Source organism: Paramesorhizobium deserti (assembly GCF_001558695.1).
GTDB lineage: Bacteria > Pseudomonadota > Alphaproteobacteria > Rhizobiales > Rhizobiaceae > Paramesorhizobium > Paramesorhizobium deserti.
In genome coordinates this window covers 1-114,170 of record NZ_LNTU01000041.1, presented here as the reverse complement: position 1 = coordinate 114,170, position 114,170 = coordinate 1, and the positions used below count along the sequence as shown (strand labels likewise).

General features: G+C 59.1%; 100 protein-coding genes and 17 pseudogenes (1 of these 117 running past the window's edge). 56 read left to right on the top strand and 61 right to left on the bottom strand.

Annotated elements, in window-relative coordinates; translation table 11 throughout:
* Nucleotides 1–749: the 3' portion of a sodium:solute symporter family protein gene (locus tag ATN84_RS25500; RefSeq protein ID WP_068885321.1), read on the top strand. Its footprint begins 748 nt before the window's first position; only the last 749 of its 1,497 coding nucleotides appear in the window; its start codon lies beyond the left edge, outside the window; it ends in the stop codon at nt 747–749.
* Between the two features lie 746 nt (nt 750–1,495).
* Here the strand turns inward: ATN84_RS25500 and ATN84_RS25495 are convergent.
* The 4 genes and pseudogenes from ATN84_RS25495 to ATN84_RS25480 all read right to left on the bottom strand — a co-directional run.
* Complete coding sequence (locus tag ATN84_RS25495) at nt 1,496–2,680, bottom strand: NAD(P)/FAD-dependent oxidoreductase (RefSeq protein ID WP_068885320.1); 1,185 nt, start codon at nt 2,678–2,680, stop codon at nt 1,496–1,498.
* 12 nt (nt 2,681–2,692) lie between these two features.
* Nucleotides 2,693–4,693 carry a LodA/GoxA family CTQ-dependent oxidase gene (locus tag ATN84_RS25490; protein WP_068885319.1) on the bottom strand — a complete coding sequence of 667 codons (2,001 nt, stop codon included), beginning with the start codon at nt 4,691–4,693 and terminating at the stop codon, nt 2,693–2,695.
* Nucleotides 4,694–4,823: 130 nt separating this feature from the next.
* Nucleotides 4,824–5,117 carry a twin-arginine translocation signal domain-containing protein gene (locus ATN84_RS25485; RefSeq protein ID WP_068885318.1) on the bottom strand — a complete coding sequence of 98 codons (294 nt, stop codon included), beginning with the start codon at nt 5,115–5,117 and terminating at the stop codon, nt 4,824–4,826.
* 230 nt (nt 5,118–5,347) lie between these two features.
* A pseudogene (locus ATN84_RS25480) lies at nt 5,348–5,843 on the bottom strand (IS630 family transposase); the annotation flags it as partial.
* A gap of 187 nt (nt 5,844–6,030) precedes the next feature.
* Between ATN84_RS25480 and ATN84_RS26535 the strand changes: the two are divergent.
* Nucleotides 6,031–6,968, top strand: a pseudogene (locus ATN84_RS26535) (IS630 family transposase).
* A 1,016-nt stretch (nt 6,969–7,984) separates the two neighbouring features.
* Here the strand turns inward: ATN84_RS26535 and ATN84_RS25460 are convergent.
* Nucleotides 7,985–8,953, bottom strand: a complete 969-nt coding sequence (locus ATN84_RS25460; RefSeq protein ID WP_068885369.1) for a GlxA family transcriptional regulator — start codon at nt 8,951–8,953, stop codon at nt 7,985–7,987.
* 77 nt (nt 8,954–9,030) lie between these two features.
* Here ATN84_RS25460 and ATN84_RS25455 point away from each other — a divergent pair, with 77 nt between their 5' ends.
* The 5 genes and pseudogenes from ATN84_RS25455 to ATN84_RS25430 form a co-directional block, all read left to right on the top strand.
* Complete coding sequence (locus tag ATN84_RS25455; RefSeq protein WP_068885316.1) at nt 9,031–9,705, top strand: DJ-1/PfpI family protein; 675 nt, start codon at nt 9,031–9,033, stop codon at nt 9,703–9,705.
* Nucleotides 9,706–10,452: 747 nt separating this feature from the next.
* Nucleotides 10,453–11,277, top strand: coding sequence for a manganese catalase family protein (locus ATN84_RS25450; protein ID WP_068885315.1), 825 nt, complete (start codon nt 10,453–10,455; stop codon nt 11,275–11,277).
* A gap of 11 nt (nt 11,278–11,288) precedes the next feature.
* A complete protein-coding gene (locus ATN84_RS26530; protein WP_082766508.1) occupies nt 11,289–11,726 on the top strand; it encodes an HIRAN domain-containing protein in 438 nt (145 codons plus the stop codon).
* 1,588 nt (nt 11,727–13,314) lie between these two features.
* Nucleotides 13,315–14,545: pseudogene (locus ATN84_RS25435) on the top strand (putative DNA modification/repair radical SAM protein).
* Between the two features lie 30 nt (nt 14,546–14,575).
* Nucleotides 14,576–15,172 (top strand): annotated as a pseudogene (locus tag ATN84_RS25430) (UdgX family uracil-DNA binding protein); the annotation flags it as partial.
* A 130-nt stretch (nt 15,173–15,302) separates the two neighbouring features.
* Here the strand turns inward: ATN84_RS25430 and ATN84_RS25425 are convergent.
* The 3 genes from ATN84_RS25425 to ATN84_RS25415 all read right to left on the bottom strand — a co-directional run bounded on the left by ATN84_RS25425 (nt 15,303) and on the right by ATN84_RS25415 (nt 18,124).
* Nucleotides 15,303–15,533 (bottom strand): DUF378 domain-containing protein, encoded by a 231-nt coding sequence (locus tag ATN84_RS25425; protein WP_068885368.1) that lies wholly within the window; start codon nt 15,531–15,533, stop codon nt 15,303–15,305.
* Between the two features lie 138 nt (nt 15,534–15,671).
* Nucleotides 15,672–17,303: a PAS domain-containing hybrid sensor histidine kinase/response regulator gene (locus tag ATN84_RS25420; protein ID WP_068885312.1), complete on the bottom strand. Its 1,632-nt coding sequence runs from the start codon at nt 17,301–17,303 to the stop codon at nt 15,672–15,674.
* Nucleotides 17,300–18,124, bottom strand: a complete 825-nt coding sequence (locus ATN84_RS25415; RefSeq protein WP_068885311.1) for an alpha/beta fold hydrolase — start codon at nt 18,122–18,124, stop codon at nt 17,300–17,302. The genes ATN84_RS25420 and ATN84_RS25415 overlap by 4 nt, the downstream gene beginning before the upstream one ends.
* A gap of 677 nt (nt 18,125–18,801) precedes the next feature.
* On the opposite strand from ATN84_RS25415, the gene ATN84_RS25410 reads away from it, so the two are divergent.
* From ATN84_RS25410 to ATN84_RS25400, 3 genes are all read left to right on the top strand, one after another.
* On the top strand, nt 18,802–19,965 hold the full coding sequence (locus ATN84_RS25410; RefSeq protein ID WP_082766506.1) for an AI-2E family transporter: 1,164 nt from the start codon (nt 18,802–18,804) through the stop codon (nt 19,963–19,965).
* A 75-nt stretch (nt 19,966–20,040) separates the two neighbouring features.
* Nucleotides 20,041–21,096: an endonuclease/exonuclease/phosphatase family protein gene (locus ATN84_RS25405; RefSeq protein WP_068885310.1), complete on the top strand. Its 1,056-nt coding sequence runs from the start codon at nt 20,041–20,043 to the stop codon at nt 21,094–21,096.
* Nucleotides 21,097–21,248: 152 nt separating this feature from the next.
* Nucleotides 21,249–23,021, top strand: a complete 1,773-nt coding sequence (locus ATN84_RS25400) for an alpha-amylase family glycosyl hydrolase (RefSeq protein WP_082766505.1) — start codon at nt 21,249–21,251, stop codon at nt 23,019–23,021.
* A gap of 1,111 nt (nt 23,022–24,132) precedes the next feature.
* Here ATN84_RS25400 and ATN84_RS26525 read toward each other — a convergent pair.
* A pseudogene (locus ATN84_RS26525) lies at nt 24,133–24,599 on the bottom strand (isoprenylcysteine carboxylmethyltransferase family protein).
* 261 nt (nt 24,600–24,860) lie between these two features.
* Here ATN84_RS26525 and ATN84_RS25395 point away from each other — a divergent pair.
* Nucleotides 24,861–25,095, top strand: a pseudogene (locus tag ATN84_RS25395) (phage integrase N-terminal SAM-like domain-containing protein); the annotation flags it as partial.
* A gap of 38 nt (nt 25,096–25,133) precedes the next feature.
* Here the strand turns inward: ATN84_RS25395 and katE are convergent.
* From katE to ATN84_RS25370, 5 genes and pseudogenes are all read right to left on the bottom strand, one after another.
* Nucleotides 25,134–27,258 (bottom strand): annotated as a pseudogene (gene katE / locus ATN84_RS25390) (catalase).
* 93 nt (nt 27,259–27,351) lie between these two features.
* Entirely contained in the window at nt 27,352–27,858 is a 507-nt protein-coding gene (locus tag ATN84_RS25385; protein ID WP_068885308.1) for a YciE/YciF ferroxidase family protein, read from the bottom strand.
* Nucleotides 27,859–27,952: 94 nt separating this feature from the next.
* Nucleotides 27,953–28,664: pseudogene (locus ATN84_RS28105) on the bottom strand (IS110 family transposase); the annotation flags it as partial.
* A gap of 108 nt (nt 28,665–28,772) precedes the next feature.
* Nucleotides 28,773–29,138, bottom strand: coding sequence for a response regulator (locus ATN84_RS25375; protein WP_068885366.1), 366 nt, complete (start codon nt 29,136–29,138; stop codon nt 28,773–28,775).
* A 39-nt stretch (nt 29,139–29,177) separates the two neighbouring features.
* On the bottom strand, nt 29,178–31,712 hold the full coding sequence (locus tag ATN84_RS25370; RefSeq protein WP_068885307.1) for a PAS domain-containing sensor histidine kinase: 2,535 nt from the start codon (nt 31,710–31,712) through the stop codon (nt 29,178–29,180).
* A gap of 231 nt (nt 31,713–31,943) precedes the next feature.
* On the opposite strand from ATN84_RS25370, the pseudogene ATN84_RS25365 reads away from it, so the two are divergent.
* Nucleotides 31,944–32,585 (top strand): annotated as a pseudogene (locus ATN84_RS25365) (alpha/beta fold hydrolase); the annotation flags it as partial.
* 280 nt (nt 32,586–32,865) lie between these two features.
* Here the strand turns inward: ATN84_RS25365 and ATN84_RS25360 are convergent.
* The 4 genes from ATN84_RS25360 to ATN84_RS25345 are packed head-to-tail and all read right to left on the bottom strand — an operon-like array spanning nt 32,866 to nt 35,434.
* On the bottom strand, nt 32,866–33,360 hold the full coding sequence (locus tag ATN84_RS25360) for a DoxX family protein (protein ID WP_153020391.1): 495 nt from the start codon (nt 33,358–33,360) through the stop codon (nt 32,866–32,868).
* A complete protein-coding gene (locus ATN84_RS25355) occupies nt 33,347–34,156 on the bottom strand; it encodes an HvfC/BufC N-terminal domain-containing protein (protein ID WP_068885306.1) in 810 nt (269 codons plus the stop codon). The genes ATN84_RS25360 and ATN84_RS25355 overlap by 14 nt, the downstream gene beginning before the upstream one ends.
* On the bottom strand, nt 34,143–35,069 hold the full coding sequence (gene bufB, locus ATN84_RS25350; protein WP_068885305.1) for an MNIO family bufferin maturase: 927 nt from the start codon (nt 35,067–35,069) through the stop codon (nt 34,143–34,145). Before bufB ends, ATN84_RS25355 begins: the two co-directional genes overlap by 14 nt.
* 41 nt (nt 35,070–35,110) lie before the next feature.
* Nucleotides 35,111–35,434, bottom strand: coding sequence for a BufA1 family periplasmic bufferin-type metallophore (locus ATN84_RS25345; RefSeq protein ID WP_068885304.1), 324 nt, complete (start codon nt 35,432–35,434; stop codon nt 35,111–35,113).
* A 189-nt stretch (nt 35,435–35,623) separates the two neighbouring features.
* Between ATN84_RS25345 and ATN84_RS25340 the strand changes: the two genes are divergently transcribed.
* The 3 genes from ATN84_RS25340 to ATN84_RS25330 all read left to right on the top strand — a co-directional run bounded on the left by ATN84_RS25340 (nt 35,624) and on the right by ATN84_RS25330 (nt 37,572).
* Complete coding sequence (locus ATN84_RS25340) at nt 35,624–36,160, top strand: sigma-70 family RNA polymerase sigma factor (RefSeq protein WP_068885303.1); 537 nt, start codon at nt 35,624–35,626, stop codon at nt 36,158–36,160.
* A gap of 1 nt (nt 36,161) precedes the next feature.
* The gene (locus ATN84_RS25335; protein ID WP_068885302.1) at nt 36,162–36,800 is read left to right on the top strand and encodes an NrsF family protein; all 639 of its coding nucleotides are present in this window, start codon (nt 36,162–36,164) and stop codon (nt 36,798–36,800) included.
* A 160-nt stretch (nt 36,801–36,960) separates the two neighbouring features.
* Nucleotides 36,961–37,572: a LysE family translocator gene (locus ATN84_RS25330; protein WP_068885301.1), complete on the top strand. Its 612-nt coding sequence runs from the start codon at nt 36,961–36,963 to the stop codon at nt 37,570–37,572.
* 472 nt (nt 37,573–38,044) lie between these two features.
* Here ATN84_RS25330 and ATN84_RS25325 read toward each other — a convergent pair whose 3' ends face one another.
* From ATN84_RS25325 to ATN84_RS25310, 4 genes are all read right to left on the bottom strand, one after another.
* Nucleotides 38,045–38,281 carry a hypothetical protein gene (locus ATN84_RS25325; RefSeq protein WP_244491222.1) on the bottom strand — a complete coding sequence of 79 codons (237 nt, stop codon included), beginning with the start codon at nt 38,279–38,281 and terminating at the stop codon, nt 38,045–38,047.
* Nucleotides 38,282–38,347: 66 nt separating this feature from the next.
* Nucleotides 38,348–39,223: a LysR family transcriptional regulator gene (locus ATN84_RS25320; protein WP_068885300.1), complete on the bottom strand. Its 876-nt coding sequence runs from the start codon at nt 39,221–39,223 to the stop codon at nt 38,348–38,350.
* Nucleotides 39,224–39,257: 34 nt separating this feature from the next.
* A complete protein-coding gene (locus tag ATN84_RS25315; protein ID WP_068885299.1) occupies nt 39,258–40,286 on the bottom strand; it encodes an LLM class flavin-dependent oxidoreductase in 1,029 nt (342 codons plus the stop codon).
* A gap of 177 nt (nt 40,287–40,463) precedes the next feature.
* Nucleotides 40,464–41,123, bottom strand: coding sequence for a hydrolase (locus ATN84_RS25310; RefSeq protein ID WP_046796893.1), 660 nt, complete (start codon nt 41,121–41,123; stop codon nt 40,464–40,466).
* Nucleotides 41,124–41,276: 153 nt separating this feature from the next.
* On the opposite strand from ATN84_RS25310, the pseudogene ATN84_RS27970 reads away from it, so the two are divergent.
* The 3 genes and pseudogenes from ATN84_RS27970 to ATN84_RS25300 all read left to right on the top strand — a co-directional run.
* Nucleotides 41,277–41,410 (top strand): annotated as a pseudogene (locus ATN84_RS27970) (LysR family transcriptional regulator); the annotation flags it as partial.
* A 158-nt stretch (nt 41,411–41,568) separates the two neighbouring features.
* The gene (locus ATN84_RS25305; protein ID WP_244491227.1) at nt 41,569–41,787 is read left to right on the top strand and encodes a BrnT family toxin; all 219 of its coding nucleotides are present in this window, start codon (nt 41,569–41,571) and stop codon (nt 41,785–41,787) included.
* Nucleotides 41,784–42,098: a BrnA antitoxin family protein gene (locus ATN84_RS25300; RefSeq protein ID WP_068885298.1), complete on the top strand. Its 315-nt coding sequence runs from the start codon at nt 41,784–41,786 to the stop codon at nt 42,096–42,098. The genes ATN84_RS25305 and ATN84_RS25300 overlap by 4 nt, the downstream gene beginning before the upstream one ends.
* On the opposite strand, the pseudogene ATN84_RS27965 reads toward ATN84_RS25300, so the two are convergent.
* Nucleotides 42,011–42,296, bottom strand: a pseudogene (locus ATN84_RS27965) (ATP-binding protein); the annotation flags it as partial. The gene ATN84_RS25300 and the pseudogene ATN84_RS27965 overlap by 88 nt on opposite strands.
* 386 nt (nt 42,297–42,682) lie before the next feature.
* Between ATN84_RS27965 and ATN84_RS25295 the strand changes: the two are divergent.
* From ATN84_RS25295 to ATN84_RS25275, 5 genes are all read left to right on the top strand, one after another.
* Complete coding sequence (locus ATN84_RS25295) at nt 42,683–43,441, top strand: SDR family oxidoreductase (RefSeq protein ID WP_068885297.1); 759 nt, start codon at nt 42,683–42,685, stop codon at nt 43,439–43,441.
* A gap of 210 nt (nt 43,442–43,651) precedes the next feature.
* Nucleotides 43,652–44,482 carry an alpha/beta fold hydrolase gene (locus ATN84_RS25290; RefSeq protein WP_068885296.1) on the top strand — a complete coding sequence of 277 codons (831 nt, stop codon included), beginning with the start codon at nt 43,652–43,654 and terminating at the stop codon, nt 44,480–44,482.
* A gap of 94 nt (nt 44,483–44,576) precedes the next feature.
* Nucleotides 44,577–44,990 (top strand): cupin domain-containing protein, encoded by a 414-nt coding sequence (locus ATN84_RS25285; protein ID WP_068885295.1) that lies wholly within the window; start codon nt 44,577–44,579, stop codon nt 44,988–44,990.
* Between the two features lie 74 nt (nt 44,991–45,064).
* Nucleotides 45,065–45,982 carry an MBL fold metallo-hydrolase gene (locus tag ATN84_RS25280; RefSeq protein WP_068885294.1) on the top strand — a complete coding sequence of 306 codons (918 nt, stop codon included), beginning with the start codon at nt 45,065–45,067 and terminating at the stop codon, nt 45,980–45,982.
* A gap of 183 nt (nt 45,983–46,165) precedes the next feature.
* On the top strand, nt 46,166–46,918 hold the full coding sequence (locus tag ATN84_RS25275; RefSeq protein ID WP_068885293.1) for an SDR family NAD(P)-dependent oxidoreductase: 753 nt from the start codon (nt 46,166–46,168) through the stop codon (nt 46,916–46,918).
* A gap of 128 nt (nt 46,919–47,046) precedes the next feature.
* Here the strand turns inward: ATN84_RS25275 and ATN84_RS25270 are convergent, their stop codons facing one another.
* The 5 genes from ATN84_RS25270 to ATN84_RS28100 form a co-directional block, all read right to left on the bottom strand.
* A complete protein-coding gene (locus ATN84_RS25270; RefSeq protein ID WP_068885292.1) occupies nt 47,047–47,751 on the bottom strand; it encodes a response regulator transcription factor in 705 nt (234 codons plus the stop codon).
* A 2-nt stretch (nt 47,752–47,753) separates the two neighbouring features.
* Entirely contained in the window at nt 47,754–48,131 is a 378-nt protein-coding gene (locus ATN84_RS25265; protein ID WP_068885291.1) for a response regulator transcription factor, read from the bottom strand.
* Nucleotides 48,128–48,775: a response regulator transcription factor gene (locus ATN84_RS25260; RefSeq protein ID WP_068885290.1), complete on the bottom strand. Its 648-nt coding sequence runs from the start codon at nt 48,773–48,775 to the stop codon at nt 48,128–48,130. Before ATN84_RS25260 ends, ATN84_RS25265 begins: the two co-directional genes overlap by 4 nt.
* A 241-nt stretch (nt 48,776–49,016) precedes the next feature.
* A complete protein-coding gene (locus ATN84_RS25255; protein WP_068885289.1) occupies nt 49,017–53,012 on the bottom strand; it encodes a PAS domain-containing protein in 3,996 nt (1,331 codons plus the stop codon).
* Nucleotides 53,013–53,640: 628 nt separating this feature from the next.
* A complete protein-coding gene (locus tag ATN84_RS28100) occupies nt 53,641–53,844 on the bottom strand; it encodes a hypothetical protein (RefSeq protein WP_068885287.1) in 204 nt (67 codons plus the stop codon).
* On the opposite strand from ATN84_RS28100, the gene ATN84_RS27960 reads away from it, so the two are divergent.
* Entirely contained in the window at nt 53,768–54,130 is a 363-nt protein-coding gene (locus tag ATN84_RS27960) for an SDR family NAD(P)-dependent oxidoreductase (protein WP_342027702.1), read from the top strand. The genes ATN84_RS28100 and ATN84_RS27960 overlap by 77 nt on opposite strands.
* A gap of 168 nt (nt 54,131–54,298) precedes the next feature.
* Here ATN84_RS27960 and ATN84_RS25235 read toward each other — a convergent pair whose 3' ends face one another.
* The 7 genes and pseudogenes from ATN84_RS25235 to ATN84_RS25210 all read right to left on the bottom strand — a co-directional run bounded on the left by ATN84_RS25235 (nt 54,299) and on the right by ATN84_RS25210 (nt 62,164).
* A complete protein-coding gene (locus ATN84_RS25235; protein WP_068885285.1) occupies nt 54,299–55,744 on the bottom strand; it encodes an FAD-binding oxidoreductase in 1,446 nt (481 codons plus the stop codon).
* An 18-nt stretch (nt 55,745–55,762) separates the two neighbouring features.
* A pseudogene (locus tag ATN84_RS25230) lies at nt 55,763–56,947 on the bottom strand (TRAP transporter large permease); the annotation flags it as partial.
* 231 nt (nt 56,948–57,178) lie between these two features.
* Nucleotides 57,179–58,475 (bottom strand): annotated as a pseudogene (locus tag ATN84_RS25225) (IS110 family RNA-guided transposase).
* 113 nt (nt 58,476–58,588) lie between these two features.
* The gene (locus ATN84_RS28050) at nt 58,589–58,714 is read right to left on the bottom strand and encodes a hypothetical protein (protein ID WP_280139626.1); all 126 of its coding nucleotides are present in this window, start codon (nt 58,712–58,714) and stop codon (nt 58,589–58,591) included.
* Entirely contained in the window at nt 58,714–59,229 is a 516-nt protein-coding gene (locus tag ATN84_RS25220) for a TRAP transporter small permease (protein ID WP_068885282.1), read from the bottom strand. Before ATN84_RS25220 ends, ATN84_RS28050 begins: the two co-directional genes overlap by 1 nt.
* A 60-nt stretch (nt 59,230–59,289) precedes the next feature.
* Nucleotides 59,290–60,309 (bottom strand): TRAP transporter substrate-binding protein, encoded by a 1,020-nt coding sequence (locus tag ATN84_RS25215; RefSeq protein WP_068885281.1) that lies wholly within the window; start codon nt 60,307–60,309, stop codon nt 59,290–59,292.
* A 127-nt stretch (nt 60,310–60,436) separates the two neighbouring features.
* On the bottom strand, nt 60,437–62,164 hold the full coding sequence (locus ATN84_RS25210) for a dihydroxyacetone kinase family protein (protein WP_068885280.1): 1,728 nt from the start codon (nt 62,162–62,164) through the stop codon (nt 60,437–60,439).
* Between the two features lie 268 nt (nt 62,165–62,432).
* On the opposite strand from ATN84_RS25210, the gene ATN84_RS25205 reads away from it, so the two are divergent.
* The 6 genes from ATN84_RS25205 (at nt 62,433) to ATN84_RS25180 (ending at nt 68,597) form a co-directional block, all read left to right on the top strand.
* The gene (locus ATN84_RS25205; protein WP_068885364.1) at nt 62,433–63,245 is read left to right on the top strand and encodes an IclR family transcriptional regulator; all 813 of its coding nucleotides are present in this window, start codon (nt 62,433–62,435) and stop codon (nt 63,243–63,245) included.
* A 108-nt stretch (nt 63,246–63,353) separates the two neighbouring features.
* Nucleotides 63,354–64,319, top strand: coding sequence for a tripartite tricarboxylate transporter substrate binding protein (locus ATN84_RS25200; RefSeq protein ID WP_068885279.1), 966 nt, complete (start codon nt 63,354–63,356; stop codon nt 64,317–64,319).
* Between the two features lie 61 nt (nt 64,320–64,380).
* The gene (locus ATN84_RS25195) at nt 64,381–64,866 is read left to right on the top strand and encodes a tripartite tricarboxylate transporter TctB family protein (protein WP_068885278.1); all 486 of its coding nucleotides are present in this window, start codon (nt 64,381–64,383) and stop codon (nt 64,864–64,866) included.
* The gene (locus tag ATN84_RS25190) at nt 64,860–66,365 is read left to right on the top strand and encodes a tripartite tricarboxylate transporter permease (protein WP_082766503.1); all 1,506 of its coding nucleotides are present in this window, start codon (nt 64,860–64,862) and stop codon (nt 66,363–66,365) included. Before ATN84_RS25195 ends, ATN84_RS25190 begins: the two co-directional genes overlap by 7 nt.
* 235 nt (nt 66,366–66,600) lie before the next feature.
* The gene (locus ATN84_RS25185) at nt 66,601–67,581 is read left to right on the top strand and encodes a Bug family tripartite tricarboxylate transporter substrate binding protein (RefSeq protein WP_068885276.1); all 981 of its coding nucleotides are present in this window, start codon (nt 66,601–66,603) and stop codon (nt 67,579–67,581) included.
* A 101-nt stretch (nt 67,582–67,682) separates the two neighbouring features.
* A complete protein-coding gene (locus tag ATN84_RS25180; protein ID WP_068885275.1) occupies nt 67,683–68,597 on the top strand; it encodes a dihydrodipicolinate synthase family protein in 915 nt (304 codons plus the stop codon).
* Between the two features lie 228 nt (nt 68,598–68,825).
* Here ATN84_RS25180 and ATN84_RS25175 read toward each other — a convergent pair whose 3' ends face one another.
* Nucleotides 68,826–69,887, bottom strand: a complete 1,062-nt coding sequence (locus ATN84_RS25175) for a LysR family transcriptional regulator (RefSeq protein ID WP_244491221.1) — start codon at nt 69,885–69,887, stop codon at nt 68,826–68,828.
* On the opposite strand from ATN84_RS25175, the pseudogene ATN84_RS26510 reads away from it, so the two are divergent.
* From ATN84_RS26510 to speB, 3 genes and pseudogenes are all read left to right on the top strand, one after another.
* Nucleotides 69,790–70,356, top strand: a pseudogene (locus ATN84_RS26510) (ABC transporter substrate-binding protein); the annotation flags it as partial. The gene ATN84_RS25175 and the pseudogene ATN84_RS26510 overlap by 98 nt on opposite strands.
* Nucleotides 70,352–71,023, top strand: coding sequence for a creatininase (locus ATN84_RS25170; RefSeq protein WP_082766502.1), 672 nt, complete (start codon nt 70,352–70,354; stop codon nt 71,021–71,023). The pseudogene ATN84_RS26510 and the gene ATN84_RS25170, both read left to right, overlap by 5 nt.
* Before the next feature lie 8 nt (nt 71,024–71,031).
* Complete coding sequence (gene speB / locus ATN84_RS25165) at nt 71,032–72,000, top strand: agmatinase (protein WP_068885272.1); 969 nt, start codon at nt 71,032–71,034, stop codon at nt 71,998–72,000.
* Nucleotides 72,001–72,428: 428 nt separating this feature from the next.
* Here the strand turns inward: speB and ATN84_RS25160 are convergent, their stop codons facing one another.
* Both ATN84_RS25160 and ATN84_RS25155 read right to left on the bottom strand, forming a co-directional pair.
* Nucleotides 72,429–73,016, bottom strand: coding sequence for an RES family NAD+ phosphorylase (locus tag ATN84_RS25160; RefSeq protein WP_068885271.1), 588 nt, complete (start codon nt 73,014–73,016; stop codon nt 72,429–72,431).
* Nucleotides 73,013–73,729 (bottom strand): antitoxin Xre/MbcA/ParS-like domain-containing protein, encoded by a 717-nt coding sequence (locus ATN84_RS25155; RefSeq protein ID WP_068885270.1) that lies wholly within the window; start codon nt 73,727–73,729, stop codon nt 73,013–73,015. The genes ATN84_RS25160 and ATN84_RS25155 overlap by 4 nt, the downstream gene beginning before the upstream one ends.
* Before the next feature lie 521 nt (nt 73,730–74,250).
* Between ATN84_RS25155 and ATN84_RS25150 the strand changes: the two genes are divergently transcribed.
* Genes ATN84_RS25150 through ATN84_RS25140 form a run of 3 tightly spaced genes read left to right on the top strand, consistent with a single transcriptional unit; the run spans nt 74,251 to nt 76,732 of the window.
* On the top strand, nt 74,251–75,606 hold the full coding sequence (locus tag ATN84_RS25150; RefSeq protein WP_068885269.1) for a flavin-containing monooxygenase: 1,356 nt from the start codon (nt 74,251–74,253) through the stop codon (nt 75,604–75,606).
* A 30-nt stretch (nt 75,607–75,636) separates the two neighbouring features.
* Entirely contained in the window at nt 75,637–76,053 is a 417-nt protein-coding gene (locus ATN84_RS25145; RefSeq protein WP_068885268.1) for a RidA family protein, read from the top strand.
* 4 nt (nt 76,054–76,057) lie between these two features.
* The gene (locus ATN84_RS25140) at nt 76,058–76,732 is read left to right on the top strand and encodes a DUF1028 domain-containing protein (RefSeq protein ID WP_068885267.1); all 675 of its coding nucleotides are present in this window, start codon (nt 76,058–76,060) and stop codon (nt 76,730–76,732) included.
* A 124-nt stretch (nt 76,733–76,856) separates the two neighbouring features.
* On the opposite strand, the gene ATN84_RS25135 is transcribed toward ATN84_RS25140, so the two are convergent.
* From ATN84_RS25135 to ATN84_RS25120, 4 genes are read right to left on the bottom strand one after another with little or no spacing between them, the layout of a single operon-like run.
* Nucleotides 76,857–77,558, bottom strand: a complete 702-nt coding sequence (locus ATN84_RS25135) for an ABC transporter ATP-binding protein (protein ID WP_068885266.1) — start codon at nt 77,556–77,558, stop codon at nt 76,857–76,859.
* A complete protein-coding gene (locus ATN84_RS25130; protein WP_244491219.1) occupies nt 77,551–78,336 on the bottom strand; it encodes an ABC transporter ATP-binding protein in 786 nt (261 codons plus the stop codon). Before ATN84_RS25130 ends, ATN84_RS25135 begins: the two co-directional genes overlap by 8 nt.
* A complete protein-coding gene (locus ATN84_RS25125) occupies nt 78,333–79,508 on the bottom strand; it encodes a branched-chain amino acid ABC transporter permease (protein ID WP_068885264.1) in 1,176 nt (391 codons plus the stop codon). The genes ATN84_RS25130 and ATN84_RS25125 overlap by 4 nt, the downstream gene beginning before the upstream one ends.
* A gap of 2 nt (nt 79,509–79,510) precedes the next feature.
* The gene (locus ATN84_RS25120) at nt 79,511–80,428 is read right to left on the bottom strand and encodes a branched-chain amino acid ABC transporter permease (RefSeq protein WP_068885263.1); all 918 of its coding nucleotides are present in this window, start codon (nt 80,426–80,428) and stop codon (nt 79,511–79,513) included.
* A 194-nt stretch (nt 80,429–80,622) separates the two neighbouring features.
* Here ATN84_RS25120 and ATN84_RS25115 point away from each other — a divergent pair, with 194 nt between their 5' ends.
* From ATN84_RS25115 to ATN84_RS25075, 7 genes are all read left to right on the top strand, one after another.
* Nucleotides 80,623–81,753 carry a branched-chain amino acid ABC transporter substrate-binding protein gene (locus ATN84_RS25115; protein WP_068885262.1) on the top strand — a complete coding sequence of 377 codons (1,131 nt, stop codon included), beginning with the start codon at nt 80,623–80,625 and terminating at the stop codon, nt 81,751–81,753.
* Nucleotides 81,754–82,115: 362 nt separating this feature from the next.
* Nucleotides 82,116–83,051: a LysR substrate-binding domain-containing protein gene (locus ATN84_RS25110; protein WP_068885261.1), complete on the top strand. Its 936-nt coding sequence runs from the start codon at nt 82,116–82,118 to the stop codon at nt 83,049–83,051.
* A gap of 197 nt (nt 83,052–83,248) precedes the next feature.
* Entirely contained in the window at nt 83,249–83,509 is a 261-nt protein-coding gene (locus ATN84_RS25105; RefSeq protein ID WP_068885260.1) for a beta/alpha barrel domain-containing protein, read from the top strand.
* Nucleotides 83,502–84,683, top strand: coding sequence for an acetylornithine deacetylase (gene argE, locus ATN84_RS25100; RefSeq protein WP_068885259.1), 1,182 nt, complete (start codon nt 83,502–83,504; stop codon nt 84,681–84,683). Before ATN84_RS25105 ends, argE begins: the two co-directional genes overlap by 8 nt.
* A gap of 566 nt (nt 84,684–85,249) precedes the next feature.
* On the top strand, nt 85,250–85,756 hold the full coding sequence (locus tag ATN84_RS25085; RefSeq protein WP_068885256.1) for a hypothetical protein: 507 nt from the start codon (nt 85,250–85,252) through the stop codon (nt 85,754–85,756).
* Complete coding sequence (locus tag ATN84_RS25080) at nt 85,753–86,301, top strand: hypothetical protein (RefSeq protein ID WP_068885255.1); 549 nt, start codon at nt 85,753–85,755, stop codon at nt 86,299–86,301. Before ATN84_RS25085 ends, ATN84_RS25080 begins: the two co-directional genes overlap by 4 nt.
* The gene (locus ATN84_RS25075) at nt 86,298–86,849 is read left to right on the top strand and encodes a hypothetical protein (protein ID WP_068885254.1); all 552 of its coding nucleotides are present in this window, start codon (nt 86,298–86,300) and stop codon (nt 86,847–86,849) included. The genes ATN84_RS25080 and ATN84_RS25075 overlap by 4 nt, the downstream gene beginning before the upstream one ends.
* Here the strand turns inward: ATN84_RS25075 and ATN84_RS25070 are convergent.
* Complete coding sequence (locus ATN84_RS25070; protein WP_068885253.1) at nt 86,821–88,137, bottom strand: hypothetical protein; 1,317 nt, start codon at nt 88,135–88,137, stop codon at nt 86,821–86,823. The two genes, ATN84_RS25075 and ATN84_RS25070, sit on opposite strands and share 29 nt — an antisense overlap.
* 137 nt (nt 88,138–88,274) lie before the next feature.
* Nucleotides 88,275–90,062 carry an SLC13 family permease gene (locus ATN84_RS25065; RefSeq protein WP_068885252.1) on the bottom strand — a complete coding sequence of 596 codons (1,788 nt, stop codon included), beginning with the start codon at nt 90,060–90,062 and terminating at the stop codon, nt 88,275–88,277.
* 324 nt (nt 90,063–90,386) lie between these two features.
* Between ATN84_RS25065 and ATN84_RS25060 the strand changes: the two genes are divergently transcribed.
* From ATN84_RS25060 to ATN84_RS25035, 6 genes are all read left to right on the top strand, one after another.
* Complete coding sequence (locus ATN84_RS25060) at nt 90,387–90,773, top strand: VOC family protein (RefSeq protein WP_068885251.1); 387 nt, start codon at nt 90,387–90,389, stop codon at nt 90,771–90,773.
* Nucleotides 90,774–90,969: 196 nt separating this feature from the next.
* Entirely contained in the window at nt 90,970–92,520 is a 1,551-nt protein-coding gene (locus tag ATN84_RS25055) for an FAD-dependent monooxygenase (protein ID WP_082766501.1), read from the top strand.
* A 258-nt stretch (nt 92,521–92,778) separates the two neighbouring features.
* The gene (locus tag ATN84_RS25050) at nt 92,779–93,639 is read left to right on the top strand and encodes a sigma-70 family RNA polymerase sigma factor (RefSeq protein WP_082766500.1); all 861 of its coding nucleotides are present in this window, start codon (nt 92,779–92,781) and stop codon (nt 93,637–93,639) included.
* 203 nt (nt 93,640–93,842) lie between these two features.
* A complete protein-coding gene (locus tag ATN84_RS25045) occupies nt 93,843–94,160 on the top strand; it encodes an ArsR/SmtB family transcription factor (RefSeq protein ID WP_068885248.1) in 318 nt (105 codons plus the stop codon).
* Entirely contained in the window at nt 94,157–94,645 is a 489-nt protein-coding gene (locus tag ATN84_RS25040) for an SRPBCC family protein (protein ID WP_068885247.1), read from the top strand. The genes ATN84_RS25045 and ATN84_RS25040 overlap by 4 nt, the downstream gene beginning before the upstream one ends.
* 122 nt (nt 94,646–94,767) lie before the next feature.
* Nucleotides 94,768–95,160, top strand: coding sequence for an MAPEG family protein (locus ATN84_RS25035; protein WP_068885246.1), 393 nt, complete (start codon nt 94,768–94,770; stop codon nt 95,158–95,160).
* A gap of 434 nt (nt 95,161–95,594) precedes the next feature.
* Here ATN84_RS25035 and ATN84_RS25030 read toward each other — a convergent pair whose 3' ends face one another.
* Nucleotides 95,595–96,413, bottom strand: coding sequence for an NHL repeat-containing protein (locus tag ATN84_RS25030; protein WP_068885245.1), 819 nt, complete (start codon nt 96,411–96,413; stop codon nt 95,595–95,597).
* Nucleotides 96,410–97,654 carry a carboxymuconolactone decarboxylase family protein gene (locus tag ATN84_RS25025; RefSeq protein WP_201026447.1) on the bottom strand — a complete coding sequence of 415 codons (1,245 nt, stop codon included), beginning with the start codon at nt 97,652–97,654 and terminating at the stop codon, nt 96,410–96,412. Before ATN84_RS25025 ends, ATN84_RS25030 begins: the two co-directional genes overlap by 4 nt.
* A gap of 206 nt (nt 97,655–97,860) precedes the next feature.
* Here ATN84_RS25025 and ATN84_RS25020 point away from each other — a divergent pair, with 206 nt between their 5' ends.
* Nucleotides 97,861–98,775 carry a LysR family transcriptional regulator gene (locus ATN84_RS25020; RefSeq protein ID WP_068885243.1) on the top strand — a complete coding sequence of 305 codons (915 nt, stop codon included), beginning with the start codon at nt 97,861–97,863 and terminating at the stop codon, nt 98,773–98,775.
* Between the two features lie 57 nt (nt 98,776–98,832).
* On the opposite strand, the pseudogene ATN84_RS26500 reads toward ATN84_RS25020, so the two are convergent.
* Nucleotides 98,833–99,054 (bottom strand): annotated as a pseudogene (locus tag ATN84_RS26500) (4-hydroxyphenylpyruvate dioxygenase); the annotation flags it as partial.
* 17 nt (nt 99,055–99,071) lie between these two features.
* On the opposite strand from ATN84_RS26500, the gene ATN84_RS25015 reads away from it, so the two are divergent.
* The 5 genes and pseudogenes from ATN84_RS25015 to ATN84_RS24995 all read left to right on the top strand — a co-directional run bounded on the left by ATN84_RS25015 (nt 99,072) and on the right by ATN84_RS24995 (nt 101,509).
* Nucleotides 99,072–99,392 carry an ATP-binding cassette domain-containing protein gene (locus ATN84_RS25015; protein WP_068885242.1) on the top strand — a complete coding sequence of 107 codons (321 nt, stop codon included), beginning with the start codon at nt 99,072–99,074 and terminating at the stop codon, nt 99,390–99,392.
* Nucleotides 99,385–99,669: an ABC transporter permease gene (locus ATN84_RS25010; RefSeq protein ID WP_068885241.1), complete on the top strand. Its 285-nt coding sequence runs from the start codon at nt 99,385–99,387 to the stop codon at nt 99,667–99,669. The genes ATN84_RS25015 and ATN84_RS25010 overlap by 8 nt, the downstream gene beginning before the upstream one ends.
* A gap of 70 nt (nt 99,670–99,739) precedes the next feature.
* Nucleotides 99,740–100,102, top strand: coding sequence for a transposase (locus ATN84_RS28045; protein WP_082766499.1), 363 nt, complete (start codon nt 99,740–99,742; stop codon nt 100,100–100,102).
* The gene (locus ATN84_RS28230) at nt 100,011–100,280 is read left to right on the top strand and encodes a transposase (protein ID WP_068885240.1); all 270 of its coding nucleotides are present in this window, start codon (nt 100,011–100,013) and stop codon (nt 100,278–100,280) included. Before ATN84_RS28045 ends, ATN84_RS28230 begins: the two co-directional genes overlap by 92 nt.
* Nucleotides 100,277–101,509 (top strand): annotated as a pseudogene (locus ATN84_RS24995) (DDE-type integrase/transposase/recombinase). The gene ATN84_RS28230 and the pseudogene ATN84_RS24995 overlap by 4 nt, the downstream one beginning before the upstream one ends.
* Before the next feature lie 33 nt (nt 101,510–101,542).
* Here the strand turns inward: ATN84_RS24995 and ATN84_RS24990 are convergent.
* The 12 genes and pseudogenes from ATN84_RS24990 to ATN84_RS26485 form a co-directional block, all read right to left on the bottom strand.
* Nucleotides 101,543–103,612 (bottom strand): recombinase family protein, encoded by a 2,070-nt coding sequence (locus tag ATN84_RS24990; protein WP_068885239.1) that lies wholly within the window; start codon nt 103,610–103,612, stop codon nt 101,543–101,545.
* The gene (locus ATN84_RS24985) at nt 103,602–103,799 is read right to left on the bottom strand and encodes a hypothetical protein (RefSeq protein WP_068885363.1); all 198 of its coding nucleotides are present in this window, start codon (nt 103,797–103,799) and stop codon (nt 103,602–103,604) included. The genes ATN84_RS24990 and ATN84_RS24985 overlap by 11 nt, the downstream gene beginning before the upstream one ends.
* A gap of 547 nt (nt 103,800–104,346) precedes the next feature.
* Nucleotides 104,347–104,646: pseudogene (locus tag ATN84_RS24980) on the bottom strand (recombinase family protein); the annotation flags it as partial.
* Complete coding sequence (locus tag ATN84_RS24975) at nt 104,618–105,226, bottom strand: hemagglutinin repeat-containing protein (protein WP_068885237.1); 609 nt, start codon at nt 105,224–105,226, stop codon at nt 104,618–104,620. The pseudogene ATN84_RS24980 and the gene ATN84_RS24975, both read right to left, overlap by 29 nt.
* On the bottom strand, nt 105,223–105,471 hold the full coding sequence (locus ATN84_RS28200) for a DUF7683 domain-containing protein (RefSeq protein WP_068885362.1): 249 nt from the start codon (nt 105,469–105,471) through the stop codon (nt 105,223–105,225). Before ATN84_RS28200 ends, ATN84_RS24975 begins: the two co-directional genes overlap by 4 nt.
* A gap of 67 nt (nt 105,472–105,538) precedes the next feature.
* Entirely contained in the window at nt 105,539–105,721 is a 183-nt protein-coding gene (locus ATN84_RS28195; RefSeq protein WP_425287449.1) for a DUF7683 domain-containing protein, read from the bottom strand.
* A gap of 75 nt (nt 105,722–105,796) precedes the next feature.
* On the bottom strand, nt 105,797–105,949 hold the full coding sequence (locus ATN84_RS26490; protein WP_082766496.1) for a colicin E3/pyocin S6 family cytotoxin: 153 nt from the start codon (nt 105,947–105,949) through the stop codon (nt 105,797–105,799).
* Nucleotides 105,950–106,271: 322 nt separating this feature from the next.
* Nucleotides 106,272–106,580 (bottom strand): ZPR1-type zinc finger protein, encoded by a 309-nt coding sequence (locus ATN84_RS24965; protein ID WP_068885236.1) that lies wholly within the window; start codon nt 106,578–106,580, stop codon nt 106,272–106,274.
* Nucleotides 106,577–106,798 carry a hypothetical protein gene (locus ATN84_RS24960; RefSeq protein ID WP_153020390.1) on the bottom strand — a complete coding sequence of 74 codons (222 nt, stop codon included), beginning with the start codon at nt 106,796–106,798 and terminating at the stop codon, nt 106,577–106,579. The genes ATN84_RS24965 and ATN84_RS24960 overlap by 4 nt, the downstream gene beginning before the upstream one ends.
* Nucleotides 106,799–107,101: 303 nt before the next feature.
* On the bottom strand, nt 107,102–107,410 hold the full coding sequence (locus tag ATN84_RS27160; protein ID WP_146119647.1) for a DUF6984 family protein: 309 nt from the start codon (nt 107,408–107,410) through the stop codon (nt 107,102–107,104).
* Nucleotides 107,397–109,220, bottom strand: coding sequence for a hemagglutinin repeat-containing protein (locus ATN84_RS24955; RefSeq protein WP_068885234.1), 1,824 nt, complete (start codon nt 109,218–109,220; stop codon nt 107,397–107,399). Before ATN84_RS24955 ends, ATN84_RS27160 begins: the two co-directional genes overlap by 14 nt.
* Before the next feature lie 296 nt (nt 109,221–109,516).
* A complete protein-coding gene (locus ATN84_RS26485) occupies nt 109,517–110,260 on the bottom strand; it encodes a carbonic anhydrase (protein WP_082766513.1) in 744 nt (247 codons plus the stop codon).
* Nucleotides 110,261–110,598: 338 nt separating this feature from the next.
* Here ATN84_RS26485 and ATN84_RS24945 point away from each other — a divergent pair, with 338 nt between their 5' ends.
* The gene (locus ATN84_RS24945) at nt 110,599–112,212 is read left to right on the top strand and encodes an FG-GAP repeat domain-containing protein (protein ID WP_068885232.1); all 1,614 of its coding nucleotides are present in this window, start codon (nt 110,599–110,601) and stop codon (nt 112,210–112,212) included.
* 191 nt (nt 112,213–112,403) lie between these two features.
* Here ATN84_RS24945 and ATN84_RS24940 read toward each other — a convergent pair whose 3' ends face one another.
* A complete protein-coding gene (locus tag ATN84_RS24940) occupies nt 112,404–113,330 on the bottom strand; it encodes an alpha/beta fold hydrolase (protein WP_082766494.1) in 927 nt (308 codons plus the stop codon).
* 13 nt (nt 113,331–113,343) lie between these two features.
* On the bottom strand, nt 113,344–114,170 hold an 827-nt coding region (locus ATN84_RS24935), incomplete at its 5' end, for a hemagglutinin repeat-containing protein (protein ID WP_201026446.1).

Genomic DNA, 114,170 nt, shown 5'->3' with positions numbered 1-114,170 from the left:
TTTCCAACCCGCAGGTCAGCCAGCGGCTCTACATGCCCGCGTCGCTCAAGGCCCTGAAGCGCATGCTGATCATCTTCCTGTGCTTTGGCTTCGTCTACACTATTGTGTCGGTGCTATGGGGTTTCTCGGCATTCGTTGCCTTCCCTGAACTGGAAAAGGGAGATCTGGCGACGTCGACGCTGCTCGCGTCGGATTTTGTACCGCCGGTCTTGGGTGTCATGGTGATGGTCGGCATCCTTGCCGCAGCCGTATCCACCATTGACTCCATCCTCCTGACGCTGTCATCCGTCTTCTCCCGTGACGTTTGGGGGAACATCACCGGCGACAGAAACGACAGCCGCCAGCTCTTTGTCGGAAAGTTGATCATACCGATGATCTCCATCGTCTCGCTGGTCTTCGCGGCGATGGAGTTCTCGATGATCGCCATCCTGTCGGTGGCGGCTTCGGTGGGGCTGCTGGTCACTGTCCCGGCGATCGTGGGCGCCTTCTTCTGGCGGCGCGGTACGGCGGCAGCAGCGCTTGCTTCGATCCTCGGCGGCGTTGCTTTCGTCATCTGGATGTATCTGACGGGCAATAAGCTCTTCGGTCTCAATGCGGGCGTGCTGGCGCTGCCGGTCTCGACACTGATCTTCGTCGGCGTGAGCCTGTTGACCAGGATCGACGCCAAGCTGGCCGATGAATTCCATGCCGCGTCGATTTCCTACAAGTCCTCCAGGACCATGAACAGCATGCCCGTTCCCGCGGAATGAGGCAGCGATTTACAATCTGCCAAGATGGCGATCGGCGTCCTGATATCATGACTTGGGGCGCCGATCACCGTTTCCCCTATTACAGTGCATTTCACCGTGAGAGTATCGATCCCACCAATGCGGATGATGTCATTCAGCACCGAACGAAGCTGCGGCCAAGGGGACTCGAAACGGCCGTCGCATCATTCTGGCTAGATACCGTAATGGGCCGGGGTCAGGCGAATGGCGGTCAATTCGCTGGAATATCAATCATCGCGCTGGCCGAGCGCGCGATCTGCGAGTTGCCTGTCAGCCATTCGCGTATCGCGGTAACATGACCGCGTTCCAGCAAAAGCAGAAGATTGAGATTTTCAGCGCCGAATATAGCCTTCGCCTTGGAGGCACATCTATCTTGCGCGGCATTATGTTGTGCCCAGCGCCTTCATTCTCGATGCAAGCGTCGTCGGCTTCATACGGAGCAATTCGGCGGCCTAAGCTTCTCAGACTGAAATTGTTCCTTCGAACCCGAGCGTGACGAGTGGCGGGTGTAAGATGGGCCGTCAGCAGAGAGAGGGACCACGGCGCCGTCAGGCGGCGTGTCCGCTTCCGGCGACCAGCCGGCCTGTCGTCGCTGGTCCCCACCCGATAAACTGACCACGATTGACGACAGCCGGTGAATGGCTGTCGCTTTGACGGCAGCGTCGGCCGCTGATCATGCCGCATGAGGCAAACGAAAATCGGCCACACGTTGCTGCCCCGGAATTAATCTAATTCGCCAACTGCCGCCGGCGTTGCCAGAACGGTTGATCAGACCAGCGGGGCTGGATGCCATAGTAAAAATCTCGTCGCGACAAATATGTTTGCCAGAGTTGGCGCTGTTGCTCGACGTATTGGTGGATGTAGATATTGCCCATGCCCAATCCCGCGGCGCTCTGCGGGCGATCTGTCAACGCATAATGGATCATGTGTCCGGCATGGCTGGCCGTCCTGAGCGCTTTGTCGATGCCTTGCGATGATAGTGGATCATAGGCTTGTGCCGCGTCGCCCACCGCGATCCAGGCGTCACCGCCGAAGTCTCGCAGTCGCTGGCTGTTCGCCGGCGCGCCCCGGATGGTCCGGCAGGGATGATAGCCGCCGGCTTTGAGCAATGGTGCGATATGTGTCGAGCCATTCAGCAGTTGATCGAAGCCTTGCCGTGACGCAGCCAGTCTCGCTGTCGGCAAATCTCTGTCGGAATGAAAGACCACCAACCGCCCTGTTTCGCCACCATCAGCGCCTGGCAAGCGGTTGCTATACCACCAGCCGGCTGGCGCGGCCTCGATCCTTGTATAGCGGTCATCATCGTCGCCGGTGCAGGAAAACCACTGCGCATAGGCGAACAACTGATCGTCATCAGGGGTGATCGGGACACCGAGCATCCGGGCTACAACCGCCTGCCGACCGGAACAATCGACGAGATAACGGGCGCGATCCTGCCGGATACCTGCATCCGAGATGAATGTGAACTGCCAATTGTAGGAGCCATCAGCGATACGCGCGCAAGAGCGCAAACCGATACCCTTGAGCAAGGTTGCGCCGGCGCGAACCGCATTCGCGCGCAGGGCTTCATCGAAAGCCAATCGATCGATGCACAGGCCGTGGCCGGACGGCGTAAAGAAAAAGTCGGCGATATCGGCCTGCTCGCTCGCCCATAGCGAGACGTTGCCGGCCGTGCTGAACAGGCCGGGAAGTTGCTGTTCCGGACCTTCAGGGTCGCCCAGGAAGTGTTTGATCAGACCGATCGATGCCGGCGGCAAGGACTCGCCGAGCTTGAAGCTGGAGGATTCCCGTCTCTCCACCAACAGTACACGCCGGCCGTACTTGGCCAGCGTAATAGCGGTTGCGGATCCTGCAGGTCCGGAGCCGACAATGACCACGTCCCATGTTGCACCGGTCCGCTCGGACTGCGACATCAGAGGCACGAATTATGTTTTCTTGGCCGGCGGCTGGTTCAGTGCCGGATCGCGCTCTTGTTCGACGAAGACGATCTGGCCGTTGTCCTTCAGATAGCTGCCGTCCTCATTCCTGATCGGCAGCACCATCCCCAGTTTCGACCAGGCATAGGCCATCTGGTTGTAGCCATCAGTGGATGACAGCGGTTCGCCCTGTTCATCATATCCGCGGAACCATTCCTTGTAGGTACGGGTCTGGTTCTTCTTGTCGTATGTGAACACTATATCCGGCCGCTGAACTGGCCACCACGCCTGATTGCAGGACCAGAAATCGCCCTGCCACGGGCACGACATATAGGCAGCGAGCGAACCGGGCTCGATACCTTGATTGACGCGGAACGCCTCGGCGAAATTTTCCCGATAGATGATCAGATACGGGAATTCGATGCCGGGATGGAATCCGCCGCCGATGGTGGGCTCCAGCGCCGAACTGTCCAGCGCGTGTGGCTGCTCGGCGAGCGGCAAGGACTCAAGAGGCACCGGCTTTGGCGGAACGCCGACCTCGAAGTTTCCGTCGGCCCACTCTTTCATGTGATTGAGTTGTATCTCGGTCAGGCTCAGGAACTGGTTGGGAAAGCTGTTGCCCAATTGCTTGTTCTGCAACGGCTTGCCCGCTGTGCCCCAAAGCTTGGGCATCTTGTAGTCTTCCTCGTCGCGCTTGAATTCGTCGTTCTTCCAGCTGGTTGGGCGCTCTGGCGGCGGCGGCATCAGTGAATCGACCAGCCGCCCGTTCTTTCCGGCCGCTTGCCGCATCAGGCTATAGACCATCTGCCTTGTCGGCTGGCTGTTCTCGCTCGGGTCGATGAAAGCAGTCATGTAATCGCTGTTGAGCAAGTTACCCGGCTGCTTCGGACCATGAGCGGCGTCCTTGGTTTCCGGTGTAACGCCCGCAGCCTCGGCGCTCACCCAGCCATAATTAACCGCCTTGGCGAAGATGGGATAAATATCGCGGTAGAAATTCGTCTTCTGTTTGGCGTAGGGGTATGCTTCAGGGAAGGCCTCGTAGACGCGATCCAGTATCGACACCACGTGATACATGTGGGGTGCAAATTTCGGTGGCGCAGTGACGATCCACGCTCCGGCGCGCGCGTTCCTCGTGCCTTCGTCGGTCGCCGACTTCACGTTGTCGCGCGTGCTCAAGACAGTGCCATCCTTGAGCGTGACCGTAACATCGATTTCACCTTCGCATGTGTCGTCCCACCATCCCGGAATGTTGAAATATGCAAACTGGTTCGTCAGTGGGTTTTTACCGTCTTCCGGACCGTTCGGAGGGTTGACCGTCATACTCGGATTCGACAATTCCACCTTGGGTGTCGTGACGCATTCGCTCTTCCCGGGCGCCGGAACGAACAAAAGGCGGTTCTTGGAGTCGAGGCGAAGCTGCCCCAGCTCGATATCGTTGGCAGCCTTGTAAGTGACCTCAACCTCTTTCGACGGGTCCTTCGGGGTGAAACCCTCAAAACGCAATTGACCAGGCAACGTGCCTTTTTCAATGCCCGTGAAAACATCGCCTTTCATCACGACCGGGCCGACCTGCCCAGAGGCGATCGTATGCACACCGGGATCGATGATGAGCTTGTCACGTTCGACCGGCTTCATACCCGGCTGGATGGATGGGTTCCGCAACTTGTCCGGATCGAACAGATACGCCCCTTGAAAGGCATAATTCGCCGACTTCATGTTCCGGACATGAACCCGCCAGCGAATGGATTGCACGAGGTCTGACTCGGAGGAGAGTTCATCGACGACGTTGCCGTCGGCATCATAGGCATAGACCCGATATCGCTGCGCCTGGCGCTTCAATCGCGCTCCGCTATCGCGGTAGGTTCCGCCGTCTGGCCCGGGGCCATTGCTACCACCCGGATCGACCACAATTCCCGGCGCTTCGGGACCAATGTAAAACTCGTCACTGTCCCCCAGGCGAGCAATGCCTATACCGGGATGGATGCGAATGCTGTTGATCTTATCGGCCACCGCTCAACCTCCAAAAACTGCTGCTATTAATTCGGCTCTGAAAGGGCGCCTCAGCCATCGATACCCAAGTAGTCTGAAACCATAGAAAACGACAATCTTCTAAGGGAAGTAGATGCGAAGCTCAGGTTGCTTATAGAGAGGACCGAACGATCTTCCAGTCCAGCAAGTCTGCAGAGGCGACTGCGTACCGGTTTCCAGAATGTTCGATGTTGGCGTAAGTTAGTCCATCTGATTGGGCATGGGCCTGTAGCGAGAAGCCACCGCCGAAGCTCGCCTTGATCGACTTCTCGATGGATGAAGCGGCGCCGAAGGCCGGTGCGCTGAGCGTCTTCGCCTCCCCTTTCGCGGCGCTGTCAATGCCCACCAGCAATAGGACAGAAGACGCTGCGCATCCCTTGACGAAGTCTCTACGCCCGATGTTCATGTTCGGCACCCTTATACTAGCACCCCTACCCCGCAATTCATCGTGAGACGGGATTTCATCGGAGCTATACTACGACGTACGATTTAAGCAAAAGTAAAAATTAGGATCAAAATTATTCCCAATGTCGATCTTTGATTTTCTGTTGCTTTTACGATCCCATCATGTACTTTACGATTGCTGTGCATAGAGGCAGACTATTGTCTTTTTCGAATATCTAGAGCAGATCAATTTCAATTCGGGTCATATCCAGCAGCCCTGAAGTAGCTTTCGCATTCCGCTGGCGTGAAGCGGGGCGCCAGTGCGTCGACGGCGCCAATCGCGCCCGTAACATGGCCTTCAACTTTGAGAAGGCGTTCTCAATGGGATGGAGTCGGGGCTGTATGGCGGCAAGAACCTCAGCTTGGCACCCATGCGCGCGATGGCATCGCGCACCCCTGCTGTTTTGTGTGCGGGCAGATTGTCCATGACGACAATATCCCCAGGCTCGAGGGTGGGTAGCAAGACTTGCTCGACGTAGGCCAGGAAAACGTTGCCGTTCATCGCTCCGTCGTAGACAAACATCGCGGTCGTGCCAGTCAGGTGCAGAGCTCCCGTGAATGTCGTTGTTTTCCAATGGCCATGCGGCACGCCAGCGCGACAGCACTCACCTCGAATTGCAAGCCCACGCAGACGTGTCATCTTCGTTGAAAGACCCGCCTCGTCGATGATGATCAGCTTTTGCGGATCGGTGATCCCGGTCCACTTTTTATCCGCCTGTCTGTCAATCGTTGTAGCGACCCGAAGGTAAACGACCTCGAATGGAAGATTTTTTTGCCGACCTTAGAGTCGGTCAGCCTTAAGCTGAATCGAACCGGGATACCCTTTTTGCTGCGATTGTGATTCAAGATCATTGCTGGTGAGGAGGCCAGCAATGATGGCGCGACCTCTTTCTCTTGATTTACGCCAGCGCGTCGCCGACGCCTTGGCAGGAGGCATGATGGTGCGGGCGGCAGCGTTGCGCTTTGGAATATCAGCGGCGACGGCGGTGCGGATCGGTCAACTCGACCGCTCCGGCCGCGGTTTGGCGGCGGCCAAGATGGGTGGCCATGTCAAACCCATGCTGCGGGACGCGGCGGCCGATGAGGTTCACCGTCGGCTGGCGGCCAAGCCCGATTGGGCGGTGCGGGCGCTTGCCGCCGATCTGAAGGCGGCCGGGATCGATGTCTCTCACGACACCGTTTGGCGTTTCCTGCGCCGCGAAGGCAAGACATAAAAAAACGCTGATCGCCAGCGAACAGGACAGGCCGAAGGCGGCGCGGTTCCGAAGCCGCTGGAAGACCCATCAACATCGACTTGATCCGCGCCGTCTGGTGTTCGTCGACGAAACCTGGGACAAAACCAACATGACGCGCACCCGCGGCTGGTGTCAGCGCGGCCAGCCGCTTTTCGCCAGAATACCGCATTGCCATTGGAAGACGCTGACCTTCCTCGCCGGGCTGCGCCACGACCGCATCGTCGCGCCCTTCGTGCTCGATGGCCCGATCAACGGCATTGCCTTCACCGCCTGGGTCGAGCAATGCTTGGCACCAACCCTCAATCCCGGCGATATCGTCATCCTCGACAATCTCGGCAGCCATAAGGGCAAGCCTGCGCGCAACGCCATCCGCATGCCGGCGCCCATCTGTTCTTCCTGCCGCCAGCCCCGACCTCAATCCGATCGAGATGATGTTCGCCAAACTGAAGACCCTGCTGCGCAAATCCGACGAGCGCAGCGTCGACGCGATATGGAGACGCCTCGGCGAAGTCCTCAAAGCCTTCAGCCCGCACGAATGCGCCGCCTATCTCAGGCATGCAGGATATGTTTCAACATAACCCTGACAGACTCTAAGACAATAGTTCCTTTGATCCTGACGCCTTACCTTCGATTCTTCCCGGTGTTTCAGAACGGGATAAATCATGATGCGCAGATCATTTCTCGTGATGGTCACGCTTGCGCCCTTGGTGGCAGTCGTGCCGACTGTGATCGAGCAGGAGCGCCGCACCGGGAGGCACGGTTCTATCCATAGTAAATTCTGCTTACGAGGACTTGCCGCGCGCCGGCGGCCGGCTGTCAGGATATACACCCTATCGAGCAGCAGCCCTATTGACTGTCTCGCTGTCATGCCGGCCGTCATGCTACCGCTGGATATTATTCCGGCTGTGATGCCCGCGAACGGGAACAAAAATGCGGGTCAAATGTTTGTGGGCTCGGAGCATCCAGCAAGTCCAGCCACGAGAGCCCTGGATGCCCGGATTCTTCGGTCTTTCGCCTAGACCCGGCGGCAGTTCTTTTGAACTCCGCCGTTTTTTAGGAGGGGCATATTTGGAAAAAATTGCTGGTGTCATTTTGCGTTACTTCACGTGGATCATGGGGACAGTGTTGATCTTGTCTATGTGCTACATCAGTGTGGCACAGGCTAGACACACCACGTCAAGCAGCATCGCTCTTTTATCGGGAACTAAACCGCAAAAGTTCCGTTGTCCGCGAGCGCATCAATTGCTGCCAAGTCGGCATCACGAACGGGAGGACCAACCATGGAAGAGAACAGCGGGTCCACCTCTCAGCGGTCAGCGTTTGTGAAACGAGATGACACGTTCAAAAAGACGAACAATTCCGCCCGAGCCATCATAGAAGCGGAACTACAGCTTCGCGAAGAGAAGACCAGACGGCTGCGCCAAGCACGCCTCGCGAGGGAACCGGCTTTGTCTCCCCTACTCCTTCCAAAAAGCGAAAGAAGCTGGCTGCGCGATAACCTGATGCCGGCGGAACTGCAGACCGCCGGTTCTATAGCGTCCAATTGGTCGCTAAAATCCGGAATCGAGATCAGCGTAGCGCTGCTTCGGTCTGCCTATGTGGCCCCGAAGCGCTCCCGGTATTCCCGCGGTGTAACACCAAGGTTCCGTAAGAATGCCCGGCGCATGGTTTCTTCGGAGCCAAAGCCGCATTGCCTCGACACACGCGATACCGGCATGGATTGTCCAAGCATTTGGCGAGCTGCCTCAACACGCAGTTTTTCGATTGCGCGGGCGGGAGTAATCCCCGTTGCCTGGTGGTAATGGCGCGAAAAGCTGCGAGTGCTCATGTGCGCCTGCTCCGCTAGCCGTGAAAGTGAAAGATCTCCGCGCAAATTCTCTAAAATCCAGGCGTGAAGGCGGTCAAATCCGCTCTCGCCTCCTTGAAGGGACAAGGCGGTGCTGAATTGGGCCTGACCACCTGGGCGCCTCAGATAGACAACCAGATGCCGGGCCACGGCAGTTGCGATGCTCCTTCCAAGGTCGGCTTCAACCAGGTTGAGCGTGAGGTCAATGCCGGCCGTTATGCCGGCAGAGGTCCAGACAGTGCCGTCGCAGACAAAGATCGGATCCTGTTCGAGACGCACAGATGGATAGCGCGCCGCAAATTCGGCGCAACGCCCCCAGTGGGTCACCGCACGGCGGCCCTCCAGAAGACCCGCCTCAGCGAGCAGAAAGGCGCCACTGCAGACCGACGCGGTGCGTCTGGCTTCCTGCGAACGTTGGCGAATCCAGCTTAGCAACGCGTCATCGTCGATTGCTGCGTTAACGCCTCTTCCTCCCGCAACGACCAGCGTATCAATCGGATCATCACTCGACGGCAGTTGGTGCGTCGCGATTGCCAGACCTGAACTTGTCAGGGTGTCGGCGTGCTTTCCAACCACAGTGATCTCGTAGTGTGCCTGCATTCCCTGGGCGTTGAGAATTTCATTGGCGGTGCTGAAGACCTGCAACGGACCCGCTACGTCGAGCAACTGGACGCCGGGAAAGGCAAGTATTTCGATGCGGGTAAGTTCGTTTGGCATGATCCGAGGGATGATTGGCAATCCGGCCAAGATTGGACCTGATACGTTTAGCAGTGTCAATATCTGGAGACGCCTCAATGAGCTTACGTTTCGGCATTCTTGTTTTTCCCAACATCCAGCAATTGGACTTGACGGGACCATATGAGGTATTCGCATCGGCAAACGGAGCCGAGGTTCATCTCGTCTGGAAGGACCGCAACCCAGTCATGTCCTCGACGGGCTTGCCATTGACGCCGACGGCCACGTTCGATGACCACCCGCCACTCGATATCCTCTGCATTCCGGGCGGCGGGGGCGTGAATGCGCTGCTGCTGGACGAAACGGTTCTTGAGTTCGTGCGCGAGCAAGCCCCAGCGGTCCGCTACCTCACGTCAGTCTGTACGGGCGCTCTCGTTCTAGGCGCGGCCGGTCTTTTGAAGAACAGGCGCGCCACGACGCATTGGTACTCCATGGATTTTCTTGACCGGTTCGGCGCAACCGCGGTCGAGGACCGCATTGTCTGGGATGGAAATATCGTCACAGCGGGGGGTGTCACGTCCGGTATTGATTTCGGGCTGGCACTGATCGGAGAACTCCTGGGCAAGGAGGAAGCAGAGACGGTCCAACTCTCACTCGAATATGCGCCTGCACCACCTTATAGCTCTGGAACGGTGCAGGAGGCCTCGCCGCAGGTCTTAGCGACTGCCAAGGATCGTTTTTCCCGTACGCGCAAGGAGCGCGAGAGGATTCTGGCGGAATGGAAACAGTCTTAGCCTCAGGGTTTAGTGAGGATAATACCGGGCTGTGCACCTCAGCCCGCGGCCGCTGTGAACACCCACCGAACAGTGATGCGCCAGTCGACCGGCATAGACTGGTTCCACCGCTCAAACGAGCAATGGTCAAGGGGGTGTTACAAGACGCCTACTGTAACAACCCCAAAAATCCGAAGGGGCAGCCCGATCGGGCATCTGTTCGCGTTCCGGCGCCTGGGCTTAGTGTTCGGTGCGCATTCGCATCCATGGTGCTTAGCCGTCGAAATTTGTCCGAATTGAACAGCGCGTCAATACCCGACATCGGCTGGAACAACTTCAACGGCTGATCTGAAACGACAAAAGCTCTCGCGCGCGTCGAACTGCTTCGCATTCTCGTCCTTGGTGTCCACGATCACGGCAATGGGCAATTTTGCTGCACGCGGCGGTAGCCCCCGCGAGGAGACGCCGACCGTAATCTCTCGCCTCGTAGCACTGCCAGTCTGCGAGGCGGCCCAGCAAGATCGCCGGTCACCGGGTAACGCGGCAACTTGCGGACTGTCACGCCGGCAATTCCGGAAGCCTCACCGTCAACGACAAGAGCGTTCGGATCCGGCGGTACTGTCACCCTGCAGCACGAGGGCAATGGCGCCGCCATTTTCTTTTTGACGTCCTGTCTGGGCTGGATCTGGAAATAGCGAAAAGTTCCTCCCGGCCCGGAACATTCCTCATGCGGGCTTGTTTGATTTCGTTCCCAAGGAGGAAAGACCCATGTTTTACACCGACAACAAACTGCAGTTTCCAGTCCGCGTCGAAAATCCGAATCCTCTCTTCGCTCGCGCCTTACAACAGGCAATCGGAGGTGTGGAGGGCGAAATACGGGTGGCGATGCAGTACTTCTTCCAAGCCATGGGCGCACGTGGCGATCCCAAGTTCCGCGATCTTCTGCTGAATACCGCCGCCGAGGAGCTTGGACACATCGAGATGCTAGCGACAGCTGTAGCACTCAACCTGGAGAACGCACCGCTTTCCATGCAGGAAGATGCAGCCGCCGATCCCGTCGCCGGCGCGGTGCTTGGGGGTATCAATTTAAAGAACCTTCTTTCGGCCGGGCTTTCAGCAATGCCCGTCGATTCCGATGGGGTGCCTTTCGACATGTCTCATATCTACGCCAGCGGCAACATTGCGGCCGACATGGGAGCGAACGTCACGGCGGAGGCGACCGGGCGGATTCTTGCAGTGCGTCTCCATAACATGACGAATGACCCCGGTATGAAGGAAATGCTGCAGTTTCTTATCGCCCGAGATACCATGCACCAGAACCAGTGGCTCGCAGCCATCGAGGAATTGGGGGGCAACGAGAATGTGTACCCGATCCCCAACAGCCATCCTCAGTCAGAAGAGAACCGCGAGTTCAGCTATGCCTTCCTCGGTTTCCAACAGGACGGCAGCGAACCGCCACAGGGTCGCTGGTCCGATGGACAATCGATCGACGGAAATGGAACCTTCGCTTCGCGGCCGATGCAGCCGCTCGGAGAAGAGCCCTCCCTAGGGCGCGCCAGGCCGAATTCCGGGGCTCAGGCCGAGCAGCTTTAGGAGAGCGCACGATGAAACGACGCAGTTTTATGATCGGGCTCTGCGGCGCCGCTGCCACGGGAGTGCCGAGTACAGCGATGGGACACCGACCACCGGACCAGCGGGAGCTATCAAAGCGGGCCTTGTTCTCGACCTATGTCACAAATGTGGACACCGTTCTCGGTCATAGGTCTTTCCCTGTGGTCCCTCCAGATCCGGTCAGGCTTCATAGGGTTCCGGACCGGAGCTATGACCCGCACAGCATAGCGGTGGAGACGACAAAGGGCGTGCGCCTTGGTTATGTGCCGACCAACATCGGACGAGTTCTCGCACCGATGCTGAAGGCAGGATTGGATCTGAAGGCACACGTCATTGGAACGCGCAATGCTCCGCGCCGAGCGATCGAAATCGAAATCGAAATCGAAATTGCGATCGCGATGGAAGCCGCTGTCCAGTATCGCGAAACATGATCGGTCGCTATTTATGATCCGACTGGACAAAAAATTCGCGCGGTGCTCCTTTTGGGAGCCGCGCTTCTACGCTAAATGAGCCATCTTAAGAAGAACCGGGTACCGACCTAGCACCGGCGCATAGACGATCCAGATGAGCCAGAGAGCCTGATCGCCGACGCCGAGGAGCCACACATGGCGGAATTTGTCGTTGCCGGGATGGGAATGGGAAATGGTGATGGCGCTCAGTAACCACGGAAGATATGCCGCGACGGTTTCTCTCATACATAACGCTTGAATCAGGAAAGCCAGAGCATCGGTTTGCCAGTCTCTGGCCTCCTGCGCTCGATAGACAAAGCCTCAATCAAGCGCGCTGAATATCGAGAATTGCGATCCGCCGGTTGAGCGACAGCGATAATCCGCATTCTCCGATTTATTGCGCACCCTTAAGAAACAAAATAACTCCAGTAATATATGCGACAATCCAGCGCAGACAAAACTGAACAATACTTGGAGTATTACATTTTGTTGTGATGCGGAATAGCTCATTCCGCATCACACTGGGTACGCTGACGTTCCATCAGCGCAGAGGCCCGGCCCCTGACCCGCTGCATCCACTCGGCCGGGCCTCGTCATTCTAGATTGCGGGCCGTGTCAACAAGACACTGGGTATGGTAAGTACCGATCCACCGATCGTCCTCAGAGCGAACTCTATTGTCGAGGAACACATTGTTGTCTACAATCGTAGGCTTCTGACAGAGGGGCGAAGGCGCTCCCGCAGACCTCACGGTCGAGCGACTAAAAGCACAGCAGAATGAAACCGGCCTCACATTGATTTGGCGGAAATGTGAAGCCGGCGACCACCTTTCCATCGGCTACCCGAGGTGGCGCTTAGCAAGCTACAGAATGCCCATGAAGGCTGCAACAACAAGGGATGATAACGGGCCAGGGCGCTACTTCCGGCTTCAGCATTCGCTTCCGATCGGGAGCCTCGCGACGGTCTTGCATAAATGATCTCGCTTGGGCTGTTTCACTCGCAGCCGTTTTAACCGGTGAGCACCTGCGCCTCTCGCTGCCCGGACGTGTGGGGCAGTACTGCGCAGGCGGGGACCGAAGCGAGATCAGTGGTTTCGGGGAATTAAGCCTTAACACAAATGCTCGCTCTTGGCCTCTGCAGATGCCTTACCAGCCTTGCTTTTCGAAGCGGCCCACGTCTCACACTCAATCGAGGAAAGTTGTCCCCTCTGTTCTCGATTATCTTCCCGCTCCTCACCGATAGACATGTTTGCTTTCTCACCTCAAGGTTCAATGACGTCGAGAGAAATGGCGCGAGTATTCATGCCACCACGGCCTTCCTGCCGTTAAGGCGTCTGGTTTGCATTTTTCTCTGCTGGACGACGAAGCGGGAAGCCATCGCAGCGACCTCGGCAAGATCGTCCCTCATGCTGACGTCGTTGCGCAGGATCACGGAAGCCGGGTCGACAGGTCCTCGCAGGTGCGGCGCGTGAGTTCACCCCACGCGCATGCGCCGACTTGGCGTATTTTCGCGCTTGATCCGCCACGGCTGCAGTCCTATTTTAGAACAAAATAAGAACAATGGAGCCGATCCATGCCCCTCAGCGTATTGCAGAAGTTGGAGATCCTGGCCGATGCTGCCAAATACGATGCGTCATGTGTTTCCTCCGGTGGGGAAAAAACGGACGGCCGGAAAGGGCATAGGCTCGGTTACGGGTCAAGGCATCTGTCACGCCTTCACTCCAGACGGGCGTTGTGTCTCGCTGCTCAAAATCCTGCTCACGAATTTCTGTATCTACGACTGCGCGTACTGCGTGAGTCGTCGGTCAAGCAACGTGCGGCGTGCGCGTTTCAGCGTCGATGAAGTGGTCCGGCTCACACTTGACCTTTACCGCCGCAATTGCATTGAAGGCCTTTTCCTCTCCTCCGGGATAGTTCAGTCGGCCGACGAAACCACGGCCGATCTGGTGCGAGTAGCAAAAACGTTGCGGCTGGATCACGGATTCAGGGGCTATGTCCATCTGAAGATGATCCCCGGAACCAGTGCGGAGCTTCTGGACGAGCTGGGCTTTATGCTGACCGGCTGTCAATGAATGTCGAAATGCCGGCGGAGGCAGCACTTGAACAATTGGCGCCAGAAAAGTCAGTGACCGGAGATCAAGCAAGGCTTGGCGCGCACGCGCTCGCGCATCGAGGAGTGCGGTGAACCGTCAAGCGCCGGCAGAGCGCATCCGCGGCGCTTTGCCCCCGCGGGGCAGAGCACGCAGATGGTTGTGGGCGCCGACTCATCCACCGATCTCGACATTCTGCGCTCGAGCGCCCAGCTTTACGCATCTTACGCGCTTGAGCGCGTCTACTATTCCGCCTTCAGCCCAACGGGCCACCCCTCGGCTGTGCTCTCGACGCGGCCGACTCCGCTCATCCGCGAGCACCGGCTTTATCAGACCGATTGGCTGATGCGCTTCTATGGCTTCTCGCTGCCGGAGATCGAAGGGGCGCTGACGGGCGGCATGCTTGATCTGTCGATCGATCCGAAGCTGGCCTGGGCGCTTGCCCATCGGGGTCTCTTTCCTGTGGACATCAATCGAGCCAGTCGAGAACTGCTGCTGCGCGTTCCGGGGCTGGGCACGAAGGCGGTGGATCGCATAATCGCCGCGCGCCGGCATGGCAACCTGCGACTTGCGGAACTGGCGCGGCTCGCCGAGTCCTTGAAGCGCGTGCGTCCCTTCGTGCTCGCGCCCGACTGGCAACCGGGCGCCATGCTTGATGACGATCGGCTGAGGCAGCGGCTTGTCCCGCCGCAGCAGCTTTCTTTGCCGCTGTGAGATGCTGTCGATCAGAGGCGAGTATCGCAGCCTTTCTCACTGGATGCTCTACGTGAGGAGATCCAAGCGTGCAGGCTATGTCCACTGCACGAGCCGGCGACTCAGGCCGTGCCTGGCGAGGGGATGCCCGGCGCCGAGATCATGTTCGTCGGCGAGCAGCCGGGTGATCAGGAGGATCTGACCGGCAAACCGTTCGTGGGACCGGCGGGAGTGATGTTCCAGCGGGCGCTCGCGGATGCAGGTATCGAGCGGCAAAAGACATTTGTCACCAACGCCGTCAAGCACTTCAAATTTGAACCGCGGGGCAAACGGCGGGTCCATATGACGCCGAGCAGTGGAGAGGTGACAAAGTGCCGTTTCCGGCTGAGCCGAGAGATCGCCATCATCAAGCCGAAGCTCATCGTGGCACTGGGCGCCACCGCGATGCTAGGGATTACCGGTCGCAAAGTTCCCGTAACGAAAATTCGAGGGAGCGTGGAGGCGGCTGACGACCTGTCCATTCTCGTAACCGTGCATCCGTCCTATCTTCTGCGACTACCCGACAAGGAACGGGCTTTGGCCGAATATACGCGTTTTGTCGATGATCTGCGACAGGCAAGAGTCTGGTGCGATGCACCAGTCAGATAGGAGGCCAAGGTAAACTGCATGACCGGCGCGATGCGGAAAGGCACATGATGCGCCGAGTCAAACCTGTTATGAGCCTAAACATTCCAAGTGGAGGCGGTCCAGGCAAATGCTGGCCCGCCGTTTTCTCTGATCACCGGACACCCCGCTGGGCAGCCGATTCTCTATCTGAGAAGCTTTGAGCGAGCGGAATAAGCTGCCAGACGGCTGAGAGCCCGACAAGGATATAGACGACCCGAGCAAGCGCAGACTGCTGCCCCCCAAAGATTGCTGCAACCAAGTCGAATTGAAAGAGCCCAACTAGTCCCCAATTGAGGCCGCCAATAATGACGAGAAACAGGGTAATGATATTGAGCGCGCGCATGGTTTGGTCCTTTCTCACAAGATATGCGTGCGCGTAACTGCTAATGATGTGAATTGTTCCGCGCGGTCGTACGCGGCAGATTTTATCCATCCGCACCGCGATGGGGACGGATTTCATTCGAAGAAACCGCCGCAGCCCCTAACCATCCAGTAATGTTCTGACCTTTGCAGCAAGTTGCTCCAGCGAGGCGGGCTTTTGCAGCAGGTTGACGCCAGGGTCGAGCAAACGATTGTGCACAACAGCATCCCGTGAATAGCCGGTCGTGAATAGGATTTTCAAGTCTGGCCTTCGCTCAAGCGCCGCCTCGGCAAGACGGAGGCCGTTAATATCCGGCATCACCACATCCGTAAAAAGGAGGCCGATTGCGGGTACAGCGGAGAGAGCACCCAGTGCCTCTTCTCCACATCGCGCCTCGACCACGTGGTAGCCGAGGTCGCGCAGCATCTGGGCCGTAAGCGTCAACACCTGCTCGTCATCCTCCACGACTAGCACCGTTTCTGAGCCGTTCCCACAGACGGGCATTTGTGCTTCCGAATGGTTTCGCGCCTCGGGTGCACCGGAATATCGAGGCAGATAGATTGTTATGGACGTGCCTCGACCGAGCGCGGAATTGACTGTTATGTGGCCTTCAGACTGCTTCACGAAGCCGAAAACCTGGCTAAGTCCCAGCCCGGTGCCCCTTCCGGGTTCTTTGGTGGTGAAGAACGGATCGAACGCCTTGGCCATGACCTCAGGTGACATGCCGACACCCGTGTCGGTGACGGCGACCATCACATATTGCCCCGGCTTTACGTCGTGCTCTGCGCCGTAGGCCTCGTCCAGGTGGGAATTGGCGGTCTCGATCACGAGCCGGCCGCCGTGAGGCATGGCGTCACGCGCGTTGATTGCCAAGTTGAGGACGACATTTTCCAGCACATTCTTGTCCGCCAAAACCTGCCAAAGATCCTCGGCAAGCACCGTCTCCAGCCGAACCATTTCGCCCAGCGTGTGGTGCAGCAGGTCAGACATACCGGCCACCATCTGGTTGGCGCAAATGGGCTCGGGAGCGAGCGCCTGCTGGCGAGAGAACGCAAGCAAACGTTGGGTCAGCGCCGCTGCACGACCGGCTCCGTCCTTGGCCGCGGCGATGAAATGGGAAACGTCCTCGCCCTTCGCGAGACGGCGTTCAAGAAGATTGAGCGCCGAAAAGACAACCGCAAGCATATTGTTGAAGTCATGGGCTATGCCACCTGTTAGCTGACCGACGGCTTCCATCTTCTGGGCCTGCCGCAACGCCGCTTCCGATTTCATCCGGGCCTCGACAGCCTCCGCGATGCGCTCCTCCAGCGTGCGGTTGAGGTTCTGAAGCTCGGCATTGGCCTTCTCGGCGCAACGACGGGCTTCAAGCAGTTCGCGCTCGTATCGACGTCGGTCGGACGCGTTGAAGATTGTGATGCGGACGAAGCTCAGCGCGCCCTTTTCGTCGCGGCGTTCAACGGCATTGACGAGTACCGGAAGCTTACTGCCGTCGGCACGCACTAGGTCAAGGGCCACCTCATGGAAAAAACCCTGCATGCGCATGAGGGGTGCGAAATGAGTTTCATAATACATTTTTCCGGCGATGTTCAGGAAGTCCTGAAAGCGCCGCCCGATGATGTCGGATCGCGCGCGGCCGAGCCAATCGGCGAAGATGCGATTGGCCATTATGATATGTCCGCCTGGTCCCGTTGAGACATAGCCGCACGGAGCGTTGTCGAATAGATCCTCAAGGTCCTCGATCAGCTGGTTCATGGCCCTACATTCTGCGCGGCCGACCTCTCTCCTGCGAGAAAGATCTTCATCGCCAAGATTGTTTCCTCGGGCGCGCTGAGATTGGGACAATGACCAGTGGCGTTGAGGAGAACGAACGCGCTGTTGGAAACACGCTGGTGAACATAGGCGCCCACGGCCGGTGGGGCGATCACATCCTCGTGGCACTGCAGCACGAGAGCGCGGGCGGTAACGCGATCAAGGTCGGCGCGGTTGTCGGAAAGGAAGGTAACCCGGGCGAAGCGCTTGGCAATTTCCGGGTCCGTCATGCAGAAAGAGTTGGCAAGCTCCTGGCCGAGTTCCGGCCGGTCGGGATTGCCCATGATCACGGGGGCCATTGCCTGCGACCATCCCATATGGTTGTCGTCGAGGAACTCGAGGAGTTCATGGACCTGCGCTTCGCTAAATCCACCGGTATAGTCGTCGTCGTCGATATAGCGAGGTGATGGGCCAATCATGATGAGCTCGTCGAAGAGCTCAGGTACCTGAATGGAAGCAATCGCTCCGATCATTGCGCTGACTGAATGGCCGACGAAAATGCTATGGGTAAGGTCAAGTTCGCGGCAGATCGCGATCACGTCGTCAGCATAGCCCTCGAGCGAGGCATACTTGCCGATATCGTAGGCTCTCAGATCGGAACCGCCGCAACCGACGTGGTCGAACAAGACAATGCGGTACTCTTCGGCAAAGGCAGGCCAGACAAAGCGCCACATGTTCTGATCGCAACCGAAGCCATGGGCGAAAACCATCGCCCTGCCCCCGGAGCCTACTACCCTTACATTGTTTCGCCTCAATACATTCAAAACGCAAACTCCGCTTCGTGTGCGAGAGACCAGCTGCTGGACATGGTCTCGTTGGCAACAGATATAGGGAGAATGCACACGGCGTCGAATCGATGCCTCATCGCGTTAGCGTCTAGCTCGGTGGAAATGCGCATCCGAAGCAACAGGAAGGCATGGGCTGGCCTGCTTGCCCATGTAGTACCGATTTGCAGTTGAAGATTAAGTCCTGCCGCATCGACGGGGGAATCCGCGCAGCGTCCACCGATATGCCCGTTCTTTACAGGTCGAGGGCGCATCGTGAGAGCGACCGCCGGCGACCTATGAAGCAGCATAGATTGTTGGAAGCAGGTTCAAGCGAACACCAACTCTGCCCAATCGACGCCTTTTGCATGATGCTGGTCGTTCCCGCAAGGTACTCCTGTCCACGACCTTTATCTATTACCCGCGGGAAATTGCCGTGCTCTGTGAATGGCGAACTTGCAGAGAACGCGACAGCCCCCTGCTCCGATAGCGGGCAAACTGGCCCCGCTGTTTTCCTCCATATTGTGGCCATCGGACGTAGCCGGATGGGGCAGGTGCTTTGCTAAGCTCTCATTCATCGGTGTCGTTCGCACATCCCCTCAAGTCAGACATTCTTCGCCATCTGGCGCAACGCTTTGCCGATCCGCGAGTTAGATCTTCAGCAAACAGGTACACTCATGCAAGAAGCAGAGCGCGACGAAGCGGCGGCGTTCCATGGACGTTCAATCGAGCCCCCGCAGGTCATTGTCGTTGATAGCAGCCTGAAGACGCTAGGAATTGGCACCTTCCTGATCATTCTGGTCGTGGCGCTGTATTTCGGGCGTGATTTCCTTTTGCCCGTCGTGCTTGCCTTCCTCCTCGCTCTCGTTCTCGGCCCCGTGGTTCGATCTCTCGCCCGGCGAGGTGCGCCTGAATGGGCTACCGCGATACTGCTCGTAGTCGTACTCTCTGCCGTCATCGCATCCGCTCTTTACTCCTTGAGCGGTCCGGTTTCCCGATGGATCGAGGATGCCCCGCGAATCGGCCGCGAAGTGCAGGACCGGATTGCGATGCTGCGCCGCCCGGTTGATGCGGTGGTGGATGCGTCCAAGCAAGTCGAGCAACTCGCCGAATCCGAGGATCAAGAAACGCAGCGTGTCGTCTTAAGCGAGCCGGGCCTCATCAGCCGCGCTGCCAGCGGGGTGCCTGAGGTCGCCGCGCAGATCGGGGTGACTCTTATTCTTCTGCTTTTCCTGCTTTCCTCGGGGGACATGTTCTATGAAAAACTGGTGAAATCTCTACCCACGCTCTCGGACAAGAAGCGTGGATTGCGAATTGCCCGAACGGTCGAGCGGGAGGTTTCCCGCTATCTTTTCACCATCTCGCTAATCAATGTCGGCCTTGGTGCCGCTATCGCGGCGGGCATGTTTGCGATCGACATGCCCAATCCCGTGCTCTGGGGCGTGCTAGCCGCGCTACTAAACTTCATCCCTTATCTCGGGGCCTTGCTCGGCATCGTGCTTGTCGGTCTGGTCTCGCTGGTCTCCTTCGATGCGATCGGAGCAGCACTGCTTGCGCCGCTCATCTATCTTGCCTGCACCACCCTCGAGGGACAGTTGGTCACACCGCTGATCATCGGCCGCCGGCTTGAGATGAACCCTGTCGTGATCTTTCTGGCGATCGCATTCTGGGGTTGGCTATGGGGGATAGTCGGCGCGCTGATCGCTGTTCCGCTTCTTGTCATCCTCAAGGTGTTCGCCGATCATGTTGAAGGCCTCGGGGGGGTGGCAGAATTTTTGGCTGGGCGCGATGTGCCACAGGCGCAGGAAGACGAGGAAAGCGACTCACCCGAATCCTCCTAGGTTCCCGCGGCCAGGCGGTGCTACGCTTGCGATCCGCTTAATCCAAAGCGCCCTTCGAAAGGGTTTTCGAGAGAAATGAAATCCATTCTCGTTGCTTGCGGATGCCTGCTCATCGTCCTGACGTTGCTGTCGTTCGTGAAAAGTGCGAGATGGTGGATTCGCGCAGCGGATTTTCCGCGCCTCCAGATCGCTGCCGCGATGGCAGTTGTGATAGGCGCCTACCCGTTCCTCCATGGAGCGGAGGGCACATGGGACGCCATTTTCCTGATCACACTCGCAAGCGCGCTCGGATGGCAGTGTTTCCGAATATTTCCTTACACGATCATGGCGCCTCGGGAGGTTCTGAAGGCCGCTGGCACTGCAGACCCTGCAAACTCGATCCGCCTGTTGATCGCAAATGTTTTGATGGAGAACCGGGAAGCCAACAGATTTCTGGCTCTTGTGCAGGAAACTCGACCAGATATCATCCTGGCTGTGGAGACTGATGCCTGGTGGGATAAGCGTTTGTGCGACTTGGACCGCGACTATCCGCACTCGATCAGGCAACCGCAAGAAAATCACTACGGCATGCACCTCTTTTCCAAGCTAGAACTGGCATCGCCCGAGGTGCGCTTTCTAGTGGAAGAGGACGTGCCCTCCGTCCGCGCTTCGGTCCGCTTGCGATCCGGCCAGTGGATCGCATTCTTCGGCGTGCACCCGCGACCGCCGGAGCCGCGAACCGACACAGAGGAGCGGGACGCCGAAATCCTGATCGTCGGCAGACAAGTAAAGGCGCAGAGCCAACCAGCAATCGTTGCGGGCGATCTCAATGATGTCGCGTGGTCACACACGACTCGTCTTTTCCAGCGCATCAGTGGCACTCTGGATCCGCGACGCGGGCGCGGCATGTTCAGCACCTTCCACGCCCGATATCCGCTGTTTAGATGGCCTCTTGATCATATTTTCCACCATGCTCCTTACACGCTGGTCCGCCTGCAGCGCCTGCGCGACATCGGCTCAGACCACTTCCCGGTCCTGGCAGAGCTGAATTACAGTCCTAGCGCGGTCGGGGGGCAGGAAGCACCGGCCCCCGACCTGCGCGACCAAGCGGAAGCTCAAGAAAAGATCGCCGAGGGCAAATCTGCAGAGTAGGCGATTTGCGGCTTTTGAACAGTAGCGGCCAAAATGCACCGGAACCAAAGGGCTCACCGGCCGTTTGAATACGCCCTTTCCGGCCAGGATTCTCCGACATCATGTCGGCGCCACGGAGGTTTTCCATGCCCAAGCTAACAATCCGAGACGGGATGGGCGCCATCGTTCACGAGGATGGCGTCGCATTTCGGGTCTGGGCGCCACATGCCGACGCGGTCGGTATTGTGGGCTCGTTCAATGGCTGGTCGGACGACGAGGTCCCGATGGCGGATGAGGGGGGTGGGATCTGGTATGCCGATGTGCACGGAGCCAAACCCGGCGACGAATATCGTTTCCTGATCCGCAATGGTGAGCAGGTCCTGTCGCGCATCGATCCATATGCCCGGGCAGTAACGAGTTCCGTGGGCAACGGAATTGTCGTGGCGCCAGGTGACAGCTGGCACGAGGTCGACTTCCAGACACCGCCTTGGAATGAGTTGGTCATCTATGAAATGCATATAGGTACGTTCCATCGCCCGAGTGAAGAAAAGCGGGGAACGTTCGAAGACGCGAGCGAAAAACTCGCCCATTTGAAGCGACTGGGCGTTAACGCGGTGCAGATCATGCCGGCGATGGAATTCGCGGGCGACGTCTCGTGGGGCTATAATCCTGCCCATATCTATGCCGTCGAGAGTGCCTATGGCGGGCCTGACGGGTTCAAGGCCTTCATCAAGGCGGCGCACCAGCACGGAATCGCCGTGATCCTGGACGTCGTGTACAACCATTTTGGCCCGAGCGACCTTGATCTCTGGCAGTTCGACGGCTGGAGCGAAAACGACAAGGGCGGGATCTATTTTTACAACGACTGGCGCAGCGAAACGCCCTGGGGGGAGACCCGTCCCGATTACGGACGTGGCGAAGTCCGCCAGTTCATCCGGGACAATACACTGTTCTGGCTCGACGAATACCACCTCGACGGGCTACGCTTCGACATGACGCTCTATATCCGCAACGTGCGTGGAAACGAGGCAGAGGAAGGCGACGCCCTTCCCGAAGGGTGGAGCCTGCTGCAGTGGATCAATGGCGAGATCCGGGAACGGTTCCCGGGCCGCATCGCGATTGCCGAGGACCTGCGGAACAAGGCGGAAATCACGGGAGCGGTCGATTACGGCGGAGCCGGTTTCGGTGCCCAGTGGGACGCAGAGTTTGTCCATCCCATCCGCCAGGTGCTGATCGCTGCTGACGACGAGGCGCGCCACATGGCGACAGTCGCTCACGCGCTCGCACATTCCTATAACGAGGATCCGTTCCAGCGGATCATCTACACCGAATCTCATGATGAGGTGGCCAATGGGCGGGCACGCGTCCCGCATGAGATCGCCCCCGGCGATTCATCCCATTGGGCGGCACAGAAGCGCTCCACTCTGGGGGCGGCACTTATGTTCACCGCGCCGGGCATTCCAATGCTTTTTCAGGGTCAAGAGTTCCTGCAAGGCGAGTGGTTTCAGGACACCGTGCCGCTCGACTGGGATCAGAGCAACGAATTCAGCGGCATCGTCCGGCTCTATCGCGACCTCATTCGCCTTCGCCTGAACCGCTCTGCCCTCACCCGCGGTCTGCTGGCACGCAACATCACAATCCATCATGTCGATGAGAATCGGAAACTCCTCGCCTTCCACCGATCGGCGGAAAGTGGCCCGCGGGACGACGTGATCGTCGTCGCGAGTTTCAGCCACGCGCCGCAAGAGGCCCATCGTATCGGCTTTCCCCGCCATGGCTTGTGGAAACTGCGCCTGAATACTGATTGGGTTGGCTACAGCGCCGATTTCGGCAATTTCTCCAGCCAGGATGCCATTGCTGAACTCGGCGAATACGACGGAATGACATGTTCAGGCGAGGTCTCGGTCGGGCCCTACAGCGCCCTGATTTTTTCACAGGACGAGTAGTAGCCAGGCCGAAATAAGTGGTGCGGTCTCAGTCGCGTGCGGTTTGATAACGTCAGGTGCGACCTTGTTTGAGCGGCCACTCGGCGTCCCCGACCAAATACTCATATCAAAAATGGCGGCGCGATCAGTCATAGCGTTCCGCGAACACCTCCGCGTAAGCGTGTGAGGCGCATTGACGACCAGGATAGCGTCGCCCCGTTCCGATCATCGCCTTGCAATCGTTAGGGGCGTTCTGTTATTTTCTCCCGCCACCACGATTGCCGTTGAACAGGTGGCGGCCGGCTTCACATGTTCCGCTACACCATGTGGGGCCGGTTTCGCTTGATCGACCGCGAAGGTCGACGCAACTCTGTCTTCGCCTTCTGCAGGATGACCAAAAGCGTATTTATCAGCCGTTCGAAGACGATACGGGTCGTCACCGGTTCGATTTCGCCATCGATAGCTATTGTGGAACAGTCAGTCGCTGAGCGCATTGAGCAGCTTGTTCCTATACTCTTAAATCGCCTTGGATATCTCGGATCCTTTCTGGTTTGGTTCATCGCAACGCTTGTATCCTGGCACTGTTGGGGATCCTCTGAGGAGGAGGTTTGCCGCGTTACAAACGGGCGCTGCGGGCCGGGCGGGACAGGTGCTCGTCTGCCGATGCGTTGGCCAGGTGAAGAAACCGGGAAAATCCACCTGTTCACCATACCGCCGTGCCCGGTTGACGCGGCCCGCAGCTTGGCCAAAACGAATTCGGTGCGGTTCGGTTCCTCTACGGTGGCTACTCGACTGATATCGAACCGTCACGAATCCATCGGCGAAGTCAGGCGGCCCTGTTTTCCTTGATGCGAGTGGAATAGATCGCCGCCATGGCGCTGATAGCAAAAGTAAATTGAGATGCAGAAGTTTAGAACGCCTGCAGAAACCATAAAGTAAAGTAACCATACCAGCGTGAAGCAGCGTTTTACTACTCTTAATCTCTACATTAGTGGAAATTAAGTGCACTTCGGAGCGCGACAATCAAATAATCTCGGCACATCTAACCTGTCAAAGAAATTGTTTATCCCAAGACGACTTGTCGCAGGTGGACTAGGGCGGATATCGCTTGATGGTCTCACCTGGCTCGTCTCTATGCGATTCTTGAAGAAGTGGGACCCGGGGACGTCTTGTTTGCCGTCGAGCACAAGGCTGAGAGTGCTGCAGTTTCGGCTCTGATGCGGACGAAGGGGAGGATGGCGTTCACGATCGTGAACAAAAATGCATAATACGGCAAGACCAGCGGCAGGACGGCTATCTCGGGTGTGAGAAAAACCAATACGGACCGCTTCTCACGAGCGGTGCGCCCGGCAGAACGATGATGCGGGTCGTCCATCGGCGGCCTAGCGTTACGAGCACCCAGAGTCTCATAATCTGCAACACGCCGAAACATCCAAGCCACCAAGGGTTGATTGGCCGGTTCCAGGCAAGCAGCCATAGCCCCGCAATCTACGAGGCATGGACCAGCACTAGGAACGGGTAATGTGCAGGTGCGTGTTCGTATCCACCCAGCGCTAACAGCCGGGCCGTGTTGCGGCGAGAAAGCCACAGCTCGATCAGCCGCTACGCTGTTATGAAAGCGAGGATCAGGCTGGAGGCGGTCACGTCGCTCTCGCAAGGGTTACGCAGCTTGCGGCGAAGCCAGGACCCAGCGCGAGCACCGCCGCATTTCGTGGCAACCCTGCCCGCAAGACCTGCGCGGACCTGTGGGGATTGAACGAAGCCGCTAACGCGGCATTTGGCGGCCCGGTTTGCGGGCGACGCTTCTGTTTTGAAGGATTGCGGCTGTTGAAGCGCAATCTTGAGAACAGGAGCAATGAGATGGCCGAGATGAGCCCACTTCGCCGGCGCATGATCGAGGACATGACGATCCGTAATCTGTCGCCGGCCACGCAACGATCCTATGTGCACGCCGTGGCGAAGTTTTCGCGCTACTTTGGCCGGTCCCTGGACCGGCTTGGGCTGAAAGACGTTCGCGCCTTTCAGGTGCATCTGGTCTCGATCGGGATATCGTGGCCGGCGCTGAACCAGACGGTGTGGGCTGCGGTTCTTCTTCAGTGCGGACACGTCCTCTTACTAAAACCGTACTAAAGGCTACGAAGCCGTGCCGAACTTCACCGATGGTTCGCGCCCCCAGACACGCAACTTGCCGAGCTCTGCTATGAAACCGGAAAGGCCGCCTTCGCCAGCTAGAGCGAGGACGCCTTCGTCGAGAGCGTCGGCGATGCCTGCCTTCTCCAGCAATGGCGTTGACGAATTGTCGTAGCCGATGAACTTGCAGTGCTGGAAGGCGTCCGCCACAAAGTCGCGCGCCATCGCTTCCTTCACCAGGTCGTCGATTGCATCGGCGGAAGTCAGTAGCGCGACGGCGTCGAACAGTACGGACGGTCCACCGTCGATCATATATTGCGCCGCGATCCACGTTCTATCAGAGGCGGTGACGCCGCCAACCTTGGGCGCGATCAACTCGCAGACTGCTTTTTCCTTCTCGATAGCGGTCATAAGACCCTTCAGCAACTTGGCGTCTACGCCATCGGTCAAGCTTTCGGCCCTCAAAACGTTTCGGACCGCGCTCGACGATGCTGAGTGCCGGCGAGGGCTCCATATCCTGACGCGGTGGCACGGCGGCAGGGGCCGGATTGGGCATCGACTGGAGACCGAGCTTGTGGGCGACCGTGGTTGCCAGCGTCTCGTCGATGTTGCGGAGGTGGGATACCATTCGCTCGCGAATCGCTGGCGTCTCAACCTTGCTGAGCTCGAAGGTCAGCGCAGCCTGAATGTGGCGCTGCTCTGGCGGCGTCTGGCTGACGTAGAACTGCCGGGCTTGGCTGTAGTGGTCGGCAAAGCTCTCCGGCCGCAAGCGCGCCTTGGTTCCCTGCTCTTCGGCGGGGAAATGGCGATAGCCGCGGGTTGGCGATTCACGCGGGCCTTCACCGAAGGAATTCGGCTGGTAATTGACCCGGCCGACGGGATTGCGCATCGACATGTGGCCGTCCTGCTGGAAATGCGCGAAAGGACACTTCGGCGCATTGATCGGAAGGTGCGTGAAGTTCGGTCCGCCGAGACGTTTCAATTGGGTGTCGAGATAGGAGAAGTTGCGGCCCTGCAGCAGCGGGTCGTTGCTGAAGTCGATGCCCGGCGGCACGTTCTGCGTCATGAAGGCGACCTGCTCGGTCTCGGCGAAAAAATTGTCCGGCATCCGGTCGAGCACGAGGCGCCCGACCGGTTCGGGCGTCAGGATTTCCTCGGGAATGATCTTCGTGGGGTCGAGCACGTCGAAATCGAAACTGTCAGCAAAATCCTGGTCGAAAAGCTGCACCTGCAACTCCCATTCCGGGAAGTTGCCGGACTGGATCGCCTGCCACAGATCGCGGCGATGGAAATCCGGGTCGGCACCATTGATCTTAACGGCCTCGTTCCAGGCGACGGACTGGAGACCGAGCTTCGGCTTCCAGTGGAACTTCACAAAGGTGGACTCGTCCTTGGCGTTGACGAACCGGAACGTGTGAACGCCGAACCCCTCCATGAAACGGAACGAACGAGGGATGGTCCGGTCGGACATGATCCACATGACCATGTTCATGCTTTCGGGCGTCAGGCTGATGAAATCCCAGAAAGTGTCGTGGGCGGTCTGCGCCTGCGGAAAGGCCCGGTCGGGCTCCTGTTTCGCGGCATGGATCAGATCGGGAAACTTGATGGCGTCCTGGATGAAGAAGACTGGGATATTATTGCCGACGAGATCCCAGTTCCCCTCCTGCGTGTAGAGCTTGACCGCAAAGCCTCGCACGTCGCGGGCAAGGTCTGCCGACCCCTTGTTGCCAGCGACGGTCGAGAACCGCACGAAGGCCGGCGTGCGTTCGCCAGGGCGCTGGAAAAGGTCGGCCTTGGTATAAGCGGCGAGCGATTCATAGGTTTCAAAGAAGCCGTGGGCGGCATACCCGCGCGCATGAACTACCCGTTCGGGAATGCGCTCGTGGTCGAAGTGAAAGATCTTCTCACGGAAGTGGAAGTCGTCCATGACGAGCGGCCCGCGCAAGCCGATCCGTAGCGAGTTCTGATCGTCCGCGACCGGTCCGCCTTGGGCGGTCGTCAGCACAGGCGCATCGCCTTCAGCAATCTGGTGAAGTTCGCCGCCGGCCCCCCGTCGCAGTTTCATGTCGTGGATGGTGGCGCTGACGTTTTTGCCGTCCTGTGACTTGGCGGGGGCTATCTTGGTCATGATGATGTTCCTCGGTCGGGCTGTCCGGAAGGCGCCAATGCGTTCAAAGACAATCAGGCCGCCCTGGAAGGCGGCCTGATTTGGCTTGACCCGTTAGCTGGCTTTCTTCTGGGTTCCCTTTGCATTTGCCAAGGCTTCGCCGAGTGCCGTCAACTTCTGATCTGTGGCGATCTCCTCCTGGAGATTGGCATCGAGAAGCGGGATAGCGTCCTTCAGGCCAAGCTGTTTGGCCCAGGCCTTGAGCGTACCATAACGGGCGATCTCATAGTGTTCGACCGCCTGCGCCGATGAGATCAGGCCAGCATCGAGTGCGGCCGTGCCCTTGTAGTCCTCCATAATTTCCTCGCCCTCGGCGATGATCCCCTGAATGGCTTCGCAGGTCTTGCCGCGGGCCGGCTTGCCAAGCAGTTCGAACACTTGTTCCAGACGCTCGATTTGGCCCTGAGTCTCTTCGCGGTGCTGCAGGAAGCCGGCTTTACCCTCTTCCGACTGGGCAGCACGCGCCATCTTCGGCAGAGCTTTCAGAACCTGCTTTTCGGCGAAGTAGATGTCCTTGAGCGTATCGAAGAAAAGGTCGTTGAGTGTCTTTTCAGCGGGCATTTGTGACTCCGATCAGAATTTCGAGAGGGATGGACAGAAAACCTTCGAAAGGCATGATCGTTCCACGGCTTCGAAAAAATCATTGGGACTGAGCCTGTGGGGATTGAACGAAGCCAATGTCACCGATGGCAGCCATCAGCCCGGTCGCTACGGTAAGGTTGATCCCGGGGATCGTGAGCAGACGCCTGACCGCCGGATCATCCGTCGTCCCTTCGGCGATCTGTCGGTCGAGGATTGCAAGGTCTTCGCCAAGCCGGTCGAGTTCACGTATATGCCTCTCGATTGCAATCTGCTCATCCGCGTGCAGAGGCTGGCGCTTGAGCCAGTCCCGCCCCCGGTTGTTGAACAGATCGGCATGCGGGCACGTCGGGATCAAATGGGCATGCAGGATGGAATGGACCTCTTGATCCGTGTCAGATGCCGAACAACCTGGTAGCGCCGCGCCACGAGGCCCGCATCCGCTCGGTAGCTGCGTCCGGCGTCCAGATCTCCCGCAAATAACCCGCGGCATGCAAGCTCGGCAAAGTGCCCGCATCGATCTTGTCGGTCTTTACATGGGCCTGTGCGATCGCCTTGACCTGCAGCGGATTGGCAATCGCCACTCTGCGCACAAAAGGCGACAGGACACGAGACACCGCCATGCAGTTGCCCGCCGCCTCGATCACCACTTCGTCCGTTACCGAGAGGCTCCTGCCAAGACCCTCCAAGGCTGTTCGTGTCATGTCGACACGGCCGCCGTGGCGTAGCCGGCCGTCAACAACGGGAGCGGCGGGGAAGCCGAAGAGCAGTACTACGCCATGCTGGATGAACCAGCCATGGCCGCATAACTTAAACGAAATAGCCTCCGGCAAACCCGGCGCGGTTCAAAGCCAACCTGCAGTGAAAATCATCACGTACTCGCGTCGATGAACGGTTCATCTTCTGATGATCTGCCGCAACAACTTCTGTAGATCCACCATTGCAAATGGTTTGGCGAGAACGGGGGTGCCAGCAAACTTTGAATCCAGACCGCTGGCGCCATAGCCCGTCGCGAACACGAACGGAATGCCACGCTCCTTCAGTAATTCTGCAACCGGATAACTCGGCTTTCCGTCCAGATTGACGTCGATAATCGCCAGGTCGAATGTGCCCGTCCTTGCAGCGTCAAGCGCCTCCTGCATCCGTGATACGACAGCGCCAACCTCATGGCCGATGTCCATCAGCATGTCTTCGACGAACATGGCGACGAGCGCCTCATCCTCGACCACAAGCACGCGAAGTTTCTTTTCCGAATGGCTCATCCCTTCGACCCCTTCAAGCAAACGATATGGCAAAAGCAATCATGTCAACGGCATCGCGATTTCACACACCACCCCGCTGGGCGCGAATGAGAGCGCCACCTGCGCATCGAACTCACGATGAAGCGCACGCTCGAGAAGGCGGCTGCCGAAACCTTTCCGCGTCGGCAACTGGACTTCCGGCCCACCAAATTCCTCCCAGCGCAATTGGAGACGACGCGTCCCGTCAGCCCCGACGGCTTGCCAATCAATCTCGATGCAGCCGGTGTCGTTTGACAGGGCGCCGTATTTGGCCGCGTTTGTACAAAGTTCGTGAAATGCCATCGACAGTGAGAGCGCGAGTTTCGGCCTGAGACGCAAGACAGGCCCCGAAACCCGAACGCGCTCCTCAGGTCGGACACAAATTGGCGCGATCGTGTGGACGATCAGTTCGTCGAGCTGGATGCCTTCCCAATCCTCGCGGGTCAGGACGTCGTGGGCGCGCGACAAAGCAATCAGCCTGCTTTCAAACTGTTGGAACGCGGGGCTGTGCGCCTCACCGCGAAAAGACTGTGAGGCCAGAGACTGAACCATGGCCAGGGTGTTCTTCACCCGATGGTTCAGCTCGTTGACCAGTAACTGCCGACGCTCCTCGTGGCGGCGCTTGGCGGTAATATCCCTTGCAATCTTGGAGGCGCCGATCACCTTGCCGCGGCCGTCCTTGAGAGGCGAGACCGTCAGCGAGACGTCGATGAGGCTCCCGTCCTTGCGCATGCGGACGGTCTCATAGGGAACGACACGGTCGCCCCGGCGGATGCGGTCGAGGATCTCTGGCTCCTCCTCCTGGCGATCCGGCGGAATCAGAATGTTGACGGGCTTGCCTATGACCTCCGCCGCTTCGTATCCGAACAGACGTTCCGCGCCTGCGTTCCAGGTCTGAATAACGCCTTGCGCATCCTTGCTGACGATCGCGTCGTCGGAGAACTCGACGATCGCCGCAAGGCGCCCGGCATACTCTTCGGCCTTTTTCTGTTCTGTCACGTCGACCAGCATGTTGATCGCGCCCACTAGCCTGCCGTCGGCATCGCGCAACGGCGTTGGATAGGGGATGAATGGGACACGTGTGCCATCCGGACGCTCCGCGACCGCCTCTATCCCTCGGACAGGTCGATTTTCCTTGAGCGCGACAGCCATGGGGCACTGGTCGTGGGGGAGCGGCGTCCCGTCCGCATTATAGAGGCGCCAAGTGACGCACCACTTGTCTCCTGGTCGCGGTGTCCGTCCCGCCATGTCGACCGCAGCCTGGTTGAAAAAGGTGATCCTTCCCTCGGCGTCGGTCGTGTAGACGGCCGCCGGCAGTGCCTCGAGCAACTCGCGCATCTGGCGTTCGCTCCGAAGGATTTTATCCTCCATGCGTTTGGCTTCTGTCACGTCCTGGATCACGCGGACCCCATAGCGAAATTGGCCGGAGGCATCCCGTACGCAGGACCCAGAAACATCGAGGTATCGAAGTGTTCCATCCGGTCGCACCGCGCGCTTGCGCATGGAGTAATGGCTGATTTCACCGCGGATCTGCTGCGCGTAGAGCGCGGAATCGTGCTGACGGTCATCCACGTGCGTGTAGTCGAAGAACGTCATGTTCAGGAGCTCTTCGCGAGAGCGTCCCAACATCTTGCAGACGGCGTCATTAACGCGAAGCAGCCGGCCCTCCGCGTCTGCTTCGGCGATCCCGATGGTTGCGGCCTCATAGGTAGCCGCCAAGCGCTCCTCGCTCTCGCGCCGCGCAGTCTCAGCCTCATGAACGCTTGTAACATCGGTGGTGAAGCAGCGCGTATTAACGAATTTTCCGTCGCTGAATCGGCTGTTCGAGGTAATCAAGACATGCTTGATCGAACCGTCCCGAGCCCGCAATCGCGCGGGATAACGATCAAGCCTCTCTCCGCAAGAGAGCCGGTGCAGGATATCGCCGATAACCGGGGCGTCGGCGTGGAACTCCGCGATGTGGCGTCCGACATAGTCGTCCGCGTCATAGCCAAGCAAGGAGAGCTCTGCCTTGTTGGCCCGCAGGATAATGCCTTCACCGCTCACGATGTGAAGACCTATAGCGCTGTTCTCGAAGAAATCTTCGAGGTCCGCGGCTTTACTTCGCACTTCACCTTCCAGTGCCTTGCGCTCGGAAATGTCCTGGAAGCAGTTGACGGCTCCCTGAATCTGGCCGCGATGGTCCCGCAAGGGGCGGATGTTCACAAGGGCAATGATTCGAGAGCCGTCCGGCCGTTCCATCACGACTTCAGCATTGTGTGTCGCCACGCCGGCCCTTACGGCCTCGGCCATCGGGCATTCGTCGGGGGAAAGCGGGGTACCGTCCAGGCGGAACAAGCGGTGGGATCCGCAAAAGCGGTCCTTCGCTCCGTCAACTGCCGGGACCCTTCCCCATAGCTTCGAGGCTTCCTTATTGAAACGCACAAGCCATCCGTCGTGATCGCACACGTAGACAGCACCTGGTATAGCTTCGAGCAACGTAGGTGCGGCAGCGACGAAGGCATCGTACTCAGTCAGCCTGCGTGAGGCGTTTGGAAATTCCTCGACGTTCGACATTTGCCCACCTGGTTCAAACTGATGCTTCTTCTTCGGCGAGGCTAGGCATAACGAAACGCTGGCGACCGAAAAATTCCGATGAATCTTCGATTATGAACAACGCAACGCGCGCGCAAGCCAATTGTTCCGTGATCGACTCGTCTTTGTTGTCAGCTCTGGCATCGTCAATGCGCATCAGATGCCTTAAGTGGATGAAAACGATCGGGGATCGTCAGGTCCAGAGGATGCTTGCTGTCGGTGCTCATCCACAATAACGTGAAGATCGCGGGCCCGGGCACGCACTCGATGATGTTCGCCCATGGCTTCAGCTGCGACCAGAATATGTGACGCTTCATCGCGCCTGCGTTCGAGGACAGCTTCCGGACGGTCCTGTTTGACAACGTCGGTGCGGGTGGATCGGATTTGTCCGCTTTCTCTCCCGCCAGGTACAACCACCTGCCGGGCTATGCCGACGATATCGTCGAGCTAGGGCAGGCGCTGTACATCAATGGCGGGGTTTTCGTGGGACATTCGGTCAGCGCCATGGTCGGCATTCTGGCCGCCAAGAAAGCTCGGGAGCTTTTCGAAAACCTCGTACTGATCGGCCCGTCGCCGCGCTATATTGACGACGACGGCTATATTGGCGGGTTCAGCGCGGATCAGATCGAGGAATTGCTCGATTTTCTCGACAGCAATCATATGGGCTGGTCCGCGGCGATGGCGCCGGCGATCATGGGCAACCCTGACAGGCCCGAGCTTGGCGAGGAGCTGACCAACAGCTTCTGCCGAACCGATCCCGAGATCGCCAAACATTTTGTCCGCACAACCTTCATATCAGACAACCGGGAGGATCTGGCGGGCCTGGAGGCGCGGGCGCTCGTGCTACAGTGCAGGAGGACGCCAAGTGTCTTGATGTCGGAATCGGCACGTGTGAAATACAGAATGGGATCTTCCTGCGTTGCCGCAATCCACGAAAAATCATCTGCGGCAAACGTCCCCTTCAGATTGGTCAGCATGCTCATAAAGTGCGTCATCGTATTGATCCCCAGCGTCAGTCCATCCGGTTTGGCATGAGCAGCGATCAGCACTGGAAAATTGCAGGTGCCATCAGCAAATGATCGGGTTGGGCGAAACCGGAATTTCGGCTCGGGTACCAAACGTCAGATGTTCACGACTACTTTTCATGGTTGCCGATCAGATGATCGAGCGAAATCCGGCCCGGACCCCTCGCCATGACGGCGAGTGCCATTGCCGCCCAGGTCAGGTGAAGCGGCCAACCGGAAGGCACCGTCAGTTGAACGACGATGGTCATGATCAGAAGTCCCAGTGCGGCAAATCGTGTCATGAGACCGAAGACGAGGAGAATGGGCAGCAGGATTTCCGCCGATCCTGCTGCGAATGCCATGGCGACGGGTGCAGGAAAGGCGTAGGGACCACCCGGCAGATGCAGCTTGAACTCGCTGCTGAAGAGAAGCACCGCGACATCGTTCAGTTGCAGAAACCCGTCCCATTTGTTGATGCCGGAGCGCCAGAAGGGAACGGCGAGCGCCAGGCGCAAGACGAGCTGTGTCAGAGACGGTGGGGCAATCGCACGCACAATGGCGTCGGCCTGTCCCAGAAGCCCGGGCCAGCCACGGTTGCCGGCAGACTGCCCTTCAGTGGCCATCATTTTCGTCTCCTCCAATTGCTGTGAATGCGCCTGCCCCAACCATCCCGGCGATATTGGCAGTGAGGTCGAATTGCGGGCTCTCCTCGAGCGCGGCGGCGGCGGCCATGCCGAGCGATCCGCCCTCGATGAGATGCATCAGAAAGATCGCGCCACCGGGTGGCAGCCGCCTAATGATCACCTCGAGATGAGGCCTAGTGACCAGTGCATCCTCCGGTTCCACCGCGTCAATGGGACCGACCGGACCATCGCCCCGGTTCGCCGCGAAAATGCTGACCGCCGGAAATCGCGAGCGCAGGATCCGCGTCGAGGGATGCGGCGTCAGAACCGCATCGGCCAGACGCGGCGCCGGAACCGCTGCCAGCGATTCCGGCGGCAACGGCTCGGCATCCGCGGCATGATAGGCGTCGAGCCATGCCCGTTCGATCCGCGCCACATCCATCAGCCAAGGCATTTGACGCGCATATTCGTAGTTTTCGATGAAATCCGGAAAATCACGGCCGTACTCGAACAGAAGCGGCGACGTCGGCGGCGTGGCGCGCACGTGGAACCGCGCCATCGCCCGGAAGAAATCCGTGCCGGTAATGCGCTGCGTTGCCGGAAACACCGCCGCCAGCGCATCGATCAGGCTGACCGTCACATTGTTGCGATAAACATCATAGCGCTTCTTCGCGGCCTTGCCGTTTGGCCCGCGGACAGCCGCAGGCGCCGCCCGTTCCGGGTCGAGCAGGGCCGGCGTGAAATCATCCGCATAAGAAAACGGGGTAATACCCCGCCCGTGCTGTTCAGCCGACCGCATGGACTTTTTCCCTCGTGGTGCTGCCTGCATGGCGATCAAGGATCGCCTGGGCCGCTTCGGCCTCCGCCTTCAGCACCGGCCAATCAGGAATGGCGCTATCCCATTCGACAAGCGTCGGGATCGGGCCGCTCCGGCCGATCACCCGGTCGAAGAGCTTCCACACAGCATCGGCGACCGGGCCATCATGGCTGTCGATGAGGAGCAACTCGCCCTCGTCATCGCTCTGCTCGGCATGGCCCGCCAAGTGAATTTCGCCCACATGCTCCAGCGGGAAATCCGCGAGGTAATCGAGCGCGGAATAGCCTTGGTTGGTGGCTGAAACGAAGACATTGTTGATATCGAGCAGCAATCCGCATCCCGTGCGCCTCACCAGTTCGCGCAGGAATGCCGTCTCGCTCATCGTCGATTCCGCGAAGAGAACATAAGTCGACGGGTTTTCCATCAGGATCGGCCGGCCGATCGCCTCCTGCACCTCGTCGACGTGATCGGCGACGCGTGTCAGCGTCGCCGGCGTATAAGGCAACGGTAGCAGGTCGTTATAGAAAGTCGTCTCATGGGTCGACCATGCGAGATGCTCCGAGACAAGCGCCGGCTCATAGCGCCCGATGAGCGATTTGAACCGTCCGAGATGCGCCTTGTCGAGCGGCTGCGGCCCGCCGATCGACATGCATACCCCATGCAGCGAGACGGGATGATCGCGGCGGATGCGGGTTAGCGCATCATGCGGCGGGCCTCCGGCACCCATGTAATTTTCCGCATGAACCTCGAAGAAACAATGCTGCCTGCCGGCGGCAAGGATCGCTGGCAGGTGCTCGTGTTTGAAACTCGTGCCGGCGAGCCCTTCCGTGGCATGCGCCGGAAAGCAGGAGGCTTCCGACGCGCCCCTTGCAGGATGTGCCGTCAAATCGTTCATCGTGACCTCCCCTTTCCGGCGAATGATCTGGAACTCTGAACTTATGATGGAACGTCGCGCGTCAGCGGCTCGGGCGAGCCCATGCGATCGCCGGGCAGCTTCATGGTGGCGCAGGTGCCGCCATCGACGAATTTCCAGGCATTGCCCTGATAATCCACGGTGGAGGTGCCCTGACAGGTCGTGCCCGGACCGGCGGCACAGTCATTCTGGCCGGCCATGGCGACGCCGTAGCACTTCTCCATACCCTTATCCATGGCCTCCTTCACCTGCTCCTGCGACAGCGGCGCAGCACCGGCAGCCGATGCAAGCGCGGTCGCGACGGCACTGGCCAGAAAGGCCGAACTCACGGTTGATCTGATGGACATATCTTACTCCTCGGGTTGGTTGCTCGGCGCGCCGGCTTTCCAGGCGCGCCATGACCAATTCGCTCGCAAGTCGCCTTGTGTTACATTTCGCTGTACACGAATTCGTGATTGGCGTTTTCCGCCGTGCGCACGAATTTTGCCGGCCCTGTAACAAAGGGCCGCTTGCGAGCGTATTGGGAGGAGCGAGGCTTGAACGGCAAGGACGAAGAAGAACTTGCCCAGTTGATGCGAACCGCGATTGCGGGAGATGAACGCGCCTATGGCGAGTTCCTGCAGCGGGCATCCCGCCTTGTACGTGGTCTGGCTCGACGAAAAGCCGGCCAAGGCGGGATCGACCCGGAGGATATCGTGCAGGAAACGCTGCTTGCGGTCCATACGAAGCGCCACACATGGCGCACGGACAAGCCGATCACGCCGTGGCTCTACGCCATCGCTCGCTACAAGCTGATCGACGCATTCCGCCGCCGCGGTCGTCGCGTGGAGGTGGAGATCGGCGAAATCGCGGATGTTTTTGCCACCCCGGAGCCGGAGACCGTCAGCGACCGTGAGATCGGACGCGCGCTCGAGATGCTGGCGCCCGGCCAGCGCTCGGTGGTTGCGGCGATCTCCGTCGATGGGCGCTCGATCGGCGAGACGGCGAGGAGCCTCAATATGACTGAAACGGCAGTGCGGGTGGCGCTGCATCGCGGGCTGGCGGCGATCGCCAAGCGGTTTGGGCGGAACTGAGATGGATACCAACGAACTGATCAAAGCCTTGGCGGCGGATACACAGCCGCGCAAGCCGTCGCTTTCGACCACCTGGCGGAGTGCTGTGGCCATCGCCATTGCCGCTGCCGCCATCGTGTTTTTCGTGACGCTGGGTCCCCGGCTTGATATCGCCGCCGCCGCCGAGACGATCCGCTTCCTGTTCAAATTCGTCGTTACGGTCGTGCTCGCGGCAAGCGCCTTCATTGCCGCCCAGGCTTTGTCGCGGCCGGGCAGCGCATGGCGCCGGGCATTGCCTTATCTTGCGGCAGCGCCCGTTCTGTTAGTGCTGGCAATAATCCTGGAGCTCTTCGCCCTGCCGCCCGCGACATGGTCAGCCCGTCTGATCGGGACGAACAGCATGGTATGCCTCACCTTTATCCCACTGATCGGTATCGGCCCGCTCGCCATCTTTCTCATGGTCTTGCGCCATGGCGCACCGACCTCACCCGCGCTTGCCGGAGCGGTCGCGGGTTTGCTCGCGGGAGGTATCGCCGCGACATTCTACGCCGCGCACTGCACCGATGATTCCCCGCTTTTCGTGGCGACCTGGTATACGATTGCTGTCTCCATACTTGCAGTCATCGGAGCCCTTGCCGCCAGTCGCCTCGCTCGTTGGTGATGGTCCTTAAAAAAATATGCGCAGCGTCCGTGGTAACGTGGACGGTCGGGCGGGGCGACTGGCCAAGGAAGCTGAGCGGAACATTCAAGCCAGGCCAACGTGCTCTGCACTGGACAAGTTTCTCTCGTCATGCATCCTCGCCCCCCGGAGGAGCTTCGCCATGATGCCTGAAACCTATACCGCCTATGTAATTGTGCTTGCCGTAGCAACTGTCGTGCCCGGTCCGACCAACATGCTGATCGTCGCAAATGGTGTCCGACATGGCGTGCGAGCCGGGCTCTTGAATGTCGCCGGCACGCTCGTGGGCCTCTCGATCATGGTCGCGGTGGCCTGCGTCGGCCTGACCTGGCTAATCCAGCTTGCCGGCAACTGGTTCGCCTGGATCAAACTCCTGGGCGCGGCCTATCTCTGCTGGATCGGCTGGAAGATGATCCGGTCAAGCGGTGAGAGAAGCGACATGCGCACAGAAAGCGCACGCGGCGGCTTCTTCCTGCAGGGTCTGCTCGTTTCACTCGGCAACCCGAAACAGCTTCTCTTCTTCGGCGCCCTCCTGCCGCAATTCATCGACCCCGCGGGGAACCAACCATTACAGATTGCCGTTCTGGGTGGCACGGCACTCCTCTTCTCTCTCGTCTCCGACGGCTCGTATGCGATGGCGGCCGGCGGCATCGGGCGGAGACTGAGCACCCAGGCCATGCGTCGGATCGGGCGCCTCGGTGGAGGTTTCCTGGTCTGCGGTGGCTTATGGCTTGCCTTTTCCCGGATACGTTAGGCCAACAGCCTGTTGATTTTCTAATGAGAAGAGAGCCGGGAAAGGAGTAAACCTTCTGACTAATCACGGGAACAGAAAAACTGGTACGCTCTGAGGCCCCAACGAAGTACAGTGCATGATGTCGCTGCACCAATCGGTCGTTGGAAAGCCCCGCCAAAGCACTTGGATAACCGCAAGGAGCGTCATAGACGCGCGCTATTCAAATCATTCAACCCGACTATCCGTATCATGGGGTTGGACGGCGAAGGCTGGACGGTTGGGTTGCCGAACGCTTTTATAGGGAGCATCAGTGCCGCTTCCGCGGTCGACACGCTAACGGAGAGCGGCAGCTAAGTCTGCTGCGACGATACCCTACGGTTAGCTTTCCGCACGCGAAGGTCTATCTGCCGGACGAAGATGCCACCATCACCGTCTGGTGGCAGGGCGACATGGGGAAACTATTTCGCCAGCGATCCCGCCGCCGATATCCGCGTTAAGGCCGAGATCGATCTGGCCGCCCATCAAGCGCGAACAGATGCAGCGGATCGGTGGGAGACGGCTGTAAGTCGAACCGCTCATAGAGCGGACGCGCCGCGTCGTTCTTGGCGTGAACCACGAGTGCGCGGACCCCGGCAATGTCGGCCACTTGCGGCGTCCGCAGAATGGCATCGCGCAACAACCCCGCGCCGACTTTCTTGCCCGGCCCGCCTCGTCCAACCGCTCCTTCCATTCGGCAATCCAGGAGAGCTGTGTCGCAAAAAGCGGAATGCGCAGCCGATGCGTCAACACGCAGATCTTACAAATGCGGATTTCTTTCGAATGATTCGATCAGGAACTCCGAGAGGATGCGCACTTTTCGCGCCGGGTGCGGGCTGGGTGGCCGAACGACGTAGACCCCACCGACCGGTAGCGGAAAACGGGTCATGACCGGAACGAGCGCGCCGGACGCAAGGTATTCATGGGTAACACAATCGGGAAGCCACGCTATACCAAGCCCAGCTACGGCCGCGCTGGCGAGCGCCGCGCCGTTGTCGGAACTGAAGCGACCCTGCGGCTGCACAGTGACGACCTTGTCGCCATCCATAAATCGCCACGCCTCAGCACCGACCAGGGCTTGATGAGCGGCGATTTCGTCCGGCTTTTCAGGTGAACCATGCATCCTGATATAATCCGGGCTCGCTACCAGCTTGCCGTAAATCTGACCGACGCGTCTTGCGATTAGGTTCGAGTCACGCAGGGCACCGACCCGGATTGCACAGTCGAACCCATCGGCGATGAGGTCGACGAACCGATCGCTATACTCGGCATGGATCTGAAGCTGCGGATGGTGGCGTGCCATCTCCGCGAGCACGGGTGCAAAGTGTATCGGGCCCGATGTCAGCGGGACGGCCACCCGCAAGCGCCCGCGAAGGTCACCAGCAGGCGAGATCGTTTCCCGCGCAAGGTCGATCTCAGCACAAATTCTGGCGGCATGTTCTCGAAACGTAGTCCCGGCTTCCGTGAGACCGGCGCCACGGGTCGTTCGTGCAAGGAGCTGAATGCCAAGCGCTTCCTCAATCCGGATGAGGCGCCGGCTGACCATTGACTTGGAGATACCCAAACGACGTGCTGCGGGAGAAACGCCCCCGGCATCGGCAACTTCGACGAATGTCCGCAGCTCTTCGATATCCATTCGGCGTTCCCCGCTTTGCGATACGACCTGGCACCTATGCCTGCCGAACGATCGGCGCCACCTCGTTGCCCAGAAGCTCGATGGATTGCTTCATCGCTGCCGTGTCGAGGGAGGCCGTGCTCATCTGAAAGGTGATGCGCGAGACGCCGCCAAGCGTTTCGCTGGCCCGCAGCATCTTGGCAGCGACCGTCTTCGGGTTACCGACCAGGAATGCGCCATCCGGGCCTGCCATGACGTCAAATTGCTGGCGCGACGGGGGCGACCAGCCGCGCTCACGACCGATCTTCGAGGTGAGATGTGCCCAGCCGGGAAAGAATGCATCCCTGGCTCCGATATCGGTCTCGCCGACGAATCCCATTGCGTGAACACCGACCTTGAGCACCTCGGGGCTATGCCCCGCGCGAGCGCCTGCCTCGCGATAAAGGTCGACAAGCGGACGGAAGCGCTCGAAGCTCCCGCCGATGATCGCGATCATCAGCGGAAGGCCAAGCGCACCGGCACGAACGAAGGATTGCGGTGTGCCACCTACGCCGATCCATATTGGGAGCCGCGGTTGATGCGGACGCGGAAAAACGCCTTGCCCCTTGAGGGCCGGACGGAAGCGACCTTCCCATGTCACATTGGTCGTCTCGCCAAGCTGGAGAAACAGATCGAGCTTTTCCGCAAAAAGGTCGTCATAGTCGCGTGTGTCCAGACCGAACAGCGGATAGGCTTCCACGAAGGAACCTCGGCCGGCAACGACTTCCGCACGGCCTGCGGAAATCAGATCGAGGGTTGCGAACTCCTGAAAGACCCGCACCGGGTCGGCAGCGCTCAGAACCGTCACTGCACTCGTCAATCTGATCCGGCTGGTTCGCGCCGCTGCCGCGGCCAGAATGACAGTCGGTGCAGAATCGAGAAACTCCTCGCGATGATGCTCGCCTATGCCGAAGACATCGAGCCCGACGCGGTCCGCGACGACGACCTCCTCGATGAGTTCGGCCATACGCTCGGTCGCCGAAGGAAGCTTGCCGGAGATCGGATCCGGCAGGATGGCTGCAAAACTGTCGATACCGATTTCCATTTTTAGCCCCTGGATATTGTCAGTCTACGCCGGCGACTGACGCTGGAAATTCATCATGCGTACAATCAAGCCGGTGCTTCGGACTTCGACCTGTCATGAAAAGGGACGACGAGATACACCCCACCGTCCGGGCTCGTGCGATACGTTCATCGAGAACCCCGTCATCCCCGTTAGGTTCTAGTGCCCGCCTTTGGTGGTCGGCACCGGCGTGTTGAGCAACTGCTGCTCCCAAAGATAGGCGATGCCGCTGCCGCTGAAGTGCTGGATGAGAATCTGGGTCAGCTCCTCGACATGCCCGGTGCGCGCCCAATCGCGTTGCCATTCGCCAGCAAGCGCCATCACGGTCATCACGTTCGCGCCGGCCGCAATCATTCGCTGGATGGCAACTTCGTGAGACTCCTTCGAAATCCCGCCCGACGCGTCAGTGATCACGGTCACATCCCAGCCTTCGCCGGCGGCCTGGATGACAGGCATTGCGACGCAGACCTCGGTCCACAGGCCGGCGATGATCAGTTGCTTGCGGCCGGTCGCCTTGACGACGTTCACCACATTCTCGTCCTGCCAGGTGTTCACCCAGGTGCGATCGATGACTTCCTGGTCCGGAAATACGTCGGTGATCTGCTTAAAGAGAAGTCCGCCGCGCGCCGCGATAACGCTGGTGAGAATGGTCGGAACATTGAAGGCTTTTGCCAGCTTCGCCAGCGCGGTCGTCTGGTTGACCACAGCTTGCGGATCGTGGCTGTTCAGGTTCGCCAGCTGGTAAGGCTGATGATCGATCAGAACGAGGACGGAGTCTTCGGGGCGGAGAAGTGAGTCGAGACCGTTACGAAAGGTCATGGGTTCATCCTGTGTTGGCGGTTTGTTGAAGCGCGTTTGCTCAAAAGACATGGGCCCTCCGAGACGTTGTCGCGGGATGAACCCTGTCATTCCTGTTTGTGGTACGGTAGTCCTTGTCTGTGCCAAGCTGTGTCGCAGAATGAGGAACGCTGAGTGGATATCGAAGATCTCCGGACACTCATCAAAGTTGCTGATGCGGGAGGCGCCGCTTCGGCCGCGCTGTGCCTGGCATCTCCAAGCCGATGGTCAGCCGACGGCTTGTGCGGCTTGAAGCGGAGCTTGGTATGTCGTTCGCCGAACTCGACCAGATCGCGTCTAGCTAGGAATGGGTTCTCCAGCTTGTACGTACAAAAAATCATTAATTGTATATACGATTATTCTTGCGTAACAGCACGAATTAATGTACGTACATTTTATGAAGATCACATGAGACGAACCTAAGCGACTGACCAACATTGACAAGCATGGCTTGGACTTCGCTGATCTGAACTTCGAGTTCTTCCTGTCGGCCAAGGTTGCCCCTGCGAAGGAAGGCCGCTTTGTTGCCATTGGCGAATTCAACGGCCAAATCATCATTGCCGTGGTGTTTCGCCCTCTCGGCTCCGAAGCCCTTTCGGTGATCTCCATGCGCCCCGCAAGCCAGAAGGAAAGGAGGCTCCTATGAGCATCAAGTTTTCCTCTAAGCGCCCCCTCACAAAGAAAGAGGAGGCAGAAATCCAAAAGATGATCGAAGCTGATCCGGATAACCCGGAACTGACCGACGAGCAAATCGCCGAGGCGAAGCCATTCAAGGAAGCTTTCCCGCGTCTGGCAGAGCAGATGGAGAAGGCTGTTCGAGGCCGTCCGCGCCTTGAGAAGCCAAAGACGCCCGTGACCATCCGACTGGATCAGGATGTTGTCGATCGGTTCAAAGCCACTGGACGAGGCTGGCAGGGCCGCATGAACGATGCCTTGCGCAAGGCCGTCGGTCTGTAAACGGAAACCGGCCTCACATGGGTGTCAACGGGACATATGAGGCCGGCTACCACCTCTCCATCGCCGCCCCCATGGTGGCCCCTGACGCTGAAGCGCCAGGATTTTTCCGGCTTCAACAATATCGCAATGATGGCTCAAGCGACTGAGGAGCGCCGTGGTCATCTTGGCATCATCGAACACCGTCGGCCATTCACCGAAGGGGAAAACTTATTGCGCCTCCCCGGGAGCCCCGGTTTTGTGAATGCTGGCCGCTGCCTCATGCCATTTCGACCAGATTGATACCCCCCTCCCGCCCCAAACTCCCCCTTCTCTGGAAGCATCGGTCCTAGACCTTCGCATCATATGACCGATCCGTCTGTTGGATAGGCTCGCGCATCGAGTCGGCGCATTCTCCTGCATGTCAGACGACCGCAACAGGAGAAAACCCGTGGTCATCGCGGGCACATCCCGCGCTCATGGTTTCGCATCCCGGCGAGGTCACCTCGCTCATCGAAGACGCCGCAAAGGCGCCGTGATGCGAGCCGCCCGATTGGCCGATCCAGGCAGATAACTCAACCCATGGAATGCGAACAAGGAGGTTCGATATGAAGATCGTGATTATTGGCGGCACCGGGCTCATCGGGTCGAAGACGGTCGAGAGGCTGCGCAAGAAGGGCCATGAAGTGATCGCCGCATCGCCCAATAGCGGCGTGAACACCATTACGGGCGAAGGATTGGCCGAGGCTCTGGCAGGAGCGCAGGTTGTCCTCGATCTGGCGAATTCCCCCTCGTTTGAGGACAAGGCCGTCCTTGAGTTCTTCGAGACCTCCGGTCGAAACCTGCTCGCCGCGGAAGCGAAGGCTGGTGTGAAGCACCACATCGCGCTCTCGATCGTTGGGACCGAACGTCTGCCTAATAGCGGATATCTGCGTGCCAAGATGGCCCAGGAAAAACTGATCAAGCAATCCGGAATACCCTACACCATCGTTCGCTCGACGCAGTTCTTCGAGTTCCTGGGCGGCATCGCTCAGTCCGCGACGGTCGGGGATACTGTTCCCCTCCCCTCCGCCTATTTCCAGCCGATCGCGTCCGACGACGTCGCCGACGTCATGGCCGATGTGGCGCTCTCCGCGCCGATCAACGGCATGATCGAGATCGCCGGGCCCGAACCGGTCCGCATGAGCGACCTTGTCGCGCGTTATCTGAAGGCAACAAACGATCCCCGCAAGGTAATCGCGGATCCTCACGCCCGCTATTTCGGCACGGAACTGGACGACCGGTCGCTCGTCCCTGGCGACAATCCGCGTATCGGCGCGAAGCGCTTCGAAGATTGGTTCAGCCAGGCTTCGCTCCAGCGGCACTGATCCACCAGACATGCGCGGGCCGCGTGCTCAAAGTGAAGGAGCGAAACCTTGAAAGACAGCTTTCTTTCCCCATCAGGAGCATCACGCCGTGATGTCTTGCTGGGTGCGCTGGCCGCCACGGTTGCGGCTGGTCTGCCAATGACTGCGCCCGCGCAGGCACAACGGGCGCAAAACCTTCCCTCTGACCATTCAGACAAAGGAACAATGACAATGAGCACGATCACCACCAAGGACGGTACCGAAATCTTCTACAAGGATTGGGGACCGAAGGATGCCCAGCCGATCGTCTTCCACCACGGATGGCCGCTGAGCGGCGACGACTGGGATACGCAGATGCTCTATTTCCTCGATAAAGGATGTCGCGTTATCGCCCATGACCGGCGCGGCCACGGTCGCTCGTCGCAGGTGAGCGACGGCCACGACATGGACCATTATGCCGCTGACGTGGCGGCCGTGATCGAGCATCTCAACCTCAGGAACACCATCCATATCGGCCATTCCACCGGCGGCGGCGAAGCGGCCCGCTATGTGGCCCGCCATGGCAAGGAACGCGCGGCAAAGCTAGTCCTCATCGGCGCGGTGCCGCCGATCATGGTGAAGACGCCGGCCAATCCAGGCGGATTGCCGATCGAGGTGTTCGACGAATTGCGCAAGTCACTGGCCGAGAACCGGACGCAGTTCTACGTCGATTTCCCTTCGGGTCCGTTCTACGGCTTCAACAGGCCGGGCGCAGAACCCATTGCGAGCGTCATCCAGAACTGGTGGCGGCAGGGCATGATGGGCGGTGCGAAGGCACATTACGATGGCATCAAGGCGTTCTCGGAGACCGATTTTACCGAGGATCTCAAGGCCATCGACGTGCCGACGCTTGTCATGCACAGCAAGGACGACCAGATCGTGCCGTTTGCCGATTCCGCACCGCTATCGGCAAAGCTCCTGAAAAACAGCGTGCTCAAGGTTTACGAGGACTTCTCGCATGGCATGTGCGCCACGCATGCCGATGTGGTGAATCCCGACCTGCTCGCGTTCATCAGGTCATAGGCTCGCGCCCATTTCTGGCGAGAGCCCGGTCGCCGGCCGTTCCCCTCCCGCGCCGGCGATCCCCCATCCTCAACCACCAACTGGAGCCAAGACAATGAACAGGACATTTCTCTTTGCCACAGCCCTCTTCGCCACCTTCGCGACCGGGGCCCTGGCCGGCGGCTCGCATGGCGACAAAGTCATGCTGGTCTTCGATCACAAGCTGCCCAACGTGCCGGGCAAGAGCATGCGCGCCGTATTGGTCGAGTATGAGCCCGGCGGCATGTCTCCGGCTCATACGCATCCGAATTCGGCCTTCATTTACGCGACGGTTCTCGAGGGCGCGATCCGCAGCAAGGTCAATGATGGTCCGATAACCACCTATCGCGCCGGCGAAAGCTTTGCCGAGCTTCCGGGTGACCGCCACGGCGTCAGCGAAAATGCCAGCACAACCGAGCCCGCCCGCCTGCTGGCGGTATTCGTCGTTGACACCGACGAAACGGAACTGACGACACCCTACGACGAATGAAGTCTAGGATTTCTGAAACAGATTTGAACACGCAAAGATGCCCCGTGTAGGCGGCGGATCAACAGGAGAGAAACATGAACCTGAATAACACCTTACACCCTAGCAAGCCTGGGACCGAAGAGTTGGTGCCGTCGCGCTACGCGGTGCAGGTCGGCGAAATTGAAGTGCTGGTGATCAGCGACGGAGTACTGCCGCTCCCAACAGAAATGCTGGGACATAACGCAGACCCCGCCGCCCGGGCCGCCTGGCTGGGCGACATGTTCTTGCCGGCGGATGCTTTCGACTGGTCGCTGAACGTGGCCCTCGTGCGTAGCGGTGATCAGACGATACTGATCGACGCCGGGCTGGGACTGGACCCGAATTTGAACTTGCCGCGGGCCGGACAGTTGGTCAAGCGGCTGGACTCAGCCGGTATCGATCTTGCGTCCGTGACCGACTTGGTGCTTACGCACTTGCACATGGACCACATCGGCGGTCTCCTCGTCGAAGGCGTGAAAGACCGGCTGCGGCCGGACCTGCGGATCCACGTGGCGGCCGCCGAGGTCAAATTTTGGGAGTCGCCCGACTTCACCCATGTCCACATGCCGCAGGGTTTTCCGGACGCACTCAGGGCAACCGCCAAGCGGTTCATAGAAGAATATCGGAGCCATCTGCGGCAATTCGATGATCGATATGAGGTGGCGCCAGGAGTGGTCGTCCATCGCACTGGCGGCCACACTCCCGGACACAGTATCGTCCGTCTGGCATCTGGCGGCGAAGGCCTGACATTTGCCGGTGATGCCATTTTTGCGGTCGGGTTCGATCATCCCGACTGGTACAACGGCTTCGAGCACGACCCCGAAGAGGCGGCTCGCGTTCGTGTCCGTCTTCTGACGGAGCTGGCGGCGACCGGCGAACAGCTGGTGGCCACTCACCTGCCGTTCCCGTCCGTTGGACGGGTGGCGGTTGACGGCGACGCCTTTCGTTGGGTGCCGGTCTTCTGGGACTACTGATCGCTAGTTGAGTAAGGGCGAACCAAGGCGCGGACTCATTGGGTTAATGAGTCCGCGTGTCGTAGTTGTTGCAACTGACCTTCCCGGCGAGCGATCCGATCACGGTGTTTTTTCCTGAACGTTCGCCGGAAGCCCGCCACCCCGACAATCTACCCAGCCAGGAAGCTAACCAGGATCGAGTTCATGTCTGCACTAGATAACAAAGTCGTCATCGTCACCGGTGGAAGCTCCGGTATCGGCCGCGCGGCAGCGCTGCGCTTTGCCAGCCAAGGTGCGAAGGTCATCGTCACGGGACGTCGCTCGGTGATGCTGGAGAAGACGGTCGCCGAGCACCCAGACATAACCGGCTTCGTCGCCGATGCCGCGGAGCCCGAGGATGCCCCGCGCACCATTGCGAAGGCAATCGACACATGGGGCCGTCTCGACATTCTCGTCAACAATGCCGGCGCTGGCGCTCTCATGCCTCTGGGCGACGTTACCGCTGAGAAGATCACGAACATCTTTGCCGTGAATGTCGTCGGTCCAAGCCTGCTGGCTGCGGCGGCACTTCCGCATCTGGCGACGGCGAGGGGAGCCATCATCAATATCTCGAGCACATTCGGCCACAAGCCGGGGGCTGGTCTCTCCCACTATGCCGCCAGCAAGGCGGCGCTGGAACACCTGACCCGCTGTTGGGCGCTCGAACTCGCGCCACAGGGCGTGCGTGTCAACGCCGTCGCTGCCGGCCCGACCGAATCGGGAGCGCTGACGGGCATGATGGGGCTCTCTCCTGAGCATGCAGCGGTTATCGAGGAAGCGGAACGCGAGCAGATACCGCTCCAACGACGCGGCACTCCGGACGACGTCGCAAGATGGATTATCCATCTGGCCGATCCGGGATCGGAGTGGGTGACCGGGCAGGTGATCGCCGTCGATGGAGGCCTGGCACTTACCTGATCACGCTCAGACACGGCGGTCAGGAGTAGTAGACCTCCCACCGTTGAAGGCCGCGCATTGCAGGGACACTGAAGGAAACCTCCCATCCGCAACCGTTCTTCCGGCGCCTGGCAATCCGGTCGCCGGGTTCAAGCCAAGGTCTTGGTCGTGCCTGCCTCGCGCATCGGCGCGGGTAATGTTTCCCATGCACGGATCAGCTCCCCGATGGAAGCAGCTTCCATCTTGCGCATGACATTGCCGCGATGCAGTTTAACAGTCACTTCGCTGATACCAAGGTCGAAGGCGATCTGCTTGTTGAGGCGTCCGCGCGCCACCTGATGCAGCACCTCGCGCTCGCGCGGTGTTAGCGTCCCAAGCCGCTCGATGTTGCGTTTGACGATCGCTGCTTCCGCCCGCCGTGCGGCATCCGTCGCAATGCCCGCAAATACAGCATCAAGCAATGTCTGGTCCCGCACCGGCTTGGTGAGAAAATCGACAGCGCCGGCTTTCATCGCCTGGACGGTCATCGGAATGTCGCCGTGCCCGGTCAAGAAGATGATTGGCTTGGGATTGCCGTTCTGGGCCAGATGCTGCTGCAAATCGAGACCGCTTGCTCCCGGCATGCGAATATCGAGGATCAGGCAGCCAAGGCTATCCAATACGTCGGCTTCAAGCAATTCGCGCGTCGAGGCGAAGCAAACCGGCTGGAAACCCACCGACAGGATCAACTCCGCCAGTGCCTCCCGAACGGATGCATCGTCATCGACAATAATGACGAGCGGCGGCTCCGCTTCACTTCTTCGCTGCTGCGATAACGGTGCCGATCTCCGCGGGAGCGGCTGTTCAATTCTCATGCTCACCCTCCATTTTCTCGATCGTTTAAGGCATCTCCGACGGCCGCAAGCAGGGCCTGGGCATCGAAAGGCTTGCGGAAGAAACCGCGGATGCCCAGGGCGCGGTCCTGGTCCGCTATCTCGTGGCGGCCGGTGATCAAAAACACCGGGAGTTCTGGACGTGCCTTCTTCACCAGATCACGAAGTTCAAAGCCGTCCATGCCAGGCATGCCGATATCCGTGATGAGCACGTCCATGCCCGATAGCCCGCTGGCGAGCAGCGATCCCGCTGACGGGAAGCCGTGCGCGGCATAGCCCGCCGACTCCAGAAGATCCTGCAGTGATTCAAGCAGCCTTGGATCGTCATCGACAACCGCGATAACCGGTCTTCGCTTACTCATGTGCCGCCCCCTCCCGCCCGGCGCGAATGAGTGATCGGTATTTCCAACCGCTCAGCGATACGCACGAGATCTGCGAGCGATGCCGCTCCCATTTTCTGCATGACGTTCCTTCTATGAATTTGCAGCGTGACCTCGCTGATCCCCAGTTCAGCAGCCGCCTGCTTGTTGAGAAGACCGCTCACCACCAGTGGCAGCACTTCACGCTCCCGAGGCGTCAGGTCGAGATAGCGTTGCCTCAGCACGCCGAGTTCGGCGCGTTCCGATCTCTTCTCCCGATCCTGGGCGATCGCCGCGTGGATCGCGGCTATGAGATCCGCATCGCAGAACGGCTTGGTCAGGAAATCCACCGCGCCGTGCTTGATCGCACGCACCGAAGACGGGATGTCGCCATGTCCCGTTATGAAAACGATCGGCGGATGATCCCCCTCCGCGATCTGCCTCTGCAGATCCAGGCCATTGATATCGGGCAACTCGACATCGAGGATAAGGCAGGCTGGGATATCAGGCTTTTCCGCGCCGATGTAGCGGCTGGCCGATTCGAACGCGATAGCACGCATGCCGTGCGAGGCAAGCAGTTCACCAAGCGCCTCCCGAATGCGTTCATCATCGTCCACGATGAAGACAATTTGGTTATCCGTCGTCATGACGCCGCTTTCGCCTCGACCGGCAACGTGAAGATGAATATCGTCCCACGCAGTTCTCTCTCCTCCGCCCAGAACCTCCCATGAGACGCGGTTATCGCGAGCTCACGGCATACCCTAACCCCGCCATACCCCATGCGCACCTTATGGAAATCCATGCATCGCCTGGAGATATGACGAGATCGCCCGATATTTCTTGAAAGCGCACCCGTTATGGACGACGAAAGTCCGTTATTCTTAGCCGTCATGCCGCCGCCTTCGCTTCAACGGGCAACGTGAAGATGAATCTTGCTCCGTGCGGCTCGTTCTTCTCCATCCACAACCGGCCGTCGTGAGACTCGATGATGGATCGGCAGATCGCCAACCCCATGCCCATTCCATTCCGCTTCGTCGTGAAGAACGGCTCGAATATTTTCTCCGGAAACTCGATGCCGCCGCCGCGATCGCTGATCTCCGTCTGGATCGCATCCTCCACCCTGCGCACACGTATCCCGAGAACCCTGTCGCCCGCAGTGGAATCCATCGCCTCCATCCCATTACGGATGAGATTGATCAGAACCTGCTGAATCTGGACGCGATCGAGCGCGACAAGCGGAAGGTCGCTTTCGATATCGACGTCCATGCGAACACGATACCGCAACGCCTCCTCGGCCATGAGCTCAAGCGCCTCGGCAATAACGCTGTCGAGCGTCGCGTTCGTCCTTGTCTCCACGGATTGCTTGAACAAGGCACGAATGCGGCTCACCACATCGGCGGCGGCATTTGCGTCACGAATAATACGCTCCACCGTCTTCTGAGCACGTTCCAGATTTGGCGGCTCGGCCGTGAGCCAGCGCTGGCAGGCATGCGAGTTGGCAACGACTGCCGCCAATGGCTGATTGACCTCATGGGCGATTGATGCCGAAAGTTCAGCAAGGCTTGCCGCCTGGCTGGCACGTGCGAGGCTCTCTTGCGCCAGACGCAGCTGTTCCTGCGTCCGAACCTCGCTATCAATGTCCAGGCAGATGACATTCCACTGCACAATGGCGCCTTCGGCGTTGCGCATCGGTGCGGCGCGCATCTCGACCCAGCGATATTCGCCATCGAAGCGGCGCAGGCGATGTCTCCGCGCATAGGGCTCGCCGGTGACCAGCGAATGCGCGTATTTCTCTTTGACACCAGCCAGGTCGTCGGGATGGACGCTTGTCTCCAGGGTGCCGGTCAATCGGGACTTTTCCGTTCCGCCCAATTCTTCAAGCTCGTATCCCAGGAATTCGCGAAGTTGCTGGCTGCGATATATCGGCTCGCAATTCGGCCCGACACAATCGAGCATTGCCGGTAGCGTTTCGACAAGCTGGCGGAGTGTGCGCTCTCTTTCGCGCAACGCCTGCTGCGCGCGCATCTCGTCTTCGAGGTCGATTGAAATGATATACCACTGCACGACCGCGCCATTCGCGTCGCGCAATGGTTGTGCGCGAGCCTCTATCCAGCGATAGACGCCTTGCTTGTCGCGCCGGCGGAACCGGTTCACGAAAGGCTGGCCGGTCGCAAAGCCATCCGACGCCCTCCGGTGCATTGACGAGAAATCTTCAGGATGAGCGAGGTCCCGGGCGAGCGCATCGAAATCCCGAATATGTGCCATCGGCGAACCGACATTCTCCAGATACCGCTTGCTGGTATAGGTGATCTTGCCTGAAGGAGCGAAGCTCAGGATGTTGATTGGCAAGGCATCGATCATTTGCTCCAGCTGCCGCTCGCTTTGCTGCAGGGCTTCCTGCGCGATCACCAGATCGTGGATATCCACGCTAACGCCGTACCACTGGAGGATGGCGCCGTTATCATCTCTCAACGGCTCCGCGCGGGTCTCGGTCCAGCGATAATTGCCGCCGGATCGGAGCTGACGATATCTCTGAACATAGGGGACGCCTGTCTTGAATGAATGGTTGACGGCCTGGCGGGCCACATCTCTGTCGTCGGGATGGATCACGCTCAGGGACGGCGATCCATCAGGTGCGGTGATATCCTCGAGGGTGGCCCCCGTTACATCCCTGAAGCGCTTGTTGACGTAGGACGGCGTTCCATCCGGCGTTGTGGCCCAGATCAAGGCGGGCACGGCGTCGATCAGTTGCCGGAGCTCGCGCTCCCGGGCGCGCAATGCTTCCTGGGCACGCATCTCATCGTCGATATCGATGGAAATGGCATACCATTGAAGAATAGCTCCATCCTGGTCCCGCACCGCCTCACCGCGACCATCGACCCAGCGATATTCGCCGTCCGCGCGGCGCATGCGGTATTTCATAAAATAGGGCTCGCCGGTAGCAAGGGAGTGGCGGACCGTCTGCAGCAGGCTAGCTGCGTCTTCGGGATGGACGAGGGTCTGCAAGGCCGCCGCGAGCCTGGTCATGCCGGGCTTGTCCAACTGCGATACGTCCCTCAAGCCGAAGAAATCGAGCAGGCGCTTGTTGAAGAATGTCGGCTTGCCTTCCGGCGTCAGACGCCTGATCTGGACGGGAACCATGTCCACAAGCTGCTGGAGCTCCCGTTCCCGGTCGCGCAACGCCTGCTGCGCGCGCACCTCTTCGTCGACATCGATGGAAACCTGGTACCAGTGCACGATTGTTCCATCTTGATCGCGCAAGGGCTGTGCGCGCGCCTCTATCCAGCGATAACTGCCATCTTTCCAGCGCCGACGATATCGCTTAATGAAGGTGTTGCCCGTTTTGAGGCTGTTGGCTGATGCACGCAGCACCTCAGGAGCATCTTCGGGATGAATCAGCTCTTGCGCCACCCTCGTCATATCTTCGAAGTTAGCCCCGGGGAGGCCGAGATCCTCCGAAGATCGCTTGTTGACGTAGGCCAGCTTGCCAGCCGGCGTCCAGCTCCAGATGTGGACCGGCAAGGTGTCGACAAGCTGCCGAAGTTCCCGTTCCCGATCGTGCAACGCCTGCTGAGCGTACACCTCATCGTCAATATCATGACACAAGCCGTACCATTGGACGATGCGGCCGTCTTGATCGCGCATCGGCTCCGCCTGACTTGACATCCAGTGATAGACGCCGTCGGCGCGGCGCAGGCGATAACGCATTGAAAAAGGCTCGCCGGTCACGAGGCTGCGGCCGATTGCGTCCCTAAACCCCGCCGCATCGTCCGGATGAATGGAAGCCTCTATCATCGCCGCCAGCCGGGTCATCCCCGGTTTGTCCATCTCCGGTACGTCCAGGCCAATGAACTCGACCATGCGCTTATTGAAGAAAGTCGGTTCGCCATCGGGTGTCAGACGCCAGACATGGCTCGGAACCATGTTTACGAGCTGTGACAGTTCCCGCTCACGCTCACGCAATGCGTCCACGCCTTGGTGCAATGTGAGCACCGCCAGTTGATGCTGTCGGGATATGGCAGCCACGATGAGCGCCGAAAATGCCGAGATGGCCAGGAATAGCTGCAGCATTACCTGCTTATGCCTCCGCGACCCCGGATCACCGGCAAATTGGCTGACGCCGGATATTGTGAATACCGCCGTGATCAGGGCAAGCAAGGTCAGGGTTACGGCGACGCCCTTGAACTCGAAGCGCACCGCCACCCAAAGGAGGGGCGGCATGATGATGTAGGCAAAGGGCAGGTAACCACTCAGGGAAAGGGCGGCGACACCGAGGAATATCAGTCCCACGATGCAGGCTTCCACCCATTGTGCGGCCGAGAACCGAGCTTTGCCGCGCCAGTTCTGCAACACGACCAGCGCCAGTGGCGCCACGATCAGGACCCCGGTGGCGTCCCCGATCCACCACAAGGGCCAGGCCGCCACGAAGGATTGCGACTGGACGCCGAACCAAGCAAGCGTCGCACTTCCGATAGTCGCGCTTATAACAGGCGCAATTCCTGCGCCCGCCACGATAAATGCGAGAGCTTCCCGCAGGGTTTCCAACCGAACCGGTCGCCCGCAGAACCGGTTCACGAGCCATGCGCCGACCACCGCTTCAAGAGCATTGCCGGTATAGATCAGAAAGGCTGCACGCAGCGGACTATCAAACCATAGGGCATTGCTAAACAGTTCAGCCAGGCAGCCTCCCAGCACCCACCACGGCCAGCTTGGGCCGGGGGTGAGGACAAGCGTGGCGATGAAAAGCCCGCTCGGAGGCCAAATGGAAATACCCGTTCCCGGTACGATCGCGAGCGACTGGGCGAATCCGCTGCCCAACACATAGGACACAATAAAAAGCCCCAGATACGAGAATCGCGGACGGTGCGACCAGACGCGCATCATTTGGTTCCTCCTGCCGAATAGGGAAGCCTGGGGACTATCAGCGCTCAATATAGCATTTGTTCTCGGTATCTGGTCTGGCGAACGCACCGCCTCACCGTAATCCCGCCGCCGCTCAGACGCATCTCATGGAAATCCATGAGATGCACTTGGCCTTCGGGATGATGCTACGAATACAGACCGCGACTTCCGATGTGTTCACCGACGATGTCAGCTTTCGAACATCGGCAAAGATTACCGCTATGGTCGACATTGGCGGCGCAAAGCTGCCGTGCCGGGCAAAGGGTGTTCGAGATAGTGTGCTACGTGGCAAATGCAAACGGCCGCCGTGAGGCGGCCTAAGCATCTGATTATACGTCAATTTCTAATGATTTATGCTTGAACTGGTTGCGGGGGCAGGATTTAATCATTAGTTGCAACAAACACGTCTCTCCTATGATTCACTAGAGATATTTTTCATCGGTGACTGTGGTGAATTATTTCGTACTGCAACATAGAAGCATACGTGTTTATTCCCGCTCTCGAACGAGATTGAGTTGAGAGACCTTTCGAGATGTATAGCGGTTCGTTAGGGGCCGATTGCCGACTGGTGGCTTTCGGGCATCTACCAAACAAAGCTGACGTTTATCACTCAGCGCTTTCCGTCGCTTAAGTGGGTCCTGAACAGGCGTACCTCCGTCTCCGATTGCACGCCGCAGTCGGGCAAATGCTTCCTCGTCACCGGCGCGAACAGCGGCATCGGCTTGGAGACGGCACGCGTGTTGGCGAAACGCGGCGTGCGCGTACTGCTTGCCCGCCGCGACAGGGCAAAGGCGGAGGCCGCCATGGCAAGCATTCGGGCGGAAGCCCCCCACGCCGATCTCGCCTTCCTGCCACTCGATCAGGCGGATATCGAAAGCATACGCGGCGCGGCGGCACTCGCCGCGAAGGCGCCGCGCATCGACGCGCTGATTAACAATGCCGGCGTGACGGTTCCGACGTGGAAGACCACCCGGCAGGGGTTCGAGCTCCAGTTCGGCGTCTGCTGCCCAAGCTCCGCGAAACCCCGGGATCGCGGATCGTCATCACCAGCAGCGGGCAACACAAGGGCGCGACCATCGAATGGGATGATCTGGGGGTAGAGAAAAGCTATCGCGGCACGAGCGGATCCACGCATGTGCTCCGAGCTAACCTATGGTCCAGGATCAACGATGTTCTGCAGTTTTCCGGTGTCTTGCCGGGCCGGTGCGCCGAAGAGCCGCTTACTTCGCGGCTGAACTGCGAAACGCTCTCATAGCCGACCGGGTAGGTCACGCTCGATCGGTGAACTCGGTGCCACGATCAAAGTGATTGAATCCAGGCAGAATCTTTCCCGGATTGAATAGCCCGTCCGGATCGATCGAAGACTTGATGAGGCGCATCAGCGCAATGGCCGGTGCGCCGTGTTCGGCCATCATGAACTTTGTTTTGCCATAGTCGATGCCGTGTTCGCCGGTGCAGGTGCCACCGAGCGAGAGCGCATGGAAACCCAGCCGCGAAGCCAATTCTTCCGCCTTTTGCCGCTCCGCTGCGTTTTCGGGATCGATCACGTAGCTCATATGGAAATTGCCATCGCCGACATGCCCGAGTGTGCTTACCGGAAATGGAGCATCGGCGGCGTCGGTCCGTGCGAATTCGATGCAGTCCACCAGCCTGGAAATCGGCACGCAGACATCGGTACCCCAGATCTTTGCTCCTGGACGCAGCGCCATGATGGCGTAATGGAAATCGTGACGCGCCTGCCAGAGCTTGCTGCGCTCCTCCGGCGACGAAGCCCAGGCAAAGGCCGCACCGCCGTTGGCGGTGGCGATCTCGCCTGCTCTTTCCGCCTGTTCCTCGACGCCAGTCCAGGAACCATGGAATTCGAAGAACAGCGCTGGCGCCACAGGATAATCAAGCCCGGCGAAGCGATTGACGGCATCCATACCCACCTGATCGATGAATTCAATCCGGGCGACCGGAATGCCACTCTGGATCGTCTCGATCGCTGCGTTCACCGCCGCAGCGGCATTGGGAAAGCTGCAGACCGCCGAGACGATGGCCTCGGGAATCCCGTGGAGCTTGAGCGTGATCTCGGTGATGATCCCGAGCGTCCCCTCCGATCCTATGAAAAGCCGGGTGAGATCATATCCAGCCGACGATTTGCGGGCGCGATTGGCGGTCTTGACGATGGAGCCATCAGGCAGGACCACGGTAAGCGCCAGCACATTCTCCCGCATCGTGCCGTAGCGCACCGCATTGGTGCCAGACGCGCGGGTGGCTGCCATGCCGCCGATCGTTGCGTCGGCGCCGGGGTCCACGGGAAAGAACAGGCCCGTATCGCGGATATAACTGTTCAACTGCTTGCGCGTCACGCCGGCCTCGACAGTGACGTCCATATCCTCCGGCCGGACCTCAATGATCCGACCCATGCGGCTGAGATCGATGCAGATACCGCCTTGAAGGGCGGCCGTGTGCCCTTCAAGCGAAGTTCCCGCCCCGAACGGTACGACCGGAATGCTTTCGCGCCGCGCCAGTTTCGCGACCGCGGAAACCTCCTCTGTGGTTTCGGGAAAGCAGATAATGTCTGGTGGAAAGGAGGGATGATAGCACTCTCCCTTGCCACGCACATAGAGATCGGATGGTGCAACCGAAATGCGGCCGCCGACCAGGCTCGCAAGTTCCTTGACGATTAACGCCGGCAGGCTCGTGATCGGGCGCGCAATATCGCTATCCATACTCTTTCCCCGCATAGTTTAATTCAGTCCGAACAGACGCGGCAGCAACAGCACGGTCTGTGGAATATAGGTGATGATCATCAAGACCGCGATCGCCGCCAGCATGAAAGGCCACATGCTGCGGACGATCTTTTCCAGTGGAACACGGGTGACGATCGAGCCGGTGAAAAGGGCCGCTCCATAGGGCGGCGTGATGAGGCCGATCACCAGATTGAAGACGACGACCACGCCAAAATGCACCGGGTCTATGCCGAGCTTTACCGCAAGCGGCATCAGCATAGGCACGATGATAAAGATGGCCGGCAGCATGTCCATGACCATGCCCCAGAGGAGCAGGAAAACGTTGATGATCAGGAGGATCACATATTTGTTGTCGGTGATGCCGAACAGGAGGCTGGCGATAAGCTCAGGCACCTTCTCCGCCGCCAGCACCCAGGAAAAGACCGCGGATGCACCAGAAAGCAAGAGAACCACGGCAGCGAGTGTGCCAGAGCGCACGAAGAGCAGGACGAGGTTTTTCCAGTCGAGTGCACTGCCCTTGCTCACCACGAGCAACAGGAGGCCGTAGGCGACCGCGGCCGCCGATGCTTCCGTCGGAGTGAAGAGGCCCGTCAATATGCCGCCCAGTATGATGAAGGGCATGGCCAGGAAAGGGACCGACTCCAGGCAAATGGTGGCGAATGCACGCGGCGATAATTTTTCGTCCCGTGCCGGGCGCATCCCGCGCGATGTGAGAATGACGACGATCGCCATCGCGACGGCGACAAGAACGCCGGGCACCGCACCACCAACCAGGAGCCCGCCGATCGAGGTTCCAGTGATCGCGCCGACCAGTACCATCGGAATGCTGGGCGGAATGATGGCTCCCTTGATGGAAGCGGCAACGGCGAGCGCCGTAGCGAAGGGCCGAGCAAAACCACCGCTCTCCATCATGCGCACCTGCATCCGCCCGAGACCGGCGATCTCGGAAATGGCGGAACCCGAGCAGCCGCCAAACAGCATGCTGGAAACAATCGTCACATAGCCCACGCCGCCGCGAAAACGGCCAACGATCGCATTGGAGAATTTGAGCATCCTCTCCGCAGTGCCAGAAACGACCATGAGATCGCCGGCGAGCATAAAAAAGGGAATGGCCAGCAGGGTAAAGCTGTCTATGCCGATGAAGAACTGCTGCACCACGAGATAGAGCGGCTGCCCGACAAAGAGGAAATAGACAACGTCCTAAGAGCGGAAGGAAATGAGGCAGAGGGTCAAAACGTCTCTGTCCGCCAGCATGCTCTCGCTGCATGGCGCTCGTCAAGATGCATGGCCGAACCAGGCGGCTTCCACGAGCAAGGGAAAAGGTCTCGTCCATAGCAAACACAGGGTCCATCATTGTGGCCCTCACCGTCCTCAACACGAGCTTCTGATCCAGGCGGAAGACCCGAGCATTATCTACAGGGTCATCGTTTGCGATGCCCTCACGGCTCTAGCTGACAGTGGTTCTTCCACCTGGCACCCGCCCTTCGACAAAGGGCCGGTAGTCTGAACCACCTTTGATGACCGCGTGCACGACACGGGCCATCTTGGCGGTAATTGCGGTCATTGCCTTACGGCGCAGATCTGGATTGTCGCGATCTCTTGCTATGTAGCGTTCGAATTTGTGCCGGAAGCCGTTCTCTCGCTGGCGGACAGCAACTTGCCCGGCGATCCACAGGGTGCGCCGCAGCCGAGCATTGCCGAACTTTGAAAGCCGGGTCTGACCGCGGTATTGGCCAGACTGCTGTGTCGACAGGTCCAGTCCACAGAACTTGAGAAACTGGCGGTGATGGTGAAAGCGACGAAGATCTCCGGCTTCGGCAATGATCGTCAGCGCATTGATTGGCCCGATGCCCGGGATCTGCCGTAGGAGTTGATAGTCGTGACTGTGCCGCAGCAACTCATCGGCCTGGGCCTCGATCTCATTGCGCTGCCGGATCAGGCTGCGTGCTTCGGCAACAACCATCCGGAACATGCGAATGGCAGGGGCATCAAGCGGTAGCGGCAGTCCGATCGATGTACGCGCCATCTCGTAAATATCCATAAGAATCTGTGTCTTGCTGACCTTGCGACCGACGACATCCCAGGCTGCTGTTACGAACTCTTCCTTCGTCAGCGCCGTGATGCTGGCCGGTGTTGGAAAGGCATCGAGAAACGCGAAAAACCAATCGCTACGGCTGTTTCCCCTGATGCGCTCGATCTCGGGAAAATACAGCGGCAGGTAATGCGTCAGGATACGATGCTGGATCTCGGTCTTGGCCTTGGCGATCGCTTCATGCGTCTTCGACAGTTCCTGTACGTCGTTGATGCCGGCACGCAGCGGATCATGATAGGCCTGCGTCGCCTGGATCCTAAGCATATGCAAGATCACCTGCGCATCCTTGGGATCGTTCTTGTCCCAGCCGTTATGCAAAGCCTCCCTGGTTCGAGCCAGAGCCAATGATGACACCAGCCGCACCTCGAAGACCGCTTCAGCCAGCCGCCATGCGATGGGTCGGTGATAATTACCAGTTGCTTCGAAACCGCAAACGATCGGTCGACCATACGATTGGAGAATCTCAATCAGCCGATCGTGTTCCGCGCGATTGTTAAGGACCTGCAGCCGACGACGGCGCTTGTCACCAGGTACTTCGATCAGAACTTCATTGCGCACCTTGGCGATGTCGATCGCTACCAGTACGGCATCAGCGGGTATAGTGTTGGAAATGGTCATGGTCGGTCTCTCCGGAATGGGTTGTGAGCATTCGCATTCTAGAGAAATTCTGACTGGCCATGGCCGCCTCAAGCGGTGCGCGCTTGCAGCGAAAAGCTGCGCGCACCGGCGTCTCACTTGCCGAGGCTCATCCCTTCCGTAGGTGCTATGGTGCTTGCCAGCATTGCGAAAGAAAGCGGTACGCCGGCCACCATCATGGCAAAGAACGTGACGAGCAGAAGAGCAAGTGGCGAAACCATCAATGGGTGCCCTCCCCGCCATCATTGATCTCTTCGGCAAGCTTCGGTGCAAGATGCGCTCCGATCAGTTGCAGGAGCCCCAGCCCCGCACCAACGGGATAGGCGAGATAGATCCAGAAATAGGAGATGCGCAGCGCGGGCGTACGCATGATCCCTTCCTCGATGGCAAGCTGGATACCTTGAACAAGGAGAACGATGAGCGTTCCCAGGACCACCGCATCGCTTATGACAGAGAGCCATTTGCCGCCGCGAACGGGCAGCATATCGGCAAACATGGTAAGCCGCGGATGCTGGTAAAGCCGTATGGCGAGGGCGCTTCCCGTCAGCACGAGAAAGAACATCATGAAGCGCGCCGTCTCCTCGCCCCAAAATGGTGGCGCATCGAGCACATAGCGCGCCACGATTCCATAAAAGACGAGGACGGACATTGCCGCGAGAATCGCGCCTACGATAATGGCGTTGAGCCAGAAGAACAGTTTGTCGGCAAAGCGGCAGACGGAAAGAAACCTGGTCATCTCATCCCCCGTGGAAGGACCCGGCGCGCCATCGGCACGCCGGCATCGACGAAAGCGCCCTTATTTGGACGCTGTTTCCACATGGCTGAAGAACCCACCGACGAATTCCTTGCCGTACTCCTTCTCGGCCCAGCCGCGCACGGTGCCTGTTGTCGCGTCCCGAAATTTCGCCATCTGTTCGGCGGTCGGCGCATAAGCCTGCATGCCATTTTCCTGCAATGCCTTAAGGGCGAGCACATCCTGCACGGCGCCGATGCCCGCATAGGCGAGCGAGGCTTCCTTGTTGGCTGCCACCACGGCCGTTTTCAGGTCATCTGGAAGCGACTGGTACCATTTCTCGTTGACGAAAATGCCCGCTATGGTCATGAGATGCCCTGACAGGGTCAGATGTTTTTGCACCTGGTAGAACTTCTGCTGCAGGATTGTCGCGAGCGGATTTTCCTCGCCATCGACGACGCCGGTCTGCAGGCTCGAATAAAGCTCCATGAACGGGATGGGCGTCGGTGTCGCACCGAGAGCCCGCATCATCTCCTGGTGCGGCACGATCTCCTGCGTGCGCATCTTCAGCCCCGCGAGATCGGCCGGTTCCCGAATCTCCCTGGATGCGGTTGTGAAATTGCGGAAACCGTAGGGTTCGAAGCCAAGGATCCGTACGCCGGTCTCCGCCGCGATGTCGTCGACCAATTTTCTCATATAGTCGTTGTCGGTCGAAAGCGTGTCCACCATCTGCGCACGAGTGCTATAGAGAAACGGCAAATCAAGAACGCCAAGCTTGGGATAATAGAGCGAGGCGAAAACACCCGACGAAAAGCTTGCCACGCCGATCGTACCTCGGCGGATCTGCTGCGCCATCGATTTGGCGTCGCCAAGCTGGCCGTTGGGGAAGAGATCGACCTTCATGCGCCCACCGCTCAGACGCTCCAGTGCATCCTTGAAGACATAGGCATGGGCGGCTGCGGCATTTTCCCCCGGCTGGTCGACATCGGCAAAGCAATATTTGATTGTATATTCCTGCGCGGACGCCGTTCCGGCGATGAGCATGGCTGCCGAGGCGACAAACGCCAGCAAGATGGATTTCATAGATTTTTCCTCCCTTTGAAGCGGGCTCCCACTGGCCCGCGAACACAGTTTTCCTGGCGCCTATCTCCTCCGGTACTGGCGTCCGGCTCGTGACCTGAAAGCTTCTGATTTTCAGACGGGCGTGATTTCAGGCAGATGCGCGTTGGATAGCCGAAGCTCTCAAGACTTCGGCTATGGCCTCCATCCAGATCGCGACCGCTACTGCACCGCCATCGGGCGTGCCGACCGCGCGGTCCCCGAGATAACTTGCGCGGCCAAGGCGCGGCTTCATGTTGGCGGTGGCCTTTGCAGCTTCACGGGCGCTCGCGGCCGCATGCTGCCAGGAGCGTTCACCTGTCTCGCCCGCCTCCTGTGCCTGCCGCCATCCATCGAGCGCGGCGGACAAGGCGTCAAACATCGTCCGGTCACCCGGTTTCGCGCCACCGATCTCGGAAACGGAATGGACCGCATCGGCGAAGGCCGCTCCCCATTGCGCGGTATCCGGCATGGAGATGCCAGAAAGACGCCGGGCCGCCCGCACTAGCGCCGTGGCATAAAAAGGACCGGAGCTGCCGGCGATGGTGCGCCGAAGCGTATTGGCCATGGCGACGAAGAGCGTCTCTGGCGTCGAGAAAGCGGAAGACGGCAGCGCCCGCAATGCCTGGGCGCCTCGTTCCATGCTGGCACCGAGATCACCATCGCCAGCAAGACTGTCCAACTCGGTCAGATGGCTCTCCGCCTGTTCAAGTGCATCGGCCACCGCGTCAACGACTGTCTTGAGCTGCGTGGAAACCGGCCCGGGAGCAGACGTCTCCGGCGTTGCATCGGCAGCCGGGTGCGCCGACATCACATTGTTGCGGCGTTCGGCAATATCACCCGGTCCAGGCCAGGCCGCCGCCCTGGACGGTGCATCGAGAAGAGAAATCCGTTCTTCATCGAGGGGAAGAAGCGACAGGGAACACCCCGGCATTTCGAGCGCGGTCATGAAATTGCCGACCCATGCCTTTGCCACCCGGCATCCACGCGCCCGCAAGACCGAAAGCGCCTGACGCGCAACTATGGAAAGCTCCATGGGCGGCGTTGCGCCAAGCCCGTTGACAAAAAGAGCCACACTTCGCGTCCCGAACGGACCCATATCGGTAAGCAGCGTGTCAACAATCTGGTCTACGATCTTGTCCGCGCTCTGAATGTGACTGCGCCGCACGCCCTTTTCGCCATGAATGCCAAGACCGAACTCGATCTCGTTCTCGCCTAGTTCGAAGCTCGGCTTTCCGGCGGTAGGCACGGTGCAGGCACCCAGCCCGATACCCATCGTCGCAACCTCGCTGGCTGCCGAACGCGCCAACCGCGCAACGTCGGCGAGAGGCAAGCCCTTCTCGGCAGCGGCACCGGCGATCTTGTGGACGAGAACAGTACCGGCAATGCCGCGCCGGCGGTCGCGCGCCACGATATCGCGCAGGGCCACGTCGTCGGCGACGATCATCGTTTCTGTCGGGATTCCTTCTTTGCGGGCAAGCTCCGCGGCGAGCGAGAAATTCAGCCTGTCACCGGTATAGTTCTTGATGATCAACAGCGCGCCGGCAGGTCCGGCGGAGGCAAGGATGGCCGCGAGAACCGCGTCGACGCTCGGTGATGTGAAAACGTCGCCGGCAACCGCGGCTGTCAGCATTCCCTCACCCACATAACCGGCATGAGCCGGTTCGTGTCCGCTGCCACCCCCGGAAATGACAGCAACCTTGCGGTCTGCCGGCTCTGGCAGATCGCCGCGCAGAATGACATTCTCGTCGGCAAGCAATGCCAGATGCGGGGAAACGTCGGCGAGACCTTCCAGCATTTCGCGAACGGCCGCACGCGGATCATTGATCAGCTTTTTCACGATTCCTCCCTCTACGCAATCGCAAGAATTGCTTTATATCCCACATACTGGGATTAGTCAGAAATTTTTGTCACTTTGTGCCACTATAAATGTGCATGGTCAACATCGAATTTTGAATCCCGGAAAGAGCGACATATATCGATGCCTCGATCATAAAATCTGCTATGTGGAAGAATCTCGGCGCGAGACTGGCCAATTATTGAGCACAATGGCACAATCTCGCGGGGCAACAACAGGCCGACAGGAGCATCAAACGGCAATGAATGATATGAGCGACAAACCGCGGGCCGAAGAGGCGGACGCCGACGGCGGGCGCGACGGCGGAACCAAATCCTTCTACAAGATGGCGGCGGTGCTCGATTGCTTTACCCGGGCCAAGGGCCAGCTTTCGATCACCGATCTCGTCGAGATGACCGGCATGCCACGCACGACGATCCATCGGATCGTGGCGTCACTGCGCGATATCGGGCTGATCGATCAGGACGGGCGGCGGCATGACTATCGTCTTGGGCTGAAGATGTTTTACTACGGCAGCGTCGTGCTCGCCAATCTCGACCTCAACCGCCATGCCCGGCCCCATGTACTCAATCTCCATCAGATTACGGGCGAAGTCGTTCATCTTCATATGTTCGACGGCAGCCAGATGGTTTGCATCGAACGCGAGGAAATGGGCGAGACGCGCCTGACCACGCTGACGACGATCGAGGCCGCGCCGACATATTGTACCAGCGTTGGCAAGGCGTTTCTCGCGTTTCAGCAAGATAATCTCATCCGCCGCGTCGCTGCCGAGGAGGGCTTGCAGCAGCGCACGGAATATACCCTGACCACCATCGACGCACTGCTCGATGACCTCAGGAAAATCCGCGAGCGGGGTTATGCGATCGACAATGAAGAAAACGAGATTGGCATCCGCTGCGTCGGAGCACCGATCCGCGATTCGCGCGGGCAGATCTTCGCTTCAGTTAGCGTCTCGGGACCGGCCGAACGCATGCCGCTAACCCGCATCCAGGGACTGGCGCCGACCGTCATTCAGACCGCGGACCAGATTTCCCGAGAGCTGGGATGGAATGGACGCCGCTAGATTTGGCATATAGCAGACGAAAACCTCTCTTATTCCGGAATATGGGATTGACATATCTATAATATCGTCATATCCCTCGAATGAACCTGTAGATTGGGGAGGAGATCGATGGGCACATTCCGCACCTTTACTGCGTCTTTCATGATATTGGCCGCGGCTACGGGCGCGGCCTCGGCTGGCTTTTTCGAACGGCCGCTGACCGTCATCGTTCCGGCAGGAGCCGGCGGCGGTGGCGATACCACGACGCGCATCCTGGCGCGCGAACTCGAAAAAGGGCTCGGACAGCCGATCACCATCATAAACCAGGGCCAGGGCGGCGGCGTGGTTGGGCTTACCAACCTTCGCAATGCGAAACCCGATGGGTATACGGTCGGGCTGCTCTTCCCTTATGCGGGATACAAGCTCACCGGACAGGCGGATTTCAAAGGCTCCGATTTCACGCCGATCGCTAATTTCAACGGCGATTCCTCATCGCTGCTGGTCAGCGCGGACTCCAAGTTCAGCAATTTGAAGGAGGCGCTCGATGCACTGAAGGCAGACCCGGCCACCTTCAAGATTCATTGCAGCGGCGGCTGCGGCAGCGTCTGGGACATTCCTGTTGCCGGCATGATGCTCGATTACGGGATCGACGTCTCGAAAATCAACTGGATACCAGGGCAAGGGGCGGCCAGCGGCTTGACCGAGCTCGCCTCCGGCGGCGTCGATTTCCAGACGGCGTCACTGCCTGAAGCATCGTCACTGATGCAGGCTGGCCGTGTCCGCGCGCTTGCCGTCCTGAGCCCCGAGCCTGTCGCAGGCTTCGAGAATGTGCCGCTCGCCGGCACCACGGTGGGATACCCGGTTGACGGTGGCACCTGGCGCGCAATTGGTGGCCCGGCAGGCATGCCTGCCGATGCCGTCAAGGCCTGGGAAGACGCAATCCACGCTGTGGTTCAGTCGGAGGATTTCCGCTCTGCGATGCAAAAGGCCAATTTCGGCGTGAAATGGCTCGATGCCTCGCAACTGAAGGCGCTCATGGAGCAGCATGAGGCAGAGACCGCACGTGTGATGGGCGCGCTCGGCTACGGCCAATGATATCTGACGGGGCGGGTTCGCCAGGGCGCCCGTCCTATTTTAACCCGGACGGGTGAATCCAATGAAAGTGCATGACCTTATCGTCGGCATGGTGTTCATGCTATTGGGCATCTTCGTCGCTGCCTATTCCCGGACATTCGCCGCGCCACGCAATCTCAGCTATGGTCCGGGCTTCTTCCCGCTCCTCGTCGGCACCGGCCTGTCACTGGTCGGACTTGCGATCGTCTGGCAGGGGCTGCGAAACCATAAAACCTCACCGATCGTGGTTCCGCCGGACTGGACGAAGAGCGCGAGGTTCGCCCTGCGCTTCTGGATTATTCCCGGTGTGATCGTCTTCTATATCGCGTTCGTGGATCTCCTCGGCTTTCTCATCACGGCGACATTAATCCTCACGTCCGTTATCGCGGCAAGCGGCGCGCCGAAGACGAAAGCGCTGATCGTCGGCTTTCTGGTCGCCGCGGTAATGAACATCGGCTTCGCCTCGATCCTTCATGTGCCGCTCCCCTGGGGCCCCCTCACCTCGATTTCCGGATGGCTGATATGGTGAACCCGTTCACAATTCTTCAACAGATCAACGATCCTCATCTTCTGTTGGTGATTTTTGCCTCCGCTGTCTACGGTCTCGCCATCGGCGCGATACCGGGCCTGACCGCGCTGATGGCAACCGCCCTTCTGGTGCCCTTCATCATCTTCATGGAGCCATTGCCGGCCATCGCCTCAATCATTACGGCGTCGGCCATGGCCATCTTCGCCGGCGACATTCCGGGCGCGATGCTGCGCATGCCTGGAACGCCGGCATCCGCTGCTTATACAGACGATGCACATGATCTGACGCTCAAGGGCAAGACAGTCATGGCGCTTGGAGCAGGTCTTTTCGCTTCAGCCGCAGGCGGCCTCCTGAGCGCCATCGTGCTGACGCTCGCCGCGCCGTCGCTTGCCCGCATAGCTCTCGCTTTCTCCAGCGTTGAATATTTCTGGTTGGGCGTATTGGGGCTGAGTTGCGCCACCTTTGTCGCCGGTCCTTCGTTGCTCAAGGGTCTTGCGTCACTCTTCCTCGGGCTCTCGCTTGCAACAATCGGCATGGACCCGGTTTCCGGCATCCCGCGCTTTACCTTCGGCTCCACCAATCTGATGGGCGGGCTCGGCCTCATACCCGTGCTGATCGGCCTTTTCGCCATCTCGGAATTGTTGCGCAATGCCAATGCCGAATTTCACGGCCGCGCCAATACGCACCGCATGGGACCGATCTTCTCGACCATAAGCGAACGGCTATGGCCACATAAGGTGGGCGTGCTGCGCGGCGGCCTGATCGGCACCGTGGTCGGTGCACTACCTGGAGCCGGTTCGGATATCGCGGCCTGGATCTCCTACGCCATCGCGCGGCGCGGCTCGCGGATTGGTCGCAACGATGACGAAAAAGGCGCCGTCGAGCGTATCATGTCGGCAAGTGCTGCAAACAATGCCTCGCTTGGCGGGGCCTATATTCCGGCCACGGTTTTCGGTATTCCGGGCGATGCGATTACCGCGATCGTCATTAGCGTCATGTTCATCAAGGGCATCAATCCCGGTCCGACGCTGTTCCTCAATAATCCCGAGACAATCTATACGATCTTCGCGATCTTCTTCATCGCCAATCTCCTGATCGTTCCACTCGGCATTTTGTGTATCCGGGGTTTCGGCCTCATCCTCAAGTTACCGACGAACTACGTTTCTCCCGTCATCTTGATGTTCTGTATCCTGGGCGCTTTCTCGGTGGAGAATACGCTGTTTGCAGTTGGTCTGATCGCGCTGTTCGGTGTTCTCGGCTATCTGATGGAGGCCAATGGTGTTCCCCTCGCGCCGGCCATTCTCGGCCTGATTCTTGGGCCGCTGATCGAGCAGACCTTCATGACCACCATGCTGAAATCGCAAGGCGATCTCACGATCTTCTTCGAACGACCGATCGCCGCGGCAATCGGCGTCTTCACTATCGTGGTCTGGCTGGCCGCCATCGGTATGAAAGCCTTCGGCGGCGCTGCGAAGCGTGAGATGCACTCTCACGTGTAGCGCCGGCCGCATCGCGTCAGTCAGCTTCCAATCTTCAAGACACATCGATCTGCATGGGCAGCCGCTCATTGCCGCTCCACGCGCTACCCTTGATATTCGGAATACAGCACAAAATTGTAACTCATATCCCAAAAAACATGTTTTTGACCATTGCGAAATATTAAATCCGCTAATAGGGTATAAGTGAATTCACTTAAATGTTTTGTTCCACAATATGGAATATAGGGAGGAGAGTATGACTTCGATTAGAAACCTGCTGACAACTGCCGCCGCCTGCGTTGTCCTGGCCGTCGCGACGCCGGCACGTGCCGAATGGCCCGAACGACCGGTAACGCTGATTGCGGTTGCGGGTGCGGGGGGTGGAAGTGATTACACGATGCGCCTGCTCGCACGTGAACTCGAAGAGAATACCGGACAGCCGTTCAATGTGATCAACCAGGGCCAGGGCGGTGGCGTGATCGGCTACACGACTTACAGCACGGCGGCGAAGGACGGCTATACGCTTGGCCAGCTTTCGCCCTTTGCCCAGTTCAAGCTACTCGGGCAGGCCGACTTCACCAGCGAAAGCTTCACCCCTGTCGCCCAGTTCAACGCCGATCCCGCAGCCGTGCATGTGGCGGCCAATTCCAAGATCAAATCACTCAAGGATATCGTGGCGACGCTGAAAGCGGATCCCTCCAGCCTGAAGATCTCCTGCGGCGGCACCTGCAGCGCGAGCTGGGATATTCCCTTCGTCTCGCTGATGCTCGAGGAAGGCGTTGATGTCGCCAAGATCAATCTCATTCCCGCCCAAGGCTCGGCAGCAGGGCTACAGGAGCTCGTCTCCGGCGGCATCGACGTTGTCCTCTGCTCGATCCCCGAGACGGATTCCCTGACCTCGGCAGGCCTCGTCAAGACCGTCGGCGTGCTCAGTGCCGAACGGCTTGAGAAATATCCTGATGTCCCGACCGCCGAGGAGGAAACCGGCAAAGCCGTAACCGGCGGCACCTGGCGCGGCATTGCCGGTCCTGCAGGCATGGATCCCGCGCTCGTCGCCCAAATCGAGGCCGCGGTGCACAAGGCATTCAATTCCGAGCGCTTTCAGTCCGGCATGAAGGATCGCGGCTTTGGCGCTGTCTGGCTGGGAACCGCCGATTTCACCGCTTTCATCAAGCAGCACGAAGACCAGACGAAGCGCGTCATGAACGCGCTTGGAACGGCGGAAGTCGCCGACTGAACCGAATTTCGCCTCCACAGGCCGCACCATGGTTTCACGGAGGCAACCACCGGTATGGCGCGCCAGCGCCACAAGGCCAGACAGCAACAAAGGAAACTGTAATGTCACACAAACTCGAAGGCATCATCCCTCCACTCGTCACGCCCTTCAAGGCCGACGAAACCGTCGACGGGGCTGCATTGCGTGAGAATGTACGCTTCATGCTCCGCAAGAAGGTCCATGGCATCTGCCTTGGCGGCAGCACGGGCGAAGGCCACACGCTTTCAACCGCCGAGCTGGCGCGCGCGATCGAAATCGCCAGCGAAGAGGTGAATGGCCGCATTCCAATCGTCGCCGGCATCATCGCCAACAGCACACGCGATGCCGCGGAAAAAGCCAAGGCCGTCACGAAATTCAATGTCGCGGCGCTGCAGATCACGCCGGTGCATTACGTCTTCAAACCCGACGAAGACGCGACCTATGCGCACTTCGAACGGCTGACGCGGGAAACCGATATCCCCATCATCATCTATAACGTCGTTCCCTGGAACTATCTGAGCCCCAAGCTGCTCGTGCGGATCATGACCGGACTTCCGGGCGTCATCGGCGTCAAGCAGAGCGCCGGCGACCTCAAGCTGATGGCCGACCTCCTGATCACCGCGCCGAAAGACAAGCTGATCTTCACCGCTGTCGACGCTCTGCTCTATCCCTCCTTCGCCATTGGCGCACAGGGCACGATTGCCGCGAACCCGGCTGCCGTTCCAGGCGTATGTGTCACGCTGTGGAATGCGGTACAGGCTGGGGACCACGCCAAAGCGCGGGAGATCCACAAGGCCCTGCTTCGTTTCTGGAATACGATCTACGCCGACAATCTGCCGGCCAATGTCAAATACTGCCTGGCCCAACAGGGCGTTGCCAGCGGACTGCCGCGCATGCCGATGCCCGCAACCTCGGCAGCCCAGGCAGTTGCAATTGATCAGGAACTCAAAACCGTCCTGCGGTGGGATGAAACCGAAGCAGCATCGAAGGCTGCCTAGCCCGTAGAAAACTCTCACGCTCTCCTATGAGCTCATTTGCTCGTAGGGTGTTCCAGGGTTGATTAATCTGAACGGATTGAACTAACCGCCGACGCGAGAGAGGTGAGTGTCTGGAGGCGCGGTCTTCTGATGGGATGTCAGGGTATTGCCCCCCATCAGGAGACTGTCGTCCTGGCAGCAATGAACCCCCTGCTACGCGATAACTTCTCCGACCAAGGAACTCCCGGGTCACTGAGGATCGCGATCCAGCTTTTTCAATGCGCTTAGGAAAGCCTGAATGATCGGGTTGGATTCATTCTGTGTTCGATAGGCAATGCGGTGCGCTGACGAGAAGTCGAAGCTCGCCGGTTTCAAGGCGCGAAGTCGGCCTTGTTTTACCAGGGGATCCGCGAAGTGACAGGGGAGAAAGCCGATGAAATGGCCCGACAGGATCATCATCGCCTGAGCTTCCATTTCCACAACGGAAGCGTTCGCTCTTGGATGACCGACCAGATAAAGGTCATCGAAATGGCGATAACGACGAACAGAAAAACGGCTGCTTTCTATGTCCTTCGCGTCGATTTGACTGTCTTTCTTTCCGTAGAGCGGATGTTTCGCGCCGCAGTAAAGTGAATGCGGCTCGGATGCGAAATCAAGGTAGGTGACGCTAGGCGCGCGTTGAGAGAAAGGGCCGATTGCGATATCCAGCTCACCGTCCGCGATCATTTGCTCAAGCTCGGATGGCGTGCCGAGCTTGAGCTCGATGAAGACGTCAACACCATTGTCCAGGAAACGATCGATCGCACCGTGAAGACCAAGTTGCTCGCTGGTGTACGTGCCGTCGGACGCTCCGATCCTGAGCCGGCCCGAAAGATTCCCGGTGGCAGAGCTGACACGAAGCGTGAAGTCATCCAGATCCAGAAAAAGCTTCTGAGCCGCATTGTAGGTCGCTTGACCGGCCTCGGTCAGCCGAAACTGCTGCTTGCCCCGAAGGCAGAGCTGGGCGCCTATCCGCTTTTCGAGCTCCGCGAGATGCGTGCTTAGAGTGGATTGGGAGAGATTCAATGCGATTTGTGCATCAGCAAATCCGCGCGCGTCGGCTAGCGCGACGAACACGCGCAAGAGCCTGATATCAATATTGTCCAAACGACGCATCGCAACCCCAACATCGAGAATCCTCGATGTAAGATCGCAAACATTTTGATTTACTTCAATGTGTGGCGTGGCACGTTGTCTCCATAAAACATACCAATGGGGAACGATCATGAGAACCTTTAGCAGGCTTGCCGCCAGCGCGGCTGTTATCGCCATTGCCACCACCTCAGCATACGGCGCCGAACAGATCCGCATACTCGCGCCGACATGGCTCGGCTTTGCTCCGGTTCACGTCGCCATCAAAAACGGCTGCTTTGAGCAGCAGGGGCTCGACGTGAGCATCAAATTCGAGGATGACCTCGCCAACGTCATGGCTGCCATGGCCCGAGGCGATATCGAACTACAGATGCGCTCGGTAGGGGAATACCAGGGACGTCCCCGCGACAAGGATACGCCCGGCATCATCATCGGCACCATCGATGAGTCCGTCGGCGGCGATGGCGTCATTACCGATGACCAGATTAAGACCGTGGCGGATCTGAAGGGCAAGACCGTCGCCGCGGAGCTCAATATTCCCGCGCGGCTGTTGTTGCAGATGACTTTGAAGGAAGCGGGACTGTCGCTCAAGGATCTTCAGATCAAGGATATCGCGACGGCCGATACGGCCGCGGTCTTTGCCGATGATTCAATCTCGGCCAACCGAGCAGCACGGTCATCACATGGCGCTCAATGTGGATGTCGTAATCCCGACGGCTATCTGCGAGCGTATTGCGCGTGCAACCGGCGGACTGGTGGCGCCGACGATTCCATATGGCAACCGGTCCCAGCCTCGCTCAGGCGGTGGTCCAGCGTTTCCCGGGACAATCAATCTGTCGGCGCACACGTTCTCTCTCGTCGAGCTCTACCGGCAGAAGGTAAGGCGCATCGTCGTGCTCAACGGGCACTATGAGAATATCTGGCCGTCGATCGAAGGGATCGAGCTCGCCCTGGAAACCATCGGACGCGACAAGGACCTTACCATTCTGCGCATGGATCACTGGGAATTCGCGCGACCCGAAACGATCGACCGCATCTTTCCGAACGGCTACCCGGGAATTGAACTCGAACATGCAAGCGTTATCGAAACCTCTATCATGCTGGCACTCCGTCCAGATCTCGTCGATCTTTCACGGGCGCTGCATGACGGGCCAGCCCAGTTCCGTCCGTATGACCGTTTCCCGAAACCGCCCGCGGAAGTTCCCCCGTCTGGCGTCCTTTCCATGACGGAGGGATCAACCGCCGAGAAGGGCGAATGGCTACTTGCCGACTGCGTAAGCAGGGTCGTCGAAATCGTCAATGAAGAGTTCAGATAGGACGCCAGATGAGCGAGAATTTCCATCAACCAGTCGACGCCGCCAAGGTCCCGCGATTTGCAGGGCACGCCACATTCATGCGGCTGCCGGCCGTCACCGCCTCCCAAGGCCTCGATATAGCGCTTGCCGGTATTCCCTGGGACGGGGGAACAACCAACCGTGCCGGAGCAAGACATGGGCCGCGTGAAGTCCGCAACTACTCGAGTCTGATGCGGAGCACCCACCACGTGTTCAAGACGGAACCGTTCAAGGTCGCGAACATAGCCGATGTAGGCGATCTCGCAGTCAATCCGATCGATCTGCAGGATAGCTTGCGTCTGATCGAAGCTGGTGTCGCAGAAATTGTCGCGGCAGGGGCGTTGCCCCTATGTGTAGGCGGCGATCACCTGGCGACGCTTCCTGTGTTGCGGGCCGTCGCACGGAAGGCACCTGTCGGCCTCATCCACTTCGATGCCCACTCCGATACGAATGATACCTATTTCGGAAATAACGCCTACACTCATGGCACTCCGTTTCGGCGTGCCATTGAAGAAAGACTTCTCGACCCACGACGCGTGGTGCAGATCGGTATTCGGGGCTCAATTTATGGCCCTGATGAACACGATTGGGCGATCGCGCAGGGAATTCGAATAATCTACATGGAGGAGTTCAGCCGGCGTGGTCCCGATGAAATCATGGCCGAAGCAAGGGACATCGTTGGCGAGGATCCAGCGTATGTTACCTTCGACATCGATTCAATCGATCCCTCCATGGCTCCAGGAACTGGCACGCCCGAAATCGGGGGCCTCTCGACAAGAGAAGCACAGCAGCTTGTTCGTCTCCTCGATGGACTAAACCTGGTGGGCGCTGATTTGGTCGAGGTGTCTCCTCCGTTCGATCTCGCGGGGATGACATCGATCGCCGGCGCGACGATCATGTTCGAACTCATGTGCGTTTTGGCTCGTCAAGTCGATAGGAACCGAAAGGAAGGTGCCTAACCTCTGGAACCGGTTGAGATGAACGGGTCTATCGAGGGAATAGAGGTTTTTCCTTGGCCTGATGAGGTTTCCATAGGCAAGCAGATTGTTGGCGCCCATGTCTAACCGCGCCGAAACAGCATGACAGCGACGAGGAGAATGCCGCCATCGGCCCGCAGAAAGGCCATCGGCGACAAAAACGGCACCCGTTAGGTTCCTCGCCACCGGTTGATCGTGGGCGTCCTTACGCTGTGCGATTATACCCGTGGCAGGTCACCGGGATAGCCGATTGTGGCGCTATTAACCCGTTCGGCCCAACATGCCGAATGGCTGTTGCCACACTCAATGAGAAATTTAGCGCACCATCCGTTTTGTGTTCACGATCTGATCTCCCTTACCGTTGTGTGGCGGGAAGCCAACGCTATGCCCTCAATTCTGGCTCTGGCTAGTCACGGTCTCTGCATGATTGTGACGTGAAGTTCTTCGACGACGGACGGAAGGCAGGCGAGTTCCGGCAGATTGGCTGCCGGGCTGTCGGCGTCGAGACTGGTCTCGACGGCGCGGTCGTAGACGGCCACGCATTGTTTGTTGGTGATGCGCGACATGTAGACAATTCCGTCGAGATCGGTTTGGTCGTAGAGGTTCTGGCTGAAACGCCTGCCTGCGGCCTGCGCCTTTGCGCGGACGGCGTCCGTTGAAACACCCAGCAGGCTTGCGCCTTCGAACCGCAGATCTAGTAAGAAAAGCGGACGGGCGTTGCGGACGCTGGCGATGGAATATCGATCGAACTCCTCCTGCAGGAGCAGGCGCTCGGATTTCCCTTCGAAGCGGTCGCGGATGATGGTCTCGGCGACCGCCGTTTTCACGTCCTGCGCCAGATACAGGAGCTTGAATCTGTTCCGCGGGCTTGAAAAGCGGGTCTTACCGAACCCCATACCAAGCGGAGTCGCAACATGCCCTCGGGCGAGGATGCGCACGTAGTCATCAACGCAAACCCGAACGACCAGCCTCTGCAGGATCTGTTGATCGAGCGTCATTGGGCGGCGAAATACGCCGCAGCGGCTTCGACAACCTCACCTACACGATCCTGTTTCAGGAGATCGATAGGTTTGCGTCCATTTAGTACGGGATTCCTCTGGCTCAGCCAGAGCCAGGCCATACGCTCGCTTTTGGCAAGTTGGATGATCTTCCGAATACCGCGGGCAGGTCGGCCATCTACGAACTGCTCGACAGGATAGACATGTTTCCTCGTCCCCTTGAGCAATCCAATGACGTCACCCTCGTGTTGCCAGCGGTTAAGGGACGAACGCGCCACTCCATAGTTACGGTTAAGCTCTGTGGCGCCAGCCACTCTTCCCGCCCAGTCCTCAAGCTTCCGGTGAATTGCAATCGCAGCCAAGCCTTTCTGACCCTGTTCGGGTGTGACTATGGCTCCAAGGCCTTCACCTTTCGAGGGCTCTATTTCATCAGGAAGACTCAGCGGGATTCTGCCGGATCGTTCGCGTCCGAAGCTTTCGAACACGCGCCGGATGCGCTGTTTGAGCTCAGCGCTGTGCGCATTGAGTTCCTGACGCTGTTCGGCCGGCAGCCTGGCAACAACCTCGGCAACTTCGCCAGCGATAAGGGCTGACAAAGCCAGAGAGCCGGGACCGAAACCCTTCTCCGTCTTGAGGGCGTTCGATACCTTGGCGGCTACGCGATCGGCGATGTTTCGATCACGGCGCTCAGATTCAGGACTTGAACTGACCATCCCAGGCACTCCTTATGGGTTTCTCGCTAAAGATAGTTCCATTTGTGCCATTTGTCCAGTTTGCACCGTTCCCTTGACGTGAGCCGAGATAGCGCATTGGCGGAAAAGATCCTACGCAATCCTCACCGCTTGATGATGGCGGCATCGGAAATCACCAGCCGGGCTGCAACTGAATTGAACATGCGGCGCGATCTTCGCATCGTTCATATGTACGGAAAAGGATTGCAGGCGCTGGGTACGGACAATGCGATTTCCACCGGGCCATATGAGCCATGCGGCCGATGGACCGGGCGAAACAAGAGTAGCATATGCGCTTGCTCGACCATTGGGTCTCTTTGAGCACCAAGTCCTCGGTATGGACGAGTTCGGGCGCTACCCACCAGGCCGGCGATCGCATTTAGGATCAACCTAACCATCACCACGTGAAATCGTAATTTTCGCCGTTTCGCCCCTCCGCTAGACCAGCATTGAGAACGCAGACCAGTGCGCAGATGTCGGGAGAAGCCAGAAAGGGCGCGAATATGTCAGTTGAAGAAGTAGACACGCTTGTTGTCGGTGGCGGCCAGGCCGGCTTGGCCATGAGCGAGCATCTGAGCAAATGCGGCATACCTCACCTTGTCCTCGAACGGCATCGCATTGCCGAGCGATGGCGCTCGCAGAGGTGGGATTCCCTGGTCACCAATGGTCCCGCCTGGCATGATCGCTTTCCCGGGATGGAGTTTCCCGGCGCCGATCCCGATGCCTTCATTCATAAGGAAGCTGTTGCCGATTATTTTGTCGCTTATGCCAGAATGATCGCAGCGCCGATCCGCTGCGGCGTGGAGGTCAGAGACGTTCGAAGAGAGGTCGGCCGGGCTGGGTTCCGCATCAAGACTTCGGCGGGCGTGATCGCGGCAAAGAGCGTGGTTGCCGCCACCGGACCATTTCAGCGTCCCGTCATCCCGCCTGTCGTTCCCGGAGATGCGGGGCTGATCCAGATACACTCGAGTGCCTACCGCAACCCCCAGCAGCTACCGGAAGGCGCGGTATTGGTGGTCGGCGCCGGATCCTCGGGCGTGCAGATCGCCGACGAACTGCTGCGGGCAGGCCGGAACGTCTTCCTGTCGGTTGGTCCGCACGACCGTCCTCCGCGCGCCTACCGCGGACGCGATTTCTGCTGGTGGCTGGGTGTACTCGGCAAGTGGGACCTCCAAACGCCGAGGCCCGGCATGGAGCATGTCACCATCGCGGTGAGCGGTGCGCGCGGCGGCGAGACCATCGATTTCCGGCGTCTTGCCGCGCAGGGAATGACTCTCGTCGGCTGCACGAGAAGCTATAGGGACGGCGTCATCGCCTTCGCGCCGGATCTCGCCGAAAATATCGCGCGCGGGGATGCCAACTACCTGTCGCTGCTGGACGAGGCCGATGCTTATGTCGCACGCAATGGCCTCGACCTCCCGGAAGAGCCGAGGGCCCGCAAGATCGAGGCCGATCCGGAATGCGTGACAAATCCGATCCTTGAGCTGGATATGGCTCAGGCCGGGATAAGGTCGATCATCTGGGCGACCGGCTTTGGTGTCGACTACAGCTGGCTCAAGGTCGACGCATTCGATGAAAACGGCAAGCCGAAGCATCAGCGGGGTGTTTCGACGGAACCGGGTATCTATTTCCTGGGGCTGCCCTGGCAATCACGGAGAGGGTCCAGCTTCATCTGGGGCGTCTGGCACGACGCCAGGTTCCTGGCGGACCATATCGCCACACAACGCAAATATCTCGCCTACCATGAAGCTGCGAGGCACAGATCCAACGATCCTCACAACGCGACGGCCGATAATTCACAATCAACGCAGATCACGCGTCCAGCCCGTGCTTCTGCACCAGTCGGCGACAAAGCCTGAGCAATCGTACCCCTATCCATGGAGACCAGAATGGCGCATACGCGAATTCGCAAGTTCAACACGAAAGACACCTATCCCGAGCAGAACCTCAACAATGATCTCTGTCAGGCAGTGGTGACCCAGGGCGGCAAGATCGTCTGGCTGCGCGGCCAATGCCCGCAGAATCTGGATGATGCGGTGAATATCGATAGCCACGATCCCGTCGAACAAACCCACAAGGTGATGCAGAATATAAAGCAGCTCATCGAAGAAGCCGGCGGTCGCATGGAGCATCTTGTGAAGGTCGTGGTCTACCTGACCGATGTCCGGCACCGCGAAGCGGTGTATCGCACGATGGGCGAATACATCAAAGGTGTGTATCCCGTCTCGACCGGTCTTGTCGTCCAGGCGCTGGCGCGACCCGAATGGCTGGTTGAGATCGACGCCACCGCCGTGATCCCGGAGTGATCCCATGACCTTTTCGCTCGTCGCCCGTTGTCGCGATACCGGCATGTTCGGCATCGCCATTTCCTCCTCCTCTCCCGCCGTAGCGGCGCGATGCGCCTATGTGCGCGCCGGCGTTGGCGCGGTAGCCTCGCAGAATGTGACGGATCCGACCTTAGGGCCCCTCACCCTCGACCTGATGGAACAGGGAATGAGCGCCGAAGCCGCCATCACCCAAGTGAAGAAGCAGGGCAGGTTCATCGAGTACCGGCAGGTGCTCGCGGTTGATTGCGAGGGACGCACGGCGATCCATTCCGGACCGAACGCCCTTGGTATCTGGGCCGAGGCACAGGGTGAAAATGTTGCCTCGGGCGGGAATTTATTGGCGAATGACGGCGTCCCGCAGGCAATTGTCGATGGTTTCCTCGCCTCATCGGGCCATCTGGGCGATCGCCTGATTGCCGCGATGCGCGCAGGCTTGGCGGCCGGCGGCGAAGCCGGCGCGGTGCATTCGGCAGGACTCAAGCTCGTCGACAAGGTCAGCTGGCCTGTCGCCGATCTGCGCTGCGACTGGACTGATGGCTGCCCGATCGAAGCAATTGCGACGGCCTGGGATATCTACAAACCCCAACTGGAAGCCTATATCCAGCGCGCCCTCGACCCGCGCCAGGCCCCATCCTACGGCGTACCCGGAGACGAGTGAGACCAGGGCGAACGCCGCCCGGTCGTGCGATAAAACAAGAATCCGGAGGACCCGACTTGCTTGAAGCAAATCGGGTGCTCCAATTGCCGGGCGCCGACACTTCTCGATCCATCTCAGGGTGAGGTCAGAGATAGAGGCTTTTGGCCGCCTTCGACGACAGCAGCTCCTTGGCAGGCCCTTCCTGGGCCACCCTCCCCTTGACCAGAAGATAGCCGCGATCGGCAATGCTGAGACCCATCTCGGCATTCTGCTCGATCAGGAGAATGGTCGTTCCGCAGCGGTGAATTTCCTGGGTGATTTCGAAATATTCGCCGATCAGCTTAGGCGAAAGTCCCAGAGACGGTTCGTCCATGATCACAAGCCTGGGCTCGCCGATCAGGGCCCGCGCCAACGCGACCATGGCCTGCTCCCCACCCGACAACGTCCCCGCCTCCTGCCGCAACCGCTCCCGGATGCGCGGAAACAGGCTCGACATTTTATCGAGCTGGGCCTCGAAGTTCAGTTTGCCGCCGGAGACGGCGTCATAGCCAAGGCGCAGGTTCTCGAGCACAGTCAGGCCAGGAAATAGCCTCCGCCCTTCGGGAACGACGCCGACACCGAGTGCGGCCAGGTTCTCGGTGCCAAGCGCTGCAACGTCCTTGCCCATGAGCTCAACGCGACCGCGCTGCGCACGCACGACACCACAGATAGTCATGAAAGTGGTCGTCTTGCCCGCGCCATTCGGCCCCAACAGACAGACTAATTCGCCCGCGCCGACGCTTATCGTCACATTGCGCAGCATCGGGACCGCGCCGTAGGCGGTATCGACGTCTTTCAACTCAAGCATGGGCGGCTGCCTTTCCCAGATAGGCTTCCTGCACGCGTGGATTGGCGCGCACCGTCTCAAAACTGCCCTCTGCAATGCGACTCCCGTAGTCAATGCACATAACGTGTTCCGGAAAGGCGCCGACAACACGCATATCGTGTTCGATCAGGATCACGGACAGTTCGGGATGCCCGGAGCGCAGCCTCTTGATATCGGCCACCAGCGCATCCGTTTCTTTATCGTCCATGCCGACCGACGGCTCATCAAGCAGGATCAGCTTTGGCTGCGAGGCAAGCGCACGGGCTATTTCCAGCCTGCGCCGGTCGGCCTGGGCCAGCGTACCGGCGGGGCGATTGCGCTGCTCGTAGAGATCGCCCGACCCGGCCTGCAGCAATGCTTCCGCCTTCTCGACGCAGGCAGCCATCTCGCGGCGTGAGGCGCCGGGGCGGAACAGCGCATCCAGGACGCCGGTCTTCGTGCGCGTATGCATTCCAATGATGACATTGTCGAGCACGCTGAGATCCGAGAAAAGGCGCGATGACTGGAAGGTGCGGGCGATCCCTCGCCGCACCACCTCGTAGGACGGCTTGCTGGTGATGTCCGCGCCGTCGAACGTCATCCGGCCCGCGGTCGGCTTATAGACCCCCGTCACGACATTGAACAATGTCGACTTTCCGGCACCGTTCGGCCCAATCACCGCCAATACTGAACCCTTTTTGACGGAGAAAGTGACGTCGTTCAGCGCGACCAGCCCGCCGAAACGCATAGTCACATTCTCAACCCTGAGAAGCGCGCTCACCGATGGACTCCATATTGACGCAGACGCTGCGGAAACAGTCCCTGAGGACGGATCATGAGGAAGCCGATGACGACAACACCGAAGAAGAGCAGGCGATAGTCGGAGAAGGCGCGCAGCTTCTCGGGCAGGATCGTAAGAAGGAACGCCCCGACGATGACTCCAAAGATATTGTCCATACCGCCGACAATGACCATCGTCATGATGGTCACCGAGACCAGAAAGGTGAAATTATCAGGCGATATATAGGAGACGTAGAAGGCATAGATCGTGCCGGCGAACGCCGCCAGGAAGGCATCGACCGCAAAGGCCAGCACCTTGTACCAGGCAACGTTGATGCCCTGCGCTTTGGCGGCGATCTCGTCCGCCCGCAGCGCGTTCCAGGCAAGACCGATGCGCGAGCCGTGGAGACGCTGCGCCGTCACGACCGCCACCACGACCAGCGCTGCGGCAAGGTAATAGAAGTTCGCCTGGCTCGGAAGCTTCCAGCCGAACACTTGTAGTGGACTGGCAAAGGAATGGCCGAAGAGGCTGGGAGCGGGAATGCCGACCAGACCATTGGGTCCGCCTGTCCAGTCGAAATTGTTAAGCAATTGCTGCACGACCACGCCAAAGGCGATCGTGACAAGCGCCAGATAGGTATCGCGCGTACGCATGGAAGGAATGCCTATGATGAAGCCGAACAAAGTCGCGGCCAGCGCTGCAATGGGCAGCGTCAACCAAAAGCTCATGCCGAAATTGAGTGCCAGCAAAGCCGATACGTAGGCGCCGATTCCATAGGAAGCGCCGGTGGCAAAGTTCGGGATGTTGGCGCTGCCTAGCTGAAAGTTAAGGGCCAGCGCCAGAACGGCGTAGAGCTGCGCCACGATCAGCAGATGCAGTATATAGGTGTTGGAACCCACCACGAACGGAAAGCCCAAAACGATGATGGCGGCCGTCGCGGCCGTCACCAGCGGAACGCGCGTCAGGCTGGCCGTGATGAATTCGCCTATCCCGGGGAAACGCTCAAGCAGGAAGAAACCGACACCGAGCAATGCGAGGAGCCCCATCACCTGCCAGCTACCGTCAGCCTTGAGAAGCACATAGAGAAAGGCGGCGCCGCAAAGCTGTGACAGGATTGTAAATGCGGCGGCAGCGGCTGCTCCTGGAGCAGCGGGCGAAGCGGAAAGTCCCATTGCTAGACCTTCTCCATGATGGTTCGCCCCAGCAGGCCGGCGGGGCGGAAGACAAGCACGACAATGACAAGAATGAAGACGAAGACGAGCCGATAGGACGCTCCGTCCGGAACGAAGGTCTGGGCCAGCACCTCGATGCCGGCGATGATCAGTCCTCCGGCGATAGCGCCCGGCATCGAGCCCAGCCCGCCGATAACCGCCGCCGAGAAGCCGAGCAGACCGGCCATCACGCCGAAGTCGAACCGTGTGACGCCCGCATAGCTCGCGAAGAGCAACCCCGCGATCGCGCCGATCGCGGAGGCGATGAAGAAAGTCGCCCGAAAGACGCGGCCATCGCGTATCCCCATCATCCGCGCGACCACCCGGTCCTCGGATGCGGCGCGGATGCGCAGGCCAAGCGGGGTCAGCCGCAGGAAGACGAATAATAACGCTACCAACAGCGTCGTCAGCCCGACGACGAGGAGGGCGAACCAGCTTACCGACACACCGGTGATCTCGAATGCCACACCTGACACCAGGCGCGGAAAGGCATGCGGGTTGGATCCTTGCGGATAGAGATGGCGGATGAGTTCACGGATGACGATGCCAAGCGCCACCGTCGCCACCAACGCCATCATCGCCGGCGCCTCTCGGAAACGACGAATGACGACCTTGTCGAGCACAGCGCCAATCAGACCCACTGCGATGACGGCGGCAATGGTTGCCAGAACCAGCCAGACCGGCCCGGAAGCCCCCAGCGCCACGGCCAGCGCCTGCACTAGCGCCAGTGCGATGAAAGGCGCGGTCATCGCCACATCGCCATGGGAAAAATGAATGACGTTGAGAACGCCGAAGATGAGGCTGAACCCTATGGCGAGCAAGGCGTAGATAGAACCAAGGGTAATCCAGTTCACTGATTGCTGGACAAACAGTTCCGTCATCCGTTCCGCCTCTTCTTATAATTGGGGGAGGACTATCAGCGATCCCGGCGAGCGCCCATAATGAATCTCCGAAGTCACGAATAGCAATTTCCGAATTTCACAACACACCACAGGTAATTAGAGTTCGCCTAAGCCGACGATAACGACCGGCAGGCCGCAGGCATTGCGGTAGATAATCCCTTTAGAGGTGGAACATGAAAACCAGGCTAAAAGCGCTCAGAAGCGTATCCTTCTTCATTGCCAGCTCCGTGCTTGCACTCGCATTGGGCGTTGCTCAAGCCCAGGCCGAGCAGATCAAACTGGGCTTCATCGGGCCATTGTCGGGCGGCAACGCCCAGCAGGGCCTCGGCGCACGCAACGGCTTCCTGCTGGCTGTCGAGCAGGCCAATGCTGCCGGCTACCCCTACGAGGTAGAGGCTGTGGTTCTCGACGACGCTTCCGACCCGAGTGTCGGCGTATCCGCAGCCCAGAAGCTCGTGAATGATCCGGCCGTCGTCGGCGCAACCGGACACTGGAACAGCCCTGTCGCCCTGGCGACCATGCCCGTCTTCAACCGCGCGCAGATGCCGTTCATCATCTGGGGCGCCGTCAGCCCCAAAATCACCGAGCAAAACCTTCCCAACGTTACGCGTGTCACGCCTACGCTCGTCAACGAGAACAAGCCTCTCGCCGAAGCCATCATCAAAGACGGCAAGGTCAAAAAGATCGCGATCATCTCCGACACCACGGACTATGGCGTGGCCAACACCAAATGGTTTACCGAGTTCTTCACCGCGGCTGGCGGTGAGATCGTTTCATCCGACGCCGCGGCGGTAGGAACCACGGATTTCCGCGCCATGCTCACCACTGCCAAGGCGGCGGCTCCAGATGCCGTCTATTTCGGTGGTGTCGTGACCGAGGCGGCTCTCGTACGCAGCCAGATGGCGGACCTCGGCATGGGCGGTCTGCCGATGTACGGTATATCGGGGATCTTCGATCCGAAGTTCATCGAGATCGCCGGTGCTGCTGCCGAGGGCACGATCGTGGGCACCCCGTCGGTACAGTCCAACCCGAAGCTGGAAGCGTTTGAAAAGGCCTATGAGGCCAAGGGTTTTGCCGAGCCTGCGGGATCCTATGCGAAATATGCCTATGAGGCGGCGCAAATCCTGCTTACGGTCATCAAGGAGCACGGCATAGAGGACAAGGGAGCGCTGAGCGAGGCCATCCGCAACATTCATCATGATGGGATACTCGGCAACATCTCCTTCGACGAGGCTGGCCAGATCGACATGGCAGTGGAGATAGATCTCCACGTCGTTCGCGACGGCAAATGGGTCGACATGTGAGGCAATATCGGTCGCACTGCTTCTAACGGCGGCGCGGCCGCTTGAGGGGGACGGCCTCAGTATTCTTTACGACGAACAGTCCCGCCATTCAGGACATGTAACAGGCGGGACTCCAAAACGAGTGAGCCGAGCCACGAAGATTGGATCGAAAAGGCGGCTCAGATCCGTTTCCGCGACAAGGTCTTGAAGCGGACGGGGCAGCTACACGCAGGCCGCCATTTCGACAGCATGATACCGAACGATAAGCGGGATCTGTCGCTTCATTCGCTCGGCAGATACAGCGCGCTCAAGACAACCTGATCAAACATTGAAGGGATGCCGATCGCTTGATTCCAAAGCAGAAACCAGCGATATAGCCATCCATGCCACTCCGCTTCACGCTTAGACAACTGGAATATTTCGTTGCCGTGGGCGAGGCCGGCTCGATAGCCAAGGCTGCGGAACAGGTTAATGTCTCGCCTCCCTCGATTTCTGCATCGATTGCCCAGCTCGAGGAAGAGTTCGGTATCCAGCTTTTTGTCCGCAAACATTCACATGGCCTCTCGCTCACCGCGGGCGGGCGCGTGTTCCTCAAGCAGGCTCAGCGCCTGCTCGGTGATGCGGATGCTCTTCACGATATCGCCGCCGATATTTCTGAAAAGGTCCGCGGCCCGCTGGCGGTGGGCTGTTTGCTGACCTTTGCGCAAATCGTTCTCCCCGAGCTTCGCCGAAAATTCGAGGATGCCTTTCCGGAGGTCCGTGTCAGGCAGTTCGAGCGCCATCAGGGCCAGTTGCTTGAGATGCTGCAGCGCGGTGAGATCGATGTCGCGTTGACGTATGATCTCGAACTGTCGCAGGATTTGACGTTCGAGCCGCTGATGCAGTTGCCCGCCTATGCCATGCTGCCAGCCGGGCATCGCCTCGCGTTACAGAAGGGCATTACGCCAGAAGAGCTCGTCGAGGAACCAATGGTTCTGCTCGACCTCCCCTTCAGCCGTGAATATTTCCTCTCGGCGTTTCAGAACAGAGGTTTGCGACCGAATATCGCCGAGCGCACGGGAGACATAGCGCTGATGCGATCGATGGTGGCGAACGGATTTGGCTATGGCATTGCCAATATGCGGCCCCTCAATACGATGTCCCCTGATGGCAAGCCGCTGGTTTTCGTGCCTCTGGAGAGCGATCTGAAGCCGCTCACCATGGGCGTGGCTATGCCCAATGCCGAGCATCGCACACAGACGGTGCAGGCGTTCCTCGAGCATTGCCGCCGCTTCGTCATCGAGCAAGGTGTGTTCGGCACGGAACGTGTCGTCAAATGAGATGGCAGTCCCTGGACCATGAGCGAACCCGTCCTCCGGCTGCTTGCATCATCTTCGCAAATCAAAACTGAATAATCCAGCCTCTCGGGAAATCACCGTGTCGAGATTAGGCTGCGCCGAAGCAGAGCTTTCGCAATCCTGACTTTTCTTCGATCTCGTACTTCCTATGCTGGCGCAGATCAAAAGGGGAGGCAGGATTGCGCGACGCTCGATACGATACGCTCTTGGAACCCATGCATATTGGCCCGGTAACGGCCAGGAACCGCTTCAAACCGGTATCTCACTGCAATGGTGGCGGATACCGCGATCCCTCGGCCACTGCCGAGATGCGTGGCATCAAGGCCGAGGAAGGCTGGGGTGTCGTCGTCACCGAACAGGGCGAAATGCATCACACATCGCAGATCATCGAGCTGGCAGTGGAACACACTCCCTCTCCTGACTTGTACCTTCATGACTGATACGGCCGCGCCCTATGCAGCCACGCTGGAACTATTGGAACGGCTGGTTGCTTTCCCCACGATTAGTGCAGACAGCAATCTGGATTTGATTGATTTCGCGGAACGGCATCTGATTGGAGCCGGCTTCCAGACCCATCGTCTGCCCGATCCCTCCGGGCGCAAGGCGGGACTGATGGCGCGACTTGGCCCCGATGGACCAGGCGGCGTCATCCTGTCGGCGCACAGCGATGTCGTGCCGGTCGAGGGGCAGCACTGGACCCGCCCGCCATTCCAGATGACATGCGAAGGCGGCAAGCTTTACGGTCGGGGCACGACGGATATGAAAGGCTATCTCGCGTCGATGCTATCGCTCGCCACTCGGGCGGCGAAAAGGCCGCCCGAGCAACCGTTGATGCTTGCGATCTCCTATGATGAAGAGGTTGGCTGTGTCGGCATCCGGCAGATGTTGCCAGGATATGAGGCGCTCGGCTGGCAGCCCGAACTATGCATTGTCGGCGAGCCGACGGGAATGCGACCAGCCACCGGGCACAAAGGCAAGGTTGCGTTGCGGGCTACATGCCGCGGCAGCGCCGGCCATTCGTCCCTGGCACCGCACTATGTCAATGCGCTGCATATCGCCGCCGAGTTCATCATGGCCCTACGCAGGATACAGGATGAATATGCTGCTTCGGTCACGCAGGATGCGGGGTATGACGTGCCCTATTCTACAGTCCATGCAGGGTGGATGCAGGGTGGAACCGCCCTGAATATCGTTCCCGATCGCACGTCGATCGATTTCGAGTTGCGCCATCTACCCGGCGATAGCCCAGAAGTTTTTCTGTTGCGGCTGCGGCAAGAGGTAGACCAGATCCTCCACCCCTTCCGCGTGCGGGACAGGACGGCGGAGATCAAAATCGAAGTCACCAATTCCTATCCGGGCCTCGAAATCGCTCCTGAACACCGTGTGGTCCGCCGTGTGGGAGCGCTGAGCGGCTCGCATGAGACGATCAAGGTCACCTATGGCACCGAGGCAGGATACTTCGCGCAACTCGGCATCCCCGCCGTGGTTTGTGGGCCGGGCAATATGGAAGGACAGGGCCATAAACCTGACGAATACATCACCATGGGGCAGCTTGGCTGTTGTGACCGGATGATGGACCGGCTTCTAATGCAACTGAGTGCATCGCCGCCCTGAGTTGAGCTTTATACAAGTTCGATCATGTCGGAATTTTGCACGCAGGCTTGATTGTTATGCTTATCTCCAACATGATTGACCTAAGCTCAGCGCTGAGGAAAACTCGTGGTGAAACAAATCCCCGGCGATGCCCTCGCGGCGTTCGAAAATCTCATAAGCCGGCAGATGGAGCCCGTCTCTGCGTCTGAAATGCTGCTCGCGCTGCCGGCCCCTCGACGCGTCATGCAGCATCATCTGAAACACCTTGTTTCGGCCTGCCGTCTCATCATCGAGGGGCAGCCTGTATGTGACCGTTCGCATGGTCGGAACTTTGGAAAAGCCGGAGCCGCGTCGCGATCGCGGCGAAAGCCGGCGTCACATGACGGAGCCGGACGTCGCAGCCTTTGCATTGCGGCGGCATCGGGCGGAGAGAGAGAATATTCTCGCCCGGCCGGCTTCCGCCGAGCCTTCGCTCCCGGATCTTGTGCCGGCACAGTGGCGCCGGCCTTGATCCCCACATGACGGGAAAGCAACGAACCTCCCTGCTTCAACATCTAAAGGGGCGCCTGGCTGCCTCGGTCGGCGTTATGGCTGCTATACTGTTCGGCCTCTGGCTGAAGGTCGAGGACGCACGGGTGCCTAAGGATCCGCCTCAGATCGCCCCCGGGCAGCCGATCGATCTGGGCTGGGTCGAGATCACGCCGCTGTCTCTCTCGCTGGCACCGCCCGAACGTGAGGGCAAACCGAAGCGGTTGCTGCTGCAAGCGCGGCTGCTGAACCTGACCGGCGACACCGAAAGCTCTGTCTTCGGCTTTCCGCCACATCCCCCCGAACTTACCGTCGGCGGCGCCCCTTTGCCCGAGCCGGACATCATCCTCGACCGCGACGGCGAACCGCTGGCGCAGTTACACCCGCGCCTTGCCGAACGGATCACGCTGGTCTGGCAGACCCCGCCAGACTGGCGGCCCGGGCCGGTCTCGCTGACCTTTCACCGGCAGACTTTCAAGCTCAGGGACAACCTCTACGGCAAGTCCAGTTGGCTGCTCTTCCAGCCGGCTGCCCGCATGTCCATAACGCCGGCAGGAGCGCCATGATCCGCCCTGCCAACATCGCAATCGTGCTGGTCGGCGGCGCTCTGCTGGGCGTGATGATGCAGACGGCGCCGGATTACAACAGCGTCGTCCAGCCCTTTCGCAGCCATCTCGCGACGGGTGAAACGGGCGAGGCGCGTAGCTTTCGGGCTCGCTTCACCGGCGCACGCCTCGCCGAACGGATCGCCTTCCGGCGGTTTGGCAGGGATCTCGTCCGCGACACGGACGGCGTGTTCCTGATCGCCGAGATCGAGGCCGAGGCCACCGTGGCTTCGCAGCAGATCGGCGCCACCTGGCGTGGCGCGAGCGGCCGCGACTACGCCCTGTCGCGGCGTGCCCAAGGCATTCCCACCGGACTCGACAGCCGATGGTTCCAGCCCGGCCTCACGGATCGCGCCATCGCCGTCTTCGAACTGCCTGAGGACGAGATCGCGGGCGGCGAAATGGTCCTGACCAATAGCTTCAACGCGGTTTTCGACAGCGCCCTGCATCTCGCCCCGCCGCCGCTGCCCGCCGACAAGCTGCCACTCGTGCGGATCGATCCATGAAGCATCTTGTCTGGATCATCCTCGCCATGCTGCTCTTATTGGCGACCGTCGCGATCGGGGCGCTGACCGATATTACGGATCTGCGCCGCGCCCGCGAATGGAACATAACGCAGGCGGGTCAAGCCGGGGCTGAGCTGCACGGGGTCCATGTCCGGGTCGCACAGGTCTGGGCGGCGACCGCGCCCAGCCGGCCCGAACGCGCGGTCATCGTGGTGCGCCTGGCGCTGCGTAGCAATGAGGCGGCGCGGCAAGCCTGGATCGGCTGCGACGTGAGCCTGAGCGACGGGTCGGGACGAGTCTGGCGGCCACTGCAGACAGCCAATACCGATGGGGCAATCAAGGCGATCTCTCCCGACGGCGAAAGCAAGGGGCGCTGCACGCCCGTGCCCTATAATGCGCCACCGGAGGGCCAGGAGATTTTGTCTGACCAGTTGTTCCTGGTGCCGGCCGATTTGCTGAAAGGGGCCAAGCTGCGCGTCTCGGCCCTGGGGACGCGCCCCGATGGGCTGGAATTTCCGATCACGCCCGCGGTGCGGGCGCTGCAGTAGCCGCCTGGGCGCGTCCGGCCAGTTCTAGTCCGGCAGCGAGGATACAGAACTGCATGACGCAGACCACGACCCCGTCCTGCGGCTGGCCGGGCGCGCCAAACAGCAGGTTCAACGGGTATTGCACCACCTGCCAGACCGGCAAATCCCGCGGCCCGATCAACTCGGCCAGCCCAACCCAGACCCAGCGGCCGGCCCAATCGGCTAGTCGCCAAAGCACCAGGACCGAGACGGTCAGCGCGAAACCCGCCGATCCAGCCAGCAACACCCCGTTCGCCACCGCGTGCCAGCGCTTGACGAGTCCAACCCAGAAATGGCCGATGAAGTCCCGCAGCGGTTTTGGCAGCGCCCGCCAGCGTTCCAGCACCCTCCCGGCCGAGCGTTGAGTTTCCTCGCTCATCAGGTTCAAGTCGTGACCGTAGACGATGGCGCCGAGGTTGAACCAGATCAGTGGCAGCAGCGCATACCAGAACAGTGCGGTCAGCCACGGGCCAGGCTGAAAAACGGGGGGCCAGTCCGCCGGACGCGTCGCGGCATTCACCACCTCGGCCGAGGCGGGCGGGAGCAGATTTCGCCATAATTCGCCAGGTGAAGGCAGCTGGGCCAGCCATTCGACGAAGCTCGTCTGCCAGCTCGAGATTACATAAAGGCCGAGCACGGCCCAGCTTGCCTCGCAGGCGACGACCAGCAGGGGCCAGATCCCCGCCTCGTTGCGCTTGTGCATGGCCTTGGCGCCACGCCGGATCGCCCAGATCAGCAGAACGGCGGCCACGACCCAAAGCGTGCTGTCCACCTCTAGCGCGGTGGGCGCGCGCTCGGTCGGGGTATCCGAGAATTCGATCCGCTCCATCGAGGTAGCAAGGAAGGTCTTCGAATAGTCCCGCAGCGTGTTTCCCAGCAGGCCCCAGCCGGCATAATAGCCGTAGAAAGGGATGAGCACCGCAAGCAGCGCCGCCGCCAGCATACCGATGCCCATATGGGTCTCTGCGGCGCCTTCCTCCGGCACCGGCGCGTCGCGGTGACGCCTTGCGCGGAAGCGCAGCACCGGCAGCCCATCGCGCAGGATCACGAACATGGCGACGAACAGAACCAGCTGCAACAGGATAACAGGTACCAATGCGATCAACCCGGCCAGCCGATTGGTGAAACCGATCTCGACCGCAAGCATCATCAAAAGTGTAGCGAGCAGGGTGCCGGCCATCCATGTGGCGGCAAGCACCGCGCCGTAGTTCAGAAACAGCCGTCCGGCAAGCAGGACATGCTGGCGCAGAATATGCAGATCGCCGATCATGGCGGCATGATTGCAGGATCGCCTCTACACCACAAGTCGGACGTTTCCGGTGCCGCACTTACCGCATCCTTCGCAATGTCCCTCCATTCCGTTGGCCGGCGGTCGCCGTTGCTACAGCGTGGATCGCGTGTCCATGCTTACAATGGCCAGAAGATTGGGATGACAACCGTCGCGGTCGCCCACATGAGCACATTGAGCGGCAGGCCGATTTTTATGAAATCCGTAAAGCGATAGCCGCCGGCATTATACACGAAGGTGTTCGTCTGATAGCCGATGGGCGTGGCGAAGCTGGCGCTGGCGGCGAACATCACAGCCACAACGAATGGTCTCGGATCGACACCGAGCGCGTTCGCAAGTCCCGCCGCAATCGGGGTGAGCAAGATGGCGGCAGCATTGTTGCTCATCATCTCGGTGAGAAGCGATGTGATCAGGTAGACGGCTGAAAGGACGGCGAGCGGTCCCATGGAACTGACGAGACTTGCAAATGCTTCAATGACGAGGCGCGCAGCGCCGGTCCTGTCCATGGCGATGCCGAGCGCCAGCATACCAAAGATCAGGAACAGGATGCTCCACCTGATCGATGTGTAGGCCTCTTCCGCCTCAAGGCACCCTAACGCTATTACGGCTACCGCCGCCATCAGGGCCAGCGCGACGATGGGAAGCACCTCGAACGCGGCCAGCCCCATCACCAGAAGGACGGCACCGATCGCTATTGGCGCTTTATTGCGCCGCAAGGGTTTCTCACTCGGCTGAACCAGATTGACCAGTTCCCGATAGTCAAACATCCGGCGCATGCTCTCAGCCGGACCTTCAAGCAGGATCGTGTCACCCATCCGCAATCGGACGTCATTGAAATTCCCGCCGATGTTCTCGCCCTGGCGATGTATTGCCAGCATATAGGCGCCATACAGGCGCCTAAGATCGAGATCAGCCGCATGACGGCCGATGAAGCGGGACTGCGGCCCTACCATGCCTTCCATCACGACAGTCTCGCGGGTTCCGATCGGTTCGACCGCGTGTGTTTCGCCGGTGCCAAACGCAACGGCGCTGGCCTCACGGAGGGCCAACATATCTCCAACCTTGCTGCGGACCACGACCCGGTCACCGGCCTTCAACGCCAGATCGTCCAGGTTCCAGCGAAGGGAAACGTCGTCACGCAGGACGTCCACAACCCTGAAACCGCGCTCTTCGGTAAAGCCGGCGTTCTTGAGCGTCCTGCCAATGAGAGTGGAGTCCACGGGAATCAGCACCTCTGCCAGGAATTTGCGATCTTCCGATTTAGGCAGCAAGGCGGCCAGGCTGTCGCGATCCGGCAGAAGCCAACGTCCGGCGACCGCCAAGAAGGCAACGCCCACGGCGGCCATTATCGCACCGGCGGCCGTTATCTCGAACATACCGAACGGCGCCAGGCCCTGTTCCTGCGCGACCCCGTCCACCAGGATATTGGTCGACGTGCCGATGAGCGTGGTCGTCCCGCCAAAGATGCTGGCGAACGATAGCGGTATCAAAAACTTGGAGGCAGGCCGCTTCAATGCGGTAGCCAGGCTGATCACCACCGGTGTGAGGATGACAACCACCGGTGTATTGTTGATGAACGCCGACATCACCATCACGCTGACCATCATCGTAACCAACGCCGCCAGCGGAGACCATTTCGCCGCGCCGGCGACCATTCGACCTATGCTGTCAATGACACCGGTACGTTCCAGTGCCGCGCTCAGGACAAACATCGCCCCGACCGTCACTGGAGCGCTGTTGCTGAACACGCTCAAGACATCGTCTGTATTGAGAATCCCGAGCGCGACCAGGAGAGCCACGGCGCTCATGGCAACAACATCAGGAGGCATCAGCTCCCGGATGAAGCCGAAGAAGACCACGACCACGAGAACCAAGACAATGGCGATTTGTATCGAATTCCAATCCATCTGCGCTTTCTCAGAGAAGATTTTCCGGCTGCTGCCCAGCCGACTCTTAGCGCATTGCATCCTCGGGTGCCTAGCATATAACGGCTTTCTCGTGAGCTGACACATCTATGCGTGTCGGAGCCAGAGAAGGGTGGACTTCATTCTGAATCCATCTTCCGTCCGATCTCGCCTTATCGCTGCTCGATCGGACCGAGTGGGGTCGGTTTCTCAGTCCCTCCGAAGTCGCGTCCGTCGCGCTGGAACGGCTCATTTTTTTAGGGTGCATGTCACATTTGACGCTTGCCGATCGTCAACACTGCGTCCCAGCAGCCTTGGAGAATGCAGATGTTCAGCAAAGTCATGTTCGCGACGCTATTCGTATCGGACCAAGATAGGTCGTTGGACTTCTATACGACCAATTTCGGCTTCGAGTTGATGGCCGATAATCCGGGACCAGAAGGTCGATTTTTGGTGATACACTATAAACATCAGGGATTGCCCGTCCTGCTCTGGCCCGGCACCGGAGGCCGCGCGGCGTCCGACACGGACAAGATCGGCATGATCTTCCTTCAAACGGACGATCTCCGGAAGGATTTTGCCATGCTTAAGGAGCGCGGGGTGCCGTTTATCGAACCCGAGCCCGAGGACTATGCATACGGCGTGCGGGCAACGGCACTGGACCCCGACGGCAATCAGATAGCGCTCCGACAGCAGGGGCGCCTCAACCAGTGAGCAAAGAGTAAAAACCGGCCGGGCGCGACGCCGAAGGACAAATCTTGCGGGTCGCGCCGTCGGTGGTTCACGACGAGCTGCGTGGCAAGATCGCGGTGGCGAGGAGGACAGCACGCAGCGGCGGCGTATAGACCGGTCATTGCCAATGCGCGCCCGTCGGCCAAGGCAGCGGAGCAAATGAAAGCGGGGTACCGCGATGTCAGTATTGGTGGTCGGAGCAGGACCAGCAGGATTGTGCTCGGCAATCGCGCTTAAGCTCTGGGGCTGCGACGTCCGGATCGTCGACAAACGAAAAAGTACGGCAACGACATCGCGGGCGCTCGGAACTCAAGCGAGGACGATGGAGGCGCTCGACCGGCTCGGTGTCGCTCGCGACCTGGAAACGCACAGTCTCCGTCTTGGCGCATCGGTCGTCTACAACGAACGCGGCCTTGTCGGGCGTCTCGATCCGTACCCGCCCGAGAGCCGATTTCCTCATACTTATGTCGCCTCGCAATCGGTCCTTGACGACTTGCTCGCAGAACGCGCGCGTTGCCTGGGTGTCCAGGTCGAATGGAACACTGAATGCACCGGCGTGGAAAATCGCGCCGATGAGACGGTCGCGACATTCGCCGATGGAAGCAGGACTATCTATGACTGGGTGATCGGTGCTGACGGCGCGCACAGCACTGTCCGCGGCGCTGCGGGAATCGCGTTCGAAGGCTTCGGAACCGGACAAGCTTTCTATCTGGCTGACTTGAAGTTGGAATCGCCATTGTCGACCGACATGTCAGCGACGGTGCTGGGCCGGGAAGGTCCGATGATGATGATGCGGATATCGGAGGATCCCCGTCAGTGGCGGCTTTTCGTCGACGTTACTGAACATGCAAAAGAGAAAGACGACGAAGACAGCTTCGATCCCGCCGAATTGCTCCGCGCGCGCGGTGCAAGGCTGAGCGCCCCGCAGATCAATGACGTAGAATGGCGGTCCCTCTACCGGGTTCAGGTGCGCCACGCGCGAGCATACCGCAGCGGTAGAGTCTTCCTCGCTGGGGATGCGGCTCACGTCTTTCCGCCTTTCGGCGGGCAAGGGATGAACACCGGCATCCTCGACGCGTTCAATCTTTGCTGGAAGCTCGCCCTGTTCGAACGCGGCCTGGCTGATTCCCGGTTGCTCGAGACCTACCATGCCGAACGGTGGCCTATCGGTGCGCAGGTGATCGCTGAGGTCGAGCAGCGCCGCAGGAGTTTCGCGTTACGCAACCCGCTGGCCCGCGCCGCCCGCGACGCGGCCTTCTGGCTGCTCACTCGCAGCCGGTTTCTGGAGCGCCGGGTCAGTCGACAGCTCTCGCAACTCGACCAGCACTATCGGGATCGATCGTGGCTGAGCGAGCAGACGAACAGCAGTAGAAGCGCGAGAGCGGGCGACCGCGCCCCGGATGGCGTTTGGCAAGGGCGGCGCCTACACGAACTGTTTTCCCCCACGGCATTCACGCTCATCGTCTTCGGCAAGACAGCCGAGCGGCACTTGGACCGCCACGGACTTCCAGTCACGATGATCAGGATCAACAGCGATCAAGAGGAAGGGACAAGGCTCCGTCGCGCCTATGACGCAGGGGACGGTACGCTGATCCTCGTGCGCCCGGATGGTCATATCGGCTTTCGCGGACGCACCGACGACTGGGGTATTCTGGAACGCTATCTCGGCACAATTCACAGGGCGCCGCCCGCGGATCGCAACAAGGGCGGGATTACCGCTGTTCATTGACACCAAGTTCCTCTGGCCATCAAAGTCGGAAGCGGCGGCAAATGGTATCTTGATGCTTCGCTGAGCGCACCATCCCCGTGTGAATCAGTAGTCAAAAGCGCGGACTCGTGGAATGGCCGCAGCAGAAAATCTGACGCGCATGTCACTTTGTTGGATTCAGCGTCGTCAAGATATCGGAACCAACCAAAGGAGGCCGATCATGGATGCCAGACTTGATCCCGCAACCGCAGCGCCCTCGCCGGCCAAGGCAACCGCCGCTTGACGGCGCAAGCGTCACGAGAAGACGCAGCGGCTGATTTCGAGCCGCTGCGTCCGATGCTTATCCGCGTCGCGTACCGCATGCTGGGCTCCGTGGCGGATGCTGAGGACATGGTGCAGGACGCCTTCATCCGCTGGATGGGCACTGACCGTGCAAAGGTGCGCGAGCCGGGAGCATTTTTGCGCCGGACGGTTACGCGCCTCTGTCTTGATAAGCTCAAAACCGTGCGACGCCAGCGCGAGACCTATATTGGCCCCTGGCTTCCAGAACCAGTTGTGGAAGCGGAGGAAAAGGACGACGTCACGCTGCCACTCATGCTCGCACTGGAACGGCTCTCCCCGCTCGAGCGCGCGGCTTTCCTGCTTCACGATGTGTTCGGGCAGAGATTTGAGGAAATTGCTGAGACAATCCAGCGGGACACAGCGACCTGCCGTCAGTTAGCTAGGCGCGCGCGCGCCCACGTCCGGGACGCAAGACCGCGCTTCCAAGTGGAGAAACAGCGTGGCCTTGAGCTTGCCGAGGCATTTTTCGCTGCCTCACGCAGCGGCGATATGAAGGCGCTTCGCGCGATGTTGGCTGCCGATATCGGCCTTCACGCCGATGGCGGAGGCAAGCGCCCGACTGCCATGGAGCCGATCATTGGGTTTGACGCGGTGATGAGAGCGCACGAGTCTCTGGCAGCCGTGTTCCGTAAGAACGGCTCGAAGCTCGTTCGCGTCGGTTTCATCAACGGATTGCCTGGATTTATTACGCTGGAAGCCGATGGCGAAATCCAGACAACCGCGCTCGAAATTGAGGGCGGAAAGATCGCCGCGATCTATGTGGTGCGGAACCCCGACAAGCTGCGGCATCTGCACTAGAATCGGCGGCGGCCGGGAAGCGCCCTTCGGTGTTTCAAACATGGACGCTCCGGCCTTCATGAGTCCCCGGCGGTCACGAATGGCCGCCAAGCCCAGCACCTTGACTGTTCTGAGTCCAATCCCAGTCGTCAAATTGCAAACCGAGGCACTGCCCGCGAACGACGTCGCTTGACACAATGATTAGTGTTTACTAATCATAAGCAATGACTACTGATAGCGCTCAACTTGCCGCCCTCGGTGACCCGACCCGCAGGCATATTCTCGAATTGATCGCGGAGCGTCCGCGCTCGGTCGCAGAGATTACGCGGCAGTTAACAGTCTCGCAGTCAGCCGTCTCACAGCATCTCAAGGTGCTGCGCGAATCGCAGCTGGTCCGTGCCGAACCGAAGGGGGCCAGCAACATATACCACATCGACCCGCACGGGCTTGGCCAGATGCGTGCCTGGCTCGACCGGTTCTGGAGCAGAACGTTGGCGGCCTACAAACTGACCGTCGAGCAACCGCCGGAGGAGTCACGATGAATACTCGTATACCAATCGCGTCCGTGAAACAGTCCGTCGTGGTCGAGGTGCCGATCGACCATGCATTCAAGGTCTTCACGGAAGACTTCGGCAGTTTCAAACCTCCGGAGCACAACTTGCTGGCCGTCCCGATCGCGGAGACCGTGTTCGAGCGCCGCGTCGGCGGCCACATCGTTGACCGTGGCGTGGACGGCAGCAAGTGCCGCTGGGCGCGCGTGCTGGTCTATGAACCGCCTAACCGGGTGCTCTTGAGCTGGGATATTAGCCCGCAATGGCGGATCGAGACCGACCCGAACAAGACCAGCGAGTGGGAAGTACGGTTCACCGCCGAGACAGCGAACCGGACCCGCGTCGAGCTTGAGCACCGGAACCTGGAACGCCATGGCGAAGGCTGGGAAAGCGAGCGCGACGGAGTTGCCGGTGATCAGGGCTGGCCACTGTATCTCCAGCGGTTCGCGGACTTGCTGACTAGCAGGGTGGCCTGACAGCTGCGCATCCTCGACGAGGAACGTGGTCCCTGGATCAGCTTGCGAAGTCCTCTTCATGATCTGCGAGTGAAGGCCCTACGGGTGAAGCCGATGAGCCGGACACAATATAGGATATCGTCATGCTGTACTACACTGCAATCGTCTCATTGCTCACTGCTGCATTCCTTTTCTTTCTGTCGTGGCGCGTTGTGGTAGCGCGCCAGAGATTCAATATCAAACTTCCGGCAACGACCGGCAATGCCGACTTTGAGCGCGTGTTTCGCGTGCACATGAACACGCTCGAATGGATGCCTGTCTTCCTGGTGACGCTTTGGCTTTGTGCGGCTTATCTGAGTGACATCGCAGCCGCCGCGCTCGGGCTTGTCTGGATCGGCGGGCGTATTTTGTACCTCACTGGCTACAGCAAAGCCGTGGAGAAGCGTGGGCCCGGTTTCTTCGTCCAATCGGTCGCGTGCGCGGTGCTGTTCGTCGGCGCCCTTGCAGGCATCGCCCTGCACTGGATGGGTGGTTGATCGACGTCTATGGCGGATCGGCGCATTACGTCAGGCCGAGCCCGACAGTCCTTTCCGCTCGCCGCCACCGCTTAAAGGCGAGTACCGTTTCGCAATGGCCAGAAGAAGCATCACCTTCACGAGATTTCAGCCAGATTTCGCGCAATATCGTATAATCGGCGGCAAAGCGGTCGCTACCGCTGAAGCGACACCATCCGGAACAATCCACGTCTGATTTTCAGGAACAGCGCGCAACGCGGCTCAAGGGCAAAACGTGTCAGAACCAGATCGAAGCTTTGTCCGCTTGCCAGCAAGTTCAAGGCCCTTATCCCTTTGGGAAAAGATACGCTGGAGATCATCAGAACGGAGCCAGAGACCAGCAAAGCGAACCTTTTCAAAGGGTGTGAAACGTAAGCGCACGTGTGGCCGCGCTGGACGGCGATGTGACGCCGACGTCACATGAGTCTGATGCGATAGATAGCGCCATTGCCCCAGTCGGCCGAGAAGAGATCGCCCGATGGCGAGACTGTGAGGCCCACCGGGCTGGAAAGACCGTCGGCAAACAAGCTTACACGACCGTCGTCGAAGACTTCATGAATGCCCGTGCCGCCGTAATCAACCACGAAGATTCGACCGCTTGCAGTCTGTGCGATCCCTGGACCTGGCGTGCGCAACACCTCCCCGGTCTCGAACCGGCGGCCGTCGCCGCGCACGATGGTCACGCCACCGCCGATATTGGAGACGACGAAACCATTGTCAGGACGTTGAACAGCCCCGACCGGCGTTCTCAGACCGGAGACAGCTACACTGCGGGACCTGGTAGCATCGAAAGCCAGGATCTCGTTGGTGCGTCGGTTGGCGACAAGCAGCCGTCCTGCCTGATCGAAGGATAGCCCTGCTGGCGTCGCGAGCCCGGTAAGCCAGGTTTCCCGGCTGCCATCGGATGTGAAACGATAGATCTCGTCGCGAGAATACGATGCAACGTAAATGTTGCCCTCCGCGTCGACCGCAAGGCCCGATGGCTCGGGCAAATCAACCGCGAATGTCGTGCGCCTTCCGTTCGGTTCGATGCGCGAGATGCGGTCAGCACTCCATTCCGCCACATAGAGGTTCCCGCTCTTGTCGAACCCCATACCAACCGCCGAGCTGAAACCCGTCCATAGACGTTCGACCCGGTTAGTGCCCCGCGCTGTGGCGGGAACGATGATGGCCAACGGTGGCGGCAAGAGTGCGGTTGAGATGACTGCGGAAAGCATTGACCGTCGGTCGATCATTCACTCTCTTCCTTAGGTTGTCGCGAGGACGGGTTGCTCTTGGCGAACTCTTCCGCGGCGATGCGGATCGCCTGCTGTGTCGCTGGATAGCCGCTGTAGGCTGCGAGATTGACTAGCGTTTCGATGATCTCTTCCCGGCTCGCACCAACGTTCAAGGCAGCGTTGATGTGGACGCGCAAAGGAGTTTCCGTCGTCGCGGAACCGATGGCGGCCAAAGCCGCACAGGCGCTGAGTTCACGTGTCTTTAGGTCAATGCCATCGCGCGAGAACACCTCGCCATAGGCATGCTCGACGATCATGCGCCCGAGATCCGGTGCGATATCGTCAAAACTACGGACCACGGCATCGCCTGACGCGGCCGAGCTTTTCGCAAGCAGAGCCCTCCCCCGCTCCAATCGATCCGAATGACTTTCCGCATCGACGGGCGCGGGGACGTTGACCTGAAGCGGCTGGACACCGAGTGCGAAGACATCCCGCGCGACAGAGAATGCGTTCAGGGCCGATGGGAACCCGCGATAGACGCTGAGCTGTATCAGCAGCTCGATGATCTCTTCGCGTGTCACGCTATTGGCGATAGCGCCGGCAAGATGAAGACGCAGCGCATCATTGCGATTGCCGCTCGCGGCAAGCATCGCGATAATTGCGAGCAGCTTGGTCTTGTGATCGAGGCCCTCACGAGCCAGCGCCTCCCCGAACCCGAAATCGATCGAGAGCTGCGCGAGGTCAGGCGCAGCGCCGGCAAAGCGGTCAAAATAGTCCTGTGCGTTGCCCCCCACGAGCCGCCCCAGCATCTCCCGTCCAGCCCGTGCGCGTCTCGCTCCGTCATTTGTCGCGGGTTCGATGGGCTGAAATGCCAGTTCACGTTCGGCGAATATCGACCGAACAATGCCGACGGCATTGATCGTCGCGGGGAACCCCAGCATGGCGACCGATACGAAGAGCAATTCCACGATCGCTTCAGGTTCGCCGCCAGCGTTAAGGAAGCCGGCTATATGAAACTTCAGTTGCGGCTGGGCGCTTCCGTCGGCCAGCAACATGGAGATGGTGCATAGCTGTCTTAGCGGGAGGTCGAGCCCGGGGCGGGACAAGACATCACCATAGGGGTATTCGACCGTAAAGCGCGAAAGATCGGCGGAGGTTTCCGCTAGTGCATTGATCGGCCCATCGAAATTCTCGCCGCCGATGCGGCGGAGCACTTCCAGGCCACGTGAAAATCGATCCTCATGCGTTTCCGAGGCCATGGCTTGCCCGCTCCGACTGATGGCGAAAGAACTTGCTGCAACGAAGACCGCCTCCATAAAGCGTCGGCGAGAATTTGCTTTTCCCGTTGCTACGGTGCTGGAACCTGACATTCGTGTTCTCCAACTCTTCCATCCACCCTTTTTATTCCGGCCGAACCTTGCATCGATGATTGTGATAAATCCAATTCATTATTAGTATTATCCTGATGAAGAAGATTCATATCGCCAACGTCGATCTCAATCTGCTGGTTGTTTTCGACGCCCTTGTTGCAGAAGGGCACGCTACGCGTGCGGCCGAACGAATTGGGCTGACACAGCCGGCTGTCAGCCATTCGCTCAACCGCCTCCGGGCTCTGTTCGCAGACCCACTGTTCGTTCGATCGCCACGCGGCATGATGCCGACGCCGCTGGCGCAGGACATCGCGCCAAGCGTGCGTTCAATTCTCGAACAGGTTGAGGGTGTCCTGCTTGGCGGTGGCGCATTCGATCCGACCGAAAGCACACGGCAATTCATGATCGGTCTCTCCGATTATGCCGCCTTCGTGCTTCTTCCGCGTCTGACCGCACGGCTCGATCGCGAAGCACCAGGCGTTTCTCTAGTGGTCCGCAATACAAGCCGCAGTGTCGGCTTGCCGATGCTGGACGACGGCGCGGTCGAACTCATCGCTGGCAACTTCCCACAGCCGCCGACCCATATGCGAGAAGAACTGCTCTACGAAGAGGACTTCATCTGCGCCGGCCGTGGTGATCATCCCGAGCTGGGCGACAGGCCTGACCTCGAGCGCTATCTCTCGCTACGCCATCTTCAGGTTTCGATGAGGGGCACTCCAAGTGGCTATGTCGACACCGTGCTCGCTAAGAAAAGATTGAAAAGGAATGTCGTCGTGACGGTCGGCCATTTCCTGATGGCACCCATGCTGGTCGATGCCTCCGACCTCGTGGCAACGGAACCCCGTCGTCTCTTCGCACCGTTGGCTGGACGGCTACCGCTCCGACTTTTTCCGCCACCCCTGGATATTCCATCATTCCGAGTGGTGCAGACCTGGCACGCACGACACGACGCAGATCCTGGACATCGATGGCTGCGACAGGTGCTTAGTGAAGTCGGTCGAGAGATTTGAGAAGCTAAAGCCCCGATTCTCGCTGCGACGCGGCTCCTCTCGCCGGCTCCGCCTTTCTTATTTGACCGGCTCGGCGTTCAGAACGCCGCGGCGAATTTGATCCTCCTCGATCGATTCAAAAAGGGCGCGGAAATTGCCCTCGCCGAAGCCGTCGTCACCCTTTCGCTGGATGAATTCGAAGAAGATCGGCCCGATTACCGTCTTCGAGAAGACCTGCAACAGGATGCGGGTCTCGCCACCACCTACGACGCCTTCACCATCAATCAGGATGCCGTGTCTCGCCGGAGCAGAAGGTCATGCAGCTTTCCGGCGGCAACCAGCAGAAAATTGTCCTGGCGAAATGGATCATCAAGGGGGCGAAGCTCCTGCTGCTGGACGAGCCCTCCCGTGGCCTCGATATCGGCGCCAAGGCGGATCTTTACCGTCTGGTCGAGCAGCTGGCCGCAGATGGCGCCGCGGTCATCGTCGCATCCTCCGAGCTTGATGAGCTTTACGCGGCATGCGACACGATCTGGATCTTCCACGAAGGCCGCAACATCGCTCGGTTCGATCCGGCGACCACCGATCAGGACACGATTTTGAAACATCAGCTTCTCGGGGAGCAGCATCATGACTGATATCACGACCGGAGCCGCGCCCGCGCCGAAGATCGGCCGCCGCCTCGTCGATCTGGCGATCGAATATAATTTCATCGTGATCTTTCTGATCGTCGTTGCGGTCGCCGCGGTGCTGTCACCCAACTTCCTGACGCCGATCAATATCGCCAACCTTTTCCAGCAGGCCGCCGTGACCGGGGTGGTCGCGATCGGAATGACTTTCGTGATCCTGACCGGCAATATCGACCTTTCAGTCGGCAGCGTGACAGCCCTTTGCGGCATGCTGGTCGCCGTATGAACTGCCCCCCATTTCGACCGGACATTCGGCATAAGCAGAAAGGCTCAAGCACAGGCTTGAGGACAGGCTTATGTCTAACGCGTATCGACACGTTGAATTGCTGACCGGTGATGTCCGCCGTAGGCGGTGGACAGCCGAGCAGAAACTAACAATCATCGAGCAGAGTTTCGAACCAGGCGAGACGGTATCTTCCACCGCTCGCCGCCATGGCGTTGCGCCCAATCTGCTTTACCGGTGGCGCAGGCTCTTGAGCGAGGGAGGTGCTGCAGCCGTGGATTCTGACGAGCCGGTCATGGCTCAATTCTCAATGGAAATTATGCGCCTAACCGGCTCAGTTCTGCGTGGAAACCAACAGCCATGGCGTTGCGCCCAATTTGCTTTACCGGTGGCGCAGGCTCTTGAGCGAGGGAGGTGCTGCAGCGGTGGATTCTGACGAGCCGGTTGTCGGCAATTCGGAAGTGAAGAAGCTGGAGGACCGCGTCCGCGAGCTGGAGCGCATGCTCGGCCGCAAAACGATGGAGGTCGAGATACTCCGCGAGGCTCTGTCCAAAGCGGACTCAAAAAAACGGATATCGCGGCCGATCTTGTTGCCGAAGGACGGTTCCCGATGAAGACCGTCGCAGACACGCTGGGCGTCTCCCGCTCCAATCTCGCAGACAGGCTCAAGGGCCGATCGAAGCCGCGTGGGCCCTACCGGAAGGCAGAGGATGCCGAGCTTCTGCCCGTCATTCGCAGGCTGGTGGATCAAAGGCCAACCTATGGCCGCGTCCGCGAGCTGGAGCGCATGCTCGGCCGCAAAACGATGGAGGTCGAGATACTCCGCGAAGCCCTGTCCAAAGCGGACTCAAAAAAACGGATATTGCGGCCGATCTTGTTGTCGAAGGACGGTTCCCGATGAAGACCGTCGCAGACACGCTTGGCGTTTCCCGCTCGAACCTCATCGAGCGGTTAAAAAGGCAGATCGAAGCCGCGCGGGCCCTATCACAAGGCCGAGGATGCAGAGCTTCTGCCCGTCATTCGCAGGCTGGTGGATCAAAGGCCAACCTATGGTTATCGGCGGATCGCCGCGCTCCTCAATCGCGAAAGGCGGGCCGCCGATCAGCCTGTCGTCAACGCCAAGCGGGTTCACCGCATCATGGGCAACCACGCGATGCTGCTGGAGAAGCACACGGCCGTGCGCAAGGGTCGCCTCCACGACGGCAAGGTCATGGTCATGCGCTCGAACCTGCGCTGGTGCTCGGATGGCCTGGAGTTCACCTGCTGGAATGGCGAGATCGTCCGCAAGGGTCGCCTCCACGACGGCAAGGTCATGGTCATGCGCTCGAACCTGCGCTGGTGCTCCGACGGTTTGGAGTTCACCTGCTGGAATGGCGAGATCGTTCGTCTCGCCTTCATCATCGACGCCTTCGACCGCGAGATCATCGCCTGGACAGCAGTCGCCAATGCCGGAATATCCGGCTCCGACGTGCGCGACATGATGCTGGAGGCGGTCGAAAAACGCTTCCGCGCAACCCGAGCCCCGCATGCTCTCGAGCACCTCTCGGACAATGGTTCGGCCTATACCGCACGGGAGACACGGCTGTTTGCCCAGGCGCTCAATCTGACGTCCTGCTTCACGCCGGTGGCCAGCCCGCAGTCGAACGGCATGTCCGAGGCATTCGTGAAAACTCTGAAACGGGATTACATCCGCCTATCAGCTCTACCGGACTCCGAAACGGCGCTCCCGCTCATCGACGGATGGATTGAAGATATTCGTGAAAACTCTGAAACGGGATTACATCCGCCTATCAGCTCTACCGGACTCCGAAACGGTGCTCCCGCTCATCGACGGATGGATTGAAGATTACAATCCTGTTTCATAACACCCATCTGTCTATGTCGTTGAAGGGAATAGGTTTTGCTGATCTGGATGCGATCCCGCGGGGTATTTGGGGTTCTGTCGTGCGCGATGAGCAATCTGCTGGGCAAGCGGCTTTCCAAGCTCTGAGCGACTGAATATCCACGGACCATCCGGCAAAGGATGAACGCCCTCGATCTCGCCGGCTTCAGCGGCGAGCCTCAGCGTCTTCGGTGCTACGCCAAGTAGGCGCGCCGCCTTGTTGAGGTTAAGCAATGGTTCGTTCCCGTCTGGTGCTAGCCGAAAGACCGGAATCTTGTGATGCGACCTGTGCGCCGTGACCCGCTCCCGGGTCCAGCGATTGCCATGCCCAGTTACCAGGCTGTTGCGGTTGAGAATGCCGGCGATCTGGTCGTCGCTGGCAATCAGCACCAGTTGCCGAATGGCCACGATGATGTCGGCGGAAGTGCTGTTGCGCTGTCCGCGGCGCCGCTTCGGCAGGCGAAGTTCGGTATGGGCGCCACCAATCCAATGGGCGAGCAGGACGATCTCGGAGGCTTCATCATCAATATCGGCGACCACCTCCTGGATCACTGTGCGCACGATGCGCTTCTTGAGCTTGGCATCCGTTGTCGGCGCCGACCAGACGGACCGAAGGTCCGCAGCCAAGGCCTGGAGGTCCGTTGCCGACGCAGGCGATGACTTCGGTGTTGCGGCATCATGCGCGGCGATCTTGCTCTCGATCTCAGTGACATAGGCGAGAGCGCGGTTCCATCGCATCTCCAGTTCCGCAGCAACCAGGCGGTTCTCAGGATCGGCAGCGTCATATTGCCGGAAGGCGCGGTCGGCGGCGTAGCGGGCAGCTTCCAGATCGCGGCCGAGGGCATTCTGGACCTGGTCGCGGCGACTGGCTGCCTGCGCCTCAGCTTCGGCAGCCGCAGCAATCGCCCCGGGCTCCACGACACGCAGAAGCGCTTCCTCGATCGCATCGTCGGCGCGCAGTCCGCCGAAAGCAATGCAACGCGGCTCGCCATTGTCCAGCAGTCCCCGCCAGCAGGAATAGCGCGGAATGTTATGCTTTGTGCCCGTGTATCGCACCGTGAGCTTTCGACCGCAACGCCGGCAGCGAACAAGGCCAGCCAACAATTCGCCATGTTTGGGCGCTCCGTGATGCCGGCTCGTGGGCACATTGTCGCTCACCATGGTGCGGATCGCCTCTGCCCTTTCCCAGCTGACATAACCTTCATGACTGCCCGGGATCAGCGCCAGCCATTCCTCGCGCGGTTTGCGGCGAGCGCCAGGCCGAACGGGAGACGGGCCAAATCCAGGTGCGACACCAGACTTACCATAGGCGTAGGCGCCGCCGTAGATCGGGTTCTCGATCATTCGGTGGATGGTTGCATAGTTCGGCCTACGCCGGACGACATCGCCATTGTTGCGCTTGGCGGGCAAATCCAGCCCATGCTCGAGGAACCACATCAGGGCCTGGCGGGCGCTACCGAGCTCCGCGACCTTGTCGAATACCATGATGATTGCCTCCTGCACGCGGCGGTCGGGATCCTTCTCAATCCGGTCTCCAACCTTCACGAAGCCGACGGGGGCTGCAACGACGAGTTCGCCATGGCGGGCCTTCTCATAGCGGGCCGAGAGCGAACGCTGGCGCAAAAGATCAAGTTCGTACTCATTGAGGCTTCCCCTCAGCCCCAACAGTAGCCGGTCGTTGCCTTGACGCGGTGCATAGACCGTCTCCTGGTCGACCAGCACGGTATCAACGACGCGGCACATCTCGATAAGTTGCTGCCAGTCACGGCTGTTGCGGGCAAACCGCGACACCTCCCGCGCGGCCACCGCACCGACCTTGCCAAGGCAGACCTCGGCAACCATCCGGTCGAAACCGGCGCGTGTCACGCCGCCGGCGGCCGAACGACCGAGATCGTCGTCGATCGTCTCGATGCGAGACCAGCCGAGCGCAGTCAAACGGCCGTGCATGGCATATTGAAGTGCGCCGCTCTCGCGATTGTGCAGGACCTGATGGGCGGACGATTGGCGCACATACAGAATTGCCTTCCTCTCCAGATGATGCGGCCTGATCTTCTCATTCATCATCACGCGCCTCCCTCTCTCCGGGAGAGCGCATGTCTTCGACGTGATCGAGGATCAGGCTCACCATCAGCTTCGTCACGGATTGACGCGTCTCGGCAGGCAGCGTCTGCCATCGCGGCGTCTGCATCGTCTCGGCATCGTCCGGCTTGGAGAACAGATCGAACTGGTATGTCGTGGGCTTGCGCGGCATGGACATCTCCCCGATTCGCGTCGTGAGAGCCCAATGCTGCGCCCATCGCCAGAGATTGCGATGGGGTTCTGAATCCCGGAGAAGGGTTGCCAAGGCGCCAAGCGCAGCAAGATCGACGTGCGGAGCATCCGTGATGCGCCAGCTCGCGCTGACTACCCGCTCGAACATCCACGCCGGAATCTCCAGCCAACGATGCAATGACTGTCCAGAAAGCGTGCAGCGGAAAACCGCTGCATCCTTCTTCTCGATCACCTCGTGGATAAAGACTTGCCGTCCAGTCCAGGGATGCCATGGGTAAAGAAGCTTGCGCTCAAAACCGGTCCCGTGGGCGTTCCGTCGTAGAGTTGTATAACGAAATCCATCCCCATTCCGCGCTCAAAATGGCTTCCCCACGGCAGTTCATCAGGGCTAAATCAAACTAGCCGAAATGGCCGGTGAAACGGGGAGCACTCCACCGTATTTTTAGCAAATGGCATGCCGATCGCGCCTGCCTTGCTGCTGACGATCGCCATCGGCGCCGTTGCGGGTGCACTGATCGGCACAATTACCGCGTCTTGAGGGCGAGGTCTTTCAGGAACAGCGCGTTCATCGTGCCTTTCAGGCCGACATGCAGCTCATTGATCTCGCCTTCCGACAGGGTGAAGATGGAAACATCTGCAAAGCGCAGGCGCTTGAAGACGCCGGCCACGTCCTCCTGATCGCGGCTGATGCGGTCGAGCGCCTCCGACAGCACCATGTCGAAGCGGCGGCCTTGCGCATCGGCGAGCAGCGACTGGATGCCGGAGCGGATCAGCGATGCGCCGGAGATGGCGCGGTCGCTATAGGTCTCCACCACGGTCCAGCCCTCGCCGCCACCCGCGCTGCGATGAAAGGCAGCTTCGGAGAAGCCGCACCGCAGCGTCGCCGGAGACGACCGCACCCTTCAGGTTGGTGTCGCGGCCCGATTCGAGCTTGATATCGCCCGTGCCGGTGACATGGGTGTTGACCTGCGTCGTCCCGCTTGCGTTCGACTTGCCGGCGCTGGCATAGGCGCCGCCCGTGGGGCTGACGCCGACACCATTGAGGCCGACCCCGACCGAAACGCCGATGCTTGCACCCGAGGAACTGGACTTGCTGGAGGTCTCGTTCCTCGCCTGAGCGCTTTCCAGATTGATGTCCTTGCCGGCATTGAGCGAGATGTCGCCCGCCTTCTCATCGTCGAAATCGGTGAGGAGGCCGTCAGTGTCATAGCCCGCCGCGATCTGCGCGCCATGGCTGTTGATATCGCCCGATTTCGTCTCAATGGAGAGGCCATTGCCGCTGCAAATACCGGAGGCCGAGGCGATATTGCCGGTGCCGTACGCAAGCGTGGTACTTGCGAACGGATGGAAGGCGAAAAGGATGCTTACAAGAGCGCTAAGGAACTTTTCAAGCGACGCTGTCTTCACAGCTTATCTGTTTTGTAACCAGCGAAACAATCATACTTGTCCAAGTCCAACTTAAACCCATACCGCTGATAAATCTTCTCATTAGCCTCTGGGTTAATTTGATATTCTCCGTAGAGAAGCGGATCCTCCTCGGGCACATTCAACGTTTCACGAAAAAACTGAAGATCACTTTCCTCGAGTTGCAACATATTCGTGAGCCCATCACCATCCCGTTGAAACAGACTGACCACTAAATAAATTCCCATCGTCGGACTCGTGATCCTATTATTTGCGAAGCTATTTAGCCCAACGAGCCCGCCCGAGCCGTCGAAACTAAGCTGCCTCTGCTCCGAGAGCGTAATCGAATTCGCTAAAGGAAAATTCGAATCCATACCTCGCCATCAGCTTTTCCGCCAGATCTTCAGTCACATCGTAATAATCATACATAAATGGATCATCATTTTTTACCTCGAATATTGTTTTAAGATACTCTAAGTCATCGCTTGGGATGCGCATTTTTTTACAAGAAACCTACTGCCAGATTTCTCAAAGGCGGCAATGTATCTTTCAACCTTTTGCATAAAATATCCCCTATTTTGGCGTTGACCGCCCAAGATCTCCAGGCTTCGTTTGCTTTCCGGTTTTAGGATCAAACTCACCAAGGTGCTTTTTACCGGTCTTGTCATAGACCTCCAACGCACCGTGCTGCTTATCCCATTCGTATATTTTCCCTTTGCTATCAATCCAGACGTGCTCCCGTTAAAATGCCGGAGCAAACTCAAAACTGGATAAAACTTGGGGGCAAGGTCATACATTTTCGATGTATTTTACAAATTGCTCGCGTGTCCGAATGTTTAATCCGGCAAATTCGCCTTGCTGCAAAACATGTTTTTCAAACGTATGTCCAAAGGCGATGCTTCGCTCGACCCCCGAGACCTTGGTTAATCCAAGAATCGCTGCGTCGTCTCGCCCGAGCCCGTGCCGAAGCCCGGCTGCACACCGGTCGCGCAAGCACCGTACAAGACGCGAACGCCAACACATTCTGCGCCGTCGGTATGGAACTACATTAGTCAGAAGACGAGTAACGACTCCCCTTGTTCTCACGTTCCGAGAGCCACAAAAGCACTTGTTGAGCTACTTTCTGAGATTCAGACAACTGCAATTCATCGTCAACTGTAAACTTGATCTCTTCGAGCAGCCCTTCGACATTCGTCAGAAAATTGCGAATATCCTTTTCTTCAATGGCAACAATCGTCAATTCCCCGCGCTGTACGACACGCTGCACGTCATCAGCCGAGACTAGTCCTTGAACATGCTGGAAGCATACAGCGCGAATTTCCTCGATCATGTCACGGTATATGAAACCACAGGTCATTGGGAGCCAATCCTCAGAATAGTAATAATTGTTTTTCCGCCATCTTCGGCCCAAACACGAACATTCCCTAAAGTATAGCTTGTTCGCTGGACGCCGTTAACATTGGTCGTGGCCGTGGCACCTGCCACCTCGGCAGCCTGCAGAATGGCGTCATGACCGGCATTGATGGTGATGTCGCGGCCCGCCTGCAGGCTGGAGCCGGCATTGGTCTGTGGCATTCGTACACCAGCAGCTTCCTCTACCCAAAGCTGCATACGCAGACGCGCAGCGTCCGCTGCACTTCCTGCACCGGTACTGACTGCCTTAGTTGGGGCAATAGGGAAGTGCGAAAATGCTGATGCTGACCCAGCCGTTCCTGTGCCGTCCGAAGCGTGCACATCACCCGATCCCGCGAACGGAATACCGGTGAAAGCAAGATTTACGCTGGAGTCAGGCGGGTTTTGTGTCCACAGACCCGAGCGAGAGCAGGAAAGCTGCGATCAAGGTCATGAGGCCCGGCAGGAAAACTTGAAGCTGATAGGTCATGAGAGAGGTGCTGATGGCAAGCTTATGATGGGTTCATCGTTAACCTTCCAGAAGTCGAGTTCTCCAAACCGGCCATCTTCCGTCAGGAGCAATGTGGTGACAATCGGAACTCCGTCTTCATCTTCAAACTCATATGAAGCGACCGAGCGCACACGACATCCCTTCGGGCAATAATCAGCACGAATTGACCGCATTTCTGGATTTACCACCCAAACTAGTTGCTTGCTGGGCAACGCAAGCTGAACACCACCAATTTGGGCAAGGAATGCAATAAGTTCTACCTCTGTCGATTCAATTTGCCTCATGGATCCGTCCAATATTTATCGTGCCATCAGGCAGCTTGAAGGCGTTGTACTGCAACCGCACACCATCTATGGTTACGAAGCGTACGTTAAGACCGCTGGAAAGATTGCCAGCAGGCGGTAGATCAGCAACGACTGCATCTTGGACTCGCTGTCGGCTCATACCAAGCTCATCTTCGACGTGACGCCAAACATGATAATCTTGGTTTGCATTCCGGCCAAAAGAAACTCCGTCAGGCACTCCCGCCTTTGTGGCCGCCTTTTCAATTTTCTCAATTTTTCTGAGCGCCGCAAGCTTATCCGCTGCCTTGATTGCGCCGATGGCAGTTCCGGCAACGGGTGCCGCAACCTTGATGGCGAGATCGATGGCGAGGCCGGAGAGATATTCGCCGGCGGCTTGGTAATTGCCATTGGCGAGCGCCTGCAGATAAAGCAATGACTGCTCGGAAAGGCCGTCAGCGGCGCCATAGCCGTATTTCGCTGCGGCCGCTACGGGATCATAGGCGATCTCCATCGCCACGCCGGAAATGGTCTTGGCCATGCCGGCCGGATCGGAGACCAGCGCCGCGAATTCCTCACCCTGCGAGGCGACGCCTTTCGCGATACCACGGCTGAAACTGTCGAGATTGCCCGAAGCGCCAACCGTCTGGTTATAGAGAGCCAGGGTCAGTGCTTCGAAGCAGCCTTCGCGGTCATGAATGACGATCGGCTTGCCGGAGAGCGTCGTAAGCGTGCAGTCCGCCGCATGGGCCGTGGGGACGATCCATTCCCACAGATCGAAGCCGGCATCGCCGCGCTGCTCGCCGCAAGCACCTGACCGCAGCTGCTGCAACGCAGTGGCTGGATCGATCTCGTTGTTGCGGATCGCCTTGGAAAGCTCCGGCTCTCTTATATGGTCAAGGGCTCCGCCGATGATTTCCGTGACTGCCGCGCCCGCCGCGATCGCCGCCTTCACCGAAGTGTCGGAGAAGTAGAACTCCACATCGACATGCTCATCCCTCGTGATTTCGTAAGCCTTGTCGGGATCGCGATTGAGGGCTGCGAGGTCTTCGGTCTTGCCTTCGGCCTCCAGTGCCGCCTGCTTGTCCTTGTCGCGGATGGTGATCTCGCCCTCGCCCACCGTGGCGCGGACTTCCTGCCGCGTGTCGTCGAGCTTGTAGGAGCCTTCCGCCGTGGTGTTGCCGAGCGCGTTCTCGAGCGTGCCCTTGCCGCCCGTCGTGTCGATATTGGCCTGGACGTCGAAGCCTTCATACTGCTTCGAACCGGAGAAGTTCTCGTGCGTCAGCGTGCCGGTGTCGAGGGTGAGATCGCCCGATTCCGAGATGATCTTGCCGGCGCCCAGATGCGTGTTGCCGCCGACGGTGACATCCATCTTGCCCGACGAGATCAGGCCAGACTGCTCGGAGATCCAGTTCGTCTCGCCCGAGCCGGTGCCGAAGCCCGGCTGCACGCCGGAGACGGACGGCGTCGTGCCCAGGGCGCCGCCGATCACGCCACCCAGATGGCCGAGGCTTCCTACCTTCTGCCCCGGACCGCTCAGGGAGAAGCCGGCCGAGACCGAGCTGTTCTTCGTCTCGCCCGTGTCGGGAACCGAGATGATGTTGAGGTCGCGACCGACATTCGCCGTCACCGTCTCGCCCGAGACGACCGCACCCTTCAGATTGGTATCGCGGCCCGATTCGAGCTTGATATCGCCCGTGCCGGTGACATGGGTGTTAACCTGCGTCGTCCCGCTTGCGTTCGACCTGCCCGCACTGGCATAGGCGCCGCCCGCAGGGCTGACGCCGACGCCGTTGAGCCCCTCCGCGCTCAAAATGGCTTCCCCACGGCAGTTCATCAGGGCTAAATCAAACTAGCCGAAATGTCCGGTGAAACGGGGAGCACTCCTATGAAAATGTGCCGGGAAGACACTGCGATGGTGGAGGCTCATGTGTTGATAAAAACCTGCTCAGGAGCCAACTCACAATTCAGGTTTCGGCCATGATGTCAGCCGGATTATGCCTCCAGAACGCGCCAGGATGCTCAGAAGTGGTCAACACCACGAGGGCTTTTTCGACGCGCTCCGGGACGGTTTCTTTCCGGCGTAGTCAATCTTCACGTCAATACGGTCTAATCCTCGAGGACAGGGCGATGATGCAAAGGTTGAACTGGGCGGGCATTATTGGGATAAAGCGCAGCAAACCGAGCGATCTGGTCGGCTGAGATTTCGATCGGTTTGATCAACACCATCCAGTTTACCGCTTCGCTGCACGGAGGCGTCGTGAGTGATCCACTGTAGCGGATATAATGAAGGGTGTCCGGAAGCAGATCCTTGATGGCGAGGTGGCCGCCAGGAATATCCACCTTCTCATCGGACTTCTTCGGCGCGAGTGTCAGTATTTCCTCAAACGCATCATTGCGGTGGCCCTCTTTCATCAGCACGCCGATGACGGCGATCTCATCGTCGGCAAGACGATGGACGAAATGGCATTCCAGCGGAAACCGCGCACCTTTCAGAAGGTGTTCGCTGGGATGATGGAAATGGCATTGGACGAGTTCATAACGTTCTTCATCTACGATCAGATGGTTACCTTTTCCCGCGGCGACGAGCACTGTATGGCCGTTGTTCTCAACGGTGGTGAAATTGTCCCCATAGTCGATCTCAAGCTGGGGGAGCGTCGCTTTGATACCGTGATCGAGATCAATTGGAGACTGGTTGAGGCCGACGCCGCAGTTTCTGTATTCCGCTGATAGTTCGCTCCAATGCTGTGGATCATTATCCTTATAGTCCCATTCGGATCCAACCGCGGTTGCAGGTTTATACAGTGCAAAGGGTAGGGCGCTTAAAGTCTGAAGAAAATACCGTCTATTCATGATCATAAGCCTCAATATGTATCTAACTGCGAGCCGCTTGATAAAGTCGTGCGCGCTGTTGCTGCAGACAACCCTGCGGGCAGCTTGCACGTCGAGTTAGGGTGTCAGCCGCGGTCATTCAAATGGCAGCGGATCGCTTGAAACGGTTTGTATCCGAGCGTAACAAATCCTCTTCTATTCAGGTGTCGCTACACTATCTAACCATGGCCGCCTGCTTCATGATTCCGTTTATTAGGGAAATCGTGCGGTGGCTGGCGACGGCTTCGCACGAAGGAGCGAAGCCGAAGGCTATCTGCCTTTGCCGGATTATATTGGTAGAAATAGTCTAGGGGATAATGATGAAAAATCATTTTAGAGATGCGTTCCGGTTTGCTGGTCGGGGCGATGAATATTCACAAATGGCGGAACGTATCGGTCATATTTTTAATACTATCGCTGCTCGTAATGGGTGGAGCGAACATAGTGCCGGGGCGGATGCGCCCGGGACCGGTTCTGATAACGCCGGCGAAACACATCAGGGGAACATAGCCCTGGTTCAGATGAATCAGTATGATCAGAACGTAAATGTCTATTTCTTCGAACAGGATGGAGCTGTATCGCTGACTCCCTCGCAATCCACCTATCTCGGTGATGCTTTTAAGGGCAGCTTCTCTCCAGAGCAGAACTCTAGCAGTTGGAACGGCATTGCTGATGTGACTGGGGACGGGGTTGCTGATCTTGTCAACGGCAACGCGGAAGACCAGGAGATCCGCGTCGTGGCCGGCAAGGCTGACGGAACGTTCGACACGGAAAATGTAATCGTGACGGACATGAGTGAGATTGCGCCGGATCAAGGCTGGACCGGCGGTGGCGCGGGTGTTTCCTATTCCACCTTTTTGGTGGATGTGACCAGTGATGGAATTCCGGATTGGGTCCATAGCAACGCCTGGGATGGAACCGTTAGCGTCTATGAGGGCCAGGGCGACGGAACGTTCTCGACGGCGGCGATTACCTCTGGTGACCTTTATGAGCTTCGCTTTGCCAACGGTGGTACGACCTTTATAGGAAACGCGGGTTCTGATGGTCTGGCGCTGGTCTCGATCAACAGTTCAGATTCCGTCATCAATGTTCAGTATTTTCTGACAGATGGAACATTGGAAACGGTATCCGCGACGACAAATTTTATGTCCTTTTTCCCGGAGGACATGCCAGTATCGTCGTTCAGCAATGACCTGCACAGTTCCACCTTTCTGGCCGATGTGACTGGCGATGGCCTTTCCGACCTGATTGCCGGCGAGAACGGTTCCATTCTGGTTCTGGAGGGGAGGTCCGACGGAACCTTTGGCTATTCGGGCATCAGCACCGATATGTCCGGTGTGGACGATTGGACCGGCGGGAGCAATGCGGGCCGGAATGCATATGCTTCCACCTCCCTCGAAGACGTTACCGGTGATGGCGTTCTGGACTGGGTGCATCTCAGTTCGGATTATGGTCTTCAGGTCTTTCGTGGCGTTGGTGACGGCTACTTCTCGGATACGCCGGTTACTACCCCCGTTGAAAGCGCCTGGGGCTGGAACAGTGGCTCGATTGCGCATATCGGTGCTGGCGGCGCTGATGGTGACATCGGGGAGCTGGCGGACGTCGCTGGTGACACACACGCGCAGGGTTCTGCCTTAGTGGATTTCCAATTGGCCGATGAGGGAATCAATCTGGATTTTGCAGTGCGCGAAACCTCTGGCTCCGATGGTCAGGAGAACATGTTCCACCACTTGTCTGCGGAGGATATTGTCGGTTTCTTTAAAACTTTGAGCGACGACATTCCGCAGCTTCCTTCCGATGGAAGGGATCACGTGGAAGTTATGAAGTTTGGGGAGATTGAGCATTCCCCTGGCGGTGACGGTTACCAAGGCTTCGACGTGGTGGATCACGGTTACCAGAACAACGAAGAGCATATGGAGCTACTGGTCGCCTAGCATATAGGCATTTCCGTATTCATCTTTATCGGAAGGGTGATGGAAAACTCGCGGTGGTGAAGCGCCCGGCCTTGGCCGGGCGCTTTTCGTGCAAAGTCACGTTGCAGGCATTGCCGTCGTTTTCGGCGGGCGAACTCGATGGCGATGGCTCTGGGCTGGTGAGTTGCGGGCCAATAGTCTGATGATGTCGGCTATCCGTGCAAGAACGCCAGGAGCAATTCGCTGACCTTTCCCGCCTGCTCGACGGGGCTGGCATGCCCACCGGGAACTTCGGCAAATCGCGCATTCAGACTTCTGGCAAGGTTCCTTCCTTCATGAACGGAAGCTACCCTGTCCTCTGTCGCAGAAATAACCATAGCCGGATGTTTCCAGGGTTTGTTCCACGTTCGGGCATCGAATGATTTGAGCGCAATCAGTTGGCGCTCTTGATCGGCAACCGATTGTGGTGCGGGATTGGCTAAAAGGGCGTGCTTGAAATCAGCGATATTTTTTCCGTTGGAAAGCCATTCGCTGCCCGACAGCCAAGGTAATGTCGCATCAATCAGAAGATCGAAGTCAACATTTGCCTTCCGAAGTTCCAACAGGCTTTCCAACGCCTTGATCGCTACCGTGTCAAATCGCTGTGATGAATTCAATATCGCGCACGGGCCGCAGATTTCGGGAAAGCGGGCCTGCAGAGTTTGTACGATTGCTCCGCCCATAGACTGCCCGACCACAGCGGGCTTTTCCAATCCAAGATGCCTGATCAATCCGGCGGCATCGGCAGCCATGGTGTCCACCGAAAAGGGCTCCCCATGATCCGCGGTCGATCCAATACCTCTGTTGTCGAAGGTTATCACCCGGAAGCGCTTTGCCAGATGTGGAAGAACACCCTCCCAAAAAGTATGATCACACGTATAGCCGGCAATCAAAACCAGAGGTCGCCCCTCTCCGTGTATCTCATAATATATCTCAACATTATCCAATCTAGCAGTCGCCATTATATTATTTCCTTTGTTTGAATTTATATTTTTTAACGGAGGTTCCTTTCCAGGAGATGAAACAGATGATCCAAGTATTGAAAATATAGTTGAAAATGTTCCAAAAAGAAAATCACGTCTTGCGGGTTGATTTTTCATAGTAATTCATTCTTCAAAAACATGCGACCGAAACGCCGATGCTTGCACCCGAGGAACTGGACTTGCTGGAGGTCTCGTTCCTCGCCTCAGCGCTTTCCAGATTGATGTCCTTGCCGGCATGAAGCGAGATATCGCCCGCCTTCTCATCGTCGAAATCGGTCAGAAGACCATCACTGTCATAGCCCGCCGCGATCTGCGCGCCATGGCTGTTGATATCGCCCGATTTCGCCTCGATGGAGACCGAGCGGCCGCCCGTCACCGTCGTCACCACCGGCACCTCGGCGGATGACGAGGTGCTACTCTTCTGGTGGGTGAAGCCCGCCGTCACCGAAACGGAGGCCATGCTGCCGCCATTGGCGAGGTTGTCGAGCGCGTCATAGGCCTTCATCGAAGCGAAGGCGGCATTGGCGGCGGAATACTTATCGGAAACGTCGCCGATCTTCTCCGCCGCCTGACCGACGCTCTGAGCCGCGCTCACCAGACCGGAACCGACAGCAACCGTCACACCGGCAAAGAGCTCCTCGTGGATCGCCTCGTAGTTCGACTTGTCCTGCGCGGCGAGCAGGTTCACATCCCGCTCGGCGGTGATCGCCACGTCGCGGTCGGCCGCCACCTCGGCAGCCTGCAGATTGGCGTCGCGGCCGGCATTGATGGTGATGTCCCGGCCCGCCTGCAGGCGGGAGCCCGCATTGGTCGCCGCGCCCTCGTTCAGCTCGTCCTTGGTTTTCTTGGCGCCGATGCCGATGGAGAAACCGCTGCCGCTCGAGCCGAACTGAATGCCGAAGCCGGATTTCTCTTCCTTCTCATGCGAGGCGTAAGCTTCCGCCCCCGGCGTGATAT

Excerpts from the sequence above, each read along its gene's own strand:
- ATN84_RS25320 (WP_068885300.1), bottom strand. The coding sequence starts at position 39,223 with ATGGATATCGAAGAGCTGCGGACATTCGTCGAAGTTGCCGATGCCGGG.
- ATN84_RS24965 (WP_068885236.1), bottom strand. The coding sequence starts at position 106,580 with ATGACCTGTGGTTTCATATACCGTGACATGATCGAGGAAATTCGCGCT.
- ATN84_RS25180 (WP_068885275.1), top strand. The coding sequence starts at position 67,683 with ATGTCACACAAACTCGAAGGCATCATCCCTCCACTCGTCACGCCCTTC.
- ATN84_RS25120 (WP_068885263.1), bottom strand. The coding sequence starts at position 80,428 with ATGACGGAACTGTTTGTCCAGCAATCAGTGAACTGGATTACCCTTGGT.
- ATN84_RS25410 (WP_082766506.1), top strand. The coding sequence starts at position 18,802 with ATGCAAGAAGCAGAGCGCGACGAAGCGGCGGCGTTCCATGGACGTTCA.
- ATN84_RS25255 (WP_068885289.1), bottom strand. The coding sequence starts at position 53,012 with ATGATGCGCGTCTGGTCGCACCGTCCGCGATTCTCGTATCTGGGGCTT.
- ATN84_RS25035 (WP_068885246.1), top strand. The coding sequence starts at position 94,768 with ATGCTGTACTACACTGCAATCGTCTCATTGCTCACTGCTGCATTCCTT.
- ATN84_RS25025 (WP_201026447.1), bottom strand. The coding sequence starts at position 97,654 with ATGGCCTCGGAAACGCATGAGGATCGATTTTCACGTGGCCTGGAAGTG.
- ATN84_RS25140 (WP_068885267.1), top strand. The coding sequence starts at position 76,058 with ATGACCTTTTCGCTCGTCGCCCGTTGTCGCGATACCGGCATGTTCGGC.
- ATN84_RS24985 (WP_068885363.1), bottom strand. The coding sequence starts at position 103,799 with ATGCCGCGCAAGCCCACGACATACCAGTTCGATCTGTTCTCCAAGCCG.
- ATN84_RS25160 (WP_068885271.1), bottom strand. The coding sequence starts at position 73,016 with ATGACGCTCGATCAACAGATCCTGCAGAGGCTGGTCGTTCGGGTTTGC.
- ATN84_RS25020 (WP_068885243.1), top strand. The coding sequence starts at position 97,861 with ATGAAGAAGATTCATATCGCCAACGTCGATCTCAATCTGCTGGTTGTT.
- ATN84_RS28195 (WP_425287449.1), bottom strand. The coding sequence starts at position 105,721 with ATGCGCATCCCAAGCGATGACTTAGAGTATCTTAAAACAATATTCGAG.
- ATN84_RS28045 (WP_082766499.1), top strand. The coding sequence starts at position 99,740 with ATGTCTAACGCGTATCGACACGTTGAATTGCTGACCGGTGATGTCCGC.
- ATN84_RS25370 (WP_068885307.1), bottom strand. The coding sequence starts at position 31,712 with ATGTCGAACGTCGAGGAATTTCCAAACGCCTCACGCAGGCTGACTGAG.
- ATN84_RS25200 (WP_068885279.1), top strand. The coding sequence starts at position 63,354 with ATGGGCACATTCCGCACCTTTACTGCGTCTTTCATGATATTGGCCGCG.
- ATN84_RS25375 (WP_068885366.1), bottom strand. The coding sequence starts at position 29,138 with ATGAGCCATTCGGAAAAGAAACTTCGCGTGCTTGTGGTCGAGGATGAG.
- ATN84_RS27160 (WP_146119647.1), bottom strand. The coding sequence starts at position 107,410 with ATGAGGCAAATTGAATCGACAGAGGTAGAACTTATTGCATTCCTTGCC.
- ATN84_RS24940 (WP_082766494.1), bottom strand. The coding sequence starts at position 113,330 with ATGAAAAATCAACCCGCAAGACGTGATTTTCTTTTTGGAACATTTTCA.
- ATN84_RS25010 (WP_068885241.1), top strand. The coding sequence starts at position 99,385 with ATGACTGATATCACGACCGGAGCCGCGCCCGCGCCGAAGATCGGCCGC.
- ATN84_RS25030 (WP_068885245.1), bottom strand. The coding sequence starts at position 96,413 with ATGATCGACCGACGGTCAATGCTTTCCGCAGTCATCTCAACCGCACTC.
- ATN84_RS25085 (WP_068885256.1), top strand. The coding sequence starts at position 85,250 with ATGGCTGCTATACTGTTCGGCCTCTGGCTGAAGGTCGAGGACGCACGG.
- ATN84_RS25315 (WP_068885299.1), bottom strand. The coding sequence starts at position 40,286 with ATGGAAATCGGTATCGACAGTTTTGCAGCCATCCTGCCGGATCCGATC.
- ATN84_RS25060 (WP_068885251.1), top strand. The coding sequence starts at position 90,387 with ATGTTCAGCAAAGTCATGTTCGCGACGCTATTCGTATCGGACCAAGAT.
- ATN84_RS25220 (WP_068885282.1), bottom strand. The coding sequence starts at position 59,229 with ATGACCAGGTTTCTTTCCGTCTGCCGCTTTGCCGACAAACTGTTCTTC.
- ATN84_RS25400 (WP_082766505.1), top strand. The coding sequence starts at position 21,249 with ATGGGCGCCATCGTTCACGAGGATGGCGTCGCATTTCGGGTCTGGGCG.
- ATN84_RS25285 (WP_068885295.1), top strand. The coding sequence starts at position 44,577 with ATGAACAGGACATTTCTCTTTGCCACAGCCCTCTTCGCCACCTTCGCG.
- ATN84_RS25425 (WP_068885368.1), bottom strand. The coding sequence starts at position 15,533 with ATGCGCGCGCTCAATATCATTACCCTGTTTCTCGTCATTATTGGCGGC.
- bufB (WP_068885305.1), bottom strand. The coding sequence starts at position 35,069 with ATGAACGATTTGACGGCACATCCTGCAAGGGGCGCGTCGGAAGCCTCC.
- ATN84_RS24960 (WP_153020390.1), bottom strand. The coding sequence starts at position 106,798 with ATGCCACAGACCAATGCCGGCTCCAGCCTGCAGGCGGGCCGCGACATC.
- argE (WP_068885259.1), top strand. The coding sequence starts at position 83,502 with ATGACTGATACGGCCGCGCCCTATGCAGCCACGCTGGAACTATTGGAA.
- ATN84_RS25460 (WP_068885369.1), bottom strand. The coding sequence starts at position 8,953 with ATGCCAAACGAACTTACCCGCATCGAAATACTTGCCTTTCCCGGCGTC.
- ATN84_RS25185 (WP_068885276.1), top strand. The coding sequence starts at position 66,601 with ATGACTTCGATTAGAAACCTGCTGACAACTGCCGCCGCCTGCGTTGTC.
- ATN84_RS25115 (WP_068885262.1), top strand. The coding sequence starts at position 80,623 with ATGAAAACCAGGCTAAAAGCGCTCAGAAGCGTATCCTTCTTCATTGCC.
- ATN84_RS24990 (WP_068885239.1), bottom strand. The coding sequence starts at position 103,612 with ATGATGAATGAGAAGATCAGGCCGCATCATCTGGAGAGGAAGGCAATT.
- ATN84_RS25495 (WP_068885320.1), bottom strand. The coding sequence starts at position 2,680 with ATGTCGCAGTCCGAGCGGACCGGTGCAACATGGGACGTGGTCATTGTC.
- speB (WP_068885272.1), top strand. The coding sequence starts at position 71,032 with ATGAGCGAGAATTTCCATCAACCAGTCGACGCCGCCAAGGTCCCGCGA.
- ATN84_RS25075 (WP_068885254.1), top strand. The coding sequence starts at position 86,298 with ATGAAGCATCTTGTCTGGATCATCCTCGCCATGCTGCTCTTATTGGCG.
- ATN84_RS25015 (WP_068885242.1), top strand. The coding sequence starts at position 99,072 with ATGCAGCTTTCCGGCGGCAACCAGCAGAAAATTGTCCTGGCGAAATGG.
- ATN84_RS25420 (WP_068885312.1), bottom strand. The coding sequence starts at position 17,303 with ATGAACCAGCTGATCGAGGACCTTGAGGATCTATTCGACAACGCTCCG.
- ATN84_RS25485 (WP_068885318.1), bottom strand. The coding sequence starts at position 5,117 with ATGAACATCGGGCGTAGAGACTTCGTCAAGGGATGCGCAGCGTCTTCT.
- ATN84_RS25195 (WP_068885278.1), top strand. The coding sequence starts at position 64,381 with ATGAAAGTGCATGACCTTATCGTCGGCATGGTGTTCATGCTATTGGGC.
- ATN84_RS25135 (WP_068885266.1), bottom strand. The coding sequence starts at position 77,558 with ATGCTTGAGTTGAAAGACGTCGATACCGCCTACGGCGCGGTCCCGATG.
- ATN84_RS25155 (WP_068885270.1), bottom strand. The coding sequence starts at position 73,729 with ATGGTCAGTTCAAGTCCTGAATCTGAGCGCCGTGATCGAAACATCGCC.
- ATN84_RS25110 (WP_068885261.1), top strand. The coding sequence starts at position 82,116 with ATGCCACTCCGCTTCACGCTTAGACAACTGGAATATTTCGTTGCCGTG.
- ATN84_RS25330 (WP_068885301.1), top strand. The coding sequence starts at position 36,961 with ATGATGCCTGAAACCTATACCGCCTATGTAATTGTGCTTGCCGTAGCA.
- ATN84_RS25065 (WP_068885252.1), bottom strand. The coding sequence starts at position 90,062 with ATGGATTGGAATTCGATACAAATCGCCATTGTCTTGGTTCTCGTGGTC.
- ATN84_RS25265 (WP_068885291.1), bottom strand. The coding sequence starts at position 48,131 with ATGAGTAAGCGAAGACCGGTTATCGCGGTTGTCGATGACGATCCAAGG.
- ATN84_RS25295 (WP_068885297.1), top strand. The coding sequence starts at position 42,683 with ATGAAGATCGTGATTATTGGCGGCACCGGGCTCATCGGGTCGAAGACG.
- ATN84_RS25080 (WP_068885255.1), top strand. The coding sequence starts at position 85,753 with ATGATCCGCCCTGCCAACATCGCAATCGTGCTGGTCGGCGGCGCTCTG.
- ATN84_RS25275 (WP_068885293.1), top strand. The coding sequence starts at position 46,166 with ATGTCTGCACTAGATAACAAAGTCGTCATCGTCACCGGTGGAAGCTCC.
- ATN84_RS25360 (WP_153020391.1), bottom strand. The coding sequence starts at position 33,360 with ATGATGGCCACTGAAGGGCAGTCTGCCGGCAACCGTGGCTGGCCCGGG.
- ATN84_RS25280 (WP_068885294.1), top strand. The coding sequence starts at position 45,065 with ATGAACCTGAATAACACCTTACACCCTAGCAAGCCTGGGACCGAAGAG.
- ATN84_RS25290 (WP_068885296.1), top strand. The coding sequence starts at position 43,652 with ATGAGCACGATCACCACCAAGGACGGTACCGAAATCTTCTACAAGGAT.
- ATN84_RS25310 (WP_046796893.1), bottom strand. The coding sequence starts at position 41,123 with ATGACCTTTCGTAACGGTCTCGACTCACTTCTCCGCCCCGAAGACTCC.
- ATN84_RS25450 (WP_068885315.1), top strand. The coding sequence starts at position 10,453 with ATGTTTTACACCGACAACAAACTGCAGTTTCCAGTCCGCGTCGAAAAT.
- ATN84_RS26485 (WP_082766513.1), bottom strand. The coding sequence starts at position 110,260 with ATGAATAGACGGTATTTTCTTCAGACTTTAAGCGCCCTACCCTTTGCA.
- ATN84_RS25170 (WP_082766502.1), top strand. The coding sequence starts at position 70,352 with ATGATTCAATCTCGGCCAACCGAGCAGCACGGTCATCACATGGCGCTC.
- ATN84_RS25045 (WP_068885248.1), top strand. The coding sequence starts at position 93,843 with ATGACTACTGATAGCGCTCAACTTGCCGCCCTCGGTGACCCGACCCGC.
- ATN84_RS26530 (WP_082766508.1), top strand. The coding sequence starts at position 11,289 with ATGAAACGACGCAGTTTTATGATCGGGCTCTGCGGCGCCGCTGCCACG.
- ATN84_RS25405 (WP_068885310.1), top strand. The coding sequence starts at position 20,041 with ATGAAATCCATTCTCGTTGCTTGCGGATGCCTGCTCATCGTCCTGACG.
- ATN84_RS25345 (WP_068885304.1), bottom strand. The coding sequence starts at position 35,434 with ATGTCCATCAGATCAACCGTGAGTTCGGCCTTTCTGGCCAGTGCCGTC.
- ATN84_RS28200 (WP_068885362.1), bottom strand. The coding sequence starts at position 105,471 with ATGGGAATTTATTTAGTGGTCAGTCTGTTTCAACGGGATGGTGATGGG.
- ATN84_RS25355 (WP_068885306.1), bottom strand. The coding sequence starts at position 34,156 with ATGCGGTCGGCTGAACAGCACGGGCGGGGTATTACCCCGTTTTCTTAT.
- ATN84_RS25235 (WP_068885285.1), bottom strand. The coding sequence starts at position 55,744 with ATGGATAGCGATATTGCGCGCCCGATCACGAGCCTGCCGGCGTTAATC.
- ATN84_RS25150 (WP_068885269.1), top strand. The coding sequence starts at position 74,251 with ATGTCAGTTGAAGAAGTAGACACGCTTGTTGTCGGTGGCGGCCAGGCC.
- ATN84_RS25385 (WP_068885308.1), bottom strand. The coding sequence starts at position 27,858 with ATGCCCGCTGAAAAGACACTCAACGACCTTTTCTTCGATACGCTCAAG.
- ATN84_RS25190 (WP_082766503.1), top strand. The coding sequence starts at position 64,860 with ATGGTGAACCCGTTCACAATTCTTCAACAGATCAACGATCCTCATCTT.
- ATN84_RS25300 (WP_068885298.1), top strand. The coding sequence starts at position 41,784 with ATGAGCATCAAGTTTTCCTCTAAGCGCCCCCTCACAAAGAAAGAGGAG.
- ATN84_RS24945 (WP_068885232.1), top strand. The coding sequence starts at position 110,599 with ATGAAAAATCATTTTAGAGATGCGTTCCGGTTTGCTGGTCGGGGCGAT.
- ATN84_RS25070 (WP_068885253.1), bottom strand. The coding sequence starts at position 88,137 with ATGATCGGCGATCTGCATATTCTGCGCCAGCATGTCCTGCTTGCCGGA.
- ATN84_RS25455 (WP_068885316.1), top strand. The coding sequence starts at position 9,031 with ATGAGCTTACGTTTCGGCATTCTTGTTTTTCCCAACATCCAGCAATTG.
- ATN84_RS25215 (WP_068885281.1), bottom strand. The coding sequence starts at position 60,309 with ATGAAATCCATCTTGCTGGCGTTTGTCGCCTCGGCAGCCATGCTCATC.
- ATN84_RS25125 (WP_068885264.1), bottom strand. The coding sequence starts at position 79,508 with ATGGGACTTTCCGCTTCGCCCGCTGCTCCAGGAGCAGCCGCTGCCGCC.
- ATN84_RS25145 (WP_068885268.1), top strand. The coding sequence starts at position 75,637 with ATGGCGCATACGCGAATTCGCAAGTTCAACACGAAAGACACCTATCCC.
- ATN84_RS25325 (WP_244491222.1), bottom strand. The coding sequence starts at position 38,281 with ATGGAAGGAGCGGTTGGACGAGGCGGGCCGGGCAAGAAAGTCGGCGCG.
- ATN84_RS25335 (WP_068885302.1), top strand. The coding sequence starts at position 36,162 with ATGGATACCAACGAACTGATCAAAGCCTTGGCGGCGGATACACAGCCG.
- ATN84_RS25175 (WP_244491221.1), bottom strand. The coding sequence starts at position 69,887 with ATGGCGATAACAGCCGCGCTGGCGGCAAGCCTGCTAAAGGTTCTCATG.
- ATN84_RS25205 (WP_068885364.1), top strand. The coding sequence starts at position 62,433 with ATGAGCGACAAACCGCGGGCCGAAGAGGCGGACGCCGACGGCGGGCGC.
- ATN84_RS28050 (WP_280139626.1), bottom strand. The coding sequence starts at position 58,714 with ATGGTTTCGCCACTTGCTCTTCTGCTCGTCACGTTCTTTGCCATGATG.
- ATN84_RS28100 (WP_068885287.1), bottom strand. The coding sequence starts at position 53,844 with ATGCTTGCCATGGCGGCCTCCGCCTTTGCCCTGTCGCGGCGGGCAAGC.
- ATN84_RS25055 (WP_082766501.1), top strand. The coding sequence starts at position 90,970 with ATGTCAGTATTGGTGGTCGGAGCAGGACCAGCAGGATTGTGCTCGGCA.
- ATN84_RS25270 (WP_068885292.1), bottom strand. The coding sequence starts at position 47,751 with ATGAGAATTGAACAGCCGCTCCCGCGGAGATCGGCACCGTTATCGCAG.
- ATN84_RS25260 (WP_068885290.1), bottom strand. The coding sequence starts at position 48,775 with ATGACGACGGATAACCAAATTGTCTTCATCGTGGACGATGATGAACGC.
- ATN84_RS25040 (WP_068885247.1), top strand. The coding sequence starts at position 94,157 with ATGAATACTCGTATACCAATCGCGTCCGTGAAACAGTCCGTCGTGGTC.